General features: G+C 63.9%; 109 protein-coding genes and 2 pseudogenes (2 of these 111 only partly in view). 57 read left to right on the top strand and 54 right to left on the bottom strand.

Translation table 11 applies throughout. The features are described from left to right. The 6 genes from BMW49_RS06610 to BMW49_RS06585 all read left to right on the top strand — a co-directional run. A protein-coding gene (locus BMW49_RS06610; protein WP_069516540.1) for an L-lactate permease crosses the window boundary here: on the top strand, window positions 1-1,153 show its 3' portion. 548 nt of this gene lie to the left of the window's left edge; only the last 1,153 of its 1,701 coding nucleotides appear in the window; the start codon falls outside the window, past its left edge; the stop codon is at window positions 1,151-1,153. Between the two features lie 118 nt (window positions 1,154-1,271). Further along, on the top strand, window positions 1,272-1,439 hold the full coding sequence (locus tag BMW49_RS06605) for a rubredoxin (protein ID WP_069516539.1): 168 nt from the start codon (window positions 1,272-1,274) through the stop codon (window positions 1,437-1,439). A gap of 167 nt (window positions 1,440-1,606) precedes the next feature. Continuing rightward, entirely contained in the window at window positions 1,607-2,755 is a 1,149-nt protein-coding gene (locus tag BMW49_RS06600) for an NAD(P)/FAD-dependent oxidoreductase (protein WP_069516538.1), read from the top strand. Window positions 2,756-2,941: 186 nt separating this feature from the next. Beyond that, entirely contained in the window at window positions 2,942-3,214 is a 273-nt protein-coding gene (locus BMW49_RS06595; protein ID WP_069516537.1) for an HU family DNA-binding protein, read from the top strand. A gap of 127 nt (window positions 3,215-3,341) precedes the next feature. After that, window positions 3,342-3,734, top strand: a complete 393-nt coding sequence (locus tag BMW49_RS06590) for a helicase (protein WP_069516624.1) — start codon at window positions 3,342-3,344, stop codon at window positions 3,732-3,734. Window positions 3,735-3,801: 67 nt separating this feature from the next. Continuing rightward, entirely contained in the window at window positions 3,802-4,551 is a 750-nt protein-coding gene (locus tag BMW49_RS06585; RefSeq protein WP_069516536.1) for a hypothetical protein, read from the top strand. Here the strand turns inward: BMW49_RS06585 and BMW49_RS06580 are convergent. From BMW49_RS06580 to BMW49_RS06570, 3 genes are all read right to left on the bottom strand, one after another. Further along, window positions 4,548-5,951 carry an aminoacyl-tRNA deacylase and HDOD domain-containing protein gene (locus BMW49_RS06580; RefSeq protein WP_069516535.1) on the bottom strand — a complete coding sequence of 468 codons (1,404 nt, stop codon included), beginning with the start codon at window positions 5,949-5,951 and terminating at the stop codon, window positions 4,548-4,550. The two genes, BMW49_RS06585 and BMW49_RS06580, sit on opposite strands and share 4 nt — an antisense overlap. Window positions 5,952-6,053: 102 nt before the next feature. Then, entirely contained in the window at window positions 6,054-8,129 is a 2,076-nt protein-coding gene (gene recG, locus BMW49_RS06575; protein ID WP_069516534.1) for an ATP-dependent DNA helicase RecG, read from the bottom strand. A gap of 9 nt (window positions 8,130-8,138) precedes the next feature. After that, the gene (locus BMW49_RS06570; protein WP_069516533.1) at window positions 8,139-9,065 is read right to left on the bottom strand and encodes a hydrogen peroxide-inducible genes activator; all 927 of its coding nucleotides are present in this window, start codon (window positions 9,063-9,065) and stop codon (window positions 8,139-8,141) included. Between the two features lie 97 nt (window positions 9,066-9,162). Here BMW49_RS06570 and BMW49_RS06565 point away from each other — a divergent pair, with 97 nt between their 5' ends. After that, complete coding sequence (locus BMW49_RS06565) at window positions 9,163-10,023, top strand: NAD-dependent epimerase/dehydratase family protein (protein WP_069516532.1); 861 nt, start codon at window positions 9,163-9,165, stop codon at window positions 10,021-10,023. Here BMW49_RS06565 and BMW49_RS06560 read toward each other — a convergent pair. The 6 genes from BMW49_RS06560 to BMW49_RS06535 all read right to left on the bottom strand — a co-directional run bounded on the left by BMW49_RS06560 (window position 10,020) and on the right by BMW49_RS06535 (window position 15,312). Then, complete coding sequence (locus tag BMW49_RS06560; protein WP_069516531.1) at window positions 10,020-10,757, bottom strand: putative periplasmic lipoprotein; 738 nt, start codon at window positions 10,755-10,757, stop codon at window positions 10,020-10,022. The genes BMW49_RS06565 and BMW49_RS06560 overlap by 4 nt on opposite strands. A 31-nt stretch (window positions 10,758-10,788) precedes the next feature. Then, on the bottom strand, window positions 10,789-11,169 hold the full coding sequence (locus BMW49_RS06555) for a RidA family protein (RefSeq protein WP_069516530.1): 381 nt from the start codon (window positions 11,167-11,169) through the stop codon (window positions 10,789-10,791). Window positions 11,170-11,227: 58 nt separating this feature from the next. Beyond that, the gene (gene spoT / locus BMW49_RS06550; RefSeq protein WP_069516529.1) at window positions 11,228-13,336 is read right to left on the bottom strand and encodes a bifunctional GTP diphosphokinase/guanosine-3',5'-bis pyrophosphate 3'-pyrophosphohydrolase; all 2,109 of its coding nucleotides are present in this window, start codon (window positions 13,334-13,336) and stop codon (window positions 11,228-11,230) included. Window positions 13,337-13,396: 60 nt separating this feature from the next. Continuing rightward, a complete protein-coding gene (rpoZ, locus tag BMW49_RS06545) occupies window positions 13,397-13,660 on the bottom strand; it encodes a DNA-directed RNA polymerase subunit omega (RefSeq protein ID WP_003464606.1) in 264 nt (87 codons plus the stop codon). Between the two features lie 106 nt (window positions 13,661-13,766). After that, window positions 13,767-14,387, bottom strand: coding sequence for a guanylate kinase (gmk, locus tag BMW49_RS06540; protein WP_069516528.1), 621 nt, complete (start codon window positions 14,385-14,387; stop codon window positions 13,767-13,769). Between the two features lie 61 nt (window positions 14,388-14,448). Continuing rightward, a complete protein-coding gene (locus BMW49_RS06535; protein WP_069516527.1) occupies window positions 14,449-15,312 on the bottom strand; it encodes a YicC/YloC family endoribonuclease in 864 nt (287 codons plus the stop codon). Between the two features lie 165 nt (window positions 15,313-15,477). On the opposite strand from BMW49_RS06535, the gene rph reads away from it, so the two are divergent. Then, window positions 15,478-16,200, top strand: coding sequence for a ribonuclease PH (rph, locus tag BMW49_RS06530; RefSeq protein WP_069516526.1), 723 nt, complete (start codon window positions 15,478-15,480; stop codon window positions 16,198-16,200). Between the two features lie 27 nt (window positions 16,201-16,227). Then, window positions 16,228-16,599 (top strand): DUF4870 domain-containing protein, encoded by a 372-nt coding sequence (locus BMW49_RS06525; protein WP_069516525.1) that lies wholly within the window; start codon window positions 16,228-16,230, stop codon window positions 16,597-16,599. Between the two features lie 233 nt (window positions 16,600-16,832). Here the strand turns inward: BMW49_RS06525 and BMW49_RS06520 are convergent, their stop codons facing one another. Beyond that, window positions 16,833-17,612 (bottom strand): exodeoxyribonuclease III, encoded by a 780-nt coding sequence (locus BMW49_RS06520; protein ID WP_069516524.1) that lies wholly within the window; start codon window positions 17,610-17,612, stop codon window positions 16,833-16,835. A gap of 226 nt (window positions 17,613-17,838) precedes the next feature. Here BMW49_RS06520 and pyrE point away from each other — a divergent pair, with 226 nt between their 5' ends. Together pyrE and BMW49_RS06510 are read left to right on the top strand one after the other, a co-directional pair. Beyond that, entirely contained in the window at window positions 17,839-18,480 is a 642-nt protein-coding gene (pyrE, locus tag BMW49_RS06515) for an orotate phosphoribosyltransferase (protein WP_069516523.1), read from the top strand. 25 nt (window positions 18,481-18,505) lie between these two features. Next, complete coding sequence (locus BMW49_RS06510; protein WP_069516522.1) at window positions 18,506-19,093, top strand: DUF4124 domain-containing protein; 588 nt, start codon at window positions 18,506-18,508, stop codon at window positions 19,091-19,093. A gap of 51 nt (window positions 19,094-19,144) precedes the next feature. Here BMW49_RS06510 and argB read toward each other — a convergent pair whose 3' ends face one another. The 4 genes from argB to coaBC all read right to left on the bottom strand — a co-directional run bounded on the left by argB (window position 19,145) and on the right by coaBC (window position 24,404). Next, complete coding sequence (gene argB, locus BMW49_RS06505; RefSeq protein ID WP_069516521.1) at window positions 19,145-20,050, bottom strand: acetylglutamate kinase; 906 nt, start codon at window positions 20,048-20,050, stop codon at window positions 19,145-19,147. A gap of 27 nt (window positions 20,051-20,077) precedes the next feature. Further along, the gene (gene algC, locus BMW49_RS24965; RefSeq protein ID WP_208600960.1) at window positions 20,078-21,472 is read right to left on the bottom strand and encodes a phosphomannomutase/phosphoglucomutase; all 1,395 of its coding nucleotides are present in this window, start codon (window positions 21,470-21,472) and stop codon (window positions 20,078-20,080) included. Between the two features lie 1,229 nt (window positions 21,473-22,701). Beyond that, complete coding sequence (dut, locus tag BMW49_RS06495) at window positions 22,702-23,169, bottom strand: dUTP diphosphatase (protein ID WP_069516519.1); 468 nt, start codon at window positions 23,167-23,169, stop codon at window positions 22,702-22,704. A 2-nt stretch (window positions 23,170-23,171) separates the two neighbouring features. After that, window positions 23,172-24,404, bottom strand: a complete 1,233-nt coding sequence (gene coaBC / locus BMW49_RS06490) for a bifunctional phosphopantothenoylcysteine decarboxylase/phosphopantothenate--cysteine ligase CoaBC (protein WP_069516518.1) — start codon at window positions 24,402-24,404, stop codon at window positions 23,172-23,174. 318 nt (window positions 24,405-24,722) lie between these two features. Between coaBC and radC the strand changes: the two genes are divergently transcribed. Next, a complete protein-coding gene (radC, locus tag BMW49_RS06485) occupies window positions 24,723-25,397 on the top strand; it encodes a RadC family protein (RefSeq protein WP_069516517.1) in 675 nt (224 codons plus the stop codon). Between the two features lie 25 nt (window positions 25,398-25,422). Here the strand turns inward: radC and BMW49_RS06480 are convergent, their stop codons facing one another. Next, window positions 25,423-27,015 (bottom strand): ABC transporter substrate-binding protein, encoded by a 1,593-nt coding sequence (locus BMW49_RS06480; protein WP_069516516.1) that lies wholly within the window; start codon window positions 27,013-27,015, stop codon window positions 25,423-25,425. A 377-nt stretch (window positions 27,016-27,392) separates the two neighbouring features. On the opposite strand from BMW49_RS06480, the gene rpmB reads away from it, so the two are divergent. Then, window positions 27,393-27,629: a 50S ribosomal protein L28 gene (rpmB, locus tag BMW49_RS06475; RefSeq protein ID WP_069516515.1), complete on the top strand. Its 237-nt coding sequence runs from the start codon at window positions 27,393-27,395 to the stop codon at window positions 27,627-27,629. 10 nt (window positions 27,630-27,639) lie between these two features. Next, window positions 27,640-27,795, top strand: coding sequence for a 50S ribosomal protein L33 (rpmG, locus tag BMW49_RS06470; protein WP_003464575.1), 156 nt, complete (start codon window positions 27,640-27,642; stop codon window positions 27,793-27,795). Between the two features lie 121 nt (window positions 27,796-27,916). On the opposite strand, the gene BMW49_RS06465 is transcribed toward rpmG, so the two are convergent. Beyond that, window positions 27,917-28,282 (bottom strand): cupin domain-containing protein, encoded by a 366-nt coding sequence (locus BMW49_RS06465; RefSeq protein WP_069516514.1) that lies wholly within the window; start codon window positions 28,280-28,282, stop codon window positions 27,917-27,919. Between the two features lie 389 nt (window positions 28,283-28,671). On the opposite strand from BMW49_RS06465, the gene BMW49_RS06460 reads away from it, so the two are divergent. Both BMW49_RS06460 and BMW49_RS06455 read left to right on the top strand, forming a co-directional pair. Further along, complete coding sequence (locus BMW49_RS06460) at window positions 28,672-30,165, top strand: aldehyde dehydrogenase (RefSeq protein WP_069516513.1); 1,494 nt, start codon at window positions 28,672-28,674, stop codon at window positions 30,163-30,165. A gap of 226 nt (window positions 30,166-30,391) precedes the next feature. Next, window positions 30,392-31,534, top strand: a complete 1,143-nt coding sequence (locus tag BMW49_RS06455; RefSeq protein WP_069516512.1) for an MFS transporter — start codon at window positions 30,392-30,394, stop codon at window positions 31,532-31,534. Window positions 31,535-31,541: 7 nt separating this feature from the next. Here BMW49_RS06455 and BMW49_RS06450 read toward each other — a convergent pair whose 3' ends face one another. After that, window positions 31,542-32,969, bottom strand: a complete 1,428-nt coding sequence (locus BMW49_RS06450) for an aminotransferase-like domain-containing protein (protein WP_069516511.1) — start codon at window positions 32,967-32,969, stop codon at window positions 31,542-31,544. A gap of 172 nt (window positions 32,970-33,141) precedes the next feature. Here BMW49_RS06450 and BMW49_RS06445 point away from each other — a divergent pair, with 172 nt between their 5' ends. Next, window positions 33,142-33,369 carry a DUF1127 domain-containing protein gene (locus BMW49_RS06445; RefSeq protein WP_069516510.1) on the top strand — a complete coding sequence of 76 codons (228 nt, stop codon included), beginning with the start codon at window positions 33,142-33,144 and terminating at the stop codon, window positions 33,367-33,369. A 51-nt stretch (window positions 33,370-33,420) separates the two neighbouring features. Beyond that, window positions 33,421-34,059: a LysE family translocator gene (locus tag BMW49_RS06440; protein ID WP_069516509.1), complete on the top strand. Its 639-nt coding sequence runs from the start codon at window positions 33,421-33,423 to the stop codon at window positions 34,057-34,059. A gap of 106 nt (window positions 34,060-34,165) precedes the next feature. Here the strand turns inward: BMW49_RS06440 and BMW49_RS06435 are convergent, their stop codons facing one another. After that, window positions 34,166-35,467 (bottom strand): NAD(P)/FAD-dependent oxidoreductase, encoded by a 1,302-nt coding sequence (locus BMW49_RS06435; RefSeq protein WP_069516508.1) that lies wholly within the window; start codon window positions 35,465-35,467, stop codon window positions 34,166-34,168. A gap of 170 nt (window positions 35,468-35,637) precedes the next feature. Here BMW49_RS06435 and BMW49_RS06430 point away from each other — a divergent pair, with 170 nt between their 5' ends. Continuing rightward, the gene (locus BMW49_RS06430; RefSeq protein ID WP_069516507.1) at window positions 35,638-35,991 is read left to right on the top strand and encodes a YkgJ family cysteine cluster protein; all 354 of its coding nucleotides are present in this window, start codon (window positions 35,638-35,640) and stop codon (window positions 35,989-35,991) included. 98 nt (window positions 35,992-36,089) lie between these two features. On the opposite strand, the gene dadR is transcribed toward BMW49_RS06430, so the two are convergent. Then, window positions 36,090-36,578 (bottom strand): transcriptional regulator DadR, encoded by a 489-nt coding sequence (gene dadR / locus BMW49_RS06425; protein WP_069516506.1) that lies wholly within the window; start codon window positions 36,576-36,578, stop codon window positions 36,090-36,092. Window positions 36,579-36,734: 156 nt separating this feature from the next. On the opposite strand from dadR, the gene dadA reads away from it, so the two are divergent. The 7 genes from dadA to BMW49_RS25555 all read left to right on the top strand — a co-directional run bounded on the left by dadA (window position 36,735) and on the right by BMW49_RS25555 (window position 43,295). Further along, the gene (gene dadA, locus BMW49_RS06420; RefSeq protein ID WP_069516505.1) at window positions 36,735-38,033 is read left to right on the top strand and encodes a D-amino acid dehydrogenase; all 1,299 of its coding nucleotides are present in this window, start codon (window positions 36,735-36,737) and stop codon (window positions 38,031-38,033) included. A gap of 36 nt (window positions 38,034-38,069) precedes the next feature. Continuing rightward, window positions 38,070-38,420, top strand: coding sequence for a RidA family protein (locus BMW49_RS06415; protein ID WP_069516504.1), 351 nt, complete (start codon window positions 38,070-38,072; stop codon window positions 38,418-38,420). 297 nt (window positions 38,421-38,717) lie between these two features. Continuing rightward, entirely contained in the window at window positions 38,718-39,788 is a 1,071-nt protein-coding gene (gene alr, locus BMW49_RS06410; protein ID WP_069516503.1) for an alanine racemase, read from the top strand. Window positions 39,789-39,890: 102 nt separating this feature from the next. Continuing rightward, complete coding sequence (locus BMW49_RS06405) at window positions 39,891-40,439, top strand: cupin domain-containing protein (protein ID WP_069516502.1); 549 nt, start codon at window positions 39,891-39,893, stop codon at window positions 40,437-40,439. A gap of 180 nt (window positions 40,440-40,619) precedes the next feature. Beyond that, entirely contained in the window at window positions 40,620-41,042 is a 423-nt protein-coding gene (locus BMW49_RS06400) for a c-type cytochrome (RefSeq protein ID WP_069516501.1), read from the top strand. 110 nt (window positions 41,043-41,152) lie between these two features. Next, window positions 41,153-42,895 carry an acetyl-CoA hydrolase/transferase C-terminal domain-containing protein gene (locus BMW49_RS06395; protein ID WP_083251656.1) on the top strand — a complete coding sequence of 581 codons (1,743 nt, stop codon included), beginning with the start codon at window positions 41,153-41,155 and terminating at the stop codon, window positions 42,893-42,895. After that, window positions 42,840-43,295: a hypothetical protein gene (locus BMW49_RS25555; RefSeq protein ID WP_083251655.1), complete on the top strand. Its 456-nt coding sequence runs from the start codon at window positions 42,840-42,842 to the stop codon at window positions 43,293-43,295. The genes BMW49_RS06395 and BMW49_RS25555 overlap by 56 nt, the downstream gene beginning before the upstream one ends. On the opposite strand, the gene BMW49_RS06390 is transcribed toward BMW49_RS25555, so the two are convergent. Continuing rightward, complete coding sequence (locus tag BMW49_RS06390; protein WP_069516500.1) at window positions 43,279-43,851, bottom strand: xanthine phosphoribosyltransferase; 573 nt, start codon at window positions 43,849-43,851, stop codon at window positions 43,279-43,281. The genes BMW49_RS25555 and BMW49_RS06390 overlap by 17 nt on opposite strands. A gap of 85 nt (window positions 43,852-43,936) precedes the next feature. On the opposite strand from BMW49_RS06390, the gene BMW49_RS06385 reads away from it, so the two are divergent. Then, the gene (locus tag BMW49_RS06385) at window positions 43,937-44,263 is read left to right on the top strand and encodes a thioredoxin family protein (RefSeq protein WP_069516499.1); all 327 of its coding nucleotides are present in this window, start codon (window positions 43,937-43,939) and stop codon (window positions 44,261-44,263) included. A gap of 1 nt (window position 44,264) precedes the next feature. On the opposite strand, the gene BMW49_RS06380 is transcribed toward BMW49_RS06385, so the two are convergent. After that, window positions 44,265-44,741 carry a UPF0158 family protein gene (locus BMW49_RS06380; protein WP_069516498.1) on the bottom strand — a complete coding sequence of 159 codons (477 nt, stop codon included), beginning with the start codon at window positions 44,739-44,741 and terminating at the stop codon, window positions 44,265-44,267. Window positions 44,742-44,765: 24 nt separating this feature from the next. After that, a complete protein-coding gene (rep, locus tag BMW49_RS06375) occupies window positions 44,766-46,775 on the bottom strand; it encodes a DNA helicase Rep (RefSeq protein ID WP_069516497.1) in 2,010 nt (669 codons plus the stop codon). 255 nt (window positions 46,776-47,030) lie between these two features. Here rep and BMW49_RS06370 point away from each other — a divergent pair, with 255 nt between their 5' ends. Then, window positions 47,031-48,704, top strand: coding sequence for a putative bifunctional diguanylate cyclase/phosphodiesterase (locus BMW49_RS06370; protein ID WP_069516496.1), 1,674 nt, complete (start codon window positions 47,031-47,033; stop codon window positions 48,702-48,704). A gap of 2 nt (window positions 48,705-48,706) precedes the next feature. Here BMW49_RS06370 and BMW49_RS06365 read toward each other — a convergent pair whose 3' ends face one another. Beyond that, on the bottom strand, window positions 48,707-50,095 hold the full coding sequence (locus tag BMW49_RS06365) for a NorM family multidrug efflux MATE transporter (RefSeq protein ID WP_069516495.1): 1,389 nt from the start codon (window positions 50,093-50,095) through the stop codon (window positions 48,707-48,709). A gap of 141 nt (window positions 50,096-50,236) precedes the next feature. Here BMW49_RS06365 and BMW49_RS06360 point away from each other — a divergent pair, with 141 nt between their 5' ends. The 3 genes and pseudogenes from BMW49_RS06360 to BMW49_RS25545 all read left to right on the top strand — a co-directional run bounded on the left by BMW49_RS06360 (window position 50,237) and on the right by BMW49_RS25545 (window position 53,302). Then, window positions 50,237-51,160, top strand: coding sequence for a LysR substrate-binding domain-containing protein (locus BMW49_RS06360; RefSeq protein ID WP_069516494.1), 924 nt, complete (start codon window positions 50,237-50,239; stop codon window positions 51,158-51,160). Between the two features lie 165 nt (window positions 51,161-51,325). Further along, window positions 51,326-52,447: pseudogene (locus tag BMW49_RS25550) on the top strand (Cache 3/Cache 2 fusion domain-containing protein); the annotation flags it as partial. Continuing rightward, window positions 52,442-53,302, top strand: a complete 861-nt coding sequence (locus BMW49_RS25545; protein WP_371850851.1) for a methyl-accepting chemotaxis protein — start codon at window positions 52,442-52,444, stop codon at window positions 53,300-53,302. The pseudogene BMW49_RS25550 and the gene BMW49_RS25545, both read left to right, overlap by 6 nt. Before the next feature lie 5 nt (window positions 53,303-53,307). Here BMW49_RS25545 and BMW49_RS06350 read toward each other — a convergent pair whose 3' ends face one another. Next, a complete protein-coding gene (locus tag BMW49_RS06350; protein WP_069516492.1) occupies window positions 53,308-54,804 on the bottom strand; it encodes a YifB family Mg chelatase-like AAA ATPase in 1,497 nt (498 codons plus the stop codon). A 33-nt stretch (window positions 54,805-54,837) separates the two neighbouring features. Next, on the bottom strand, window positions 54,838-55,110 hold the full coding sequence (locus tag BMW49_RS06345; protein WP_069516491.1) for an accessory factor UbiK family protein: 273 nt from the start codon (window positions 55,108-55,110) through the stop codon (window positions 54,838-54,840). 407 nt (window positions 55,111-55,517) lie between these two features. Here BMW49_RS06345 and glnK point away from each other — a divergent pair, with 407 nt between their 5' ends. The 4 genes from glnK (at window position 55,518) to sutA (ending at window position 59,091) form a co-directional block, all read left to right on the top strand. Beyond that, window positions 55,518-55,856 (top strand): P-II family nitrogen regulator, encoded by a 339-nt coding sequence (gene glnK / locus BMW49_RS06340; protein ID WP_003096476.1) that lies wholly within the window; start codon window positions 55,518-55,520, stop codon window positions 55,854-55,856. A 36-nt stretch (window positions 55,857-55,892) separates the two neighbouring features. Further along, window positions 55,893-57,206, top strand: a complete 1,314-nt coding sequence (locus BMW49_RS06335; protein ID WP_069516490.1) for an ammonium transporter — start codon at window positions 55,893-55,895, stop codon at window positions 57,204-57,206. Window positions 57,207-57,284: 78 nt separating this feature from the next. Next, the gene (locus tag BMW49_RS06330) at window positions 57,285-58,535 is read left to right on the top strand and encodes an ammonium transporter (RefSeq protein ID WP_069516489.1); all 1,251 of its coding nucleotides are present in this window, start codon (window positions 57,285-57,287) and stop codon (window positions 58,533-58,535) included. A gap of 232 nt (window positions 58,536-58,767) precedes the next feature. Then, on the top strand, window positions 58,768-59,091 hold the full coding sequence (sutA, locus tag BMW49_RS06325; protein WP_069516488.1) for a transcriptional regulator SutA: 324 nt from the start codon (window positions 58,768-58,770) through the stop codon (window positions 59,089-59,091). Between the two features lie 69 nt (window positions 59,092-59,160). On the opposite strand, the gene BMW49_RS06320 is transcribed toward sutA, so the two are convergent. From BMW49_RS06320 to lptM, 6 genes are all read right to left on the bottom strand, one after another. Further along, window positions 59,161-59,856 carry an HAD family hydrolase gene (locus BMW49_RS06320; protein ID WP_069516487.1) on the bottom strand — a complete coding sequence of 232 codons (696 nt, stop codon included), beginning with the start codon at window positions 59,854-59,856 and terminating at the stop codon, window positions 59,161-59,163. Next, entirely contained in the window at window positions 59,853-60,755 is a 903-nt protein-coding gene (gene xerC / locus BMW49_RS06315) for a tyrosine recombinase XerC (RefSeq protein ID WP_069516486.1), read from the bottom strand. Before xerC ends, BMW49_RS06320 begins: the two co-directional genes overlap by 4 nt. A 63-nt stretch (window positions 60,756-60,818) precedes the next feature. Then, a complete protein-coding gene (locus BMW49_RS06310; protein WP_069516485.1) occupies window positions 60,819-61,517 on the bottom strand; it encodes a DUF484 family protein in 699 nt (232 codons plus the stop codon). Then, complete coding sequence (gene dapF, locus BMW49_RS06305) at window positions 61,514-62,344, bottom strand: diaminopimelate epimerase (RefSeq protein WP_069516484.1); 831 nt, start codon at window positions 62,342-62,344, stop codon at window positions 61,514-61,516. Before dapF ends, BMW49_RS06310 begins: the two co-directional genes overlap by 4 nt. Window positions 62,345-62,349: 5 nt before the next feature. Next, window positions 62,350-63,597 carry a diaminopimelate decarboxylase gene (lysA, locus tag BMW49_RS06300; protein WP_069516483.1) on the bottom strand — a complete coding sequence of 416 codons (1,248 nt, stop codon included), beginning with the start codon at window positions 63,595-63,597 and terminating at the stop codon, window positions 62,350-62,352. A gap of 16 nt (window positions 63,598-63,613) precedes the next feature. Then, window positions 63,614-63,739, bottom strand: a complete 126-nt coding sequence (lptM, locus tag BMW49_RS06295) for an LPS translocon maturation chaperone LptM (RefSeq protein WP_083251654.1) — start codon at window positions 63,737-63,739, stop codon at window positions 63,614-63,616. 245 nt (window positions 63,740-63,984) lie between these two features. On the opposite strand from lptM, the gene cyaY reads away from it, so the two are divergent. The 3 genes from cyaY (at window position 63,985) to rnk (ending at window position 65,027) form a co-directional block, all read left to right on the top strand. Further along, entirely contained in the window at window positions 63,985-64,317 is a 333-nt protein-coding gene (cyaY, locus tag BMW49_RS06290) for an iron donor protein CyaY (RefSeq protein WP_069516482.1), read from the top strand. Between the two features lie 19 nt (window positions 64,318-64,336). After that, a complete protein-coding gene (locus BMW49_RS06285) occupies window positions 64,337-64,501 on the top strand; it encodes a DUF1289 domain-containing protein (protein ID WP_069516623.1) in 165 nt (54 codons plus the stop codon). A gap of 118 nt (window positions 64,502-64,619) precedes the next feature. Next, on the top strand, window positions 64,620-65,027 hold the full coding sequence (gene rnk, locus BMW49_RS06280; RefSeq protein ID WP_069516481.1) for a nucleoside diphosphate kinase regulator: 408 nt from the start codon (window positions 64,620-64,622) through the stop codon (window positions 65,025-65,027). A gap of 52 nt (window positions 65,028-65,079) precedes the next feature. On the opposite strand, the gene BMW49_RS06275 is transcribed toward rnk, so the two are convergent. From BMW49_RS06275 to BMW49_RS06235, 9 genes are all read right to left on the bottom strand, one after another. Beyond that, window positions 65,080-66,771, bottom strand: coding sequence for an ABC transporter ATP-binding protein/permease (locus BMW49_RS06275; RefSeq protein ID WP_069516480.1), 1,692 nt, complete (start codon window positions 66,769-66,771; stop codon window positions 65,080-65,082). Beyond that, the gene (locus tag BMW49_RS06270) at window positions 66,768-69,554 is read right to left on the bottom strand and encodes a M16 family metallopeptidase (RefSeq protein WP_069516479.1); all 2,787 of its coding nucleotides are present in this window, start codon (window positions 69,552-69,554) and stop codon (window positions 66,768-66,770) included. The genes BMW49_RS06275 and BMW49_RS06270 overlap by 4 nt, the downstream gene beginning before the upstream one ends. Window positions 69,555-69,566: 12 nt before the next feature. Next, window positions 69,567-72,461, bottom strand: coding sequence for a TonB-dependent receptor (locus BMW49_RS06265; protein ID WP_083251653.1), 2,895 nt, complete (start codon window positions 72,459-72,461; stop codon window positions 69,567-69,569). Window positions 72,462-72,568: 107 nt separating this feature from the next. Beyond that, window positions 72,569-73,609, bottom strand: a complete 1,041-nt coding sequence (locus BMW49_RS06260) for a FecR family protein (protein ID WP_083251652.1) — start codon at window positions 73,607-73,609, stop codon at window positions 72,569-72,571. Further along, on the bottom strand, window positions 73,599-74,102 hold the full coding sequence (locus BMW49_RS06255) for a sigma-70 family RNA polymerase sigma factor (protein WP_083251660.1): 504 nt from the start codon (window positions 74,100-74,102) through the stop codon (window positions 73,599-73,601). Before BMW49_RS06255 ends, BMW49_RS06260 begins: the two co-directional genes overlap by 11 nt. Before the next feature lie 71 nt (window positions 74,103-74,173). Then, a complete protein-coding gene (locus BMW49_RS06250) occupies window positions 74,174-77,041 on the bottom strand; it encodes a class I adenylate cyclase (protein WP_069516478.1) in 2,868 nt (955 codons plus the stop codon). Between the two features lie 133 nt (window positions 77,042-77,174). Beyond that, window positions 77,175-77,420: a TIGR02647 family protein gene (locus BMW49_RS06245; RefSeq protein WP_069516477.1), complete on the bottom strand. Its 246-nt coding sequence runs from the start codon at window positions 77,418-77,420 to the stop codon at window positions 77,175-77,177. Between the two features lie 114 nt (window positions 77,421-77,534). Further along, entirely contained in the window at window positions 77,535-78,317 is a 783-nt protein-coding gene (locus BMW49_RS06240; protein WP_069516476.1) for a substrate-binding periplasmic protein, read from the bottom strand. Between the two features lie 9 nt (window positions 78,318-78,326). Next, on the bottom strand, window positions 78,327-78,602 hold the full coding sequence (locus BMW49_RS06235; protein WP_069516475.1) for a hypothetical protein: 276 nt from the start codon (window positions 78,600-78,602) through the stop codon (window positions 78,327-78,329). Between the two features lie 130 nt (window positions 78,603-78,732). Between BMW49_RS06235 and BMW49_RS06230 the strand changes: the two genes are divergently transcribed. Continuing rightward, window positions 78,733-79,395, top strand: a complete 663-nt coding sequence (locus tag BMW49_RS06230; protein WP_069516474.1) for a glutathione S-transferase family protein — start codon at window positions 78,733-78,735, stop codon at window positions 79,393-79,395. Here BMW49_RS06230 and BMW49_RS06225 read toward each other — a convergent pair. Beyond that, on the bottom strand, window positions 79,373-79,954 hold the full coding sequence (locus BMW49_RS06225) for a shikimate kinase (protein ID WP_069516473.1): 582 nt from the start codon (window positions 79,952-79,954) through the stop codon (window positions 79,373-79,375). The two genes, BMW49_RS06230 and BMW49_RS06225, sit on opposite strands and share 23 nt — an antisense overlap. A 1-nt stretch (window position 79,955) precedes the next feature. Next, on the bottom strand, window positions 79,956-81,350 hold the full coding sequence (argH, locus tag BMW49_RS06220) for an argininosuccinate lyase (RefSeq protein WP_069516472.1): 1,395 nt from the start codon (window positions 81,348-81,350) through the stop codon (window positions 79,956-79,958). A gap of 271 nt (window positions 81,351-81,621) precedes the next feature. On the opposite strand from argH, the gene BMW49_RS06215 reads away from it, so the two are divergent. From BMW49_RS06215 to BMW49_RS06185, 8 genes and pseudogenes are all read left to right on the top strand, one after another. Further along, window positions 81,622-82,704 carry a sensor histidine kinase gene (locus tag BMW49_RS06215; protein WP_069516619.1) on the top strand — a complete coding sequence of 361 codons (1,083 nt, stop codon included), beginning with the start codon at window positions 81,622-81,624 and terminating at the stop codon, window positions 82,702-82,704. Further along, on the top strand, window positions 82,701-83,447 hold the full coding sequence (locus tag BMW49_RS06210) for a LytR/AlgR family response regulator transcription factor (protein WP_069516471.1): 747 nt from the start codon (window positions 82,701-82,703) through the stop codon (window positions 83,445-83,447). The genes BMW49_RS06215 and BMW49_RS06210 overlap by 4 nt, the downstream gene beginning before the upstream one ends. Window positions 83,448-83,612: 165 nt before the next feature. Next, complete coding sequence (gene hemC / locus BMW49_RS06205; protein WP_069516470.1) at window positions 83,613-84,551, top strand: hydroxymethylbilane synthase; 939 nt, start codon at window positions 83,613-83,615, stop codon at window positions 84,549-84,551. Continuing rightward, window positions 84,548-85,303: pseudogene (locus BMW49_RS25070) on the top strand (uroporphyrinogen-III synthase); the annotation flags it as partial. The gene hemC and the pseudogene BMW49_RS25070, both read left to right, overlap by 4 nt. Before the next feature lie 33 nt (window positions 85,304-85,336). After that, the gene (locus BMW49_RS25065; RefSeq protein ID WP_371850850.1) at window positions 85,337-86,518 is read left to right on the top strand and encodes a uroporphyrinogen-III C-methyltransferase; all 1,182 of its coding nucleotides are present in this window, start codon (window positions 85,337-85,339) and stop codon (window positions 86,516-86,518) included. Beyond that, window positions 86,515-87,753, top strand: a complete 1,239-nt coding sequence (locus BMW49_RS06195) for a heme biosynthesis protein HemY (RefSeq protein WP_069516469.1) — start codon at window positions 86,515-86,517, stop codon at window positions 87,751-87,753. Before BMW49_RS25065 ends, BMW49_RS06195 begins: the two co-directional genes overlap by 4 nt. A gap of 37 nt (window positions 87,754-87,790) precedes the next feature. Next, entirely contained in the window at window positions 87,791-88,324 is a 534-nt protein-coding gene (locus tag BMW49_RS06190) for a DUF3833 domain-containing protein (protein WP_069516468.1), read from the top strand. Between the two features lie 189 nt (window positions 88,325-88,513). Next, complete coding sequence (locus BMW49_RS06185; RefSeq protein WP_069516467.1) at window positions 88,514-88,975, top strand: Rsd/AlgQ family anti-sigma factor; 462 nt, start codon at window positions 88,514-88,516, stop codon at window positions 88,973-88,975. A 7-nt stretch (window positions 88,976-88,982) separates the two neighbouring features. Here BMW49_RS06185 and BMW49_RS06180 read toward each other — a convergent pair whose 3' ends face one another. Then, a complete protein-coding gene (locus BMW49_RS06180) occupies window positions 88,983-89,618 on the bottom strand; it encodes an FKBP-type peptidyl-prolyl cis-trans isomerase (protein ID WP_069516466.1) in 636 nt (211 codons plus the stop codon). A gap of 122 nt (window positions 89,619-89,740) precedes the next feature. Here BMW49_RS06180 and BMW49_RS06175 point away from each other — a divergent pair, with 122 nt between their 5' ends. Then, complete coding sequence (locus BMW49_RS06175; RefSeq protein WP_069516465.1) at window positions 89,741-90,625, top strand: AlgP family protein; 885 nt, start codon at window positions 89,741-89,743, stop codon at window positions 90,623-90,625. On the opposite strand, the gene BMW49_RS06170 is transcribed toward BMW49_RS06175, so the two are convergent. Then, complete coding sequence (locus BMW49_RS06170; RefSeq protein ID WP_069516464.1) at window positions 90,618-91,082, bottom strand: TIGR02444 family protein; 465 nt, start codon at window positions 91,080-91,082, stop codon at window positions 90,618-90,620. The genes BMW49_RS06175 and BMW49_RS06170 overlap by 8 nt on opposite strands. 50 nt (window positions 91,083-91,132) lie before the next feature. Here BMW49_RS06170 and BMW49_RS06165 point away from each other — a divergent pair, with 50 nt between their 5' ends. The 3 genes from BMW49_RS06165 (at window position 91,133) to rhtB (ending at window position 94,357) form a co-directional block, all read left to right on the top strand. Then, window positions 91,133-93,043, top strand: coding sequence for an ATP-binding cassette domain-containing protein (locus BMW49_RS06165; RefSeq protein WP_069516463.1), 1,911 nt, complete (start codon window positions 91,133-91,135; stop codon window positions 93,041-93,043). Further along, complete coding sequence (locus BMW49_RS06160) at window positions 93,040-93,630, top strand: mechanosensitive ion channel family protein (RefSeq protein WP_371850849.1); 591 nt, start codon at window positions 93,040-93,042, stop codon at window positions 93,628-93,630. Before BMW49_RS06165 ends, BMW49_RS06160 begins: the two co-directional genes overlap by 4 nt. Before the next feature lie 94 nt (window positions 93,631-93,724). After that, window positions 93,725-94,357 carry a homoserine/homoserine lactone efflux protein gene (gene rhtB / locus BMW49_RS06155; protein ID WP_069516462.1) on the top strand — a complete coding sequence of 211 codons (633 nt, stop codon included), beginning with the start codon at window positions 93,725-93,727 and terminating at the stop codon, window positions 94,355-94,357. A gap of 6 nt (window positions 94,358-94,363) precedes the next feature. Here the strand turns inward: rhtB and BMW49_RS06150 are convergent, their stop codons facing one another. After that, window positions 94,364-95,137, bottom strand: a complete 774-nt coding sequence (locus tag BMW49_RS06150) for an SDR family NAD(P)-dependent oxidoreductase (RefSeq protein WP_069516461.1) — start codon at window positions 95,135-95,137, stop codon at window positions 94,364-94,366. A 400-nt stretch (window positions 95,138-95,537) separates the two neighbouring features. Here BMW49_RS06150 and BMW49_RS06145 point away from each other — a divergent pair, with 400 nt between their 5' ends. Both BMW49_RS06145 and BMW49_RS06140 read left to right on the top strand, forming a co-directional pair. After that, window positions 95,538-97,436: a cytochrome c/FTR1 family iron permease gene (locus BMW49_RS06145; RefSeq protein ID WP_069516460.1), complete on the top strand. Its 1,899-nt coding sequence runs from the start codon at window positions 95,538-95,540 to the stop codon at window positions 97,434-97,436. Window positions 97,437-97,496: 60 nt separating this feature from the next. Beyond that, complete coding sequence (locus BMW49_RS06140; RefSeq protein ID WP_069516459.1) at window positions 97,497-97,955, top strand: YaiI/YqxD family protein; 459 nt, start codon at window positions 97,497-97,499, stop codon at window positions 97,953-97,955. Window positions 97,956-97,959: 4 nt separating this feature from the next. Here BMW49_RS06140 and BMW49_RS06135 read toward each other — a convergent pair whose 3' ends face one another. The 3 genes from BMW49_RS06135 to BMW49_RS06125 all read right to left on the bottom strand — a co-directional run bounded on the left by BMW49_RS06135 (window position 97,960) and on the right by BMW49_RS06125 (window position 100,078). After that, complete coding sequence (locus tag BMW49_RS06135) at window positions 97,960-98,430, bottom strand: thioesterase family protein (RefSeq protein WP_069516458.1); 471 nt, start codon at window positions 98,428-98,430, stop codon at window positions 97,960-97,962. 239 nt (window positions 98,431-98,669) lie between these two features. Continuing rightward, window positions 98,670-99,329, bottom strand: a complete 660-nt coding sequence (elbB, locus tag BMW49_RS06130) for an isoprenoid biosynthesis glyoxalase ElbB (protein WP_069516457.1) — start codon at window positions 99,327-99,329, stop codon at window positions 98,670-98,672. 194 nt (window positions 99,330-99,523) lie between these two features. After that, the gene (locus BMW49_RS06125) at window positions 99,524-100,078 is read right to left on the bottom strand and encodes a DedA family protein (protein ID WP_069516456.1); all 555 of its coding nucleotides are present in this window, start codon (window positions 100,076-100,078) and stop codon (window positions 99,524-99,526) included. Window positions 100,079-100,284: 206 nt separating this feature from the next. Here BMW49_RS06125 and hemB point away from each other — a divergent pair, with 206 nt between their 5' ends. After that, window positions 100,285-101,295, top strand: a complete 1,011-nt coding sequence (gene hemB / locus BMW49_RS06120) for a porphobilinogen synthase (RefSeq protein ID WP_069516455.1) — start codon at window positions 100,285-100,287, stop codon at window positions 101,293-101,295. A gap of 18 nt (window positions 101,296-101,313) precedes the next feature. After that, a complete protein-coding gene (gene ppk1, locus BMW49_RS06115) occupies window positions 101,314-103,521 on the top strand; it encodes a polyphosphate kinase 1 (protein WP_069516454.1) in 2,208 nt (735 codons plus the stop codon). On the opposite strand, the gene ppx is transcribed toward ppk1, so the two are convergent. From ppx to BMW49_RS06085, 6 genes are all read right to left on the bottom strand, one after another. Continuing rightward, complete coding sequence (ppx, locus tag BMW49_RS06110) at window positions 103,508-105,004, bottom strand: exopolyphosphatase (RefSeq protein ID WP_069516453.1); 1,497 nt, start codon at window positions 105,002-105,004, stop codon at window positions 103,508-103,510. The two genes, ppk1 and ppx, sit on opposite strands and share 14 nt — an antisense overlap. A 109-nt stretch (window positions 105,005-105,113) precedes the next feature. After that, the gene (locus BMW49_RS06105) at window positions 105,114-105,644 is read right to left on the bottom strand and encodes an ureidoglycolate lyase (protein WP_069516452.1); all 531 of its coding nucleotides are present in this window, start codon (window positions 105,642-105,644) and stop codon (window positions 105,114-105,116) included. Continuing rightward, entirely contained in the window at window positions 105,641-106,372 is a 732-nt protein-coding gene (locus BMW49_RS06100; RefSeq protein WP_069516451.1) for an amino acid ABC transporter ATP-binding protein, read from the bottom strand. Before BMW49_RS06100 ends, BMW49_RS06105 begins: the two co-directional genes overlap by 4 nt. Continuing rightward, on the bottom strand, window positions 106,359-107,009 hold the full coding sequence (locus BMW49_RS06095; protein ID WP_170829031.1) for an amino acid ABC transporter permease: 651 nt from the start codon (window positions 107,007-107,009) through the stop codon (window positions 106,359-106,361). Before BMW49_RS06095 ends, BMW49_RS06100 begins: the two co-directional genes overlap by 14 nt. Next, window positions 107,006-107,671 (bottom strand): amino acid ABC transporter permease, encoded by a 666-nt coding sequence (locus BMW49_RS06090; protein ID WP_069516449.1) that lies wholly within the window; start codon window positions 107,669-107,671, stop codon window positions 107,006-107,008. Before BMW49_RS06090 ends, BMW49_RS06095 begins: the two co-directional genes overlap by 4 nt. Window positions 107,672-107,698: 27 nt before the next feature. Then, window positions 107,699-108,484 (bottom strand): transporter substrate-binding domain-containing protein, encoded by a 786-nt coding sequence (locus BMW49_RS06085; protein WP_069516448.1) that lies wholly within the window; start codon window positions 108,482-108,484, stop codon window positions 107,699-107,701. A 278-nt stretch (window positions 108,485-108,762) separates the two neighbouring features. Between BMW49_RS06085 and BMW49_RS06080 the strand changes: the two genes are divergently transcribed. Both BMW49_RS06080 and trxA read left to right on the top strand, forming a co-directional pair. Beyond that, the gene (locus BMW49_RS06080) at window positions 108,763-109,464 is read left to right on the top strand and encodes a FadR/GntR family transcriptional regulator (RefSeq protein ID WP_069516447.1); all 702 of its coding nucleotides are present in this window, start codon (window positions 108,763-108,765) and stop codon (window positions 109,462-109,464) included. Window positions 109,465-109,583: 119 nt separating this feature from the next. Next, window positions 109,584-109,878, top strand: the 5' portion of a protein-coding gene (gene trxA, locus BMW49_RS06075) for a thioredoxin TrxA (RefSeq protein ID WP_069516446.1). The gene runs 32 nt beyond the window's last position; the window shows 295 of its 327 coding nt (coding positions 1-295); it begins with the start codon at window positions 109,584-109,586; its stop codon lies beyond the right edge, outside the window.

Raw genomic sequence — 109,878 nt, 5'->3', positions numbered from 1 at the left:
CGCCGTGGGCAGCAATTGGGAGGTGCTGTTCCACCTGATCTACTCGCGCGTGGCGATTACCCACGGCCTGATCGGCATCTTTATGCCGCTGATCATGGTGATGATCATGACCCGCTTCTTCGGCAAGAATCAGTCGTGGAAGGAAGGCCTGGCCGTTGCGCCGTTCGCCATCTTCACTGCCATCTGCTTCTCGGTGCCGTACATGGCGGCCGGTGTGTTCCTCGGCCCTGAGTTCCCGTCGATTATCGGCGCGCTGGTGGGCCTGGCCATTGTGGTACCGGCCGCCAAGGCAGGCTTCCTGCTGCCCAAGGACACCTGGGATTTCGCCCCGGCTCATGAGTGGCCGTCCGATTGGATGGGCAAGATCGAGATGAAGATCGAGGAAGTGGCCGGCAAGACGCCAATCTCCGTACCAATGGCCTGGGCGCCGTATCTGCTGCTGGCGGTTTTCCTGGTGGCCTCGCGGGTATTCCCGCAGCTCAAGGCCGCGATGATGTCGCTGAGCTTCGGCTGGAAGGACATCCTCGGTGAAACCGGCGTCTCGGGCACCATCGAGCCGCTGTACCTGCCGGGCGGTATTCTCTGCATTGTCGTGCTGATCACTTTCTTTCTGCACCGCATGCGTATGCGTGAGTTGACCGCGGCGATCAGCGAGTCGAGCAAGACCCTGCTCGGTGCCGGTTTCGTGCTGATCTTCACCATCCCGATGGTGCGCATCCTGATCAACTCGGGGGTCAACGGTTCGGACCTGATGTCCATGCCGGTGGCCATGGCCCAACTGGTGGCTGATAGCGTGGGCGGTATCTACCCGTTCTTCGCGCCGGCTGTCGGGGCCCTGGGGGCCTTTATCGCCGGTTCCAACACCGTGTCTAACCTGATGCTCTCGCAGTTCCAGTTCAACGCTGCCGAGCTGCTCGGGGTTTCCGGCGCGATGATGGTGGCCGCGCAGTCGGTAGGTGCGGCAGCAGGCAACATGATCGCCATCCACAACGTGGTGGCGGCCTCGGCCACGGTGGGCCTGCTCGGTCGCGAAGGCATCACCCTGCGCAAAACCATGCTGCCGACTCTGTACTACCTCCTGGCGGCAGGCAGCCTGACCATGCTGGCGATGTACGGCATGGACATCAGCGACCCGCTGGTGGGCGCGTCCTGACACCAGGCGTCCCGCGCGGGCGAGGGCGCGCTGCACCGGACGGCGTGTCCGCTTGGCGGGCACGCCCAATTGCGGTAGCGTGCCCGCGCAACATCCGTGAGAGATGCCTGAGGTGGTTATGAAAAAGTGGCAATGTGTGGTCTGTGGGCTGATCTACGACGAGCGTGACGGCTGGCCGGACGACGGCATCGCCCCCGGTACTCGCTGGGAAGATGTACCGGCCGACTGGCTGTGCCCCGACTGCGGCGTCGGCAAGATGGATTTCGAGATGATCGAAATCGTCTGACCCATGCCCCACTGCATCCGCCCGGGTGCAGTGGGTTCCACGCGCGTCCCTGCGTGTGTCCCGTCTGCCCTGCGCGCAGCGGTTTGATCATTGCTTTATTATCAGCGCCTTTGTCGCGCGGCCTTCGCCGTGGCGGTCGTCTTGGCGTGGGTTAGGAGAACAGTCTGATGAGTGCACCGGTGGTGATCGTGGGAACGGGCCTGGCGGGCTATAACCTGGCGCGCGAGTTCCGCAAGCTCGACAGCGACACGCCGCTGCTGCTGATCAGTGCCGATGACGGGCGCTCCTATTCCAAACCGATGCTCTCCACCGGCTTCGCCAAGGGCAAGGATGCCGACAGCCTGAGCATGGCCGAGCCCGGCGCCATGGCCGAGCAACTGAATGCCGAAGTGCGCACCCACACGCGCATCACCGGCATCGACCCCGGCCACCGGCAGATCTGGATCGGCGAGGAGGCCCAGCCGTACCGCGATCTGGTGCTGGCCTGGGGCGCTGAAGTCATTCGTCCCCCTGTCGAGGGCGACGCCCAGGATGCGCTCTACCCGGTCAATGACCTGGAAGACTACGCACGCTTTCGCCAGGCCGCCGCGGGCAAGCAGCGCGTGCTGATCCTCGGCGTCGGCCTGATCGGCTGCGAGTACGCCAATGACCTGCTGCTGGGTGGTTATCAGGTCGAGCTGGTCGCCCCGTGCGAGCAGGTGATGCCGGCGCTCTTGCCACCTGCCGCAGCCGCGGCGGTGCAAGCGGGCCTCGAAGGGCTCGGCGCGCGTTTCCACCTCGGGCCGGTGCTGCTGCGCCTGGAGCGTGACGGTGACGGCTTGCAGGCGCATTTGTCCGATGGCCAGGTGATTGCCTGCGACCTGGTGCTCTCGGCCGTGGGCTTGCGTCCGCGTACCGACATGGCCGCAGCTGCCGGCTTGGCGGTGAACCGCGGGGTGGTGGTCGATCGCCTGCTGCGTACCAGCCACGCCAATATCCACGCCCTGGGTGACTGCGCCGAGGTCGATGGCCTCAACCTGCTCTACGTGATGCCGCTGATGGCCTGCGCGCGAGCCCTGGCGCAGACGTTGGCGGGCAACGCGACGACGGTCAGCTATGGCGCCATGCCGATCACCGTAAAGACCCCGGTCTGCCCGCTGGTGGTCTCGCCACCGCCCCAGGGCATGCAGGGCCAGTGGCATGTCGAAGGCGCTGCTGCGGACATCCGCGCGCGCTGTCTGGCCGCCGATGGCAGCCTGCTGGGCTATGCCCTGACCGGGGCCGCGGTGCAGGAAAAACTGGCCCTGAACAAGCTGCTGCCGGCGCTGCTGGCATAAACGTCAGGCGTTCTGTCGGATACGCCACAATCTTGCTGCGCTAAAGCAGGGGCACCTACTGGCGCCTCCCCCAATGGCGTGCCATTCTCCCTCAGTCTGCCGCAGCGCAGAGCTGTTGCGGCGCCTTGGGCGCTGTTCTGAAGAGCAGCACGGACACAACAACAAAAAACCGTCTAAGAGGCATTTATGCGTAAACCGGAACTCGCCGCCGCTATCGCCGAAAAGGCTGATCTGACCAAGGATCAAGCTAACCGCGTACTCAACGCCGTGCTGGAAGAAATCACCCATGCACTGAACCGCAAGGACAGTGTCACGTTGGTCGGTTTCGGCACCTTCCTGCAACGTCACCGGGGTGCACGCACCGGCAAAAACCCGCAAACCGGGGAACCGGTGAAGATCAAGGCCAGCAATACCGTCGCCTTCAAACCGGGCAAGTCCCTGAAGGACGCGGTTAACTGAGCCGCACGGCCCGGGGCTGCCAGGCCCCGGGTGCTTTACCGCAAGCGGCTCGTTCGTGACGCTTCAGTCACTGCAGCAAGTCGCTACAATGCCTCGCTTTCTCCTTTATCCCGCCGAGGCCGCGCGCATGAAATTTCGTTTTCTCCTGTGGATGCTGGGCCGCCTGATGGCCAAGGCCAGTCGGGACAACCCGGCATTCCAGAAACAGCTTGAGGGGCGCGACCTGGTGTTCCAGCTGCACACCCTCGATGGCCGTATTGCCCGGCACTTTATCGTCAAGGACCTGCGTATCAGCAGCCGTCGTGGCCTGGCCGACGAACCAGCGTTCGCTTTGGGCTTCAAGGACGCTGCCTACGGCTTTGCCACCCTGACCGCGAAGAACAAGCAGCTCGCATTCATGCAGGGCATTCAGAACAAGGACATCCAGATCCAGGGCAACCCGGCGTTGGTGCTGTGGTTCCAGGGCCTGACCAAGTACCTGAGCCCGAAGAAGAAACCGAGCCCGCAAAAAGCAGCCTGAGCCGCTGCGGGTTGCTGGGGCTGACTGCCAGCCCCTATGCTGGTGGCAGTCATAAGGAAGGCCTGTCATGCGTGCACTCTTGCTGCCTTTGTCCCTGTTATTCGTTGTCGAGCTGTCGCGCGCTGCGCCTGTAGCAGCGGATACTTTCGCCCCGGTGTTCGAGCTGGCGGGTATCAGCCTGCTCTGCGAACAGGCCGAACCACTGGTGGCGCGAGGCCTGACGGAGGCACAGCAACGGCCACTGGGGCAGGCATTCACTGCCGACGCGCTCTGTGCCGACCTGGCCAGGCAACTGAGCGGCGAGTTTTCAGCAACGGAGTTGCAGCAGGCTCGGCAGTTGCTGGACAGCGACCTGGCCCAGCGTTTCACGGCAGCCGAGCGGGCGGTGGGTGAGGGCGGCGGCGAAGCACTGGCGCAGTACCGCGCCCAGCTACTTGAGCAGGCACCGTTGCAGGCGCGCCTCGACCTGGTGCGGCGTCTGGATGCGGCGGCCCACACCACGGCGCTGGCCGCGCTATTGCGCTACGAGGTGGGCAAGACTCAGGCGCTGCTGGCACTCAAGGCGCGCGGCGAAAACCTCGATGAACAGGCGTTGAGCAAACAGACCGCCGAGCAGGCCAAGGTGCTGCGCCAGTCGAGTGCGACTGCGGTGGAGTCCTTCATGCTATTTGCCTACCGGCAGATGCCCAGCGCTGACCTGGCGGCCTATGCCGCGCTCTACGAGTCAGCCGTGGTGGCGCGCCTGCTGACGCGCAGCGCCGAGGTGCTGCCGAGCCTGTTCGCCGAGCGGCGACAGGCGATCCGGGCAGCTAATTAGCCGGGCTGAAACTGCGACGCCAGTTCACGCAATGCTGCCTCGGCGGTGAGTACCTTGCTCACGGCCTCGTCGGCTTTTTCGCGGGTCAAGGACAGGGCATCGAACAACGACTGGGGAATCTCGCGCTGCGGCCCTGCGCCAATACCCCGATTGCGCAACAGGCTGACTGCCAGGCACACCAGATTCGGGTAAACCGCCAGGTCGCCGCTATGGCGCGGGTCCTGTTGGAAGCGCAGGGCGCTGGCCAGCTCTTCGGGCATGTCCCAGTGGCGCATCAGCCAGGCGCCGATCTGCTCGCGGGTAATCCCCAGCAAGTGCTGCTCGACATAGCTGTGTGAGAGGTGCGGGTTGACCTCCAGATGCCGGCAGATCAGCGAGAAATGCGGCGGAAAGACATGCGCCAGCACCAGGTAGCCGAAGTTGTGCAGCAGGCCGGCCAGGTAGGTCAGCCCTGCTTCCGGACGCTGTGCCCGTGGAATCGCGCGGGTCAGACCCTCGATCACGGCGGCGGTGTAGATCGACTGCTGCCAGTAGGGCGTGGCCTGCTGGGGATTGTCGCGCGGCAGGCTGAGGGTCTTGCCCAGGGCCAGGCCGAGGGCCAGGTTGATCACCAGGTCGAAGCCCAGCACGCGGACGATGGCGTCCTCCACCGAGCGGATTCTGCCGGGCGCGGCGTAGAACGGCGAGGCGGCCCAACTGACTACCTGGGCGGCGAGGGCCGGGTCGGTCTCGACCACGCCGGTGATGTCGTCGACGGTGGCGTCCGGGTCGACGCGCAGTTTGATGATCTTCTGCGCAGTGGCCGGCAGCGGCGGAATTTCAATGGTTTCTTCCAGGCGCTGCTGGATCCGTCGGGCGGTGAACGCCTGGACCGCCTGGGTAATTTCGGCGCGGTCGTCACCGGGGCGGTCGAGGTTCAAACGGATGGCGCTTACTGGCTCACCGAAGCGCGCGGCACTGGCCTTGCTCAGCAGGTTTTTGAAGGCTTCGGTGCTCAGTTCGAGCAGCACGCCAGGCTGCCCGGATTCGACGAACAGGCTGGGCACCTGCAGCAGGCGCTCGTCGTACAGGCACGGCGAGCTGGTCAGCGGTGGCAGGCCCGGCAGAACACGCAACTGGTGCTTGCTGAGCATGCGCTCAAGGCGTTCCGGTTTGACGGCCGTCAACTGGCGCCCGGTCAGCTCGGCCAGGCGGTTGAGGTCGAGCAATTGGCTCTGCGGGAACAGTACCAGCAGGGCGCCGACCGCATCATCGACCAGCACGGCCTGCAGGCGCTGTGCGGCAGGCAGCTCTGCCGTCGCGCAACGCACCTGATAACCCAGGCCCAGTTTCTCAAGCAGTTGCAGGATCACCGCAGGCGGCTGCGGCGTGGCGTCGGGCGCAAGGGCTAGGTCGGTCATAACGGTGTCCAGCTGAAAGAAAGGCGGGTCGTAAGGGTTGCAACACCCCGGATAATACGTCTGCACTGGCCAGCAGTATAAACGCCCCTGGCCGGCTCGGCTTCAGACTTGGCCATATTGCTGACCATGTCGCAGCCAGCGGTCAAGCAATGGGCTGACGTGTTGCGGCCAGTCGGCCAGCAGCGTTTGTGCGGCGTCACGCACCGCCGGCAGCAGGTCGGCGTCACGCATCAGGTCGGCAACCTTGAATTGCAGCAGGCCGGTTTGCCGGGTGCCGAGCATTTCACCCGGGCCGCGCAGCTCCAGATCCTTTTCGGCGATCACGAAACCATCGCAGGTCTCACGCATGATACCCAGACGTTCACGGCCCAGTTGTGACAGCGGCGGGTGATAGAGCAGCACGCAATGGCTGGCGGCGCTGCCCCGGCCGACGCGGCCGCGCAACTGGTGCAGCTGCGCCAGGCCCAGGCGCTCGGGGTTTTCGATGATCATCAGGCTGGCATTCGGTACGTCGACGCCGACTTCGATCACCGTGGTGGCCACCAGCAGCTGCAACTGGCCCTGCTTGAAGCGGTCCATCACCGCGGCTTTTTCCGCCGGCTTCATGCGCCCGTGGATCAAGCCGACATGCAGCCCGCCGAGGGCCGCGACCAGGTCTTCGTAGGTGGTCTCGGCGGCCTGGCAGGTCAGCTCTTCGGATTCTTCGATCAGCGTACAGACCCAGTAGGCCTGGCGGCCTTCGTTGCACGCCGAGCGCACCCGTTCGACCACTTCCAGGCGGCGGCTGTCGGCGATCACCAGGGTGTTGACCGGGGTGCGCCCCGGCGGCAGCTCGTCGAGGATCGAGGTGTCGAGGTCGGCGTAGGCGCTCATGGCCAGGGTGCGCGGTATCGGTGTGGCGGTCATGATCAGCTGGTGCGGGCACATGCGCCCGCCCACACCTTTCTGGCGCAGGGCCAGGCGCTGCTGCACGCCGAAGCGGTGCTGCTCGTCGATGATCACCAGGGCCAGGCGCTTGAACGTCACTTCGTCCTGAAACAGCGCGTGGGTGCCGACCACCATGGGCACGCCGCTGGCGATCTGCTCCAGGGCGCTGGCGCGGGCCTTGCCCTTGAGCTTGCCGGCCAGCCAGGCGGTCTCCACGCCCAGCGGCTGCAACCAGCGGGTGAAGTTGAGGAAGTGCTGCTCGGCGAGAATTTCCGTCGGTGCCATCAGCGCCACCTGATAACCGGCCTCCAGCGCCTGCAATGCGGCGAAGGCGGCGACCACGGTCTTGCCGGCACCGACATCGCCCTGCACCAGGCGCAACATCGGTTCGTCCTGGCTGAGGTCGTAGGCAATCTCGGCGCCCACGCGACGTTGCGCGCCCGTGGGCTGAAAGCCCAGGCCGGCAATAAACTGCTCAGGTAAGCGCTTGGCCACGGGCAGCGCCGGCGCCTGCAAGGCGCGCACGCTCTCGCGCAGGCGCTGCAGCGAGAGCTGATGGGTGAGCAATTCCTCGAATGCCAGGCGGTGCTGCGCCCAGTGGCGGCCTTCGGCGAGTTCGTCCAGGTCGGCGTCCGGTGGTGGGCGGTGCAGGTAGCGCAGGGCCTGGTCCAGCGGGCTGAGGCCGTGCTCGCGGGCCAGCTCGGCCGGTAGCCAGTCTGGCAGGCTGTGCGGGCCGAGACGGGCCAGGGCTTGCTCGCTGAGGCTGCGCAGGCGCTGCTGGGTGAGGCCTTCGGTGGTCGGGTAGATCGGCGTGAGGGTCTGCTCCACGGCAATCGACTCGCTGCCCGACAGCGCACGGTACTCGGGGTGGTAAATCTCCAACCCGGAGGAGCCTGGGCGCACTTCGCCGTAGCAGCGCACCTGGGTGCCGCGCTTGAGGCCTTCCTTCTGCGCATTGCTGAAGTGGTAGAAGCGCAGGCTCAGGGTGCCGCTGCCATCCTGCAGGCGCACCAGCAGGCTGCGGCGTTTGCCCATGACCACATCGGCGCCGGCCACCGTGCCTTCGACCACCGCATCCTGGCCGGGGCGCAGTTCACCGATGGGCACAATGCGGGTGCGGTCCTGGTAGCGCAGCGGCAGGTGGAACAGCACATCCTGCAGGGTTTCCAGGCCCACCTTGGCGAGCTTCTCGGCCAGGGCGGCGCCCACGCCCTTGAGCGCGGTGACGGAAACCGTGGCCAGCTCACTCATCGGCGGGCCTTAGGCTTTGGCAGGATGCGGGCGGGCCACCGAGCACAGGCGGATCGAGTCGGCGAGGATCTCGATCGCCTTGGGCCGCGGAAAGCTGGCGCGCCAGGCAATCGCCACGGTGCGGAACGGCGCCGGTGGGCTCAGCGGGCGCACTTCGATCACGCCGGGGGCGTAGTGGTGGCTGTCGACTGCCGAGAAGGGCAGGATCGACACACCCAGGCCGGAGGCAACCATGTGGCGGATGGTCTCCAGCGAGCTGGATTCCACGGTGGTGTGTTTGGCGTGTTCTTCGCCGCCCTTGCGCAGGGTTGGGCAGGCTTCCAGCACCTGGTCACGGAAGCAGTGGCCTTCACCGAGCAGCAGCAGGCTCTTGTCGTTGAGCAGCTTGCTGTCGATGGTCTCCATCTTCGCCCAGGGGTGGCCGGCCGGCAGCAGCGCGTAGAACGGCTCATCGTAGAGCGGCAGGGTCAGCACGTCGGCTTCCTGGAACGGCAGGGCGATGATGATCGCGTCCAGCTCGCCGGTGCGCAGCTTGTCGCGCAGCACGTGGGTGAAATTTTCTTCGATATACAGTGGCATCTGCTCGGCCACCCGATGCAGCTGCGGGATCAGGTGCGGGAACAGGTAGGGGCCGACGGTGTAGATGGCACCAATCTTCAGCGGTGCGGCGAGCTGGTTTTTGCCAGCCTGGGCCAGTTCACGGATGCCCTGGGCCTGCTCGAGCACCTTCTGCGCCTGGGTGACGATGCCTTCGCCCACCGGCGTCAGGCGCACCGCGCTTTTGCTGCGCTCGAAGATCAGCACGCCCAGCTCGTCCTCGAGCTTCTTCACGCCCACCGACAGGGTTGGCTGGCTGACATGGCAGCGTTCGGCTGCGCGGCCGAAGTGTTGTTCCTGGGCGAGGGTGACGATGTAGCGCAGTTCGGTCAGGGTCATAGTGTTTATCCATTAAATTGCGACCAAGCATAGCCTTTGCAATGCAATCAACCAACCGGGCTAAACTGAGTTTCCTTGAGAATTGATGGAGTAGCGAATGGTTAATCCCGTGGTGGTGATTGCAGGCTGTGGTGATGTGGGTTCGCGCCTGGGCGTACGCCTGGCCGCCGAGGGCTGGACGGTGTATGGCTTGCGCCGTTCGGTGCAGGCATTACCGGCGGTTATTCAGCCGCTGCCAGCGGATTTGAATGATCCGGCATGCCCGGCGGCCTGGCCCCGCGGGACGGTGGATTACCTGGTCTACTGCGCTGCTGCCAGCCAGCACGATGAGGCCGGTTACCGTGCGGCCTATGTCGATGGCCTGCGCCATGTCCTCAGTTGGCTGGCCGAGCGCGGCCAGCAACCGCGCCGCGTGCTGTTCGTGTCGAGCAGCGGGGTCTATGGCCAGCAGGGGGGCGAGTGGGTCGATGAGCAATCGCCGGTCGAGGCGCAAAGCTTCTCGGCGGTGATCATGCGTGAGGCCGAGCAACTGGCGCTGCACAGCGGCCTACCAGCTAGCGTGGTGCGCTTGACCGGGTTGTACGGGCCGGGTCGGCAGTGGCTGCTCAATCAGGTGCGCCAGGGCTATCGAGTGGCCAGCGAGCCGCCGCTGTATGGCAATCGCATCCACGTCGATGACGCGGCGGGTCTGTTGGCCTATCTGCTGGCGGCCGACCAGCGCGGTGTTGCCATTGAGGATTGCTACCTGGGCGTGGACGATGCCCCAGCGCCGCTGCACGACGTGGTCGCCTGGCTGCGTGAACAGCTGGGCGTCAGTCACTGGAGCGATGAGGCCCAGGTCCGCCGTGCCGGCAGCAAGCGCTGCAGCAATGCCCGCGCTCGTGCCCTGGGCTGGACGCCGCAGTACCCGAGCTTTCGTGAAGGTTATGCGGCGATTCTTGCGCAGTTGCCTGGCTAGTCGCGCTGCAGGTGCCAGCGTAACTCGCCCTTGCGGTAGTCCGGGACTTCGTCAGGGCGCGCTGCGTTGTTGGCGTCGAACAGGCGTAGCTGATCCTGCTCGCGCTCGAATATCCATACCTGCCCTTGTTCGCCAAGCTGCAGCCAGATGCTGTCCTGCTCGCCGGTCATGGCCGCGCAGTCGCCGGCCAGGCACAGCGCATAACGCTCGGCGCCGGGCAGCCCTTCGAGCCGGCCATCGGGGTCGAAGCGCACCAGTCCGCCCTGGCCGAGGCCCTGCTCGATGCGCCAGGTTCCGCTCAGGTAGGCCTGGTACAGGCTGTGCTCGAAGCGGCTGCCGGTCGGCGCGCCGGGTGGCAGCTCCAGCGTCGAGCGGGCGAAGCGCTGGGCCGGCCAACTGGCACTGGGCGCCTGCACCAGGCTGTCCTGTTCGAGACTGAGTTGGTCCTGGTCATCGCTGGCGAAGATCACCCGCAACTGGCCGTCCGGCAAGGTGCGCAAACGCCCCTCAGCCACTTCGAGGCCGTTGCTCAGGCGCGCGCTGCCATTGGCCGGGTCGAGCTGCCATTCCAGGTTCGGCCCATAGGCCAGCAGGGCCTCGCGCAGCGGCGTACCCGCCATGGCGGCATCAATGGCGGCCTGGTTGATCCAGGCGCCGCTGGCGTCGCGCGGTGGCGGGGTGCTGCAGCCGGCCAGCAGGCCTGCGCAGCCCAGTATCAGTAACAGGTTACGCATGCGCGGTGTCCCTGGCCGGTGAGCCTGTCGGTTATTCCAGAACCAGAATGGCGTCCATTTCGACCTGGGCGCCCTTGGGCAGGGCGGCCACGCCGATGGCGGCGCGCGCCGGGTAGGGCTGCTGGAAGTAGCGGCCCATGACTTCGTTGACGGTGGCGAAGTGCGACAGGTCGGTGAGGAAGATGTTGAGCTTGACCACGTCCTTGAACGAACCGCCAGCGGCTTCCATCACTGCCTTGAGGTTCTCGAAGACCTGCACGGTCTGGGCCTCGAAGCCTTCGACCAGCTCCATGGTGGCCGGGTCCAGCGGAATCTGCCCGGACATATAGACGGTGTTGCCGGCCTTGATCGCCTGGGAGTAGGTGCCGATGGCGGCCGGTGCTTTGTCGCTGTTGATAACGCTCTTGCTCATGCTGGGCTCCTTGAGAGGGTTGCGAGAAGGTGGCAGGGCATGCCTGCCGGGAAAGGATTCAGGCCCGGGCGCGAGTGATGCGGATAACCCCGGAGAGGGCACGCAGCTTCTTGATCACGCGGGCCAGGTGGATGCGGTCATGCACGCTGACCACCAGTTGTACGATGCTGATGCGGCCGTCGCGCTCGTCCATGCTGATCTTCTCGATATTGCCGTCGGCGGCGTTGACGCTGCCGGCGAGCAGGGCGATCAGGCCGCGCTGGTGTTCCAGCTCGATGCGCAGTTCGACGTTGAATTCGCCGACCACATCCTTGGCCCAGGACAGCTGGATGCACTTCTCCGGATTGTGGCGGATTTCGCCGATATTCCGGCAGCTGTCCAGGTGCACCACCATGCCCTTGCCCGCCGACAGGTGGCCGACAATCGGGTCGCCTGGTATCGGCGTGCAGCATTTTGCGTAGCTGAGCACCAAACCTTCGGTACCGCGGATCGCCAGCGGTCCTTCGGCGTTCGGCAGGCTGTCGTTGCCCTCGCTGAGCAGGCGTCGCGCGACCACGTAGGCCATGCGGTTGCCCAGGCCAATGTCTTCGAGCAGGTCTTCGATCACCTCCAGGCGGTACTCGGCGAGCACGGCCTGGATACGCTCAGGTGACAGCTTGTCGATATGTGTCTCGAAGCCGGTGAGCACCTTGTTCAGCAGGCGCTCGCCGAGGCTGATCGACTCGGAGCGGCGCTGCAGCTTGAGGGCATGGCGGATGTGCGTGCGTGCCTTGCCGGTGACCACGAAATTCAGCCAGGCCGGGTTTGGCCGTGCGCCGGGGGCGCTGACGATTTCCACGGTCGAGCCGCTTTCCAGCGCTTGCGACAGCGGCGCCAGGCGGCGGTTGATGCGGCAGGCGATGCAGGTGTTGCCGACATCGGTGTGTACGGCATAGGCGAAGTCGACCGCCGTGGAGCCCTTGGGCAGCTCCATGATGCGGCCCTTGGGGGTGAACACGTAGACCTCGTCCGGGAACAGGTCGATCTTCACGCTCTCGATAAATTCCAGCGAGTTGCCGGCACGTTGCTGCATTTCCAGCACACCTTTGACCCACTGGCGTGCGCGTGCGTGGGTGCCTTTGGGCTGGTCTTCGTCGTTGGATTTGTACAGCCAGTGCGCGGCGATGCCATTGTTGGCCATCTCCTCCATCTCGCGGGTGCGAATCTGGATCTCGATGGGCACGCCGTGCATGCCGAACAGGGTGGTGTGCAGCGACTGGTAGCCGTTGGCCTTGGGGATCGCGATGTAATCCTTGAAGCGCCCCGGCAGCGGCTTGTACAGGTTGTGCACGGCGCCGAGCACGCGGTAGCAGGTGTCGACCTTGTCGACGATGATGCGAAACGCGTAGACGTCCATGATCTCGTTGAACGCCCGGCGCTTGCCGCGCATCTTCTGGTAGATGCCGTACAGGTGCTTTTCGCGCCCTAGCACTTCGCCTTCCAGGCCGTCGCGGGCCAGGCAGTGCACCAGGGATTCTTCGATCTTGTTGACCAGCTCCTTGCGGTTGCCACGCGCCCGGCGCACTGCGGCGCGGATGCGCTCGGCACGCATCGGGTGCATGGCCTTGAAGCCCAGGTCCTCGAACTCCACGCGCATGCTGTGCATGCCCAGACGGTTGGCGATGGGTGCGTAGATTTCCAGGGTTTCCTTGGCAATGCGCCGGCGCTTCTCGCCGGACAGCACTTCCAGGGTGCGCATGTTGTGCAGGCGGTCGGCCAGCTTGACCAGGATCACGCGAATGTCGCGGGCCATGGCCATGGCCATCTTCTGGAAGTTTTCGGCCTGGGCCTCGGCCTTGGTCTCGAAGTTCATCTGGGTCAGCTTGCTGACACCATCGACCAGCTCGGCCACGGACTCGCCAAACTGCGCATGCAGGGCTTCCTTGGCGATACCGGTGTCTTCGATCACGTCATGCAGCATGGCGGCCATCAGGCTCTGATGGTCCATGTGCATGTCAGCCAGAATGCACGCCACCGCAAGCGGGTGGGTGACGTAGGCTTCGCCGCTGCGACGGCGTTGGCCGTCGTGGGCTTGTTCGGCGTAGAAGTAAGCGCGGCGGACCAGGTTGACCTGGTCGCTGCCGAGGTAGCCGGAAAGTCGATCGGCGAGGGCGTCTATGCTCGGCATCGGGCTACCCCCTGCCGCGCTGGATGACCCTGCGCCTGACGACGTCGACCCGGCATAGGCTTACAGAGGCTCGTTAGCCTCTTCCTCGAATGCGGCAAACAGCGGTTCTTCTTCGACGATGTCGTCCTGAGCGATGACGTCATAGTCAACCAGGCCGGCAGCGATTTCGCGCAGGGCAACCACGGTCGGCTTGTCGTTTTCCCAGGCTACCTTCGGCTCTTTGCCGCCGGTGGCCAGTTGGCGCGAACGCTTGGTGGCGAGCATGACCAGCTCGAAGCGGTTATCGACGTTGTCCAGGCAATCTTCAACGGTAACGCGGGCCATGGTGTTCCTCGTAGCAAATGCGATATGAAGCTGGGCCCGGATGGGCGAGCGGACTGGATAGTCTAAAAAATCACCAGCATTAAGGGAAGCACTGTTTTCGCGCTGCTCAGGCCAACAGCTCGCCGAGCAGGCCGGCATGGCGCTGCTGTTGGGTGGCCTGCGCCAGTTGATTGGCCCGGAAGATCGCCTTCAGGTCGCTCAGGGCGTGGGCGAAGTCATCGTTGATCACCAAGTAGTCGTACTCGACATAGTGGCTCATTTCATTGACGGCCTCGCGCATGCGCCGCTCGATGATCTCGCTGCTGTCCTGGCCACGGTTGGTCAGGCGATGGCGCAGCGCTTCCTGGGTCGGCGGCAGGATGAAGATCGAACGCGCCTGGGGCATCAGCTTGCGCACCTGCTGCGCGCCCTGCCAGTCGATTTCCAGGATCAGGTCGAAGCCTTCGGCCAGGGTCTGCTCGACCCAGGTTTGCGAGGTGCCGTAGAGGTTGTCGAAGACCTGGGCATGTTCGAGAAATTCGTTGCGCTCGAGCATGGCGCCGAACTGTGCGTGGCTGACGAAGTGGTAATTGACTCCGTCGTTTTCGCCCGGGCGCATGGCGCGGGTGGTGTGCGAGACCGACACGCGAATGTTCGGCTCGCTGTCGATCAGCGCCTTGACCAGGCTGGTCTTGCCGGCGCCGGAGGGGGCGGAGACGATATAGAGAGTGCCGGTGGTGAGGCTCATGGAAGCATCCTGAAAATCGTGTGGGTAAAAGGCCGCCACGCGGCCATGGCGGGCGTGGCGCTTATTCGATGTTCTGCACCTGTTCGCGCATCTGCTCGATCAGCACCTTGAGATTGACTGCGGCCTGGGTGCTGCGGGTGTCGAATGCCTTGGAACCTAGGGTATTGGCCTCGCGGTTGAGCTCCTGCATCAGGAAGTCCAGGCGGCGCCCGGCGGCGCCTGGGCTGGCCAGCACCCGGCGCACTTCGCTGACGTGGGTGCTGAGGCGGTCCAGTTCTTCGGCGACATCACTTTTCTGCGCCAGCATCACCAGTTCCTGTTCGAGGCGCTGCGGGTCCAGCTCGACCTGCAGTTCGGCGCAACGGTCGCGGACTTTCTGGCGCTGGGCCTCAAGCATCTGCGGCACCAGCTCGCGCAGCGCGACGACCTGCTCGGTAATCGCATCCAGGCGCTCATTGAGCAGGCGGGCCAGCTCGGCACCTTCGCGGGCGCGGCCGCTCTTGAGCTCATTCAGCGCCTGGGTGAACAGCGCCAGGGCGCTCTGGTTCAGGGCTTGTGGGTCGGCGGCATCGGCCACCAATACGCCGGGCCAGCCGAGCACTTCCAGCGGGTTGAGTGCGGCGGGTTGCTTGATCAGGCCGGCAACCCGTTCGGCGGCTGCGACCAGCTGGGTGGCGCGCTCCAGGTCGACCTGCAGGGCTTTGCCGGTGTTGTCGTCGCTAAAGCGCAGGGTGCACTCGACCTTGCCGCGCGACAGGCCATTGCGCAGCGCTTCGCGCACCGCGCCTTCGAGGTCGCGGAAGGCTTCCGGCAGGCGCAGGTGGGGTTCCAGGTAGCGGTGATTGACCGAGCGCAGTTCCCAGCTCAGGGTGCCGTTGGCGCCGGCCTGTTCGGCACGGGCGAAGGCCGTCATGCTGTGGATCATCGGTAAACCTCTCGGGACATCGCGGCAGGCGTCGATGCTGCTGCCGTCCGGTGAAAAAGGGGGCGATTGTAGCGCAGTGCGTCGCCTGCCCCAATTGGTCATGTCGCCGCTGCGATGCGCGCCCTATAATGGCCGGCAGATTCTATTCAGAGCAGGTAATCCTTGATGAAACGTCCCAGTGGCCGCGCCGCCGATCAGTTGCGCCCGATCCGTATCACCCGCAACTACACCAAGCACGCCGAAGGCTCGGTGCTGGTGGAGTTTGGCGACACCAAGGTGATCTGCACGGTCAGCGTCGAATCCGGCGTGCCGCGTTTTCTCAAGGGTCAGGGGCAGGGCTGGCTGACCGCCGAATACGGCATGCTGCCGCGCGCCACCGGCGAGCGTAATCAGCGTGAGGCCAGTCGTGGCAAGCAGGGCGGGCGTACCCTGGAAATCCAGCGCCTGATCGGCCGCTCGCTGCGCGCTGCGCTGGACATGTCCAAACTGGGGGAAATCACCCTGTATGTCGACTGTGACGTGATCCAGGCTGATGGTGGCACCCGCACCGCGTCGATCACCGGCGCTATGGTGGCCCTGGTCGATGCGCTGAAAGCTGTGAAGAAGCGCGGCGGCCTCAAGGCCGGCGACCCGCTCAAGCAGATGATTGCCGCGGTGTCCGTGGGTATGTATCAGGGCGAGCCGGTGCTCGATCTGGACTACCTGGAAGATTCGGCAGCGGAAACCGACCTCAATGTGGTCATGACCAGCAGCGGTGGCTTTATCGAGGTGCAGGGCACCGCCGAGGGCGCGCCGTTCCAGCCGGCTGAGCTGAATGCGATGCTGGCCCTGGCACAGAAGGGCATGACCGAGTTGTTCGAACTGCAGCAGGCCGCGCTGCTCGACTGAAGTCCAACCGCCGCTGGAGTACTGAGCATGGAAGAGATCCCGCACATGTCCGAGCCTGTTCCGAGCCGCGAGGCGCGGCAGTGGGCGATGTTCTGCCACTTCGCTGCGTTTCTCGGCTTGATCTTCCCGTTTGGCAACCTGCTCGGGCCGCTGATCGTCTGGCAGGTGAAGAAGGATCTCGATCCCTTTGTTGATGCTCAGGGCAAGGAGGCGCTGAACTTCCAGATCAGCGTCGCCTTGGCGATGGTCCTGTGCTTCCTGCTGATGGTCGTGCTGATCGGCTTTCCGTTGCTGGCGCTGGTAGGAATCGCGGCGCTGATCCTCACGGTTATTGCCGGGATCAAGGCCAATGAAGGCCGCGCGTACCGCTATCCGTTCTGCTGGCGCCTGATCAAGTAATCGGCTGGCAAAGCGGGCAAAAAAAAACGCCGCGATACCCAATGGGTGTCGCGGCGTTTTTGTTTGGCGCAGTATGAGTGAACTGCTGAGCGCCCCGTAGAAGCGAATTTATTCGCGATTGTGCAGCGAACTTCGCGAATAAAGGCTTAGGCGTCTCTTCGCTCCTGCAAGCCACATCCAGCTGCTGCAATGCCTGTTGTCTACAGGCATTGCAGTAAGGCTACCGCCCTCGTTTACACGCTGAGAATCCAGTCGTAGTCGACCATCAGCGGGGCGTGCTGGGAGAAGCGCGGCTGGCGTGGCAGGCGCGCGGTGCGCACACTGCGGCGCATGCCGGGGGTCAGTAGCTGGTAGTCGAAGCGATAACCCAGGTTGAGCATTTCGGCCTGTTCGTTATCCGGCCACCAACTGAACTGATCGCCTTCACGGCTGACTTCGCGCAGGGCATCGACATAGCCCATGGTGTTGGTCACTTCATCCATCCAGGCGCGTTCGGGCGCAAGGAAGCCGGTGGACTGCTGGCAGTCGCGCCAGTTCTTCACGTCCAGCTTCTGATGCGCCACATAGAGCGAGCCGCAATAGATGTACTCACGGCGCTTGCGCCGCTGCTTGTCCAGGTAATGGGTGAAATCGTCCATGAACTTGAATTTCTGGTTCAAGCTCTCGTCCCCGCTCAGCCCGGATGGCAGCAGCAGGGTGGCGATACTCACTTTGTCGAAATCTGCCTGCAGGTAGCGCCCGTAGCGATCGGCCATTTCAAAGCCGAGGCCGCTGATTACCGCCTTGGGTTGCAACCGCGAGTAGAGTGCCACGCCACCTTGGCTGGGCACTTCTGCATCGCAGGCATAGAGGAAATAGCCATCCAGTTGGAAGGCTTGGTCGTCCAGTTCAAAGGCGGAGGCACGGGTGTCCTGCAGGCAGATGACGTCGGCATTCTGTGCTTGCAGCCAACTGAGCAAACCGCGCTCGACTGCAGCATGAATACCATTCACGTTCACACTGATGATCCGCATAAATGGCCCCCAAAAACACGTGCGTGTATGATACCCGAGCTCACGTCAATTTAGCTAAATTCCTGGGGTTTGATGACGTTTCGTCGCACTTGCGACGGTGCGCATGCGGGGTCGGCAGCGGATTTCAGGCGCCCAGTGCAGCCATTTTGCTCACTACCCAAGCCCTGCCCGCACGCGTTCCAGCGTCAGCGAACCCTGTCCTATCCGTGCCGTTCGGGGCTCTACCATGCAAGCGTACCAGCGCGATTTCATTCGTTTTGCCATTGAGCGTGGGGTGCTGCGCTTTGGTGAATACACCCTCAAGTCGGGGCGCACCAGCCCATACTTTTTCAATGCCGGGCTGTTTGCCAGCGGTCAGGCGTTGGCTCAACTGGGGCGCTTCTACGCCGCTGCGCTGGTCGATAGCGGGATCGCTTTCGATGTGCTGTTCGGCCCGGCCTACAAGGGTATTCCGCTGGCGGCGACCACGGCTGTGGCGCTGGCCGAGCATCATGACCACGACACACCCTGGTGCTTCAATCGCAAGGAAGCCAAAGACCATGGCGAAGGCGGCACCCTGGTGGGCGCGCCGCTGGCCGGCCGTGTGTTGATCGTTGATGACGTCATCACCGCCGGCACCGCGATCCGTGAAGTGATGCAGATCATTCAGGCGCAGGGCGCCCAGGCTGCCGGTGTACTGATCGCCCTCAACCGCCAGGAGCGCGGTCAGGGTGAGCTGTCGGCGATCCAGGAAGTTGAACGCGACTTCGCGATTCCTGTGGTGAGCATTGTTTCACTCGAGCAGGTACTGGAATATCTGGCAGACGATGCTGAACTCAAGCAGTATCTGCCGGCGGTACAAGCTTACCGTGCGGAATATGGAATCTAATCTTTCGGGTTAAAGGGTTGCCTTGATGCGCAGATCGGTACAGATCCGTGTTTGCTTGTTGCTCGGTCTGCTGCTGCCGTTGGCTGCGGGTGCTGCCGAGCTCTATCGCTACACCGATGCGCAAGGCATTACCGTGCTCAGTCGGCAGGGCGTCCCGCCTGAGTTCATCGGCAAAGGCTACGAAGTGCTCAACGATCAGGGGCGCGTGGTGCGGGTTGTTCCGCCGGCGCCTACGGCCGAGGAGATGAAGCGCCTGCTGGCCGAAAAGGCCCGCGCCAGTACCGATGCGCAGCTGCTGCGCCTGTACACCAGCCCTGATGATGTCGACCGTGCGCGTACGCGTAAATTGGCTGAGCTCGACGGCTTGATCAGCGTGGCGCGAGGTAACCTGCAGTCGGTGCGTATTCAGCAGGCCAACCTGCAGAGTCAGGCGGCGGACCATGAGCGGGCCGGGCGCGAAGTACCGGCTCACCTGTTGGCGCAGATCGATAACCAGAAGGCCGAGCAGCAAAGCTTGCAGGGCGAGATCAAACGCTATCAGGCCGCGCGTAAAGAAGCCGAGGCTGCTTTTATGGCGGATCGTGATCGCTTGGTGGAGTTATTGCAGCGCTGAGGGCGCGCAGGGCGTGACGAGCCGGCCCGAGTGGGCCGGCTCTCAGGCATTTTAGTGGCGCTTGCGGTTGCAGATCTGGGTGCCGACACCGCTGTCGGTGAAGATTTCCAGCAGCACGGCATTGGGCACCCGGCCATCGATGATGTGCGCGCTGGTCACGCCGCCTTGCACGGCTTCCAGGGCGCAACGAATCTTCGGCAGCATGCCGCCGTAGATGGTGCCGTCGGCGATCAGGCGATCAACCTGCTCGGTGTTCAGGCCGGTGAGTACCTGGCCCTGTTTGTCCATCAGGCCAGCGATATTGGTCAGCAGCATCAGCTTTTCGGCCTTCAGCGCCTCAGCGACCTTACCCGCCACCAGGTCGGCGTTGATGTTGTAGGACTCGCCATGCTCGCCCACGCCGATCGGCGCGATCACCGGAATGAAGTCGCCCTTGACCAGCATGTTCAGCAGGTCGGTATTGACCCCGATGACCTCGCCGACGTGGCCGATGTCGATGATCTCCGGCGTGGTCATTTCTGGCGTCTGCCGGGTGACCGTGAGCTTCTTCGCGCGGATCAGCTCGGCATCCTTACCGGTCAGGCCAATGGCACTGCCGCCGTGGCGGTTGATCAGGTTGACGATGTCCTTGTTGACCTGGCCGCCGAGAACCATTTCCACCACATCCATGGTCTGCGCATCAGTAACGCGCATGCCGTCGATGAAGTGGCTTTCGATACTCAGACGCTTGAGCAGGTCGCCGATCTGCGGTCCACCGCCGTGCACGACCACCGGGTTGATGCCGACCGCCTTCATCAGCACGATGTCGCGCGCGAAGTTGGTTTTCAGCTCGTCGCTTTCCATGGCGTTGCCGCCGTACTTGACCACCAGGGTCTTGCCGACAAAACGGCGGATGTACGGCAGCGCTTCGGAGAGGACTTTGGCGACGTTGCTGGCGGCGTCACGTTCGAGGGTCATGCGGGGCTCCATCGTTGAGTGGACCAATTAGAACGGCAGGGTCATGTCGGGTGCCGCGTTATACAGCTGCGCGCGGAAGACTTCCTTGATGCGCGACAGCTCTTCTTCGCTGTCGGCCTCGAAGCGCAGCACCAGCACCGGCGTGGTGTTGGAGGCGCGAACCAGGCCCCAGCCTTTCGGGTAATCGACGCGCACGCCGTCCAGGGTGGTCACATTGCCCTCGCCCCACTGGCCATCACGCTGCAGGCGTTCGATGATGCCGAACTTGTTCTGCTCGGTGACCTGGATGTTGATTTCCGGGGTAGAGATATCACTGGGGAAGGCGCTGAACACATGCTCGGCGTCGCGCTTGTCCTGGCTGAGAATTTCCAGCAGGCGGGCGGCGGCGTAGATGCCGTCGTCGAAGCCGAACCAGCGTTCCTTGAAGAAAATGTGGCCGCTCATCTCGCCTGCGAGCAGGGCGCCAGTTTCTTTCATCTTCTTCTTGATCAGCGAGTGACCGGTTTTCCACATGACCGGACGACCACCGTAGCCGCTGATCAGCGGGGTCAGGCGGCGGGTGCATTTGACGTCGAAGATGATGTCGGCGCCCGGATTGCGCGATACCACATCCTTGGCGAACAGCATCAGCAGGCGGTCGGGGTAGACCATGGTGCCGGCGTTGGTCACCACGCCAACGCGGTCGCCGTCGCCGTCGAAGGCCAGACCCAGGTCAGCTTTCTCTTCTTTGACCTTGGCGATCAGGTCGACCAGGTTTTCCGGCTTGCCCGGGTCCGGGTGGTGGTTGGGAAAGTTGCCGTCCACGTCGCAGAACAACGGGATCACGGTGCAACCCAGGGCTTCGATCAGTTGTGGAGCAATCACGCCAGCCGCACCGTTACCGCAGTCGACCACCACCTTGAGCGGTTTGGCCATGGCGATGTCGTCGCGGATCTGTTTGAAGTAGCGCGGCAGTACATCGATCTGCTCGACGCTGCCGACACCGCTGGCCAGGTCGTTGGTGTCGATGCGGGTCTTGAGTGCCTGGATCTGTTCGTTGGCCAGGGTGTCGCCAGCGATGACGATCTTGAAGCCGTTGTAGTCCGGCGGGTTGTGGCTGCCGGTCAGCATCACGGCAGATTTGCCGGTAAGAATATTGGCCGCGTAGTAGACCACCGGCGTCGGCACCATGCCGACGTCGCTGACCTGGCAGCCGCAATCGAGCAGGCCCTGGATCAGTTGTTGCACCAGCTCCGGACCGGAAAGACGGCCATCACGGCCCACGGCCACATTAGGTTCACCCTGAGCCAGGCTCTGCGAGCCGATGGCGCGGCCTACCCAGTAGGCGGTTTCGGGTGTCAGGCTGCTGCCAACCACGCCACGGATGTCATAGGCGCGGAAGATATCGGCGGGCAGGTTGGGTGGGGTAGTCGGCGTCGTCATGGTGTGGTCTGTCTCCAGTCCCAGGAGATCCTGGTCTTCGTCGAGGATGTCGATATCAAGAATATCGGTGTCTTGAAACAGCGGGTCGATCAGCTCCGCCGGTGTGCTCGCCACCTTGACGGTGGGGGCTGGGGTGTCGCTGTGCGGTGCTACAGGCTGCATGCGACGTGGCAGGCGCGCCAGGCTCTGGGCCAGTTCATCGAGCGCTGCCAGGCTCAAGCTGAAGGGTTTGACTGCCTTGCCGGCAGAGAGTTCTTTGAGCATTTGCCCCAGTTGCCGGGCATCGCCCGTCAGGCGGCGTTGCAGGCCGGCATGCACCAGGTAGAGGCCCAGTAGTGCGCCGGCCAGCGCCAGAAGCAGTGCCAGGCCGAGCAGCAGGGGTGAGAAAGCGGGTGCACTGAGTGCCGGGCCGGGGCTGAAGGTCAGGGTCCAGTTGGGGTTGCCGGTCGTGAACGGCTGCGCCTGGCCTGTGGCGGTACCGCGCTGGACGAGCACTTGAGCCGGCGAGCTGCCGAAGCGCTGGCTCAATTGCACCTGGCCGATATCGGCGGGCAATGGCGGCAGGCTGGTGAGCAGGCGCTCCAGGTCGACGGCCAGGAGCAGGGTGCCCTGCTGGGGTTGGTCGTCTGTTAACTGCAGAGGCGCTGCGCTGTATACCAGCCAGCGTTGGCCGATCTTGTAGGCTTCGACCGCCGCCGCCTGGCCGCTTTCGACGCGGCGCAGCATGTCCAGTGCGGCGAAGTTCATCGGCGCGCTGCGGCCCATGTCCTGCACCGCCTGGCCCCGTGCGTTGAGGTGGGCGTCGACCACGCCGTCCCAGTAACTCAGGTTGCGTTCCGCGGCGCGGATGCGCTCAGGGTCCTGGCTCTGCACCGCTTCGATGAGTTGCGGGTTGCGCCCGGCGGCGCGGGTGTCGGCCGCCAGGCGCTGCAGCGCTTGCTGCAGCGCCGCTGCCTGGCCGCCGCCCCAGGCCTGGACCAATTGTTGCTGTTGCTGATGCGCGCTGTTGATCAGGCCGAACCACAGCAGGCCGGCAGCCAGGGCGATACCTGCCAGGGCTGCGATCGCGCCAGGCAGCAGGCTGCGCCGCAGTTCGCCGCGGCCGGGTGCGGCTTTAGCTTTTTGCGGTAGCAACTGTTCGGCGGACTCGAGATCGGCATCCTTGGCGCTGCGCTTGAAGCGTTTCATCGAACGTCTCCTGGCCTATGATCCTGGGTGGTGTAGAGCGATCAGTGGGTTCCGGAGTGACCGAAGCCGCCGGCGCCGCGCTGGTTGTCGCTGGCGAGGTCGCTGAACGCCTCCACCAGCTCAAAGCGTGCCTGCACCACGGGTACCAGCACCAGTTGCGCCAGGCGCTCGCCGATGGCGATGGTGAAGGCACTCTGGCCGCGGTTCCAACAGGAGACCATCAGCTCACCCTGGTAATCGGAGTCGATCAGGCCGACCAGGTTGCCGAGCACGATGCCGTGTTTATGGCCCAGACCCGAACGCGGCAGGATCAGCGCCGCCAGGCCGGGATCGGCGATGTGGATCGACAGGCCGGTGGGGATCAGCACCGTCTGGCCCGGCTCGAGGGTCAGCGGTTGTTCGAGCATGGCACGCAGGTCCAGGCCGGCCGAGCCAGAGGTGGCGTAGTTCGGCAGGGGGAAATCGGTGCCCAGGCGTGGGTCGAGGATCTTGGCTTGTAAGGCGTGCATAGTCAGGCTCGGTCGTCGTGTGGGGTGCCAGTCGCTGCCAGGCGTTCAGCGATGAACGCTACCAGTTGGCGGGCAATCTGCCCTTTACTGGTCTGGGCGAAGCTGGTTTGTTGCAGTGTGCGGTCAATGATAGTGATGGCATTTTCTTCACTGTTGAAGCCAATGGTCGGGTTGGCGACGTCATTGGCCACGATCAGGTCGAGGTTCTTGTCCTTGAGTTTGCGCGAAGCGTACTCGAGCAAGTTTTCAGTTTCTGCAGCGAAGCCCACGCTGAATGGTCGATCACCGCGCCCGGCGAGTGTTGCGAGTATGTCCGGGTTGCGCACCATTTGTAGCAGCAGGCCATCGCCGCTGCTGGGGTCTTTCTTCAACTTGTGCTGGGCTACCACTTCTGGACGGTAGTCGGCGACTGCGGCGGCGGCGATCAGCAGATCGCATGGCATGGCGGCTTCGCAGGCGGCGAGCATGTCACGGGCGCTGATCACATTGATGCGGGTAACCCGGTCCGGGGTGGGCAGGTGCACCGGGCCGCTGATCAGGGTTACTTTGGCGCCGGCTTCGACCGCTGCTTCAGCCAGGGCGAAGCCCATCTTGCCGGAGCTGTGGTTGGTGATGTAGCGCACCGGGTCGATGTTTTCCTGGGTCGGTCCGGCAGTGATCAGTACGTGCCGGCCGGTCAGGGCCTGGTGCTCGAAGCAGTCGGCGGCAAGCTGGGCCAGGGTATCGGCTTCGAGCATGCGCCCGGGGCCGACATCGCCGCAGGCCTGGCTGCCGGCGGCCGGGCCGAACAGGCGCAGGCCGCGCTGGGCGAGGAGCTGGGCGTTGGCCTGGGTCGCCGGGTCACGCCACATCGCCTGGTTCATGGCGGGCGCGAGCGCGACGGGCGCATCGGTGGCCAGCACCAGGGTGGTCAGCAGGTCATCGGCCACGCCCTGGGCCAGGCGCGCCATCAGGTCGGCCGTGGCCGGGGCGATCAATACCAGGTCGGCCCAGCGCGCCAGTTCGATATGGCCCATGGCGGCTTCGGCAGCGGGATCGAGCAGGTCCAGGTGCACCGGATGACCGGACAACGCCTGCAAGGTGAGGGGGGTGATGAACTCGCGTCCGCCGTGGGTCATGACCACGCGCACTTCAGCGCCCTGGTCCTTGAGGCGGCGCACCAGTTCGGCGCTTTTGTAAGCGGCAATACCACCGCCGACGCCGAGGATGATGCGTTTCCGATACAGCCGCTGCATAGGCCTGCCTTAGTCTGGTTTGTCTGGCGTAGCCTGTCGCGGCGTGACAACGGTAGACAGCCCTGCGCCGCGAATTTAGCGGGCTCGCTGCAGTGCCTTGGGCCTGTAGCGTGGCGGCTGTCTCTGCATGTCCGCACCGGCGTGCGATGGCTGGTCAGAGGATCTTGGACGTTGCGCTGCGGCTATGACGCCTCCCCAGGCCGGTCGCCGCGCAAAAAGATGGGCTACGATAGCACAGCGGCCGCTGTGGAACAGTGGCCCGGCAGTAGCAGGGCGCCGCCCGATGCGACCTGGCTGCCCGCTCGACAAGGAGGTGTCATGAGCATTCGAGACTGGCCCGCGGCCGAGCGCCCGCGGGAAAAGCTGTTGGCCACAGGTGCGGCGGCATTGACCGATGCCGAGCTGCTGGCAATTTTTCTGCGTACTGGGGTGTCAGGGCAGAGCGCGGTTGATCTGGCGCGCCATCTGCTCGCCGACTTTGGCAGCCTGCGGGCCTTGTTGCAGGCTGATCAGGCCTCGTTTAGCCAGCGTCTGGGGCTTGGGCCGGCCAAGTTCGCCCAGCTACAGGCGGTGCTGGAAATGGCCCGTCGGCACCTGGCCGAGCAACTGCGCCGCGATTCGGCGCTGGAAAGCCCGCAGGCGGTGCGTGATTACCTCAAAGCCTTGTTGCGCCACGAGCAGCATGAGGTGTTCGGCTGTCTATTTCTGGATGCCAAACACCGGGTTTTGGGTTTCGAGGCGCTGTTTCACGGCAGTATCGACTCGGCCAGCGTCTACCCGCGGCAGGTGGTCAAGCGGGCTCTGGCGCACAACGCCGCCGCGCTGATACTGACCCATAACCACCCTTCCGGCGTGGCGCAACCGAGCCAGGCCGATCTGGTGCTGACTCAGCGCCTCAAGGATGCCCTGGCGCTGGTGGAGGTGCGCGTGCTCGATCACTTTATCGTTGGCGACGGTGAGCCGCTGTCGATGGCCGAGCACGGCTGGCTGTAGACGCGAATGAATTCGCGCCTACCGATTAGGGCGCCAGGCGGACGTTGGCGAAGTCCTGGCGGCCGAACGGGCTGACGGCATAGCCTTCTACCGTGTTGCGGGTCAGGGCGAAGGCGGTTGGGTGCGCCAGCGGCAGCCACAGAGCTTGCGCCTGGATGATCTGTTGAGCTTGTTGGTACAGCTCGCTGCGGTCTGCCTGGTTGCTGCGGGTTTTGCCATCGCTGATCAGCTTGTCCAGGGCCGGGTCGCAGTAGCGGGCGAAGTTCAGCCCGGACTCGAGTGAGGCGCAGGCGAATTGCGGGGTGAGGAAGTTGTCCGGGTCGCCGTTATCGCCGGCCCAGCCCATGAACAACAGGTCATGCTCGCCGGCCTTGGCGCGGCGGATCAGCTCGCCCCACTCGATCACGCGGATTTCGGCATCGATGCCCACTTTGCCCAGGTCAGCCTGCAAAAGCTGGGCGCCCAGGCTTGGGTTGGGGTTGAGCACGCTGCCGGTGGGGCGCGTCCAGATTGTGGTTTTGAAACCTTCGGCAAGGCCCGCTTCGGCCAGCAGGGTCCGGGCTTTCTGCGGGTCATAGGCATAGCCGGGCAGGTCTTTGGCGTAGCTCCAGGTGTTGGGCGGGAAGGGGCCGTTCGCAGCCTCGGCGCCATTCTCGAACACTGCCTTGAGGTAGCTGGCCTTGTCGAACGCCAGGTTGATTGCCTGGCGTACCTGCACCTTGTCCAGCGGTGGGTGCTGGGTATTGATGGCGACGAATGCCGTCATAAAGGCGTTGGTGTGCAGGCTCTTGAGCGCCGGGTCGCTGCTGATGGCTTGAACGTCCTGGGGCTTGGGCGACAAGGCGATCTGGCATTCGCCGCGGCGCAGCTTCTGCAAGCGCACATTGGCGTCGGGGGTGATGGCGTAGATCAGGCCGTCGATGGCCGGTTTGCCGGCGAAGTAATCGGGATGGGCGGCGTAGCGCACCACGGCATCCTTCTGAAAGCGTGTGAGCATGAACGGCCCGGTACCCACCGGCTCACTGTTGAGGCGCTGCGGCGTGCCGGCGGCCAGGAGCTGGTCGGCGTACTCGGCCGAATAGATGGAGGCGAAACCCATGCTCAGGGTGGCGAGGAAGGTCGCGTCGGGGCGGTTGAGGGTGATACTGACCTGCAGCGGTCCGCTGGCCTTGACCTCGCGAATCAGGCTGGGCCACTGCATCGACTGGGCGTGGGGGTAGCCGCTCTGGGCCACGGCGTGCCAGGGATGCTGGCTGTCGAGCATGCGCTGAAAGCTGAACAGCACATCGTCGGCATTCAAGGCGCGGCTGGGGGTGAAGGTTTTTGTCTGATGGAAGGCCACGTCGGGGCGTAGCTCGAATTGATACTGCAGGCCGTCGTCACTGACCGTCCAACTGCGGGCCAGGCTCGGCTGCAGGCTGGCGCTGGCGGCGTCGTAGTCGATCAAGCGGTTCATCAGCACGTCGGCCGACGCATTGGTGGTGGTCAGCGAGTTGTACTGCACCACATCGAACCCGTCGGGGCTGGCCTCGGTGCACACGCTCAGGGTCGCTGCCGATGCCAGCACGGGCAACATTAATAAAGGTGCGAGCAGCAGGGGGCGAATGGTGTGGTGCATGGTGAGCTCCTGGGCGAGTGGGCGTTTGCCGGCATACCTCTACCCTAGGGGCTGGTGCCGTTGCAGCGCAAGCTGCGGGCTGATGAGTCCGGCAGTGTGGCAAAAACCGCGACGAGCGGTCAGGTGGCAGGAGGTGCCCCGGGTGTGGGTGATGGCGCGGTAGATGGCCGCGCTCTGACAAGTACAAAAGTGCGGTTGGCCTTGTTGCACTGGGGGCTTTCTGGTATAAAGCAGCGCTCTTTTGTAGGGGCCCGGTTCTTGCGCTTTGATGTGCGGCTGGTAAGACCCTCGAGAAACGCGGCGCCAAGCGCCAATGACATTGAGTTTATGCGGCCAACCCATGCCGGGTTGGGCATGTGGTTTTAGAGGGCTGAGGCATGTCGAGAGTCTGTCAAGTTACCGGTAAGGGTCCGGTAACCGGGAATAACATTTCCCACGCAAACAACAAAACCCGTCGTCGTTTCCTGCCGAACCTGCAGCATCACCGCTTCTGGGTCGAGTCCGAGAAGCGCTTTGTTCGTCTGCGCGTCTCTGCCAAAGGCATGCGTTGCATCGACAAGCGTGGTATCGATGTCGTTCTGTCCGAGCTGCGTGCTCGCGGCGAAAAGGTTTAAGGAGCTAGTCATGCGCGAATTGATCCGTTTGGTGTCCAGCGCCGGTACCGGCCATTTCTACACCACCGACAAGAACAAACGCACCACCCCCGACAAGATCGAAATCAAGAAATTCGATCCGGTCGTACGCAAGCACGTGATGTACAAGGAAGCCAAGATCAAGTAATTGATCGACGCCTCTTCGAAAAAACCCACCTTCTGGTGGGTTTTTTTTCGCCTGAATTTCTAGCGGATGAAAAAAGCCCGCCGGGTAGGGCGGGCTAAAGGGTGACGCATGACGGGGCGGGTCAGTCGGCGGCTTGCTCGAAGATCACGTAGACCTTGCGGCAGGGTTCGAGGACTTCCCAGGTGCCGGTGAAACCGGCGGGGATTACGAAGCGATCACCGGCACGTACGGTTTTGGCATTGCCGTCCTGGTCACGCAGGACTGAGACGCCGTGCAGGATCTCGCAGTATTCGTGTTCGGTGTAATGGATCGTCCACTGGCCGATATCGCCTTCCCAGATGCCGACATTGAACTGGTTGCAGGGGCTGGCGTAGTGATTGCGCACACTTTGCGCCGGGTCGCCCTTGAGCACTTTTTCCGCTGCGGGGCGGTAGTGGTCCGGGGTGCTGCTGGCTGTGGCGAAATCGACGATCTGTTCGATGCTCATCGGGGGTCCTGTGGTGCGTCGGTGCGGGTGGTCGATGACGGCAGTCTATGTTTAATAAAACGAACAAGACAAGGGTGTTTGCCGCGGCTTTGTCAAAAATATTGAAAATATCCCGGCCCCTGGTTTAGTGTGGTCTCCACGATTAGGCCCGAGTTGGGCGAATGCGTGTTTTCCTTGGCGCTTTGTAACTGCCAGTGGAATGGGCCGATGACAGCTTTTAATCGCCCAAATGACGCGAACTGCCGCTAACGCCAAATATTAGCGCTGCACTTGTGAGTGCTTCGCTGGGTGTAGCAGCGTGTGCATTCGTCTGCTGCGTGCCTTGCAGAATTATTGACAGTGTCGGCGCGTGCCGTGCGGCACTAATCACCTGACAGAGGATGCCCGTAATGACCACCCTGACCCGTGCCGATTGGGAACAACGTGCCCAGCAGCTGAACATCGAAGGCCGTGCCTTTATCCATGGCGAGTACCGCCCCGCCGTTTCCGGGGCCACGTTCGAGTGCCTCAGCCCGGTTGACGGCCGCCTGCTGGCGACCGTTGCCAGCTGCGATCTGGCCGATGCCGAGGCGGCTGTGGCCGATGCCCGCGCTACCTTCGATTCGGGTGTCTGGTCGCGCCTGGCTCCGGTTGCGCGTAAAGCGATCATGCTGCGTTTCGCCGACCTGATCGAGCAGCATGGCGAGGAGCTGGCCCTACTGGAAACCCTGGACATGGGCAAGCCGATCAGCGACTCCTATGGTATCGACGTGTCGGGTTCGGCGCGGGCGATCCGCTGGAACGCCGAGGCCATCGACAAGATTTACGACGAAGTGGCCGCCACGGCCCATGATGAACTGGGGCTGGTCACGCGTGAGCCGGTCGGCGTGGTCGCTGCCATCGTGCCGTGGAATTTTCCGTTGATGATGGCCAGCTGGAAGCTTGGTCCGGCGCTGGCCACCGGTAACTCGGTGATCCTCAAGCCATCTGAAAAATCGCCGCTGACCGCCATCCGTATTGCCCAGTTGGCCATCGATGCCGGCATCCCCGCCGGGGTGCTGAACGTGCTGCCGGGCTATGGTCACACCGTGGGCAAGGCCCTGGCCCTGCATATGGATGTCGACACCCTGGTGTTTACCGGTTCGACCAAGATCGCCAAGCAGTTGATGATCTATGCCGGCGAGTCAAACATGAAGCGCGTGTGGCTGGAGGCCGGTGGCAAGAGCCCGAACATCGTCTTTGCCGACGCGCCGGACCTCAAGGCCGCTGCCGAAGCGGCGGCCGGTGCCATCGCCTTCAACCAGGGCGAGGTCTGCACCGCCGGTTCGCGTCTGCTGGTGGAGAACTCGATCAAAGCGCAGTTCGTGCCCCTGGTGGTCGAGGCGATCAAGACCTGGAAGCCGGGCAACCCGCTGGACCCGGCAACCAATGTTGGCGCGCTGGTCGATACCACACAGATGAACAACGTGCTGAGCTATATCCAGGCCGGCCACGATGATGGTGCCACGCTGGTGGCCGGTGGCAAGCGGGTGCTGGAGGAGACCGGTGGCACCTATGTCGAACCGACGATTTTCGACGGTGTAAACAACGCCATGCGCATCGCCAAAGAGGAAATCTTCGGCCCGGTGCTGTCGGTGATTGGCTTCGATAGCGCCGAGGAAGCCGTGGCGATTGCCAACGACACCATCTATGGCCTGGCGGCGGCGGTCTGGACCAGCAACCTGTCCAAGGCGCACCTGACCGCCAAGGCGCTGCGTGCCGGCAGTGTGTGGGTCAACCAGTACGACGGCGGCGACATGACTGCGCCCTTTGGTGGTTTCAAACAGTCGGGTAATGGCCGTGACAAATCGCTGCATGCATTCGACAAATACACCGAGCTGAAATCCACCTGGATCAAGCTGTAACCAAGTCGAGTGATGGGCGGGCATTTCATCGCCTAAAGGTCCGCCCCTAGGCGCCACACCTGCGGCCGGGTTTCCTTGGGAAATCCGGCCGTTTTGGTTTGATCGGCTCATAGTCGAGGTTAGACGCCTTGTAGGAGCGAATTTAGCGGCCGATGGCTACCTGATCGCGAATAAATTCGCTCCTACAGTATTTAAATCCACAGCCACGGCATAACGGAGTCTGGCGATGCGTTGGGGTACTTATTTCGCGGTCTGCGCTGCCGTCATCAGCATCGGTTTGGCCCTGGGCGTGACCATGCCGCTGGTGTCGTTGCGCCTGGAGGCGTGGGGCTATGGTTCCTTCGCCATCGGCGCGATGGCGGCCACGCCAGCCGTGGGCGTTTTGCTCGGCGCGTCGCTGGCCGGGCGGCTGGCCGGATACTTTGGCACCACCCGGTTGATGCAGATGTGCCTGCTGCTGGGCGCGGTCTCGGTAGCCCTGCTGGCGCTGGTGCAGAGTTACGCGGTGTGGGTGGCCTTGCGGTTGTTTATCGGGGTGGCGCTGACCGTGGTGTTTATCCTCGGTGAGAGCTGGATCAATCAGTTGGCGGTAGAGAAGTGGCGTGGTCGGCTGGTGGCGTTATATGGCACCGGCTATGCGCTCAGCCAACTGTGCGGGCCGTTGCTGCTCACCGCGCTGGGTACCCTGACCGATGCCGGCTTCTGGACCGGGGTGGGCCTGCTGATGGGCGGCTCGCTGCTGCTGATCGGCCGTACAGGGGCGCCGCAGGTGGATGGGCACAGCGCTTCCGGGCGCGGGCTGCTGCTGTTTTGCCGGACGCTGCCGGCGATCGCCTGGGCGGTGATGCTGTTTGCCGCATTCGAGGCGATGATGCTGACCCTGTTGCCGATCTACGGCCTGCGCCAGGGCTTCACTCAGGAGGTGGCGCTGTTCATGGTCAGCGTGGTGGTGGTTGGCGATGCGGCGCTGCAGTTGCCGATTGGCTTGCTGGCGGACCGGATTTCCCGGACCACGCTGTTTCGTGTGTGTGGGCTGGTGCTGCTGGTGTCCAGCCTGGCGATCCCGGCGACGCTGCATTCGCCGCTGATCTGGCCGGTGCTGGTGCTGTTCGGGGCCAGCGCGGGTGGTCTGTTCACCCTGTCGCTGATTCTGATTGGCGAACGCTACCGCGATGACCAACTGGTGCGCGCCAATGCCCACGTGGCGCAGCTGTGGGGCCTGGGTTGCCTGGTCGGGCCGCTGGCTACTGGTGCAGTCAGTCAGTGGGTCAGCGGCCATGCCCTGCCACTGCTGATGGCCTGCGGCGCGGCGGTGTTCGTCTGGCTGGTGATGCGTCACGGCGCGGTACCCGCCAGCGCCACGCCCTGAGACACGCTCAGCTTTTGTCGGCGTCGCTCAACTGCGCGGCGCACAGGCCGACCTGGCGCACCGCTGCTTCGATCTCTGCGCTGGGCTGGCTGGCGTAGTTCAAGCGCAGACAGTTACGGTACTTGCCGGCTGCGGAAAAGATACTGCCGGGGGCGATCTGGATGGCGTGGGCCTGTAGCTCGCGGTTCAGGCGCTGGCTGTCGAAGCCTGCCTCTAGCTCGAGCCACAGCATAAAGCTGCCCTGGGGCCGGCTGACCCGCGTACCGGCGGGGAAGTAGCGGCTCACCCAGTCGATCATCAGGTCGCGGCCGCGCTGGTACTGGGCACGCATGCGCCGCAGGTGGGGTTCGTAGTGGCCGGCTTCGAGGTATTCGGTGATCGCCAGCTGAGGCGCCTGGGCGGTGCTGCCGGTGCCCATGTACTTCATGTGCAGCACACGATCCAGGTAGCGCCCGGGGGCGATCCAGCCAATGCGCAGGCCGGGCGCCAGGGTTTTGGAGAACGAGCTGCACAGCAGCACCCGACCGTCTTCGTCATAGGACTTGATGGTGCGTGGCCGCGGGTAGCTGTAGGCCAGCTCGCCGTAGACGTCGTCTTCGATGATCGCCACGTCGTAGCGTTGCGCCAGAGCGAGCAGGGCGCGCTTGTTGGCCTCGGGCATGATGTAGCCCTGGGGGTTGTTGCAGGTCGGGGTCAGTTGGATGGCCTTGATCGGCCACTGTTCCAGGGCCAGCTCCAGGGCTTCCAGGCTGATGCCAGTGAGCGGGTCGGTGGGCAGCTCCAGGGCCTGCATGCCGAAGCCCTTGAGCGCCTGCATCACGCCGTGAAAGCTCGGCGAATCCACCGCGACTATATCGCCGGGCTGGCAGATGGCGCGGATCGCCGCCGACAGTGCCTCGTGGCAGCCGGTGGTGATGACGATGTCCTCGTAAGACAGGGCGCAGCCGGAGTCGAGCATCAGCCGGGCGATCTGCTCGCGCATGCCCTGGTGCCCGTAGATGCAGCCGTAGGTCAGGCTGCTGACATCCTGGCGGCGGCTGATGCGCGACAGTGAGCGCAGCAGCGGTTTGAGCGTCGGGCTGTCGATATCTGGCCGGCCCCGGCCAAGTTGTATCACCCCGGCACGGCTGGGCGGCAGGCTGATCAGCTCCAGCACCTGATCCCATTGCGAGACCTCCACCGGTCGCTGGGCCATGCGCGCCACCTGCGGCAATGCCGGCATCTGTCTGGCTGCAGGAACGAAATAGCCAGACTTGGGCCGGGGTGTGGCCAGGCCCTGATCCTCCAGGTGGCGGTAGGCCTGCTGCACGGTGCTCAGGCTGACGCCGTGTTCAGTGCTCAGGGCGCGTACCGAGGGCAGGCGATCTCCCGGTCGATAGAGGCCCTGCTCGATGCGCTCGCCAAGCAGTTCAGCAAGGTTCAGGTAGAGCGACATGGCGGTCTCTGTGTGAATAAGGGCCTAGGCGACCCATACAGTTGAAGGGAAAAACCAGCATTCAGTGTGATTGCCGAACGATCTGTATGGATTTAATAAGAGTTTTTTGAATCTGTCATGCTTTTTTCCAGCTTGTCATCATGAGTCTCACACCGCTCTCGGGAGAACCATGATGCACACCGTCGATGTTGTTCAGCCTACCCAGCCCTGCGCCGAGCCCCAGGGTGCACTACCGCCCTCGGGAATGGCCGGGGCCATTGCGCGCTGGCAGCAGGTGCACCAGCGTTTGCGTACCCGCCGCGCGCTGTTGCGTTTGAACGATGCGCAACTGGCGGATATCGGCCTGACCCGCGCCGAGGCCAATCGCGAGGCGCAGCGGCCGTTCTGGACGCTTTTATAGCGCACCTCGGAAGTCTGCCGACGTCCTAAGCCCGTGTTCATGGAGGAAATCATGGTTCCAGTAAATGATTGGCTGCTTTTTGCGGGCGCAGCACTGCTGATGGTCCTGACGCCGGGGCCGAACATGATTTACTTGATTTCTCGCTCTATCTGTCAGGGCCGCAGGGCGGGTGTGATATCGCTTTTCGGGGTTATGGCCGGCTTTCTTGTTCACATGTTCGCGGCAGCTGTGGGCATGACAGCGCTCTTCTTGGCGATTCCGTTGGCGTACGACGTTCTCAAGTGGGCAGGTGCGGTCTACCTGTTGTATCTCGCCTGGCAAGCCGTGAAGCCAGGTGCGCAGTCAGCATTTGAAGCCCGACAGCTTCCGGGGGATCGACCCTCCAGGTTGTTTCTGATGGGCTTTTTGACCAATGTGCTCAACCCCAAGATCGCGATTTTCTACCTTGCGATCTTTCCTCAGTTCGTATCGCCAGAGCACGGGTCGGTGTTGCTGCAAAGCATCCAGCTCGGGCTCACGCAGATCAGCGTAAGTTTTACGGTCAATTTGACCCTCGCATTGTCGGCGGGCGGCTTGGCTGCATGGTTTGTGCGCAACCCTCGCTGGTTGGCGGTGCAACGGTATTTCATGGGTTTTGTGCTCGCCGGGCTAGCCGTGCGTCTCGTCTCGGAGCAACGCAGGGCTGCTTAGCCACTCATTCTCCAGCGTGATGATCGCAAGCTGTCGCTACGTCAGAGCCTCTTTGCCGATGCCCGTTGATCCATGCGCAGCTCGGCCCGAGCTGCCTTAGGCGCTCTTATAGCGCCTCTTTAAACCGGTGCCAGAGCATGCCCAAGGCCAGCAGAGGCGAGCGCAGGTGTTTGCCGCCGGGGAAGGTCATATGCGGCACCTTGGCGAACAGGTCGAAGCCGCTGCTAGCCTGGCCCGCAATGGCTTCAGCGAGCAGCTTGCCGGCCAGGTGGGTGGCGTTCAGCCCATGGCCGGCGTAGGCCTGGGCGTAGAACAGGTTGGGATGCTCCTTGAGTCGGCCGATCTGGGGCAAGCGATTGGCGCCAATGCCGATCATCCCGCCCCACTGGAAGTCGATGCGGGTGCCCTCGAGTTGTGGGAATACTTCGAGCATCTTCGGGCGCATGTAACCGGCGATATCCGCCGGGTCGCGGCCCGAATAATGACAGGCGCCGCCGAACAGCAGGCGACGGTCGGCGGACAGGCGGTAGTAGTCGACCGTCACGCGCTGGTCGCAGAGCGCCATGTTCTGCGGGATCAGTGCACGCGCCTGGGCTTCATCGAGCGGTTCGGTGGCGATGATGTAGCTGCCTGCTGGCAGCACCTTGCCGCCGAGGCGCGGTTGTAGATCGCCCAGGTAGGCGTTGCAGCCGAGCACCAGATTATCGGCGCGCACCAGACCCTGGGCGGTGTGCACCTGGACCTGAGCGCCATAGTCGATACGCGTAACTGCGGAATCCTCGAACAGGCGTACACCCAGTGCCTGTGCGGCGGCGGCTTCGCCAAGGGCCAGGTTGAGCGGGTGCAGGTGGCCGGAGCCCATGTCGATCAGCCCGCCGACATAGCGGCTGGAGCCGACCACCTCGTGCATCTGCTCGGGTTGCAGCAGGCGCAGTTCATGGCGGTAGCCGAGGCTTTGCAGGTCCTGCACGTCTTCGGCGAAGCCCGCGAGGTCGCGGGGTTTGTTCGCCAGGTCGCAGTAGCCCCAGGTCAGGTCGCAATCAATGGCATAACGGGCCACGCGCTGGCGGACGATTTCCACGGCCTCCAGGCCCATGCGCTTGAGCTCGCGCACGCCCTCGTCGCCGATCAGCCCCTGGAACTGCTCCACGTCATGGCCGACGCCACGAATCAGCTGCCCGCCGTTGCGCCCGCTGGCGCCCCAGCCGATCTTGCGCGCCTCCAACAGCACCACCGACAGGCCTTTTTCGGCCAGCTCAATCGCTGTATTCAGGCCGGTGAAGCCGCCCCCGACAATGCACACGTCAGCGCGCACCTCCTCCGCCAGGCTAGGCAGCGTCAACTGCTGATTGAGGCTGGCGGCGTAATAGGAAGGAGCGTGCTGGGCGCGGCTAACACGGGCGTTCATGTGTGGAATCCTGAATGCGTGTGTAGAAAATTCAACGCAGCATAAGCGCGCAGTTCGTTTGTCGCCAAGGGGCGCGCGGAAAAAACCCGGTCACCGGCGATGCCGTGAAGGGCACACCTTGGGCATCGTCCGGTTTACCATTCGCACCTTATCTGTCTGGACCCACGCCCATGAGTTGCACCGATCGCCGGATCGACCACCTGCGCCTGCAGATTCCTGGCTTTGCCTGTGTGCCGGGCTGTCACGACTGCTGCGGGCCGGTCACCGCCTCGTCCGAGGAACTGGCGCGCCTGCCCGTGAAGAGCGAGGCCGAGCACGAGGCGGCGCTGGCCGAGTACAACTGCGTGCACCTGGGGCCGAATGGCTGCCAGGTGTATGACCAGCGGCCGTTGATCTGCCGGCTATTCGGCACTACGCCAAGGCTGCCTTGCCCACAGGGGCGTGGGCCGGAGCAGCCTATTGAGCCGGCGGTGGAGCAGCAGGTGCATCGCCTGATCGCCACGACGCGGCAGCGGCTTGTGTAGGGTGCGCTGTGCGCACCAGCTTTCGAGCCACTATTGCGTAGAGCCTTTACCGAAGCGGTGCGCACGGCGCACCCTACGAAACGTTCGCCGGCCCTGGCTCACTCCGGCACCGGCAGCGCCAGGCTTTCTTTCACTTCTTCCATGACGATATAGCTCTTCGACTCACGCACATGGGGCAGCTTGAGCAGGATGTCGCCGAGCAGCTTGCGGTAGCTGGCCATCTCGTTGATCCGCGCTTTCACCAGGTAGTCGAAGTCGCCGGACACCAGGTGGCATTCCAGCACATGGGGCAGCTTGAGCACGGCCCGGCGGAATTCCTCGAAGGTGTCGCCAGACTTGTAATCCAGGCTGATCTCGACGAACACCAGCAAGCTGGCCTTGAGCTGCTGCGGGTTGAGGCGGGCGTGGTAGCCCATGATGATGCCCTCGCGCTCCAGGCGGCGCACGCGCTCGGTGCAGGGGGTGGTCGACAGGCCAACCCGCTCGCCCAGCTCGGTAAAACTGATGCGGCCATCTTCCTGCAGGATACGCAGGATGTTGCGGTCGATCTTGTCCAGCTCACGTTTGCTCTGGTGCTGGGTACGCATAGGCGATGCCCCTCCGTGAAAAGCCTTTTTGCCGAGAATTCTCGCCAAATATAGCTATGCATATAGTGAAAAGCACTACGCGCGTCTTTTTATACTGCGCCTAACAATAGTCTTCGGCTAACAACCGCGGCGCTACGGCGCGGCGAGGAGCGCAACATGCGGGTTCTGGTGCTTGGAAGTGGTGTGATCGGTACGGCCAGCGCGTACTACCTGGCCCGTCAGGGCTTCGAGGTGGTGGTGGTCGACCGGCAGAACGGCCCGGCCCTGGAAACCAGCTTTGCCAACGCCGGCCAGGTGTCGCCTGGTTACGCTTCGCCCTGGGCGGCGCCCGGTGTGCCGTTGAAGGCCATCAAGTGGCTGCTGCAGAAGCACGCACCGCTGGCGATCAAGGCCACCGGCGACATCGACCAGTACCTGTGGATGGCGCAGATGCTGCGCAATTGCACCGCCAGCCGCTACGCGGTGAACAAGGAGCGCATGGTGCGCCTGTCCGAGTACAGCCGCGACTGCCTCGACGAGCTGCGTGCCGAAACCGGCATCAGCTATGAAGGTCGCCAACTCGGCACCACCCAGCTGTTCCGCACCCAGGCTCAGGTCGACGCTGCGGCCAAGGACACGGCGGTGCTGCAAGCGTCCGGTGTGCCCTTCGAGCTGCTCGACCGTGATGGTATTGCCCGCGTCGAACCGGCCCTGGCCGGGGTCAAGCACAAGCTGGCCGGTGCCCTGCGCCTGCCCAACGACCAGACCGGCGACTGCCAACTGTTCACCAGCAAGCTGGCGGAGATGGCCAAGGCGCTCGGCGTGGAATTCCGTTTTGGCCAGAACATTCAGCGCCTGGACGCCGTGGGCGACCGCATCAATGGCGTGTGGATCGACGGCAAGCTGGAAACCGCCGACCGCTACGTGCTCGCCCTCGGCAGCTACAGCCCGCAGTTGCTCAAGCCGTTGGGCATTCGTGCGCCGGTTTACCCGCTCAAGGGCTATTCGCTGACCGTGCCGATCGTCAACGCCGACATGGCGCCGACCTCGACCATCCTCGATGAGACCTACAAGGTCGCCATCACCCGTTTCGATGGGCGAATCCGCGTCGGCGGCATGGCCGAGATTGCCGGCTTCGACCTGTCGCTCAACCCGCGCCGCCGGGAAACCCTGGAAATGATCACCGCTGACCTCTACCCCGAAGGCGGTGATCTGCAGCAGGCCGAATTCTGGACCGGCTTGCGCCCGGCCACCCCGGACGGCACGCCAATTGTCGGTGCCACCGCGTATCGCAACCTGTTCCTCAACACCGGTCACGGCACCCTGGGCTGGACCATGGCCTGCGGCTCCGGTCGTCTGCTCGCCGACCTGCTGGGCGCCAAGCGCCCGCAGATCAGTGCCGAAGGCCTGGATATCTCGCGTTATGGCGCCCCGCGCGGCGTTCAGCAGCGTGCGCCACAGCCGGCGCGGACCTGATAGGCTGCGCGGCCCGATTTTTTCTGGAGAATCTGAATGTCGATCCAACGTCTGCATGTGGAAAAGCGCTACAGCGAAGTGGTGATCCACAACGATACCGTCTACCTCGCCGGCCAACTGGCCGACGATTACAGCGGCGACATTCGCCAGCAGACCCGCGAAACCCTGGCCAATATCGAGCGCATGCTGGCCGAGGCTGGCAGCGACAAGAGCAAGATTCTCTCCGTGACCATTTACCTCAAGGACATGGATGCGCATTACGCCGGCCTTAATGCCGAGTACGACGCCTGGGTCGCCGAGGGTGCTGCGCCGGCCCGCGCCTGTGTCGAGGCGAAGATGTACAAGCCCGAAGTGTTGGTGGAGATGATGGTGGTGGCGGCGCGCTAAGTGCCAGCAGGCTGTTGAAAACTACCTGCGTTGCCATCGCTGCGTTAAAAACAGGCCGGGACGCGGCGTCTCAAAATGCTCATTTACAACTCGTAAACTCGTGTGCGAGCCCAGTCCGTTTTTCGCCTGTTTTTGCGGGGCCGCCATCGGTATTGCGCTGGCTGCCTCGCCTACGTTTTCAACGACCTGCTAGGCCGCAGTATTTGTGTTGGCTTTTCGCCCGGCTGTCCCGCCGGGCTTTTTTTGACTGATGCCTGCGCGCATCCCGGTGCAGCGATAAGAGAGAAGTAACCTGTCATGCGTCCCGCCCGTGCCCTGATCGACCTCGACGCCCTGCGTCACAACTATCGCCTGGCCCGCGAGCTTAGCGGCGCTCGCGCCCTGGCCGTGGTCAAGGCCGATGCCTACGGGCATGGCGCCGTGCGCTGCGCCCAGGCCCTGGAGGCCGAGGCCGATGGCTTTGCCGTGGCCTGCATTGAAGAGGCACTGGTGCTGCGCGAAGCCGGGATTCGCGCGCCGATTCTGCTGCTCGAGGGTTTCTTCGAGGCCGACGAGCTGGCGCTGATCGAGCAGCATGAGCTGTGGTGCGTGGTCCATGCCCTGTGGCAGATCGAGGCCATCGAGCGTGCTCACTTGCACAAGCCCTTGCAGGTCTGGCTCAAGCTGGACTCGGGCATGCACCGTGTTGGTCTGCATCCCGCTGATTACCAGGCGGGCTACCAGCGCCTGCTGGTCAGCGGCAAGGTGAGCAAGATCGTGCTGATGAGCCACTTCGCCCGTGCCGATGAGCTGGACTGTGCGCGCAGCGAGGAGCAATTAGCCGTATTCGAACACGCGCGCCAAGGTTTGAGTGCCGAGGTCAGCCTGCGCAACTCGCCAGCCGTGCTCGGGTGGCCACAAGCGCCTAGCGATTGGGTACGCCCCGGCATCATGCTCTACGGTGCCACGCCCTTCGAGCAGGTGCAGGCTGAGGCCGCCCGTCTCAAACCGGTGATGACTTTGCAGTCGAAGATTATCAGCGTACGTGAGCTGCCGACCGGCGAACCGGTTGGCTACGGCGCGCGCTTTGTCAGTGAGCGGCCGACCCGTGTTGGTGTGGTCGCCATGGGTTATGCCGATGGCTACCCGCGCCATGCGCCGACTGGCACGCCGGTGATCGTCGACGGCCAGCGCACGCGTCTGATCGGTCGGGTGTCCATGGACATGCTTACGGTCGATCTCACCGATCTGCCGCAAGCCGGTCTGGGCAGCCAGGTGCAGCTCTGGGGTGAGCAGGTGCTGGCCAGTGAGGTGGCCGCCTGCGCCGAGACCATTCCCTATCAGCTGTTCTGCAACCTGCGACGTGTGTCGCTGGTTTACCGCGGATAAGGCGCAGCTGGGCAGTATTTACGATCAGTGTGTTGTAAATACTGAACGCTGTTGCCATGATACGGCCACTTTATCCGTATCTTCCCCAGGGGGACTCCAGCATTGGACGTCGGTGTTCGACTGCAATCCATTCGCAAACTCAAAGGCCTTTCCCAGCGTGAACTCGCCAAGCGGGCGGGCGTCACCAACAGCACTATTTCGATGATCGAGAAGAACAGCGTAAGCCCCTCGATCAGCTCGCTGAAAAAGGTTCTGGCCGGCATTCCCATGTCCCTGGTGGAATTCTTCTCCCTTGAGTTGGAGCAGGACAACCCGACCCAGGTGGTCTACAAAGCCAGCGAACTGATCGACATCTCCGATGGTGCCGTGACCATGAAGCTGGTCGGCAAGGCGCACCCCTCGCGGGCCATCGCCTTTCTCTCGGAAACCTATCCACCCGGTGCCGACACCGGTGACGAGATGCTCACCCACGAAGGCGAAGAGGCCGGCATGCTGGTCGACGGCAAGCTGGAACTGACCGTGGCCGGTGAGGTGTATGTGCTGGAGAGCGGCGACAGCTACTATTTTGAAAGTGCCAAGCCGCATCGTTTTCGCAATCCGTTCGATGTGCCGGCCAAGTTGATCAGTGCGACTACGCCTGCGAATTTCTGATGCGCAAACTCCAGGCTTCGGACAAGCCCTGCCCACAGAGCGGGGGCATGCCGAGCCGGTCGATCCTGCCAATCCCCCTGCGACAACAGGGTTGTTTCGGCCGGGGCGGCTTGCCGTTATACTGACGCCCGCTCGCGAAACCGTGGCCGCGGGCGTGACTAGCCACGAAGAGGGTGTACCGTGAATCTGATGAAGAAAATGCTGGCAGTACCAGCTGCCGTACTGGCCCTGTGGGCAGTGACTGCTCAGGCCACGACCGATGAAGCCATCGCCGAGCGCCTCAAGCCGGTCGGTGAAGTCTGTGTGATGGGTCAGGAATGCAAAGGCGTGGGCACCGTTGCGGCTTCCGCTGGCGGTGGCGCACGCACCCCTGATGACATCATTGCCAAGCACTGCGGCGCCTGCCATACCCCAGGCATCCTGGGTGCACCGAAAATTGGTGACACCGCCGCGTGGAAAGAGCGTGCAGACAGCCAGGGCGGCCTCGATGGCATCCTGGCCAAGGCCATCTCCGGCATCAATGCCATGCCGCCGAAGGGCACCTGTGCCGATTGCTCGGATGACGAGCTGCGCGCAGCCATCCAGAAAATGTCTGGCCTGTAAGCCGGCATCGCTGGAATAAAGCCGCCTTCGGGCGGCTTTTTCGTGGGTGCAGCAAAACCGCACTGAGCGCAGTCCAAGCTGTTCGACACTGGGTTTCAGGGAATACCGGCATGTCACAGGACTGCAGCAGCGAACAGGCCATCGATTTGCTCCTCGCGCGGATCGACGGCCCCATTCACCTGGGTCTGCCCCTGGGTCTGCCCCTGGGTCTGGGCAAACCCAATCACTGGGTCAATGCCCTGTATGCGCGGATGCGTCAGTTGCCGCAGCGCCAGCTGACCATTTACACCGCGCTCTGCCTGAGCCGGCCACTGTTGGGCGACGGCTTGCAAGCGCGTTTTCTCGAACCTTTTGTTGAGCGAGTCTTCGCCGATTACCCGGAGCTGGATTTCCTCGCCGATTTGCACGCTGACCGCCTGCCGGCCAACGTGCGGGTCGAGCAGTTCTTTCTGCAACCAGGTAGCCTGCTCGACTGCGCGCCGGCCCAGCAGGACTACATCAGCAGCAACTACAGTCACGCGGCCCGTGACCTCAATGCCAAGGGCCTGAATGTCATCGCGCAACTGGTGGCCGTGGATACCGAGCGGCCGCAGCACCTGAGCCTGAGCTGCAACCCGGATATCACCCTGGACCTGCTGCCGCTGCTCGACGCGCGCCGCGCCGCAGGTGAAGCGATCTTTACCATCGCCCAGGTGCATGAAGCGTTGCCCTATATGGCGGGCGATGCGGAGCTGCCGCGTGAACGCTTCGATGTGATGCTGCGCGAGCCTGACGGCAGCCGGCTGTTTTCCACACCGAATATGCCGGTCAACCTGCAGGACCACTGCATCGGCCTGCATGCCAGCACGCTGGTGCGCGACGGCGGTACCTTGCAGATTGGCATCGGCTCGATGGGCGATGCGCTGACCGCTGCTCTGCTGGCCCGAGACGCGGAAAATGCCGACTACCGTGCAACGTTGAAAACCCTGCGTGGCGGTGAAGAGAACGCCCCGCTGGATCGGCTCGGCGGCCTGGCGCCGTTCGAGCAGGGCCTCTACGGCTGCAGTGAGATGTTCGTCAACGGTCTGCTGGTGCTGGCCGATGCCGGCATTGTGCGGCGCGCGGTGTATCCAGAGGAACAGCTGCAAGCGTGGGCCAATGCCGGCGCGCTAGATGCCGAGGGACGTCCTCGCAGTGTTCAGGCGCTGCTCGATAGCGGCTGTGGCGAGAGCTTGCAGATCGAGATGCTGCAAGCCCTCGGCGTTGTGGATCAGCGCGTGCGCGTAGCGCCAGGGCAGGTGCAGTTGCCCGATGGTCAGTGGCTCGACGCGGACCTGCGCCGGGCGCAGACCCAGGCGGCGCTCGCGCCCTGGCTGACACCGGCCCCCGGCGCAGCGGTGCTGCATGGCGGCTTCTTTCTCGGCCCGCAATCGTTCTACGCGCGCTTGCGCGAGTTACCGGCTGCGCAGCGCGCGCGCTTTGCCATGACCGGGATTCGCTTTATCAACGAGCTGTATGGCCAGGAAGCACTCAAGCGTTTGCAGCGGCGTGATGCGCGCTTTATCAACACGGCCTTCACCATGACCTTGCTAGGGGCCGGGGTGGCTGACCAGTTGGAGGACGGTCGGGTGCTCAGCGGCGTGGGCGGGCAGTACAACTTCGTTGCCCAGGGCCATGCCCTGGACGATGCCCGCTCGATTCTGCTGCTGCGCAGTTGGCGGGCGAACAAGGGGCAAGTCAGCTCGAACATCGTTTGGGACTACGGACATGTGACCATTGCCCGGCATTTGCGCGATATCGTGGTCACCGAATACGGCATTGCCGACCTGCGCGGCCGATGCCCAGGTGATCGAAGCGTTATTGGCAATCAGTGATTCGCGCTTTCAGCCGCAGTTGATTGAGCAGGCCCGCCAGGCCGGCAAATTGCCTCGGGATTTTCGCCTGGCGCCGCGTTTTAGCGAGAATCTGCCGGCGCGCCTGGCGCAGGTGCAGCGCGACCATCCGCAGCGGTTTGCCGCCTTTCCCCTGGGCTGTGATTTCGATGAAACCGAACAGGCGCTGCTTGATGCCCTGGCCTGGCTCAAGGCCCATGCCCGGCCGCGCCAGGCGCTGAAATTGCTGCGTGCGCTGTGCCAGCCGGCCAGCACTACCGCCAGCGCGGCTCACCTGGCGCGCCTGGACCTGGCGGCTCCGCGCTGCTGGCGTACGCACCTGCAACGGCATCTGGTGCGCTCGGCCTTGCAGGCCAGTGGGCAGCTCAGTCGAGAAAGCTGACCTGGCCGCCACTCAGGGACTGGATGCGCGCCAGTGACTCGACGCGATAGCCTTGTTCGTCGAGTTCAGCGCGGCCGCGCTGGAAGGATTTCTCGATGACCACACCGATCCCGGCAATGCTCGCGCCGGCCTGGCCGATCAGGTCGATCAGCGCGCGGGCGGCGTGGCCGTTGGCGAGAAAATCGTCGATCAGCAGTACGTGATCCTGGGCGTTGAGGTGCTTGCTGGAGATCGCCAAGGTACTCTCGGTCTGCTTGGTGAACGAGAACACGGTGGAGGTGTAGAGGTCGTCCTTGAGCGTCAGCGACTGGTACTTGCGGGCAAAGATCACCGGCACGCCCAGCTCGAGGCCCGCCATTACCGCCGGGGCGATACCCGAGGCTTCGATGGTGACGATCTTGCTGATGCCCTGGCCGGCAAAGCGTTTAGCGAACTCATGACCGATCTGCTGCATCAGCAGCGGGTCGATCTGGTGATTGAGAAAGGCATCGACCTTCAGCACCTGATCGGACAGGACGACGCCGTCGCTCATGATCTTGCGTTTCAACAGCTCCACGATCCTGCACCCCTGGGGTTCGCTTGAAAGCAGTGGATTTTCCCTTAAATCGCGGCGCACGTGTAGCAAAACAACGGGAGGTTGCATGCCTGTCTCACCGGTAACAGCTGAACCAACCCGCGCCGAGGTCGATGCGTGGCCAGAGCCGACCCTGCTCGAATTCGGTGCGTCTTGGTGTGGCCATTGCCAAGCCGCGCAGGCGGCCATTGCCGAGGCGCTGATCAGCCAGCCGGGAGTGCGCCATATAAAGATTGAGGATGGCAAAGGCCGCCGCCTGGGACGCAGTTTCAAGGTGACCCTATGGCCGACCCTGGTATGTGTCCGTGGCGGCCGCGAGGTGGCACGGTTGGTGCGGCCGACTCAGGCCGCTGCGATCAGTGAAGCGCTGGCGCGGTTGCTGACAGCGGACTGAGTCAGGCGCCTTTGTGCAGGCGCCGCAAGATGTCCTTGGGTATGCCGCGGGTGTCGATTGTCGCCGCGTGACTGGCGGGCTCCAGCCCTAGCTCATCAAGCCAGGCGAGTGCATGGGTGTGCCGGTACTTGTCGGCGAAGGCCTGCCAGGCCTGGGCGGCAGCAGGGAACTGGGCCAGCTCGAAGTCGAACCGGCGCAAGGGCTTGCGCCCTTTGAGCGTCGCCGCGAGCAGGGGATGAGCGTGAGGGTCGTCGAGCGTCTGCAAAAATGCCGCGCGCATGGCCACCTGCTCGTCGGTATCCAAGGGTTCGATGGCGACAAAGCGCGCTGGATCGTTGTCCAGTTCGAGGCGTTGCTCACTGTCGCTGTCATCAGGCGACAGGCGGATGACCTGGCCGCTGTCGAGATCCAGGTAATGCTCCAGCCGCTGTTGGCCGTCGAGCGCAGCGATCACCGCAGGTAGGTCGAGCGTCAGCATGGTCGGTCCTCGTCTGCGTGCGTTTCAGCGCTTGAGCAGGGCGCGCATATTCGCCAGGGCGTCGTTACCACGGGCGGCTTTGACCTCCACCGGGGCGTCTTCCATACCTTCCCAGACCAGGTCTTCGGGCGGCAGTTCGTTGAGGAAGCGGCTCGGCGAGCAGTCGATGATTTCGCCGTATTGCTTGCGTTTGGCGGCGAAGGTCAGCGCCAGGTTGCGCTTGGCACGGGTGATGCCGACATAGGCCAGGCGCCGCTCCTCTTCGATGGTGTCAGCCTCGATGCTGGAGCGGTGCGGGAGGATTTCCTCCTCGAAACCGATGATATACACCGAGGGAAACTCCAGGCCTTTGGAGGCGTGCATGGTCATCATCTGCACGCCCTCGGCGCCGTCTTCCTCCTCCTGCTGGCGTTCAAGCATGTCGCGCAGCACCAGCTTGCCGATGGCGTCTTCGATGGTCATGTCGCCGTCTTCGTCGCGCTCCAGGGTGTTCTTCAGCGCGTCGACGAGGAACCACACATTGCCCATGCGCGCATCGGCGACCTTGTCGTTGGAGGCGTTCTGCCGTAGCCAGTTCTCGTAGTCAATGTCCATCACCATGCTGCGGATCGCGGCAATCGGGTCGTTCTGCGCACACTGCTGGCGCACGCCGTCCATCCAGCGTTTAAAGCGCGCCAGGCGCTCGGTGTAGCGGCTGTCGAGGTGTTCACCCAGGCCGATCTCATCGGTGGCGGCGTACATGCTGATCTTGCGCTCGGTGGCGTAGTTGCCGAGCTTTTCCAGGGTGGTCGAGCCGATCTCGCGGCGCGGCACATTGATCACCCGCAAAAAGGCATTGTCGTCGTCCGGGTTGACCAGCAGGCGGAAGTAACTCATCAGGTCCTTCACCTCCTGGCGGGCGAAGAAGCTGGTGCCGCCACTCAGGCGATAGGGAATCTGGTGGTGCTGCAGCTTCAGCTCCATCAGCTTGGCCTGGTAGTTGCCGCGGTAGAGGATCGCGTAATCGCTGTAAGGGCGCTCGGTGCGCAGGTGCTCGGTGAGGATTTCCAGGGCCACGCGCTCGCACTCGGCGTCTTCGTTGCGGGTGCGGATCACGCGGATCTCGTCGCCCACGCCCATCTCCGACCAGAGCTGCTTCTCGAATACGTGGGGGTTGTTGGCGATGAGGATGTTGGCGCATTTGAGGATGCGGCTGGTGGAGCGGTAGTTCTGCTCGAGCATCACCACCTTGAGTGAGGGGTAGTCCTCTTTGAGCAACATCAGGTTTTCCGGGCGCGCGCCGCGCCAGGCGTAGATCGACTGGTCATCGTCACCGACCACGGTGAACTGGTTGCGCATGCCCACCAGCAGTTTCACCAGCAGGTACTGGCTGGCGTTGGTGTCCTGGTATTCGTCGACCAGCAGGTAGCGGATGCGGTTCTGCCATTTTTCCAGGATGTCCGGATTGTCCTGAAACAGCTTCACCGGCATCAGGATCAGGTCGTCGAAGTCCACTGCGTTGTACGCTTTGAGCGTGCGCTGGTAGTGCAGGTAGACGATGGCGGCGGTCTGCTCCTTGGGGTTGCGCGCGCTGGCCAGGGCCTCGTCGGGCAGAATCAGGTCGTTTTTCCAGCTGCCGATGTAACCCTTGATCTCGTCCGCGCCGTCGTCGCCGGCGTACTCCTTCTGCATGATGTCACTGAGCAGCGCCTTGATATCGCCCTCGTCGAAGATCGAGAAACCCGGCTTGTAGCCCAGCGCTGCGTATTCCTTGCGGATGATGTTCATGCCCAGGTTGTGGAAGGTCGACACAGTGAGGCCGCGGGCCTCGGCGCCCTTGAGCAAGGTGCCGACGCGCTCCTTCATCTCCCGGGCGGCCTTGTTGGTAAAGGTCATCGCGACGATATGGCGCGCCTGGATGCCACAGTTCTTCACCAGATGAGCGATCTTGCGGGTGATTACGCTGGTCTTGCCGGAGCCGGCACCGGCGAGCACCAGGAGCGGGCCGCCGACATAGTTCACGGCTTCCTGTTGCCGGGGGTTCAGTCGGGACATGGGGTCGGTTCACCTGAAGAAGGGGGTCGGCATTTTAGCAGGCATGGCCGGCTGTGCCGCGACTCCCTGAAACTGTGCTGTAGAACACGTGCTGGCGCTAGGCCAGGCTTGGTTAATCTGGAGAATGCAGTAACCTGCTGCCGTTCGTCGGCTTTGCGGTCCGACCAGCACCACAGGGATGTGCAGTATTAGACGCCGTCTACGGCGCAGCAGGGTGGCATTGCTCATCCATTTCTTGTGGCTTGGGGAGGTTGTTTGTCCGCGCGTATCGAACCCTTGCAGTTGCTACTTCTGGCCGAAACACCGGTATGGCTGGCCGCGTTACGAGACTGTCTGGCCGGCATGGACAATGCCTTTGCGCTGATCACCGCGCCTTCCTGGGAGGCGGCCAGCGCCTTGTTCGACGAACACCACAGTGGTCTGCTGTTGACCACCGAGGCGCAGTGCCCGGCTGCAGGCGAATGCGCCCTGCCGGCCATCCTGTTGCTTGAGCACGCCCCCCAGGAGGAGCCTGCAGGTGTCTGCGATTGGCTGGTGCTCGACCAATTAACCCCCGAGGTGTTGCGTCGTTGCCTGCGCTACGCCCGCGAGCAGCGCAGCCTGCGCGGCAGTCTCACCCGCCTGGCCGAGCAGGATGCGCTCACCGGTATCGCCAACCGGCAAGGCTTTCAGGCTTTGCTGGCGGCCCGTCTGGCTCAGGACGCGGGGCGTGGGCTGGTTCTGGGGCATCTGGACCTGGACAACTTTCGCCACGCCAATGATGCCCTCGGCTACCAGGCCGGTGACCGCCTGATTCTGCAGGTGGTGGCGCGGCTGAAGGCGCTGTTGCAGCCTCATGAACAGATCGCCCGGCTGGGCAGCGACGAGTTTGCCCTGCTGCTGGATGTGCGGCGTAATCCGGCGCGTCTCGCCTTCCTCGCTGAGCGCATCACCGATGCCCTGAGTGAGCCCTACTGGGTCGATGGCGAAAGCCTGTTGCTGGGTTGCAGTCTGGGCCTGGCGCATGCCGGTGATCACCTGCAGGCTGACCCGCTGATGTGGCATGCACATATCGCCATGCAACAGGCCAAGACCCAGCAGGGTTGCACCTTCCATATCTATGATGAACGTCTCAACCGCGGCGCACGCAGCCAGGCTGATCTGGAGGGCGAGCTACGCCGGGCGCTACGTCGTGACGAGTTGGTGCTGCATTATCAGCCGCGCTTGTGCCTCAAGAGCGGGCAGATTCTTGGCCTGGAGGCGCTGGTGCGCTGGCAGCACCCACAGCGCGGGCTACTGGCGCCTAGCGAGTTCGTACCGCTGGCGGAGGAGAGCGGGCTGATCGTGCCGCTGGGCTATTGGGTCATGGCCCGTGCTCTGCGGGATATGCAGTGGCTGCGCGGGCGTGGCCTGGCGCCCTTGCACATGGCGGTCAACCTGTCGTTTCGTCAGTTTCAGGACAGCCAGTTGCTCTCGACCCTGAGTCGGCTGATTCGCGAGCGCGGCGTCGATGCGCGCTGGCTGGAGTTCGAGCTGACGGAAACCGCCGTGATGCGCCGCAGCGAACAGGTGCAGCAGACCATGGCGGCACTGGGGCAGTTGGGTGTGCGTTTTTCCCTGGACGATTTCGGCACGGGGTTCTCCTCGTTCGTGCACCTGCACAGCCTGCCCATTGCCTTGCTGAAGATCGACAAGAGCTTCGTCGGCGGCATGGATGAGCGGGAAGACAACCGCCAGTTGGTGCGCGCCATGATCAACCTGGCGCATAACCTCAATCTGCAGGTGGTGGCCGAGGGTGTGGAGAGCGCCAGCCAGTTGGCCCTGCTGCGCCAGTACGGTTGCGACCAGGTGCAGGGCTACCTGATCAGCCAGGCGCTGGCACTCAGCGAGCTGGCGCGCTTTTTGGTGTTCGGCGCGCGCCAGGCGCTGCTCAGCCCGCCGGGTGTGTGAAATCAGCCATGGACCGGTTGTAGGCGGCCTGTAGGCCGGGTACGCAGCAGTCGCGCGGTCTTGCCCTCAAATCCCAGGGTCAGGCCGATTGCGGCGCAGGCCAGGCCACCTGCCAGGCCCCACCAGACGCCTGCTGCACCCCAGCCAAAAGGGAATGCCAGGTACCAGGCCAGCGGTGCACCGATCAGCCAGTAGCAGGCGAGCCCCACCAGGAAGGTCGTGCGGGCATCCTTGAGACCGCGGATCGCCCCCATGGCGATGGTCTGAATGCCGTCGAATAGCTCGAACCAGGCAGCGATCGCCAGCAGGGCAACGGCCAGGGCCACGATCTCGGTATAAGCCGGGTCATCCGCATCGAGGAACAGCCCGACCACGGCCTGTGGCGCGAGCCAGAACAGGCAGGCAAAGGCGAACATGCAGGCTGCGCCGAGGCCGATGCCCAGGCGTCCGGCTTGACGCGCAGCCTGCAGGTCACCTGCGCCGAAGTGGCGGCCGATACGAAAGGTCACGGCGTAGGAAATGCCCACCGGCACCATAAAGGCGACATACACCGACATGATCGCGATCTGGTGCGCCGCCAGCGCGGTGCTGCCCAGCGCGCCCATGCACAGCGCGGCAAAGGCGAACAGGCCTGACTCCACTGCATAGGTGCCGCCAATCGCTAGGCCCAGGCGTAGTAACTCACGCAACACCTCGGCTTGTGGTCGCCAAAAGCCCTGGCCCAGTGGGTAGCTGGCATAGGCGCGGTGGTGTGTAACGTGCCAGGCCAATAAGGCCGCCATGACGTTGCTCACCACGGCCGTCACCAGGCCGATACCGGCCAAGCCCAACGTCGGCAAGCCGAGCCAGCCTTTGATCATGGCGTAGTTGAGAACGAAGTTGGCTGCGGCGCCACCGATGCTGATGGCCATCACAGGTCCTGGTCGGCCGATGGCACTGGTGAAGCCGCGCAGCGCCATAAAGATCAGGTAACCGGGCAAGGCGAACAGCAGGGTGCCGAGAAAAGTCATGGCATGCGCAACGCTGGCGGGCGTCTGCCCGGCCAGGCGCAGCAGCGGTTCGAGCTGCCAGAGCACGAGCATGGCCAGCAGTGCCAGGCCCATGCCCAGCCACAGGCCGTTTTGCGTCAGGCGCGTGACGCCATGGGTATCGCCTGCGCCATGGCGGATTGCGACCAGGCTGCCGACAGCCGCGATCACGCCCACACAACAGATCGAGACGAAGGCATAACTGGCCGCGCCCAAGCCGCCGCCAGCGAGTTCGGCCGGGCCCAGCAGGCCCATCATCAGGGTGTCGGTGAAGACCATCAGCACATGGGCCAGTTGAGCGGCAATGAGCGGCCCGGCCAGGCACACGATGGCGTTCAATTCCGTTTTTAGGGGTGATGGCATGATGAGTTTTGCTCAATAAATAGGCGGTCTTGAATAGCTCTGGATAACGACCATTGCTTCTATTTTGCTGAGCAAGCCCTAGGCGCACAAAAGGAAAAAAGCGATCCTAGGCATGACTAAAACTCATGTATTGGAAAGCCTGTGAATCGTCAGCTCCCTGCGCTTTACGCCTTGCGTGCCTTCGAGGCCGCCGCCCGGCACAGCTCGTTCACCCGTGCAGCAGACGAGTTGGCGATTACCCAGAGTGCGGTGAGCCGGCATGTGCGCACCCTGGCGGAGCACTTCTCCTGCCGCCTGTTCGAGCGACGTGGGCGCAATCTGGTGCTCACTGAACCCGCGCGGCTGTTGCTGCCAGGGCTGCGTGAGGGCTTCGATGCGCTGGAGCGGGCCTGCTCGACGCTGCGCAGCGATGACGCCACACTGCGCCTGAAAGCCCCCTCGACCCTGACCATGCGCTGGTTGCTGGCGCGCCTGTCGCGCTTTCGCCTACAGCCCGATGGCAGTGAGGTACAACTGACCAGTGCCTGGATGGACGTGGACACCGTGGACTTCCAGCACGAGCCCTTCGACTGCGCAGTGCTGCTCAGTGAAGGCGAGTTCCCTGAACACTGGGAAAGCTGCCTGCTGTTCGCCGAATGGCTGATACCCGTCTGCGCGCCCGAGGCGTTGGGGGCCACGCCTTGGACCCTGGAGACCTTGCAGGCGGCGCAACTGCTGCACCCTACACCGGACCGTCGCGATTGGCGGCGCTGGCTACAGGGCATGGGGTTGGCAGATCAGGTCTCACTCAAGGGTGGCCAGGTGTTCGATACCCTCGAGCTGGGTATGGTCGCGGCAGCGCGCGGCTATGGTGTCTCGATTGGTGATCTGTGGATGGTCGCCGAGGATGTGGCCCAAGGGCGCCTGGCTTTGCCTTGGGCGCAGGCAGTCAGCAGCGGTGCCAGCTACTATCTAGTGTGGCCGCGCGCCCGCCGTAACCAGGCCCGCTATCAGCGCTTGCGTGACTTTCTGCTAGCCGAGGTGGTGGCAACCGGTATGCCTGATGTGGCGCTACTTGGTGCATAAAGTGCGACAGATCTTGTGTATTTACGACGTATGATGGCCATTTGGCGCTTTTTGGTTGACGCACTAAATCGCTCAAGTATTCTCAGCGCCCGCCGTAGACCTGAGCAAGGTCAATCGTGACTTTTATAGCTGTGTATCCGCCACCTGGTGCCTCTGGAGAGACGCATGACATCGCCCCGTTCCCGCATTGCCTGGCAGTTGGCCAGTGCGCTGGCCGTCGTGCTGGTTCTCTTGATCAGTGCCAGCACGCTGTTCGCCCTGCGCTCGCTGAATAATGCGACCCTGACCACCCGTGAAGAGCACATGGGCAGCGAGGCGCGCCTGCTGGCGGATCAGCTCAGCACCTTTCATGGCAGCCTGAAGGAAAGTACCCAGCGCCTGGCGGGGCTGTTCGAGCGGCGCTTTCAGGGTGGCCTGCGGCTTGAGAATGCTGAGCGCGTCGCGGTCGGTAGCCTGCAGGCACCTACGCTGTATCTGGGTGGCAGCGCCCTGAACAACAACTTTGCCGAGGTCGACGAGTTTCGCCAATTGACCGCCGGTGTGGCCACGGTCTTCGTGCGCGACGGTGACGAATTCGTGCGCATCAGTACTTCGCTGACCAAGCCCGATGGCAGTCGCGCCATCGGCACGGCGCTTGACCACGCCCACCCGGCCTATGCGCGCCTGCTTGGTGGTGAAGGCTATGTGGGCCGCGCCTTGCTCTTCGAGCGTTTCTACATGACCCAATACACGCCGGTGCGCGATAGCGCCGGTCGGGTGTTTGCCGTGCTGTTCGTCGGTTTCGATTACACCGATGCGCAGCAGATGCAGTTCGACAATCTGGCCAAGTTTCGTATCGGCAAAACCGGTTCTCTGGCTCTGCTTAACGAGCAGCAGCAATGGCTGGTCGCTCCGGCAGGCGCCCGCCAGCCCGAGCAGGCTGTTGCGCAACTCGCCACTGTGCTGGGGACGCCTGGCAAGGGCGCGTTCTGGCAGGATGGCGAGGATGAGTTCTTCAGTGTGGCCATGCCGTTCGCTGGTGGCCCCTGGCAGGTGGTTGCGAGCATGCCGCGGGCCGAGATCCAGGCGGTAACCTGGAATGTCGGCAGCCAGTTGGCAGTCGGCAGTCTGGTAACCCTGCTGCTCGCTGTGGCCGCGGTTATCTGGCTGTTGCGGCGCAAGTTGCGCCCGCTCGATGATGTGGTGCGCCAGGCTCAGGCTCTGGGCGCCGGCGACCTTAGTGCGCGCCTGCAGATCACCAGTAACGATGAGATCGGTGAGCTGGCGCGCAACTTCAACCAGATGGGCGATGCCTTGTCGAGCATGGTCGCGCGTATCCGAGAGGCGGCCCATAACGTCAGCAGCCGTGCCCAGGCACTGTCCGGTTTGTCGCGCGGGGCTTTCGAGGGCATCGAGCAGCAGTCGGGCGAGATCACCAGCATGGCGGGCGCGGTCGAAGAGTTCAGTGCTACCTCGCTGGATATCGCCGATAACATGCGCAATACCCAACAGGTCGCCAGCGACAACGCCCAGCAGACGCGCATCGGCCGCGCCTCGATGGATGAGGCCTCGGCAGCGCTTGAGCAGATCGCCAGCTCGCTGAACACCACGGCCACGGTGATTGACACCCTGGGCCAGCGTTCTCAGGAAATCGGCGGCATTGTCAGCGTGATTACCTCGATTGCCGACCAGACCAATCTGCTAGCCCTCAACGCGGCTATCGAAGCGGCGCGGGCGGGTGAACAGGGCCGTGGCTTCGCTGTGGTCGCCGACGAGGTGCGTAACCTGGCCGGACGCACCCGCGAGGCGACCGATGAAATTTCCAGCATGATCGCCAGTATTCAGAGCGAAACCACCAGTGCCATCAACACCATGGAGCAGGGTCGCGGCTTGATGCAGGAAGGCTTGCAGCGCAATGCCAAAGTCGCCGATGCGCTGCGCCAGATCGCCGAGCAGAGCAATGCGGCCGGCGAGCAGTTCACCGCCATCACTACCGCCACCAGCGAGCAAAGCAGCACGGCGACCTCGTTGAGCAGCAACCTGCAGAGTATCTCGCTGGCCAACAACGAGCAGCGTCAGGTCATTGCCAACCTGGCGGAAACAGCGCGTGAGCTGGATGAGCTGGCGGATGCGCTGCGCCAGGAAGTCGGGCGCTTTCAGTAAACCACTCAGCCCTGCGGGTGACCGCGGTATTGCAGGGCTTCGGCCAGGTGGTTGCGGGCGATCAGCTCGGCCTCTTCAAGGTCAGCCAGGGTGCGCGCCACCTTGAGCACCCGGTGGGCCGCGCGCAGGGACAGGCCCAGGCGTTCGCAGGCACTCTCCAGCCAACTCTGGTCGTCAGCCTGCAGGGCACAGTGTTCGCGTAGCGCATTGAGGTCGAGAAAGGCATTGGCCACGCCCTGGCGTGCGTACTGCAGTGCCCGTGCCTGGGCTACCTGGGCGGCAGCTGTGGCGGTGTCGGCACCGCTTTGCGGCAGGGCGTGCAGCGTGGTGGTTTCCCTTGCCACCGTTACATGCAGGTCGATCCGGTCGAGCAGCGGGCCAGAGAGTTTGCCACGGTAGCGTTGGACCTGTTCCTGGGTGCAACGGCAACGGCCACTGGGGTCGCCGAGAAAGCCACAAGGGCAGGGATTCATGGCGGCTACCAGCTGGAAGCGGGCAGGAAAGCGCACCTTGTCGCGAGCCCGGGCGATCACGATATGGCCGCTTTCCAGCGGCTCGCGCAGAACTTCCAGAACCTTGCGGTCAAACTCCGGTAATTCGTCAAGAAACAGCACGCCGTGATGGGCCAGAGTAATCTCGCCAGGCTGTGGACGGCTGCCACCACCGACCAGGGCCGGTCCCGAGGCGCTATGGTGCGGATGACGAAAGGGTCGCTGTGGCCAATGCTCCAGGGGCGCGTGGCTCGCCACCGACTGAATCGCCGCGACCTCCAGCGCTTCCTGCTCGGCCAGCGGTGGCAGCAGGCCTGGTAGACGGCTGGCGAGCAGGGTCTTGCCGGTCCCGGGTGGGCCGCTGAACAATAAATTGTGCGATCCCGCTGCCGCGACCAGCAGGGCGCGTTTGGCCGCGAGCTGGCCCTGGACTTCGCTGAGGTCGGGGTAGGGCAGAGTGCGCCGCAACAGGCCCTGGGCGGCGAATGGCGCCAGCGGTGTATGGCCGCTGAAGTGCGCGGCGGCTTCCAGCAAGTGCTCAACCGCCAACACCTGCAGCCCCGAGGCCAAACTGGCTTCTTCGGCATTCGCCCTTGGCACCAGCAAGGTGCGTCCGGCTGCGCGTGCGGCCAGTGCGGCCGGCAGCACGCCCTGAACCGGGCGCACGGCCCCCGATAGGGCCAGCTCACCGAGGCATTCGACCTGTTCCAGTGCAGCGGCGGGTATCTGGCCGCTGGCGGCGAGGATGCCCAGGGCGATGGCCAAATCGAAGCGTCCGCCGTCCTTGGGCAGGTCGGCCGGCGCCAGGCTCAGGGTGATGCGTCGGGGCGGAAATTCAAAGTCGCAGTTGAGTATCGCACTGCGCACGCGGTCCTTGCTTTCCTTGACGGCGGTCTCGGGCAGGCCCACCAGTGCCAGTGAAGGCAGGCCGTTGGCCAGATGGGCTTCGACCGTCACGGCGGGGGCTTCTACACCCACCTGGGCGCGGCTGTGGACGAGGGCCAGGGACATCGATCACTCCTTTGATCGTGGCCCGCCGAGGTGTTACTCGGCGGGGTTGGGCGGTGTCACCACTGGGGTGGCTTCGAGCGCCGCGACTTTGGCTTCGAGGGCCTCGAGACGGGCACGGGTACGTGCCAGGACCACCATCTGACTGTCGAATTCTTCCCGGCTGACCAGGTCGAGTTTACTGAAGCCGCTCTGCAGCAAGGCCTTGAATTGAGCCTCGAATTCGGCGCGAGGCAGCGGCGACTCACCGTTGAACAAGCGCGAAGCGTGGTTGCTAAGGGCATCGAGCAGGGCTTTTGGCGGCAGCATAAGACAGTTCCAGAGGCAGACGACGGCAGTGTAGCACGGGCGTTGCAGCGCTTATGCCTGGGTGGGTAAGTCGTCAGTGCACGATTTTCGCGCGCCATGCTGTGCTTCGATGCACCGTAATTGTGCGCATCGTCGACGCCAGGTCCCCCTCTACACCAGTAATAGCCTCAAGAACGTGCGTTTGCGTGACATGGCAAGCTTTCTGCTTAGCCCCTTGTGACGCATGCACCGGGGCTGTAGCGGTGCATCAGGTGTAGCTCAGGTATGTGCTGCATCAGGAGCGGTTGGTGGGTGTTGGTGGGGCCAGGCTGGTCCGCTAACGCATTACAAAAGCCAGACACTGCGCTTAGACTTGGGCCGGGTTCGTAATTCCTGGGGCAAGTCCACCTTACACGGGAGAAAGTTTCATGAAGCTAGTCACTGCCATCATCAAGCCGTTCAAGCTGGACGACGTCCGTGAGTCACTGTCGGAAATCGGCGTGCAGGGCATTACCGTTACTGAAGTCAAAGGCTTCGGTCGCCAGAAAGGTCATACCGAGTTGTACCGCGGCGCTGAATACGTCGTCGACTTCCTGCCAAAGGTGAAGATCGACGTGGCCATCGCCGATGACCAACTCGACCGTGTCATCGAAGCAATCACCAAGGCTGCCAACACCGGCAAGATCGGTGACGGCAAGATTTTCGTCGTTAACCTGGAACAGGCGATCCGCATCCGTACCGGCGAAACCGATACCGACGCGATCTAAACCGCCTCCGAACCCCACGCCCCAGGAGTAACCCCCATGACTCTGCGAAAAATCGCAGGGCTAGGAGCCCTTTTGTCTCTCGTCCCTGGCATTGCCATGGCCGACGAGGCAGTTTTGAACGGTGGTGACACGGCCTGGATGCTGGTCGCGACCGTGCTGGTGTTGTTCATGACCATTCCAGGCTTGGCGCTGTTTTACGCCGGCATGGTGCGTTCCAAGAACGTCCTGTCAGTGCTGATGCAGTGTTTTGCCATCACCGGTCTGATCAGCGTGCTCTGGGTTCTTTATGGTTACAGCCTGGCCTTTGACACCACCGGCATGGAGCAGGGTGTGGTCAATTTCAATTCCTTCGTCGGCGGTTTTTCGAAAGCCTTCCTCAGCGGCCTGACGTTGGACAGCCTGGTGGCCGGGATTCCGGAAAGCGTGTTCATCACCTTCCAGATGACGTTCGCCATCATCACCCCCGCCCTGATCGTCGGCGCTTTCGCCGAACGCATGAAGTTCTCGGCCATGCTGGTCTTCATGACGGTCTGGTTCACCCTCGTCTACACCCCAATCGCCCACATGGTGTGGAGCGGTGACGGTGCGTTGATGTGGGATTGGGGCGTGCTCGACTTCGCGGGTGGCACTGTGGTGCACATCAATGCCGGTATCGCCGGTCTGGTGGCGTGCCTGGTGCTGGGCAAGCGCAAGGGCTTTCCAACCACGGCCATGCCGCCGCACAACCTCGGTTACACCCTGATTGGCGCCAGCATGCTCTGGGTCGGCTGGTTCGGCTTTAACGCCGGCTCGGCCCTGGCTGCCAACGGCAGCGCCGGCATGGCCATGCTGGTCACCCAGATCGCCACGGCCACTGCGGCGCTGAGCTGGATGTTTGCCGAGTGGATCACCCATCGTAAACCGAGCGTGCTGGGCATCGCTTCGGGTGCGGTCGCGGGTCTGGTGGCGATCACCCCGGCTTCCGGTACTGCGGGCCCCATGGGGGCGCTGGTGATCGGTCTGGCTTCGGGCGTGATCTGCTTCTTCTGCGCCACCAGCCTCAAACGCAAGCTGGGCTATGACGACTCCCTGGACGTCTTCGGCGTACACGCCGTGGGCGGCATTGTCGGTGCCATTCTCACCGGGGCCTTCGCGGCGCCGGCGCTGGGCGGTTTCGGCACGGTGGAGAACATCCCCGCGCAGGTGTGGATCCAGATCGAGGGCGTGGCATTCACGGTGGTCTACACCGCGGTGGTGACCTTCGTGATTCTGAAAGTGATTGATCTAGTAATGGGCCTGCGGGTCAGTGACGAAGAAGAGAACATCGGTCTCGACCTCGCGCTGCACAACGAGCGTGGCTACAACCTGTAAGCACACGGAGTGCGTCCGGCGCCAACCCGGACGCCTTAACCGAACAGCGCTATAAAGCGCGCCGGCAAGAGGTGAACCATGGATAACACAGCATTGACTGCACTGCAGTACGGTTTTGATACCTTCTACTTTCTGATTTGTGGCGCTTTGGTGATGTGGATGGCAGCGGGTTTTGCCATGCTCGAATCCGGCCTGGTGCGCGCCAAGAACACCACCGAGATCCTGACCAAGAACATCGCGCTGTATGCGGTGGCCAGCGTCATGTACCTGGTGATCGGCTACCACATCATGTACTCCAGCCCGGAAGGCGGCATTCTGCCGAGCCTGGGTTTCCTGATCGGTGATGAAAACAGCGTCGAGTCGGTGCTGGCCGGCGGTGACGATGCCCCCTACTACTCGGCTCGTTCGGACTTCTTCTTCCAGGTGGTGTTCGCCGCGACCTGTATGTCGATCGTCTCCGGTGCTGTCGCCGAGCGCATGAAACTGTGGGCCTTCCTGGCATTCGCCGTGGTCATGACCGGCTTCATCTACCCGGTTCAGGGCTTCTGGAAATGGGGTTCGGGCTTCCTCAACGAAGCTGGTTTCCTCGACTTCGCCGGTTCCGGCATCGTACACATGGCCGGTGCCTCCGCTGCTCTGGCGGGTGTACTGCTGCTTGGGGCTCGTAAGGGCAAGTACGGGGCTAACGGTCAGGTCAACGCCATCCCTGGCGCCAACCTGCCAATGGCTGCGCTGGGTACCTTCATCCTGTGGATGGGCTGGTTCGGCTTCAATGGTGGCTCGCAGCTGAAGATGAGCACCATCGAAGACGCCAATGCCGTGGCTCAGGTGTTCGTCAACACCAACATGGCGGCTGCCGGTGGTCTGATCGCCGCGCTGATCGTGGCGCGCATCCTGTTCGGCAAGGCTGACCTGACCATGGCCCTCAACGGTGCTCTGGCCGGCCTGGTGGCGATTACCGCAGAACCGCTGACCCCGAGCGCCCTGCAGGCGACCCTGATCGGTGGCGTAGGTGGCGTGCTGGTGGTGTTCTCCATCCTTGGCCTGGACAAGCTCAAGCTCGATGATCCGGTCGGTGCCATCTCGGTACACGGTGTAGTCGGTATCTGGGGCCTGCTGGCCGTCTGCCTGACCAATGCCGATGCCAGCCTGGGTGCCCAGCTGCTGGGTATTGCGTCGATCTTCGCCTGGGTCTTTGTGGCCAGCCTGATCGTCTGGTCGATCATCAAGGCGGTGATCGGTCTGCGTGTCAGCGAAGAGGAAGAATACGAAGGCGTCGACATCGCCGAGTGCGGTATGGAAGCCTATCCGGAGTTCACCAAGAACTGATTCTTCGGGCGGTACAACGAGGGCGCCGAAAGGCGCCCTTTGTTTTTTCTGGCAGCGCGCTAGAATGCGCGCCGTCGGGCACGATTTCAGGTCAGCGGTGCTTGCCCAGCCAGCGTTAGCAAACGCGGGCGACCTGACCGGGCATGGTCATTTGAATTTTTTCCGGTGGGGTGCGAAAGCGCACGCTACTGGGCTATAACTAACCTGCTTTTCGCAAGTCATGAGGTTGAACATGAGCGACGAAGAACTGGAACAAGACGAGCTGGACGGGGCTGAAGAGGACGGCGAGGAGCTGGCCGCAGCGGATGATGGTGAGGCCGCCGATGACGTGGACAGCGACAGTGATGTGGCTGTACCTGGCAAGAAGACCAAGGCCAAGGCGGTCGATATCGACGACCTGCCCAGTGTTGAGGCCAAGCAGAAGGAGCGCGATGCTCTGGCTCGCGCCATGGAAGAGTTTCTCTCCCGTGGCGGCAAAGTGCAGGAAGTCGAGCCGAATGTGGTAGCCGACCCACCCAAGAAGCCGGACAGCAAATACGGTAGCCGTCCTATCTGAAGGTGTCGTCGCTCTCGAAGAACCCGCCCATGTTGGCGGGTTTTTTGTGGTGGGTGCGCTCTTGGGGCGTCAGGCCCAGCGCTGCAGCAGCGCGGGAAGCTCGGCCAGGCTGCGTACCTCGGCGTCAGCCGGTTGGGGGCCGGCCCAGTCCAGGCCGCGTGGGTTGAACCAGATGGCGCGCAGGCCGGCGGCCTTGGCCCCGGCGATGTCATCATCGGGGTGATCACCGATGTGTACGGCATGCTCGGCGGCAATTCCGGCGCGGCTCAGGGCTTCGCGAAACGGTGCCGGGTCGGGTTTGCCGATGCCCAGCTCTTCGGCACAGAGGGCGAACTGGAAGTAGTCGGCCAGGCCAAGGCGGCGTACATCGGCGTTGCCGTTGGTGATCACCCCCAGGCGGTAGCGGCTGGCCAGGGTTTCCAGGGTCGGGTGCACATCGCTGAACAGCTGCACCTCATGGCGCGCTGCGAGAAACACCTGAAAACCGGCCTCGGCCAGGTGCACGGCGTCTTCATGGGCATAGCCGGCCTCTTCCAGGGCGTGGAACAGGATACGTCGGCGCAGCTCGCTCAGGCGATGTTTGAGCAGCGGCTCGGCCTCCAGCAGGCGCGCGCGGATACGCCAAAGATGTTCCACCGGTACTGGTCCCAGGCGACTGGCGTTGAGGCTCAGCCAGTCGCGCAGCACGGCCTCGGCACTGGTCATTACGGGGGCGACCTCCCACAGGGTGTCATCGAGGTCGAAGGTGATCAGCTGGACAGTCATGGCGTGTTGCCTTTGCGTTTGGCGCGCGGGTGGGCGCCGTCATACACCGTGGCCAGGTGCTGGAAATCCAGGTGGGTATAGACCTGGGTGGTGGCGATATCGGCGTGGCCGAGCAGCTCCTGCACGGCCCGCAGGTCTTGGGACGACTCCAGCATATGGCTGGCGAAGCTGTGGCGCAGCATGTGTGGGTGCAGGTGCTGGCCGAGCTCGCTGATGCCCGCCTGACGTACCCGCAGTTGCACGGCACGGGGGCCGATGCGGCGGCCCTGGCGGCTGATGAACAGCGCGCCATCGAGCGGGTTGGCCAGGGCGCGCAGCGGCAGCCAGGCGTCGAGGGCCTGGCGGGCCATGCGCCCGACCGGCAGTTCGCGGGTCTTGTTGCCCTTGCCGACGACCCGCACCAGGCCGCTGCCCAAGTCCAGGCCATCAAGGTTGAGGTTGACCAGCTCGGACAGGCGCAAGCCCGAGGAGTAGAACAGTTCGAGCATGGCGTGATCGCGGCGGGCGATAAAGTCGTCCTCCTGGGCGCCATCGAGCAGTTGCGCGGTGCGGTCGGCATCCAGGGTGCGCGGCAGGCGGCGTTCGCCCTTGGGCGGGGTCAGGCCGCTGGCCGGGTCGCACTGGCAATGACCTTCACGGATCAGGTAGCGGTAGAAGCCGCGCGTCGCCGAAAGCAGCCGGGCGAGGCTGCGGCTGGCCTGGCCTTCGAGGTTCAGGCGGGCCACCAGGCGGCGCAGTTGGGCGGGTTGCAGGTCGGCCCAATGGGCGATCTGCTCGCGTTCGCAGAGGGCCAGCAGGCGGTTCAAATCCTGCCGGTAGCCGCTGAGGGTATGTGGCGACAACTGGCGTTCGCTGCGCAGGTGCTCGAGGTAGGCGTCTAGAGCAGCTTCAAGGTTCACGCGGCAAGCTCCAAGAGGGGAGAGCAGTCATCAGCAGTCCGCGGCGCCGGACAGGCGCGTCGTTTAACGAACCGAACGCAGTGGCGTGGAGAAGCTGGGCAGAACACGGGCCAGCACTTCGGCGATATAGCCGAGAAACAGGGTGCCGATCGAGCTCTTGTAGTGCTGCGGGTCGGCGCTGCCGATTGCCAGGACGCCATGCAGGCCCTGGTGGCTGAGACCCACCACAGCGGCCGAGCCGACCTGGCTGCCATCCGCTTCGCCGAACAGAAACTTCAGTTCATGCTCGCGCAGCACGCCGCACAGGGTCTTACCGCCGGACAGCAGACCGCCAATGGCCTGATGCGCTTCGGCGCTGCTGACCGAACGGCCCACCGGCACGGGGGATTCGCTGAACAGGATCAGGCTGACGAATGGCACCTGGAACTCGCGGCGCAGGCTGTCTTCGACGCAACTGACGACTTCTTCCAGGGAGCCGGCATCGAGCAGGTCGAGGACCAGGCGGCGGGTCTTGTCGAACAGGCGGTCGTTGTCGCGGGCCACTTCCATCAGTTGCGCCATCCGGTGGCGCATGTCGATGTTGCGCTCGCGCAGCAGCTTGACCTGGCGTTCGACCAGCGACACGGTATCGCCACGCTGGTGCGGAATGCGCAGCTCGGGGATCAGCTCATCGTGGTCGATAAAGAACTCGGGGTGCAGGCGCAGGTAGGCGGCAACCGTTTCCGAGTCCAGTGGGGTCGGTGCTTGGGGCTTGTCGGTCATAGACGAACTTGTCCTTCGTACACGCGCATGGCAGGTCCGGTCATCATAACGGGGTGGCCGTGGCCTGCCCACTCGATGGTCAGTTTGCCGCCGGGCAGCTCCAGCTGCACCGGCGAGTCCATCCAGCCCTGGCTGATCGCCGCCACTGCGGCCGCGCAAGCGCCGGTGCCGCAGGCCTGGGTTTCCCCGGCGCCGCGTTCCCAGACGCGCAGCTTGGCGCGCTGGCGGTCGAGCACCTGGAGAAAGCCGACATTGACCCGCTGCGGGAAGCGCGGATGGTGTTCGAGTTGCGGCCCCAGGCTGTGCACTGGCGCGTCGTCGACGCTGGCGACACGCAGCACCGCATGGGGGTTGCCCATGGACACGGCGGCCAGTTCGACGCTCTGGCCGTCGACTTCAACCGCGTAGCTGAGCGCCTGCTGCTCGGCCTGGAAGGGGATATCTGCCGGCGTGAGGCGCGGCGGGCCCATGTTCACTGTGATCTGGCCATCGGCGCGGACATCCAGCTCGATGATGCCGCCCTTGGTTTCCACACGGATCTGCTTCTTCACCGTCAGGCGCTTGTCCAGCACGAAGCGGGCAAAGCAGCGCGCGCCGTTGCCGCACTGCTCGACCTCGGAGCCGTCGGCATTGAAGATGCGGTAACGGAAGTCCACGTCCGGGTTGCTCGGCGGCTCGACCAGCAGCAACTGATCGAAGCCCACGCCGGTGTGGCGGTCGCCCCACTGCTTGGCGTTCTTCGGCTGGATGTGCGCGTGCTGGCTGACCAGGTCGAGGACCATGAAGTCATTGCCCAGCCCGTGCATCTTGGTAAATCGCAATAACATCGGCACTACTCCGGCAGGCGGCTTTCGCCCGCAAAGAGTTCGGCCAGGGTTTCGCGGCGACGTACTTCGTAGGCCTGCTCGCCGTCGACCATTACTTCGGCGGCGCGGCCGCGGGTGTTGTAGTTCGAGCTCATGACGAAGCCGTAGGCACCGGCCGAGCGCACGGCCAGCAGATCGCCTTCGGCCAGGGCCAGGGTGCGGTCCTTGGCGAGGAAGTCACCGGTCTCGCAGATCGGCCCGACGATGTCGTACTGGCGCGGCGCGCTGTCGCGCGGCTGCACGGCCACCACCTCCATCCAGGCCTGGTACAGGGCCGGACGGATCAGGTCGTTCATCGCCGCATCGACGATGGCGAAATCCTTGTGCTCGGTGTGCTTGAGGTACTCGACCTGGGTCAGCAACACGCCCGCGTTGGCGACGATCGAACGGCCCGGCTCGAACACCAGGGTCAGGTCGCGCCCGGCGATTCGCTCACGCACGGCCGCAATGTAATCACCGGCCTGCGGCGGCTGCTCGTCACGGTACTGCACGCCGAGGCCGCCGCCGAGGTCCAGGTGCTTGATGCGGATGCCGTCACTGGCGAGCTGATCGATCAGCGCCAGCAGGCGGTCTAGGGCGTCGAGGAACGGCGGCAGCGTGGTCAGTTGCGAGCCGATATGGCAGTCGACACCGACGACCTGCAGGTTCGCCAGGGCAGCGGCGCGGGCGTACACGGCCGGTGCATCGGCAATGGCGATGCCGAACTTGTTCTCTTTCAGCCCCGTGGAAATGTACGGGTGGGTGCCCGCGTCGACATCCGGGTTGACCCGCAGCGAGATCGCCGCCGTCTTGCCCAGCTCGGCGGCAACGATTTGCAGGCGCTCCAGCTCGTCAGTGGACTCGACGTTGAAGCAGTGCACGCCCACTTCCAGGGCGCGGCGCATGTCTTCACGGCTCTTGCCGACGCCGGAGAAGACAATCTTGCCCGGCTCGCCACCGGCGGCCAGGACACGCTCAAGTTCGCCGCGCGAGACGATATCGAAACCGGCACCGAGGCGGGCGAGGACGTTGAGCACGCCGAGGTTGGAGTTGGCCTTGACTGCGAAGCAGACCAGGTGGGGCACGCCCTGCAGGGCGTCGGCGTAGGCGCGGTATTGCGCCTCGATGTGGGCACGCGAGTAGACGTAAGTGGGCGTGCCGAAGCGCTGGGCAATGGCGGACAAGGCCACGCCCTCCGCGAACAGCGAACCGTCGCGGTAGTCAAAAGCGTTCATGGAACCGTCCTTGTTGTTATTGGCTCTGCGCCGGCGCAGAAGGGGTTTCCTCGGGCAGGTACAGCGGGCCTTTCTGGCCGCAGCCGGCGAGCAGCGAGGTGGCGGCGATCAGCGCGATCAGGGCGGTGAGCAGCGGCTTCATGGTGAAGTCCTTCAATAAAGCGGGAATGGCTCGGAGTATACCGAGCCCCTGGCGCCTTGCCTATGCGCCAGGGTGCCCGCCGGGCGGGGCTTCGGCGGGTGGCGGGGTGCAGGCTGGCGGGGTTGTCGGCTACGCTGAGGGCGAGTTGCACCGGCAAAACTGCTATTTTGTTCGGCCTTGGCCGGGTGGCGCTGTTGCCGCCGGTCGGGACTTTCTGCTGCCGATTTCTTTCGAGGACACCTGCAATGAGTTTGACCGAAGCCCGCTTTCACGATCTGGTCGACGCCGTACAGCAAGCGGTCGAAGACATTTTCGATGACAGCGACCTGGACCTCGACCTGGAAAACTCCGCCGGGGTACTGACCGTGCGTTTCGAGAACGGCACCCAGCTGATCCTCAGCCGCCAGGAGCCGATCCGCCAGCTGTGGGTCGCCGCGCGCTCGGGCGGTTTCCACTTCGATTACGACGCCGCCAGTGACCGCTGGATCTGCGATAGCAGCGACGAGCAACTGGGCGAAATGCTGGTGCGCATCACCCGTGAGCAGGCCGGTGTCGAGCTTGAGTTCGAAGAGCTCTGAGCCTGGCGACGGCGCACCCATCGCCTCGCCCTGCCGCCGCCAGTGCTGCCTGGATGCCCAGGATGTGTGCCTGGGCTGCGGCCGCTCCCTGGCGCAGATCCTCGAATGGGGGCAGGCCACTGAGACACGGCGGCGCTTGATCTGCGCCGAGGCCGAGGCGCGTTTGCGTGATCGGCCGCGCTGATCGGCCAGTCTTGTTTATTCGGGTGGCTGTGTTACGGTCGGTCCTACGTGTTCAAAACCCCGCTGCCTGCAGCGGGGTTTTGTTTTTTGATGTCCGCACAAGGAGCGACGCACTCACCATGACCGACACCCCGACCATCACCATTACCCGTCTCGACCTGCAACGTCTGGAGCACCTGCTCGACAGCCTGGATGACTTCGGCCCCGGTGCCGAAGCCTTGCAGGCCGAACTGGACCGTGCCGACGTGGTTGGGCATGACGAGGTGCCCGCCGGTGTGGTGACCATGAATTCGCGCGTGCATTGCCGCGAGGAGAGCAGCGGCAAGGACTATCACCTGACCCTGGTCTACCCCCAGGATGCCGGCGGCGAAGGCACCGTGAGTATTCTCGCGCCGGTCGGCAGTGCCCTGCTGGGGCTGACCGTCGGTCAGCACATCGACTGGACCGGACCCAACGGCAAGGTGCTCAAACTCACCTTGCTGGCGGTCGAGTACCAGCCCGAAGCGGCGGGTGAATACGCCCGCTAAGGCGACCGACCTTGCCCGTAGTCGCCCGGTCCTGGGCGACTACGGAGGCTGTTCAAGCCGGTAGCAGCTCCAGCTTCACCGGCTTACAGGTCACTCCACACGTCTGCAGATCAATACTGCGCTCGAACAACCGCTGTACCGCAGGCTGGTGGCTGACGCCGATCAGCGTGCAATCGGGCAAGCGCTCGCGCAGACGCTCGAGTACCGCGCAAGCAGCCTGTTCATCGAGCTGGTTGGTGGCTTCGTCGAGGTACAGGGTATCCGGGCGATAGAGCAGGGCGCGGGCCAGGGCCAGGCGCTGTTGCTCGCCGCCGGAAAGCTCCCGGCCCCATTCGGCGTCGCGCTGCAGCGCCGTCGCCAGATGGCCGAGGCCAACATCCTTCAGTGCGCCAATCAGTTCGAGCGGGTCTGGAATCTGCGTCGCCGGGTAGGCGAGCAACTGGTCCAGGCGGCCGCTGGCCACGTAGGGTTTCTGGGGCAGTAACAGGTTGCGCCCGCCCGGTAGCTGCCAGGTACCGCGGTGATGCGGCCAGAGGCCCATCAGGGTACGCAGCAGCGTGGATTTACCCAGGCCGCTGTCGCCCGCCAGGCGCAGCCATTCGCCCGGACGGGCCTGCAGCGTCAGGCCACAGAGTAGCGGCTCACCATTGGGGCGCAGGACATCCAGCCCACAGGTGTTGAGCGCCTCGCCACGACCGAGTTCGATGGGCTCCAGCCGCTCCATGGCCTGCTGAAACTGACCCAGGCGCTGCACCGTGGCGCTCCACTCCATCAGGGTGCGGTAGGAGTAGATAAACCAGCTCAGCGATTCATGTACCGCGCCGAAGGCTGTGCGGATTTGCATCAACCCGCCCAGGGTGATGGTTTTGGCCAGGAACGCAGGCAACGCGATGAACACCGGCACGATATTGCTGACGCGGTCATAACCAACGGTGAATGTCCCAAGTTTCAGCTCCCGGCGCATCAGGCCGCGCCAGTTGTCGGCAATGGCGGCGAAGCGTAGCCCCAGGCTCTGCCGCTCGGCCTGTTCACCGCCGTACAGGGCGATCTGTTCGGCATGGTCGCGTTTGCGCAGCAGGTCGGCGCGAAAGGCTGCCTCGCTGCGCTGACGTTCGTAGTTGAGGCCGTGCAGCGGATGGCCCAGCCAGTGAGTGACCAGGGTGCCGATCAGGGTATAGATCAGCACGGCCCAGACCAGGTAACCGTCGAGGGTCAGGCTGTAGTCACCGAGGCTGAAGGTCTGGGTGCCGGAGAGTTGCCAGAGAACGCTGACGAAGGCACCGATCTGCAGCGTATTGATAAACAGCGACACCACCAGGCCGACAGTCTTGTCCGTCAGCAGGTGCGCGTCTTCGGCGATGCGCTGGTCCGGGTGATCCGGTTCGCTGCCGAGACCTAGCCGGTAATAGCGACGTTCACCCAGCCAGCGCTCGAGCAGGTGATCGTTGAGGTGCTGGCGCCAGCGCAGGATCAGCGCCTTGGTCAGCCAGTTCTTCGACACGATCACCAGGATCAGCGCACCGATGGCCAGTGAGTAAGTACCCATCAGATCGAGCAGGGCGCTGCCATTGAAGGTCGCCAGGGTGTCGTAGAAGGTCTTGCTCCAGGCGTTGATATAGACGTTGACCTGCACGATGCCGGCGCCCATGGCGAACACCGAAGCCAGCAGCAACCAGCCCGGCCAGCCGGCGCGGCTGGCCCAGAAGGGGCGGGCCAGGGCGAAGAACAGGCGCAGGGTTTTCATGACTCTGCGTCCTGTACCGGCAGCACTTGCAGGCGCACTTGATTGGCCTCGGGGAAAAGCTGGCGGGCCAGACGCTTGAGGGCCGCAGGCTCAAGCGCCGCGGGCAGCAGCTGCTGTTCGCTGAGGTAACGCGGGTCGTTCCAGACGCGCTCGCTGAGCATCAGACGATGCAGTTGAGTGTCGGGGTCTGCGCGGCGCCGCGCTTCCTGGCGCGTCAGCTCGCGGCGCATGGCAGCCACACGCGTGTCGTCGATGGCTTCGGGCAGGCTGGCCAGCGTCTGGCGGGCCAGTTGCCAGAGCTCATCGGCGCGCTGTGGATCACTGCTGAAGCGCAGCTCGCTGTCGATGCGCTGGTGCTCGGGGCTGAGCTCGCTGTCGAACTTCAGGCTGTAAATGCCGCCGGCTTCGCCGCGCAGGCGCTGCTTGAGCAACGCGTTGGCGATCTCGCGCAGGGCTGCCACCCGCGCGGCATCCGCCGGGGTCCACGGGTAAGGCTGGAAACTCCCCGCATAGAGGCTGGCGCGCGGCTCACGAGCGATGGCCAGAGTGGTCTGGCGTTGGCCCGGCTGGCGAGGGCTGGGCTTACTGGCCAGCGGCTCGCCCCGTGGAATACCGGCCAGGTAACGGCTGACCAGCGTTTGCAGCTCGGCCGCCGGCAGGTCGGCCATCAGGTAGTAGGTCACTGGCGCGGCGGCTTGGCGGCGCCATTCGGCTTCCAGCACCTGCCGGCTGAGCCGGTCGATTGCCTGGGTGGTCGGCTCTTGCCAGTCATTCTGGCCCTGTTTGAGCTCACGCCAGGTGGCGTCTTGCGTGCTGCGCACGTGATCGCGTTGGCGCAGCACGCGCTCACGCAGGTCATCCAGGCTCTCGCGATAGGCGGTGTCGTCCAGGTGGCTACGGACTTGCTGCGCCTGGTAGAGCGCCAGCAGGCTGGCCAGCTGTGCGGGCTCGGCGTTGCCCTGGGCTTCCAAGCGCTGCGGGCCTTGGGTAAAGGACAGTTGCACAGCTTCGCGCTGTTTCCAGGCGCTGAACTGCTCGGCACTCCAGCCCAGGGGCGGCATCTGCAGGGCTAGCTGGTTGGCGATCTGCGCGCGCCAGGCTGGCGCGCCCTGGTGCATAAAGCCGGCACCGGAATCGACGCGCAGCTGTGCTTTGCCGTCGGCCCCTTGTGCGCGCAGCCATACCAGGCGGTCACCATTGCTCAACTGCCAGTGTTCGACGTTTTCAGCGGCAAAGCGGCGACGCGTATCGATACGACCAACCGCTACGCTGCTGTGCAGCGTAGGGATAACCACTGCCACCGGGGCGGTTGGCGCCTGCGGTGCGGCGAGTTGGCTGGCTGTCCAGTCACGGGCCTGCTGCTCGACCCTGTCGGCGTCAGGCAGGGTCAGCGGCGTACCGCCTGGCGCGCTGAGTTGCAGCACCCGATCCGGGCTGGCGAGCCAACTGTTTATGCGCTGGTGCAGCTCGCGGCTGCTGATGCTGTCAAGGTTGACGAGGGTGTTGCGCGCGATGGCTTCTGGGTCCTGCAGTATCCGTTCGCCCAGGGTGGCGTCATTGAGTTGCCGCACCCAAGCGTCGAAATCCCGGGTCACCGGCTTCGTCAGCATGCGCTCGGCGATCTGCCGCACCTCATCCTTTACCGCGTGCACATCAGCGTCGTATGAGGCGTGCTGGCGCACCCGCTCAAGCTCGCGCAGTACGCTCTGCAAGGCCTGCTCATGTCGCTGACCTTTGACGCTGGCAGCCACTGCCAGTACGCCGGTGCGCCGGCCGATCTGAGTCTTGACCGCGGTCAGGCTGGCCACGCCTTCATCCAGCGGTTGGCGGCGCAGTTGCCGTGACAGCAGGCTGAGCGCCAGGCGATCAAGCAAGCGCTCACGCCCGCCGGCCTGGGTTTGCTCACGAATGTCCAACTGACGGAAGCGAAACAGCAGGGCGACCTGGTTGCTGCCGCTCTGGCTGTCCTGCACACGGAAGACTTTCAACTGGTCATCCAATGGCAATTCCAGGTGCTCGCGCGATGGGCGTTCGCCACGCGCGGGCGCGCCGAAGTGCTGCTCGATCTGTTGGATCATCTGCTGCGGATCGAAGTCGCCGACGATGTTCAGCACCATATTGTTCGGCAGGTACCAGCGCTGCTGGAACGCGTGCAGCGCCGCCAGCTTGGCCTGCTCGATGGCCTGGCGATTGCCGATGGTGCGGTGTGCCGGGTAACGCGAACCGGTGCGCTGGGCGGCGGCGCGTTTGGCGTTCATGCGCTGTGCCACGCCGAGGCCGCCGCGCCACTCTTCGATCACGATGGGCCGCTCGCGCTGCAGGTCGGCTGTGCTGTAGTCGCCCGCGAAGGCCATCGTCGACAGCGCTTGCAGGGCCAACGCAGTGCTCGCTGTGCCATCGGGCGGGCTGAGCAGGTACTGGGTGCGTTCGTAGTTGGTGACCGCATTGAAGTGGCGGCCCTGTAGCCAGCCGGCTTTCTGCAGACGCTGGCGTACGTCGAGCGCATCGCCGCCGTGGCTGTAGAAGGTCAGGTGCTCAAGCATATGAGCGATGCCGACTTGGTCATCGGCTTCGTCCACCGAGCCGGCGTGCACTGTCAGGCGTATATCCAGGCGGCCTTTTTGCGCATCGATAGGGATCAGGTTGTAGCGCAGGCCGTTGGGCAGCTCGCCACGGCTGACGATGGGGTGCCAGGGCAGTGGTGTATCGCCGGCGGGCAGGTGGCTACAGGCACCAAGCAGCAACGCTGCCAGTGCCGCGAAAAGGATTTTCACGGAGTACATGGCGCGCGCCTTTTAGAATTGGTAGCCGACTTCGAGCCAGTATTGGCGGCCGGTTTCGTAGCTGATTACACCGGCGGTGTTACTGACGATATTGTTGACTTTGTCGGTGACGTTGGTGACATCTACTGCCACGTAAGTCGACTGTGAACCGCCCAGCGGCAATGTCCACTTGACCCGGGTGTCCCAGGTTGGTGCCGCACTTACTTCGCCAACTTCATAGTTTTCGTAAGTGCCGCCATTGATCGTGATGTTTTCAGGGGTAGCCCGGAATATCTGTTCATAAGCACCCCGATAACGCAGGAAGTTTGTCCACGTCAGGTTCAGCGCCGGGATGCTGGTGACCGTATTCAGGCGGGCTGTCCAGGGGCGGTTGAAGTTGTCCGCAGGCAATTCGCTGTAAGGAATCAGCCGGCCATCAAAGTAAACATCTTCGTCAGCCAGGCGGTCTTCGTTGAGCAGGTCATCGTAATTGCTCTGTGGACTTTGCGTACGGTTCCAGTCCAGGCCGAGCATAAAGCTTGTCATGGTGCCTGCGAACTTGAGGTTTTCGAGCGGGGTGACGGTCAGGGTTACGGTCTCGCTGCGGCTTTGCCCTGCGTTGGTGTAGGTGTAGTAGTTGTCGATGGCGTCGACGCCATTACCTTGCTCCAGTCCCAAGTAATTGGCGCGGCTGCGTACAACCTGATCCTTGCCGTCGCGGTGCACATATTTGAGCTCAAATTGCAGGCTGACCAGCCGCTGTGAGAAGCCCACCATCCATTCGTCATCGTAGGGGATGTCGAGCTGGCGGAAGCTGTTCTCGTCTACACCAAAGTTGGTCCATGGACCAAAGTCGCGAATGGTATCGGTGCTTGAGTTGAGACGCGTGGCGCGCCAGCGCAATGACTCGCGCCCGTCCGCGAGGCGGTATTTGAACAGGTTGCGGCCGTAGTAGCGGTTGAGGCCTGCGGTGAGCACGCTGGTCTCGTCACCGAAGAAGTCGTAGCTGGCGGCAAAGCGTGGGGCGATGGTCTTTTTGTCCATGTAGTCATCGGCATCAAAACGCACGCCGGGGCGCAGCTTCAGGTTGCCGATCTGGATGTCATCCTGCAGGTAAAGCGCATAGTCGATTTGCTCAGCCTCGACCTTGCCAGCGCGCACGCTATTCAATAAGCCGAAGTACTGGCGTTCAGGGGTACCAATAGCATCCACACTGATCGAGCAGTAATCACTGTCCAGTTGTCCGCTGGCGGTCACGCAAGTGCTGCTGCCAGTGGCATTACTGCGGCGCAGAACCGACGCGCTAAGGGTGTCTTCTGATACCTCATAAGAGGCTTTTTGTCGGCGTACTTCCATGCCAAAGGACAGCGTATGAGCCGAGCCTGCCAGGTCGAAAGGAATCGCCTGGATATCCAGGTTGTATTCAAGCCCGCTCTGCTCTTGTTCGATATCGCCCATGCCCCCCTCTATGCTGGTGGAGCCGGCGTACAGCACACCGTCACGGTATGGGTTGCCCCAGTTCTTTTCTTGCGACCAGCGCCATTGTTTGAACGTACTGCTATCGGCATCCCGCGAGCTTTGCACCATCTTGTAGGCAAACTGCTGGGTATAAGTGAGCGTGTCGCCGGTCCAGATTGTCTTGAGGGCAGCGGTTTGCCCGCCCTGGTCAATGCGAAAGCCCGAGTCTCGCTGATTGCTCTTGAAATAAGTGTTCTCGGCGGGGGCGTCGACCAGGGTCAGGATCATGTCCAGGCGATCGCTGGGCGTCCAGAACGCTTTGACCATCTTGTTTTCGATAAGGCGTTCTTGGTTGTGCTTGGTCTTGTCGCCGGCACTTTCAAAGCCGCCATCGTACGAATACAGCGGAATTTCCGAGGTCTTGCGCACGAAGTTGCCGATCAGTCCGAAGTTATCGGTCAGGTGGCCTTCAAGGACGACGCGGGTAGACAGTTTTTCAAACTCCGGTTGGTTGGAGTAGGTACTCGATTTGGCGAATTCCTCGTCGCTCATTTGGTCATTGTTGATGTGGTAACGGGTCCAGTCAGACTTGGTCATCTGCGCAGAAACCTTGCCATGAAACTCTTTGGTCGGCCGGCGTGTGATGGCATCGATAACTCCACCATTAAACCGTCCATATTTGGCCGAGACGTTGGAGTCATAGACCCTGACCTCCTCCAGCAGGTCAGCGTCCAAGGCGATACCAAATGCATTGCTGGGCAGTAGGTATTGCCCATTGACGTCGCTGCGTGACCCCGAACTGGCCCCCGGATCAAGGTCGTTGTTGATGCTGATGCCATCCACCATAAAGTTGTTCTGGTAGAACTTGGCACCGTTGATGCTGATGTCGGCCGGGTTGATCTCGCCGGGGGTATTGGAGCTTTGCTGGGTGGTGTCGAAGCGCACGCTGGGGTGCATTTTCAGCATGGTGGTGAGGTCGCCGTTGCCGCCGGCGAAGTTCTCGATGGCGCGCCTATTGATCACGGCCTCGCCCTGAAAGTTGTGATCGGCCTTGCCCAGCACCACGATGTCCGGTGTCTGCAATGCCGCAGGATCCTGGGCGCGGTAGTCCGGGTCGACTTCCAGGGTCAGGCTATTGGCTGTATTGACGCGCCAGCGCAGGCCGCTGCCGCTGAGCAGACGTTGCAAGGCTTCTTGGGTGGACCATTCGCCGCTGATGCCAGGTGAATTGCGCTCGCCGACGAGGCCACTGTCGACGCTGACCTGCAGGCCGGCTTGCTGGGCGAACTCCAGCAGTGCGCCTGCCAGCGGCTGGGCGGGCACCTCGAAGGCCTGGCGTTGGGTCAGCTGCTCTTGCAGGGCGTCGGCCTGTGCGGGCAAGTGCTGGGTAAGCAGCAAGGCCGCGAGGCTGGCTTTGCTCAGCCAGGGGTAACGCTTGAGCAGGGTCGCGGTCGGTGCAGTGGTGGCCATGTATAAGTCTCCCCGGGTGATGCAAGGTCGGTGGCGTTCTTTGCGAACGCCTCTCACTTGCGTCGCAGCCAAGAGACGTTTGGCGCGGGAGTTTTTTCAGGCTTTGGCTATTTATTTTTTCCAGGGGCGCTTTGAATCACCAGCAGCCAGGGGCTGTAGGCCTCGATGCGGCCGCCTTGAGGGGTGATCAAGGCTTCTAGTGCGGCTTCTGGGCGGGTGAGGTCGAAGACTCCGGTCACGCGCCGCTGACCCAGTGCCTGATCGTGCAGAACGACCAGGCCTGGTAGCTGTTTGGCCACTTGTTCGAGGACCTGGACCAGGGGCTGGTTGTCTGCGACCAGCAGGCCCTTGCGCCAGGCGGCCATGGTGCCGGGCGCCTGATGGCTGAGCTGTGCCTTGCCCAGGTGGTGGTCCAGTTCCAGGCGATCACCCGCGCCGAGCGCTGCCTTGGACTGCCGGGTATCGGTCTGCGAATCGTCTACCTGCACGCTGCCATGCTCGACGGCCACGCTCGAACGCTCGTCGCCGTGGTCCACGGTGAAGGCGGTGCCGGTGACCGTGATGGTGGTCGTGCCCGCCTCCACCTGAAACGGGCGAGCCGTATCGCGGCTGACCTGGAAGTACACGCGGCCGCGGAGCAGGGTGACCTGGCGCTGTGTCTTGTCGAGATGGACCTTGATCGCGCTGCCACCGTCGAGCGTGAGCTGGCTGCCGTCATTCAGGCTGAGGGTGCGACGCTCGCCCTTTGGGCTGTAATAGTCGGCCTGCCAGGTTGGCCACTGCAGCAGAACGACAAGCAGGCAGGCGGCCATGGCGGCGGCCCCGCCCAGCAGGCGCTTGCGCCGCCGGGTGGGTCGGCTGCGTGGCGGCAATGATGGCTGCACAGTGGGTATCGGCTGGCGAGGCGAGGGGGTCAGGGCGCCGCTCAGTTGCCAGACCCGCTGGGCGCGCTGCCAGGCACGCGCGTGCGCCGGGTGGGCGCTGTGCCAGGTGCTGAAAGCGGCTTGCAAGGCGGTGTCATCCGGTTGCGCATGGAGGCGCAGGTGCCAGTCCAGCGCGGCTTGCCAGGCTGGGTCATTGGCCAGGTCTGGCGCAGAGGCAGGCGCTGCGGGCGCGGACGGATTGATGGATGGCGGTTCAATCTTCATGGTCACCCAGGCGCTCTGCGCAGTGGGTCATGGCATCACGTACCAGGCTATGAACCAGGCCAACCGAAACCCCTAGATGCTGGGCGATCTGTTGCAGCGTGTAGTCGCCAAAACGGTGCATTTCAAAGGCTATGCGCGTGCGTTCTGGCAGCTCCAGCAGGGCGTTGGCGATCATCTGCAGGGCGTCCTCATCACAGACCTGCGCCTCAGGTGACGGGGTGGAGGCCAGCAGCTCGCCGAGCCGGCTGGCGCCTTCAGGCTCGCGCTGCTCGGTGGACAGGCGGCGACTTGCGTCCAGCGCCAGGTTACGCACGATGCGGTAGAGGTAACCGAGCGGGTTGCGCAGGTTGGGGCCGGTGCGCTCGTCGGCAAAGCGCAGCCAGGCGTCCTGAACCACGTCCTCGGCCTGGGCGCGACCACCCGCAATCGAGCGGGCATAGTCGATCAGCGCGCGGCGGTGGCTGAGATAGAGTTCCAGTTTGGGGTCATTCACGGCGGGCACGGCTGCGAAAGGCAAAGTGCCGGCATTATATGCAATCAATAATCGATATCAATTGTATTCGTTCAGGCGTGCTGCAGTGCCTGGTTCAGGGCGTCTTCCAGGCGTGCCTTGTAACGCAGCGAAACCAGGGTCTGTCCAGCAGCGCTGTCGAGCAGCGCCGAGAGGTCGAGGTCGGTGATGTAGCAGGGGTAGCGCTCGCCGCCAGCGCGCTGGGCGAGGATGTGCTGAGCCACGGCGGCGTAGAGGTCACCGGCGTATTCCAGCTCGGAAAACTCACGGTGGTTGCAGTACAGGGTCACGTGCACGCGCTTGCCGTCGGCGGGCTCCAGAATGGCTTGCACATCGAAGAACGGGTGGCTCACCGCGGCGCTCGGCGCTGGGCGGCGCTCCAGGCGCTGGGGGCGGGCCGGGGCATCCGGCAGAATTTGGTAGTAGAGCACTTCCGGCGGTGCGGCAGGCAGGGCGCCATCCAGCGGTAGCAGTGCATTGCGGCGGTACAGCAGCGATTGCAGGAAGCGCTGCAGCGGCGTCAGCAGGCTTTGTTCGTCGCGGAATGGCACGCGCTGACGCCACAGCGCATTGTGTTCGTCGAGCACACTCAACTCGGCCTCGTCCGTGCTTTCGTAGCAGCGATAGAACACCTGGATGCAGTTTGCCCGGCCGAGCGGCAGGATCAGCCCCAGCTCGTCTCCGGCCAGCACATGGCGGTCCAGGTGCAGCGCGCTGTAGTCGCTGCGCTCACGACCAAGGTGGTCGAGCAGGGCGTTGCGGTCGTGCAGCGGCGTGTGACGCACCTGGCCGGGGCGCCATTCAAGGACGTGGTAATGCTGCTTGATCTGCAGCAGGTAACGGTTGGGTGCGCCATCGGCGAAGGCGGCGAGGGTGTCGCGAAACAGCTCCTCGACCCGTTCGGCAATCTGCGTGGCGCGGTTACGGCAGAAGCAGCGCACCCGCAGGTTGGGCACGGGGCCTTCGGCCGGCAGGCTGTTGAGCAGGTCGCGCAGGCAGTCGAGCAGGGCGTGGGGGCCGTCATAGCGGCTGGTCAGCAGCTCATTCCAGCTATTGAGCGTGACCTGGTCGAGGGTCAGCACCAGGTTCTCGCGCACCCCTGAGTAACCGAGGGCGTCGGTGCGTTCGGTGGTCATGTGCACGTTCATCTGGCTGTGCTGGGGCAGTGGGTCGATACCGACGTTGACCAGCACGAGGACTTCCCGCGGGCTGCTGGCTTGCAGCAGGTCCACCTCGGCAACCGGTGCCAGGGGCAGTGGCACAGCGTGCTGCAGGCTGGTCAGCAGGTTCGACAGCTCGAATTCGCTGAGGTCGCTGGCGCCGGGGTGCAGCGATAGCCGTGTACTGTTGTCGATCACGCCATTGCGGTGGCACCAGGCGAGCAGCTCAATGAGCTCGCGGGCGCGCTTGAGCGGGGCAAAATCCGGCCACTCCTGGGCTCCCAGGCTGCCGGTATAGAGGGCCCACTGGGTTTCCTGCGGGGCTTCGGGGCTGGGGCTGTGCACCAGGGTCAGGGTGTCTTCGGCGAGGTCCGGGGCGATGCCCGGGTTGATGAATTCGATCTTGCCGGCCTTGCGCTCGAAGGCGGCGTACAGGCGCCGGCCGAGGACCCCGAGGTCGCGGCTGTTGAGCGAACTGGCGGCCTGCTCGGTGCGGGCGAACGCCGATAAAAAACGGTAGCTGTAGGTGAGCTCGTTGACCAGTGCGCGCCGCTCGGTACTGACCTGGCGCACCTTCCACTGGCTGCGGCTGTCGAGCATTGCCAGGTGGCGCGGTGACCAGTCCCAGTCGCGGGTCAGGCGTTCGAGCAGCAGGCGTTGCCAGCTCTTTGCACGGCCGCGGGGCGGACGGCTGAGTTTCTTGTCGATCTTCAGGTACAGGCAGCGGCGGATCAGTTCGAGACGCTCGTGTTCGCCCCGTGCGCTGAGGTATTCCTCCAGGCGGCGGTAGACGACGATATAGGGGTCGAGCTCGTCGAGGTCCAGCTGGTTGGCGAACACGGCCTGTTTGAAGCGCAGTGACAGGCATTCGACCTTCGGGTGTTCGCTGGCATAAACCTCGGTCAGCAGCAGTTTGAGCACTGACTTGTAGGGCGACTCGATGCCCTTGTACAGCTGCCACATGCCTGCACCGATGAACTCCCCAGGCGGTATGCGCGCCAGGTGGCCCAGATCGAGGACCTCGTCAGCGCGGATAAAGCGCTTGTTCAGCAAGGTGGTGATATAGGCCTGGTAGCGCGGCTCCTCGTAGACCGGTACCAGCCACCACAGTGGGGTGCGCCCGGCCAGCCAGATGGCGGTGCGGTAGAACTCATCGAGCAGCAGGTAGTGCTGGGTGGTGCCGCAGTCGTCGGAGGTGAGCAGGGCTTCGCGGTCGCCGACGGTAAAGCGTGCCGGGTCGATCAGAAAGAAGTGCGCTTCGGCGCCCAGGGTCGCGGCCCAGATTTCGAGCTGATCACATTTACGCCGCAGTTCAGCCAGCGCCTCGCCCGTCAGGTTGGGCGCGTGGCACACCCACACGTCCATGTCGCTCTGCTCGGCTTGCGCCACGGTGCCCAGGCTGCCCATCAGAAACAGCCCGTGGATGCCGGTGAGGTTGGCACTCAGGGCATTGCCCCGACGCGGCTTGTAGGCAAAGGAGCGGGTCAGGCGCTGAGCTTCGGCCAGTTCATCGTCGTCTGGCTCATAGCCGCTGACGCCAGCCGGTGTGGCGCCCGAAACATAGCCCGGCAGCAAAGGATGGTTGACATGAAACAGCAGGGGCAACAGGCGCAGTACCAACTGCTGGCGCGTCGACAAGGCTTCGCTGGCGCGTTGCAGGCGGCCCTTGTTGACCGCGAGAAAACGCGCACGCAGCTGAGCCAGGACCTTGCGGTCGATACCCTCATCAATGTCCGGGCGGATTTCCTGGGTACGGCTCATGCGTCGGCTCTGGGGCGGGTGGAACGAGATGCCGCCTAGACTATCAGCCGTCTGTGCTGTGGTGCAGTGCGGTATTCGGGGTCGCCCGACCGCCGGGCGCGCTGCGGGCTCGGCGGTCAGGTATGCGGGTCGCTCAGGCGGCTTGCGGGAGTTTGAGAATGGTCAGTACACCCTGGGCGTGGGCGGCAGCTTCCAGCCCGAGGCTGGTCAGGTAACCGCCATCGGGCTGGCTGATCAGGCCCTTGTCGTGCAGGCGCTGGGCGGCGGCGATCGCGGCCGCAGTGGCGGTGTGATGGACTTTCAGGCCCTCCTGGGTATTGCTCAGGTTGAACAGCGAGAGAAATTCCAGTTCGGCAATCAGTTCAGAGGTAAAGGCCATAACGACTCCGGCATGTTGTTGGAGGTATGCCGTGGCAGGGCCGCGGCGGGCAGCGCTACAGGCGATTTCTGGCAGGCCTGCGCGCGTGCTCAGAGCAGTGTAGTCAAGCCCTGCTCAATCTGCTGGCGATGAAGGGTGTTGCCAGTCAAGCAGGATCTGCTGGTAGCGCCCATTGTGATGCAACTGCTGCATGCCACGATCGAAACGCTCCAGTACCTCGGCGGCCAAGGGGTGGCGGCGGGATACGCTGAGGTACAACTGGGGACGGTGGAGCACGGCAACCGGGGCGAACTGCCCCGCCAGCTCCGGGTGCTCGACGAACAATGCCTGTGCGGTCCCGCGGTAGGCAGCGGTGAAGTCGACGCGTTGGCGCTGCAGCATAAGAAAGCCGTTGAGGTCGCGGCGTACGGGGATGCGTTCGACGCCTGTGTGCTGATCGAGGATTGGCCCGTATTCGTAGCCCAGGGTGACAGCCACGCGTTTACCATCGAGGCGGCTGAAGTCAGTGATGGCGTCGGCCTGGTCCTGGCGTGCCCAGAGCAGAATGTCATCGCTGAACAGCGGTTGCTGCGGCAGTTGGTAGTCGGTGCGGATGCGTGCATTCGGCGAGGTATTGAAGCAGGCCACCAGCTCCCCGCTGCGGGCCATTTCCATACAGCGTGCGTAAGGGTAAGGCAGCAGTTCGACCGATTGGCCGGTGGCGGCGAAGGCGGCACGCAGGATATCCACCGACATACCTTGCACGCGGCCTTCGCGGTACGCGGTGTAGGGGTACCAGTCATCTTCGGCGCCGATGCGGATGACCTCGGCCAAGGCTGGCGCGACCAGACCTGGCAATAGCAGGAGCAGCCACAGGCGCAGTTGCAGGAAACGGCGCAGTGGCCGCTCTGGCGCCATGCGCGTGGCTCAGGCGTCGCCAGGCAATGCAGGCAGGGCGCGCAAGCCCTGTTCGTAGCGAGCCAGATCGAACGCGCGGTCTTCGCGCAGCATGACGTCGATCTCGTCGGCCAGCACCAGAGCCATCAGTTCAAGAATCTCTTCGCGCGCATAGCCGACCAGGCTCAGCTTGTTCAGGACCGCCTGGACAAAGGCCGGTTCACCGGCTTCGAGCTGATTTTCGATGGCCTGGGTCAGGGTGTCTTCGGCGAAGGCTTCGTCGTCGCGTTCATCGTGCGCAGTCATGGCGGCTCCAGAGGCTAAAGGTGCAGTGTGCCAGTGCTTCGTCGGTATCGCCATTCACTGTGCTGATGGCGCTGGGCGTGTGCAGGTGCGTGGCGTTATAAGTCGGGTAGACAGAATAGGAGCGTCAGCAGTGTTGAAACTTCACGGTTTTGCCGTCAGCAACTACTTCAATATGGTCCAGCTTGCGTTGCTGGAGAAGGGCTTGCCGTTCGAGATTGTCCACGTGCACGGTAGCCAGAGCGAAGCGTTTCTGAGCATTAGCCCGCGGGGCAAGGTGCCGGTGCTGGAGACGCCCGACGGGTTTATCAGCGAGACCAGCGTGATTCTCGATTATCTGGAGACATGCGGCGGCACGCCGCTGCTGCCGACTGAACCCTTTGCCTGCGCGCAGGTGCGCAGCCTGGCGCGGGAGATTGAGCTGTACATCGAACTGCCGGCGCGCCTTGGATACCCACAGGCATTCTTTGGCGCAACGGTTGCGGATGCGCTGCTGGCCAAGTGCAAGGCCGAGCTGTTGGCAGGGGTTGCCACGCTCAAGCGTCACGGGCGCTTCAGCCCTTATGTGGCGGGTGAGGCGCTCAGCGTGGCAGATCTGTATTTCCTCTACAGCCTGGACCTGGCCTGTGTCGTGGCGCACAAGCTGTTCGGCCTCGACCTCCTGGCCGACTTTCCGGCGGCGCGGGCGCTGCTTGAGCGACTCAACCAGAACCCGCACGTACAGCGCATTGCCGAGCAGAAAGTGGCCGAGATGCCGGCCTTTCTCGCGTTCGTCAAGGCTCAGGCGCGCGGCTGAGCACCGCGCGCTGTGCCTGCAGGCTGCTGAGAAAGCGTTCGACAGCCTGGCGCGACGTCAGCCGCAGGTACGGTTGCTGTGGCGATGAGTTGAGCATTTCCTCGCCGTAGCGCTGGCGGTAAACCGCGTGGCGTTGCCAGGTCCAGACCAGGATGGATTGCCTGGGGTTGAGCTTGAGCAGGTTGCCCCAGCGCTCGCGGTTGCCGTTCCACAGCTCTTCGTTGTTGACCAGACGCCGCAGCGTTCGCCACAGCACCTGGCGCATCACCACGGCTTTGGGCAGGTCCAGCCAGATCACCATGTCCGAGCGTTCCAGCACATGGGGGCGCACGGCGGAATAACTCCCCTCCACGACCCAGTCGTCGCCGCGCAATGCGTCGCTTACGGCCTGCTTGAACTGCTCCTTGGGCAGCGGCTGCCAGTTGGGCTGGTGATACAGCGCATCCAGCTCAATATGGCGATAGCCCAGGTGTTGCGCCAAGCGCCGCGCCAGAGTGGTCTTGCCCGAGCCGGAGCAACCGACCACCGAAATACGCCGTCCTGGCGTATGGGCGGGCATATTAGCGTGCCGCGAGCAGCTCGCGACCCCTAACCACCGCGGCGCGTACCTGATTCGGCGCCGTACCGCCGATATGGTCGCGGGCATTGACCGAACCTTCCAGGGTCAGTACAGCGAAGACGTCCTGCTCGATCTGCTCGCTGAACTGGCGCAGCTCTTCCAGGCTCATCTCGGCCAGGTCCTTGCCACTGTCGACGCCGTATTTCACGGCGTGGCCGACGATCTCGTGGCAGTCGCGGAACGGCAGGCCACGGCGCACCAGGTAGTCGGCCAGGTCGGTGGCGGTGGAGAAGCCGCGCAGCGCCGCTTCACGCATGATCGCGTGCTTGGGCTTGATCGCCGGAATCATGTCGGCGAAGGCGCGCAGCGAGTCGCGCAGGGTATCGGCGGCGTCGAACAGCGGCTCCTTGTCTTCCTGGTTGTCCTTGTTGTAGGCCAGCGGCTGGCCTTTCATCAGGGTCAGCAGGCCCATCAGCGCGCCGAATACGCGGCCGGTCTTGCCACGCACCAGCTCGGGCACGTCCGGGTTCTTCTTCTGCGGCATGATCGAGGAGCCGGTGCAGAAGCGATCCGGCAGGTCGATAAACTGGAACTGCGCGCTGGTCCATAGCACCAGCTCTTCGGAGAAGCGCGACAGGTGCATCATGGCAATCGAGGCGGCGGCGCAGAATTCGATGGCGAAGTCGCGATCCGACACGCCGTCCAGGGAGTTGCCGCCCACGGCGTCGAAGCCGAGCAGCTCAGCGGTGATTTCACGCTGGATCGGGTAGGTGGTGCCGGCCAGCGCGGCGCTACCCAGGGGCATGCGGTTGGTGCGCTTGCGGCAATCGACCAGGCGTTCGTAGTCGCGGCTGAGCATCTCGAACCAGGCCAGCAGGTGGTGACCGAAGGTCACCGGTTGGGCGGTCTGCAGGTGGGTGAAGCCGGGCATGATGGTCTCGGCTTCACGCTCGGCCTGCTCCAGCAGGCCCTGCTGCAGGCGAGTGATCTCGGCGAGGATCAGATCGATCTCGTCACGCAGCCACAGGCGGATATCGGTGGCCACCTGGTCGTTGCGCGAACGGCCGGTGTGCAGCTTTTTACCGGTGACGCCGATGCGGTCGGTCAGGCGCGCTTCGATGTTCATGTGCACGTCTTCCAGGTCGACGCGCCAGTCGAACTGGCCGGCTTCGATCTCGCCCTGGATGGTCTGCAGGCCGTCGATGATGCTGTCGCGCTCGGCATCGGTCAGTACGCCGACCTTGGCCAGCATGGTGGCGTGGGCGATGGAGCCCATGATGTCGTGGCGGTACAGGCGCTTGTCGAATTCCACCGAGGCGGTGAAGCGTGCGACGAAGGCATCGACTGGCTCGCTGAAGCGGCCGCCCCAGGACTGGTTGGTTTTTTCTGTGCTCATGGGTCTCGCTCCGCTGGTGCGCAGGTACAGGCGAGCCGCGGGGCCCGCACGACGAAAATCAGGGGGCGGATGATAACAGGCCCGGCCTTACCTTCGCCGCAGTCACGCACATGACATGTATCGCCTGTGTCTGCGGCGCCGCCAACAGATCCTGGGTGCAGTGTCGGGCCGGTCACAAATCAGGCGCTTGGTCTGCCATTTTCACAGGAATATGGCCTGTGGCCTGCGCTGTCACTTGCCGGCCAGGCGGGGCGCGCGGAAACTGTTCAGCATGCGAATCCCCCTGCGTTCTCGACCCCCGGCTGCGGCCCCACAGGACGATTTTTTCGTCCCCGAGCTGTGTGAGCCCGAAGCCCTGCTCGGCACCGTGCTGATGGCCGAACTGCTGGTGCTGGTGCTGGTGCTGGCACAACCGATGCTGCCGGGCTTCGATTGGGTACGCCTGGCCCTGACTTCATTGTTCGTGCAGTGGATCGTGTTGCTCTCGGCGGGCGTGTTGTGTCGCCTGCGCCCGTTCCTGGCGCGGATGCAGGCCGCCTGGGCGGGGATACTCTGCGCGCTGATCGTGCTGCTGCTGACCCTGGGCTGCACCGCCGTTGCTGACATATACGAGTTGGGTGGGCCGCTGCCGCGTGCCGGCGAGGTCAACCTTTACCTGCGCCATGCGCTGATCAGCCTGATCATGTCGGCGCTGCTCTTGCGCTACTTCTACCTGCAGAGTCAGTGGCGCCGCCAGGAGCAGGCCGAACTGCGTGCCCGTATCGAGTCGCTGCAGGCGCGCATCCGGCCGCACTTCTTGTTCAACAGCCTCAACAGCATCGCCAGCCTGGTGGTCATCGATCCCTACAAGGCAGAGCAGGCGGTGCTCGACCTCTCCGACCTGTTTCGCGCCAGCCTGGCCAAGCCCGGCAGCCTGGTGCCCTGGCACGAGGAAGTGGAGCTGGCGCAACGATATCTGTCGATAGAGCACTATCGGCTTGGCGAGCGACTACAGTTGCAATGGGATATCCAGGGTGTGCCCGAGGATCTGCCCATTCCCCAGCTGACGCTGCAGCCGTTGCTGGAAAATGCCTTGATCTATGGCATCCAGCCGCGTATCGAGGGTGGGCTGGTACGAATAGAAGCGAACTACAGCGCGGGGGTGTTCACCTTGACCGTCAGTAATCCCTTCAGTGAGGCCGTTACAGCGACGCCCTCGCGTGGAACCCATCAGGCGCTCAATAACATCGATGCACGACTTACGGCACTTTTTGGGCCTGCTGCCAGTCTCAGCGTGGAGCGCCGTGATGGCCGCCACTACACTTGTCTACGCTATCCTTGTGCGAGACTCACGCAGGAAGCCAGCGCATTATGAATGTCCTGATCGTCGATGATGAACCCCTAGCCCGCGAACGCCTCAGTCGTATGGTTGGCGAGCTTGAGGGGTACCGTGTTCTAGAACCCGCCGCCAGCAATGGCGAAGAAGCGCTGTCTTTGATCGACAGCCTGAAGCCCGATGTGGTGCTGCTCGATATCCGCATGCCCGGCCTGGATGGCCTGCAAGTGGCCGCCAAACTGTGCGAGCACGATGCCCCGCCGGCCGTGATCTTTTGTACGGCCCACGATGAGTTTGCCCTGGAGGCGTTCAAGGTCAGTGCCGTGGGTTATCTGGTCAAGCCGGTACGCGCCGAGCATCTCGGTGAAGCCCTGAAAAAAGCCGAACGTCCCAATCGTGTCCAGCTCGCTGCGTTAACTCGCCCTGCCGTCAGCAATGGCGCCGGGCCGCGCAGCCATATCAGTGCGCGTACGCGCAAGGGTATCGAGTTGATTCCCCTTGATCAGGTGATCTACTTCATTGCCGATCACAAGTACGTGACCTTGCGTCATGACGGCGGCGAAGTGCTGCTCGATGAACCGCTCAAGGCGTTGGAAGACGAATTCGGCGAGCGCTTCGTGCGCATCCATCGCAACGCCCTGGTGACTCGCGAGCGCATCGAGCGGTTGCAACGTACCCCGCTGGGGCACTTTCAGCTCTACCTCAAAGGCATGGAGGGCGAAGCGTTGATCGTCAGCCGCCGCCACGTTGCTGGTGTGCGCAAGCTGATGCATAACCTGTAGGGGTCGGTAAGCTGCAAGCCTGAAGCGTCAAGCCGCAAGTAAAGGCAAAAGCTTGCCGGCATCAAGTCGCCGCTCACATTCAAATAGCTGCAGCGTGCAGGGGGCGGCCACCCGCCTTGCAGCTTCTTGCTATCATCCCCGGCAGTTCGTCTTCTGGAATTGCTCATGCTCCGCGAAATTCGCATCGCCACCCGTAAAAGCGCTCTGGCTCTCTGGCAGGCCGAGCACGTCAAGGCCCGCCTGGAACAGGCCCACCCGGGCCTGGTCGTTACCCTGGTGCCGATGGTCAGCCGCGGCGACAAGCTGCTCGACGCGCCACTGGCGAAGATCGGTGGCAAGGGCTTGTTCGTCAAAGAGTTGGAAACCGCGCTGCTGGAGCAGCAGGCCGACATCGCCGTACATTCGATGAAAGATGTACCGATGGACTTCCCCGAAGGCCTGGGGCTGTATTGCATCTGCGAGCGTGAAGATGCGCGCGATGCCTTCGTTTCCAATACCTATGCCAGCCTGGAAGCGCTGCCAGCCGGCAGTGTGGTCGGCACCTCCAGCCTGCGCCGGCAGGCGCAACTGTTGGCGCGGCGCCCCGACCTGACCATCCATTTCCTGCGTGGCAACGTCAATACGCGCCTGGCCAAGCTCGATGCCGGCGAGTACGACGCCATCATTCTCGCTGCCGCCGGATTGATTCGCCTGGGCTTCGAAGAACGTATCCGCGCCTCGATCAGTGTCGAAGACAGCCTGCCGGCCGGCGGCCAGGGCGCGGTGGGGATCGAATGCCGCACCGATGATGCCGAGATTCACGCCTTGCTCACACCCCTGCATCACCGTGAAACGGCGCTGCGGGTGAGCGCCGAGCGGGCCTTGAACAAGCACCTCAATGGTGGTTGCCAGGTGCCTATCGCCTGTTACGCGATCCTCGAAGGCGAGCAGCTGTGGCTACGCGGCCTGGTCGGCCAGCCCGACGGCAGCCTGCTGCTGCAGGCCGAACAGCGCGGCGCCGCGGCCGACGCCGAGCAGCTCGGCGTTGAGGTCGCCGAGGCGCTATTGGCCCAGGGTGCAGCGGCAATCCTCAAGGCGGTGTATGGCGAGGCAGGCCACGCGTGAGCGGCTGGCGCCTGCTGCTGACCCGCCCGGCGGAGGAATGTGCGGCGTTGGCCGCGCAGTTAGCCGAGCAGGGGGTAGCGTCCAGCAGTTTGCCATTGCTGAGTATTGAGCCTTTGCCGGATACCGCGTCGCAGCTGGCCTGTCTGCAGGACTTGGCGCGTTACAGTGCGGTGATCGTGGTCAGCAAGCCTGCGGCGCGCCTGGCGCTGCAGCGCATCGAGCAACATGCCGTGCCGGTGCCGCCCGCGTTGCCCTGGTTCAGTGTCGGTGCGGCGACGGCCGAGATTCTCCAGGGCCACGGCCTGACGGTGCACTATCCGGCCAGCGGCGATGACAGCGAAGCCCTGCTGGCGCTACCTGAGCTGCAGCAGGCACTGACCCAGGCGCCCTCGCCGCGGGTGCTGATTCTGCGCGGCGAGAGTGGTCGCGAGTTGCTGGCCGAGCGTCTGGGCGCCATGGGTGTGCAGGTCGACTACCTGGCGTTGTACCGACGCAGCTGCCCCACGTACCCTGCTGCAACCCTGGCGCAGTGCATCCAGGCGGAACGCCTGAATGGCCTGGTGGTCAGCAGTGGGCAGGGTTTTACCCATTTGCATGACCTGGCAGGCGACGCCTGGGATCAGCTGCGGCGTCTGCCGCTGTTTGTGCCCAGTTCGAGGGTGGCCGAAATGGCCCGCGCCGCAGGTGCCGAAACTGTTGTGGATTGTCGAGGCGCCAGCGCCTCGGCCTTGCTGGCGGCGTTGCAGGCGCAACCTGCCCCGATCACTGACGCAAAGGATGGACACGTGAGCGAAACCACTGCCAAGCCGGCGGCGCATGACTTGCCGCCGCAACCCGATAGCCTGACCGAGCCTCCTGTGGCCAAACCGGTCAGCCCACCGCCCAGTGACAAGACGCCGCGGGGTAATGGCCTGGCGTTGTTCGCCCTGTTGATTGCCGCTGCCGGTCTCGCCGCTGGTACCTGGGGCGCCTGGCAGGTGCGTGCGCTGAGTGCCCAGAGCGCCGAGCAAGTGGCCCAGATCGAGGCAAGCCAAAGCGATAGCCAAGCGCTCGGCCAGCAGCTGAGGCGTCTTGACGAGCGCCTGGCGCAGTTGCCCAGCGCTGCAGAGCTCGATACGCGGCAACGCCTGCTTGCGCAACTGCAGGGTGATCAGCAGTTGCTCAACCAGCGTCTGGAAACCGTCCTGGGAGCCAGTCGGCAGGACTGGCGCCTGGCCGAGGCCGAGCATTTGCTGCGCCTGGCCAGCCTACGCTTGTCGGCCCTGCAGGACGTCAACAGCGCTGAGGCGCTGGTCAATGCTGCCGACCAGATTCTCCGGGAGCAGGATGACCCGGCGGCCTTTGCTGCACGTGAGCAGGTAGCACGGGCCATGGAAGCCTTGCGTACCACCGTCGACCCCGACCGTACCGGCCTGTTTCTGCAGCTCGGTGCCCTGCGCGAGCAGGTCGCCGACCTCAATGCGCTGACCCCGACCCTCGCCGGTGAAGGCGGCGTGCTCGAAGAGCTGGCTGCTCAGGATACCTCCGGCAGCTGGTGGTCCAACGCCTTGCAGCGCCTGTCGCAGTACATCCGTATCGAAGTGGGCAATGACGAGGTCATTCGCCCCGTGCTGGCTGGGCAGAACCTGACGCAGGTGCGTCTGGCCCTGGGTTTGGCTCTGGAGCAGGCCCAGTGGGGCGCGCTGCACGGCGAGAGCGGGGTCTATCGGCAGGCTCTGCAGCAGGCCAAGGATATTCTCGCCACCAGTTTCGACCAGCAGAACCCCGCAAGTCGGGCATTGCTGGCGCGTCTGAGTGCGCTCGAAAGCCAGCCAATCGAGGTGCAAGTACCCGATCTGGCGCCCGCCCTAGGCGCTGTGCAGGCCTATATCGAACAGAAGCACAGCATGCGCGAAACCGCGCAAGACGCGGTCGAGGCTCCTGCTCAGGCTCCCGATGAGGCGAGCGCGGAGGACGCCCGGCCATGAAGCGCTTCTACTGGATCATCGGCCTGCTGCTGGTCTGTGCCGGCCTGGCTCTGCTTGCCCAGGCGATTGCGGCTCACCCAGGCTACGTGTTGTTTGCCTACCCAGGGTTCCGTTACGAGTCCGGTCTGTGGGTGTTTCTCGCCTTGCTGGTGGTGCTGGGCCTGGTGCTCTATCTGCTGCGCCTGCTGCTGGGCCTGACCATCACCAGCGGTGGTCTGGTCAACCCCTGGTCACGTTTGCATCGGCGCCGGCGCGTACGCCAGGCGTCCCGTGAGGGTGTCATCGAACTGGCCGAAGGGCGCTGGTCCCGCGCGCAGCGGCATCTGGAGCGCGCCGCTGAAGATGATCCACAGCCGCTGATGCACTACCTGGGCGCTGCCCGTGCGGCCAATCACCAGGGGCTATACAGTGAGCGCGACACCCTGTTGGAGAAGGCCCTGACGTCTCAGCCCAAGGCCGAACTGGGTATTGCCCTGACCCATGCCGAGTTGCAACAGAGCAGCGGGCAACTGCTGGAAGCTGCGCAGACGCTGGAAGCCATGCGCTCCCGTCATCCGCACCATCACCTGGTGTTGCAGCGGTTGCAGCAGCTGTATGTGGACACTGGCGCCTGGTCGGCGTTGCTGGCCTTGATGCCTGATCTGCGCAAGGAAAAGATCCTCGACGCAGACGCCTTGGCTGTCCTCGAGCGGCGGGCCTGGCTGGGCTACCTGGCGACCCTCGCCCCGGCGCCGGATGAGGCGCCCGAAGCTGCACTGCTGGCCGCCTGGCAGCGCCTTTCCAACAGCCTGCGGCACGACCCGGAACTGCTGGTCGTATACATTGAGCGCTTGCGTGAAGCGGGTGCCGAGGTTCAGGCCGAAGAAGTGCTGCAGCAAGCGCTCAAGCGCCACTATGACCCGCATCTGGTGCGTCTCTACGGTCTGTTGCATGGGCGCGACCCGGCCAAGCAGCTGCAGCTGGCCGAGGGCTGGCTCAAGGACCATGGCGATGACCCAGCGTTGCGCCTGACCCTCGGCCGGCTGTGCCTGCACAACCAGCTATGGGGCAAGGCCCGTGAGTATCTGGAGACCAGCCTGCTGCTTGCGCGTGACCCCGAGACCTGTGCCGAGTTGGCGCGTTTGCTGGCACACCTGGGCGATGTCGAGCAGAGCAATCAGCTGTTCCAGGAGGGCCTGGCCTTGCTTGATCGGCGTCTGGCCGGATCCGTAGGCGTACCTGCCCGTCTGGGCTGAGTATCAAGAGGTTAACCCCGCGATACAGGAGCTGTGTATGCGTTACCTGACGATCTTCTGTCTGGCCTTATGGCTGGTTGGCTGCAGCAGCCCGCAGGTGCGCGACTACGCTGCCGAGCAGCCGCGCCTGGAGTTGTCCGACTATTTCAACGGCGAGCTGGAAGCCTGGGGTATGTTCCAGAACCGCTCCGGTGAGGTCGTCAAACGCTTTCATGTGGCCATGACCGGCACCTGGGAGGGCGATACCGGCGTGCTGGACGAACGCTTCACCTACAGCGATGGCACCACCGAGCGCCGCGTATGGACACTGCGGCGTCAGGCGGACGGCAGCTGGCGCGGCACGGCGGGTGACGTAGTCGGCGAAGCCGTCGGTGAGGTGGCCGGCAATGCCCTGAACTGGCGCTACACCCTGCGCTTGCCGGTCGACGGCCGCACCTACGAGGTTCAGTTCGACGACTGGATGTACCTGATGGATGGGCGTGTCATGCTTAACCGCGCGCGCATGTCGAAGTGGGGGTTCTACCTGGGCGAGGTCACCCTGAGTTTCTCCAAACCGCTGGCATTGGATTAAACACCTGTATTAACTTTATCCCGGAGGTGCCTTGATGGTGCCGTCGGTGGGGCATAATCTGGCCTCGCTCTTATCGTCGTAAAGCCGACGTTATGGGCAAAATCTTCAACACCAGTGAACCGATTGACAAAAAATCGTCTCGGATCGGACGGATAAAACGGCAACGCCGATAAGGGAAGTGAGGTCATCATGCTCGAGAGCTGCAAGAACGCCCAGGAACGCTGGGGAGGGGTGAACCTGCTGATCGATCGCTGGTTGCAGGAGCGTCGTGAAGTGGTCGCCGCCTATGCTGCCGCGTCCGCAGCCACGCCCGGTGAGCATACCGAGGTGCTGCGCAGCTTCTGCGAAGTCCTTCTGGATTACGTCTCGGCGGGGCATTTCGAGGTGTACGAGCAACTCACCAGCGAAGCCAAGGCCTTTGGTGATACGCGCGGTCTGGACCTGGCTCAGCGTCTCTACCCGCGCATCGAGGCCACCACCGAATCCGCCCTGGCCTTCAATGACCGTTGCGATGCCGGAGCCGACTGCGCCGCCTTGCTCGATGAACTCAAACACCTGGGTCAGCTGTTGCGCGAGCGTTTCGAGCTTGAAGACTGCCTGATCGAAGTGCTGCATAACGCCCATCAGGAGCAGGCTACCGCCACTTCCTGAGGTATCGTCAATCGCGGGTGTCGAGCAACTCCAGCTCGAACACCAGCGGGGCGTAGGGCGCAATCAGATCGCCAGCGCCTTCTGCGCCATAGGCTTGTGCCGAGGGAATCACCAGTTGCCAGCGCGAGCCCACCGGCATCTGCTGCATTGCGCTGCGCCAACCCGCAATCACACTTTCCAGGCGAAACCACAAGGGTTCCTGGCTCTCATCGAACAGGCTGCCATCGGCTAGCCAACCGCGGTAGCGCACTTGCACACGGCTGTCGGGGCCGGGCCGGGTGCCCTTGCCGCGCTGCAGCTCGCGGACCAGTACACCATCGTCCAGTTTGCGTGTCCCTGGCCGGGCTTGTTCCTCAGCCAGAAAGCGCTGCTCATTCTGTTGCGCCTGGTCGCTGCGGTTGCTTAGCTGCGCTTCATGGGCGGCAAGCAGGGCTTCAATGCGCGCTTCGTCGAGCCTTAGCGGCTCGCCGCGGTAGGCCTGGGCCAGGCCATCCAGCAAGGCTTGCAGTTGCAGGTCCGGCACCTCGCGCTGCAGGCGTTCGCCCAGCCGCGCGCCTAGGCTATAGGCCAGATCCTGTGCGTCGTCGGCGGCGTGAGCCAGGCTTGCCAGCAGGCTCGTCAACAGTAACAGGGCGCGCAACATGGGGCGGCTTCCTCTGGTTTCGATACAGCCGAGTATGCCAGGCCAGACCAGTTTTTACGGCGCTGGCAGGTGATCAAACGCAGGGATAGTATGGCGACACCCCAACTCGCCTGGAGTCCACTATGTCGACCAGCAAGCGTACCTCGAAAAAAACCGTCAACACCCCTTTGCACCTGCTGCAGCAGTTGTCCGGTAGCCTGCTCGAGCACCTCGAGCAAGCCTGCGGCGAAGCCCAGGCCGATGCCGAGAAACTGCTCTCCAAGCTGGAGAAGCAACGCGGCAGCGCCCAGGAAAAACTGCACAAGGCCCGTGAAAAACTGCAAGCCGCTGCGGCTGCCGGCAAAGCCAAGGCACAGGTGAAAGCCAGAGGTGCTGCCGAAGAGCTCGAAGAGCTGCTCGACGTGCTCAAGGCGCGCCAGAGCCAGACGCGCACCTACATCGTCGAGCTCAAGCGTGATGCTCAGCTCAGCCTCAAGTTGGCCCAAGGGATCGACAAGGTGCGCGATGCCGCAAGCAAGGCCCTGGCCGAGCGTGACAAGCCGGCCGCCGAGGCCAAACCCGCGCGCAAGGCTGTGGCCAAACCCGCTGCCAAGGCATCCACTGCCAAGCCCGCTGCCACCCCGACAACGTCTGCCGCTGCAGTGCCTGCCGCTGCCAAGCCCCGTGCACGTCGTACGGTTGCAGCCAAGCCTGCAGCTGCCAAAGCACCAGCAGCCAAGGCAGCAGCCAAGCCGGCCGCATCCAAACCCGCCACAGCTAAAACCGTTGCCGCGAAGCCAGCCACTGCTAAGCCCGTTGCAGCAAAGCCGAGCGCATCCAAACCGACAGCAGCTAAGCCCACTGCAGCTAAGCCGGCCACACCTAAGCCGGCCGCGTCCAAGCCCGCTGCGGCTAAGCCGAGCGCGCCCAAGGCGACCCCTGCCAAACCGCGCAAGCCGGCCGTTGCCAAGGCCGTTACGCCTGAAGCACCGGTGGCAACGCCCACTGACGCGCCCGTTGTCAGCTAATAGCGGCTGTTTGCAGAACGCTCAGCGCCTGCTGATCGTCTGCCGTTAGATCATCCGGCGCCAGGGCCTGAATCCAGGCGCCGGATGAGCCTTCCAGTTCATCGCTCCAGCCTTGGCTGCAGGCGGCCAGACGCTGCAGCTGCAGGCGCTCGGCATCCAGCTCGAGACGTTTGACCGCCTCGCGCAGCACGCCCAACTCGGTATCCTGCAGAGCGCCCATCTTCCAGCGTTGACGCAGCGCGCGCAGCGGCCCGACCACTTCCTTTTGCCAGCCATGCGCGCAGTCGCGCAGTTGCGCCACCCGTGCCGGCGTGCAGGCCAGGTTGCGCTGCTGCAGCCAGGCCGCGCACAACAGCAGGCAGACATCGGCACCGCGGCTCTGCAGGTGCAGGCACGCGGCTTCGACGCCGGGGCGTTGGTACAGGTTTTCGGCGAAGGGCCACAGATCAGGCTGCATGGTGCTTTCCGCGATTGCGGCGGGCGACTCTGGTAGACTCCGCCGCCATTATGATTCGACTCCAGAACCTCACTTTACAGCGTGGTCCGCAACGTCTGCTAGAAGCGGCCGAGCTGACCCTGCACGCCGGCCATAAAGCCGGTCTGATCGGCGCCAACGGCGCCGGCAAATCCAGCCTGTTCGCGCTGCTGCGCCATGAACTGACGCCGGACGCGGGCGACTGCCTGCTGCCGGCCGACTGGCGCATCGCGCACATGCGCCAGGAGATCGACGACCTGGAGCGCTTGGCGGTCGAGTATGTACTCGACGGCGATCACCTGCTGCGTCAGGTCCAGCGTGACCTGGCAGCCGCCGAAGCCGCCCAGGACGGCGCAGCCATTGCCCGCCTGCACACCGAGCTGGACAGCGCCGATGGCTACACCGCCGATGCGCGGGCGCGCCGTCTGCTCGCCGGGCTGGGCTTCGAGCATGGGCAGATGGACCGTCGCGTCGGTGATTTTTCCGGCGGCTGGCGCATGCGCCTGAACCTGGCCCAGGCGCTGATGTGCCCCTCGGACCTGTTGCTGCTCGATGAGCCGACCAACCACCTCGATCTCGACGCCATCCTCTGGCTGGAAGGCTGGCTGAAAAGCTACCCCGGCACCTTGCTGCTGATCTCCCACGACCGCGATTTTCTCGACAGCGTGGTCGATCATGTGGCGCACCTCGACCAGCAGAAACTGACCCTGTACCGCGGCGGTTACTCGGCGTTCGAACGCACCCGTGCCGAGCGCCTGGCGCAACAGCAGCAGGCCTACGAGAAGCAGCAGGCGCAGCGCGCGCACATGGAAAAATACATCGCCCGCTTCAAGGCGCAGGCGACCAAGGCACGCCAGGCGCAGAGCCGGATCAAGGCGTTGGAGCGCATGGAGGAGCTGACCGCCGCCCATGTCGACTCTCCGTTCGACTTCAGTTTCCGCGAGGCCGACAAGCTCTCCAGCCCGTTGCTCGACCTGGACGAGGCGCGCCTGGGCTATGGCGACAAGGTGGTGCTCGAACAGGTCAAGCTCAACCTCACGCCGGGCGCACGCCTGGGCCTGCTCGGGCCAAACGGCGCGGGCAAGTCGACCCTGATCAAGAACCTCGCCGCCGAGTTGGTGCCGCTGAGTGGGCACCTGCGCCGCGGCGAGAACCTGGTGGTCGGTTATTTCGCCCAGCATCAGCTCGACGCGCTGGATGACAAGGCCAGTCCGCTGCTGCATTTCCAGCGCCTGGCGCCGACTGAGCGCGAGCAGACCCTGCGCGACTTCCTTGGCGGCTTCGACTTCCGCGGCCCGCGCTGTGACGAGCCGGTGCTGAACTTCTCCGGCGGCGAGAAAGCCCGTCTGGCCCTGGCGCTAATTGCCTGGGGCAAGCCCAACCTGCTGCTGCTCGACGAACCGACCAACCACCTGGACCTGGAAATGCGCCTGGCCCTGACCATGGCCCTGCAGGAGTTCAGCGGCGCGGTGGTGGTGGTTTCCCACGACCGTCACCTGCTCAAGAGCACCACCGACGAGTTTCTTCTGGTCGCCGATGGCCGGGTGCAGCCATTCGATGGCGACCTCGATGACTACGCCCGCTGGCTGATCGACTACCGCGCCCGCCAGGCGCCGGTCAGCAGCAGTGACGCCAGCGTCGACAAGACCGACAAACGTGCCCAGCGCCAGGCGGCTGCGGCGCTGCGTCAGCAGCTTGCGCCGCACAAGCGCGAGGTCGACAAGCTGGAGAAGGAACTGGGCCAGGTGCAGGAGAAACTGGCGCAGGTGGAAACCCGTCTGGGTGACGCCGGGCTCTACGAGGCACCGCGCAAGGAAGAACTGCGCGTGGCGTTGGCTGAACAGGCGCAGTTGAAGAGCCGCGAAGCCGATCTTGAAGAGCGCTGGCTGGAGGCGCTGGAAACCCTGGAGGGGTTGCAGCGCGCATTGGAGGAGGCGACATGAACCTGGACATGATCAACTGGCAATGGATCAGCCTGTGGAGCGAGCCGTTGCTGCGCACCGGCCAGGTCATCCTGATCCTGCTTGCCGCCTGGCTGGTGCAGCGCCTGCTCACCCGTGGCATCAGCAGCCTGGGCGCGCGCTACCCGCAACTGCCGCCGGAGTTGATGATCCCGCTGCGTGGCGCGGTGCGTTGGCTGATCATGGGCAGTGCCTTCATGTTGGTGCTCGAGCGCCTGGGCGTTTCCGCGCAGGTGCTGTGGACCGCCCTGACTGGTTTCATCGCGGTAGCGGCGGTGGCCTTCTTCGCCATCTGGAGCGTGCTGTCGAACCTGTTCTGCGCGCTGCTGATCTTCACCCTCAACCCGTTTCGCATCGGTGAGTGCGTCGAGGTGCTGGAGACTGCCGACAAGCCTGGCGTGCGTGGCCGGGTGCTGGCGATCAACCTGTTCTATACCACGCTGGAAGACCTTACCGGCGACGCGCCGGGGACCTGGGTGCAGATCCCCAACAGCCTGTTCTTCCAGAAAGCCGTGCGTCGTTGGCGCAATGGCGAACTGCCGACTGCACGTCCTCGCATCGAGGGCTGAGCCCGGCTTGCGCCGAAACGCCAACAGCCCCTAAGCTCGCCATTACGGTCGTCGGCCCTCCGTGTCGGCGCGTATCAAGACCTTGAGGTGTACGGTGGCGCTCGAAACCTGGCTCGCATTCCTGGTGGCCTGTTGGATCATCAGCCTGTCCCCTGGCGCGGGGGCCATTGCCTCGATGTCCGCCGGGCTGCAGTACGGTTTCTGGCGCGGCTACTGGAATGCCCTGGGGCTGCAGCTGGGCCTGGCGCTGCAGATCGTCATCGTCGCCGCAGGCGTCGGGGCGATTCTGGCGGCCTCCGAGTTGGCATTTACCCTGATCAAGTGGTTCGGCGTGCTCTACCTGCTGTACCTGGGTTATCGCCAATGGCGGGCGCTGCCCAGTGATATGCAGGCGCCTGCCGAGCAACGCCCGATTGGTCGGCCGCTGACCCTGGTGCTGCGTGGGTTTCTGGTCAACTTCAGCAACCCCAAGGCCATCGTCTTTATGCTCGCGGTGCTGCCGCAGTTCATCGACCCACAGGCACCGCTGCTGGCGCAATACCTGGTGATTGGCGTGACCATGATCGTGGTCGACCTGATCGTCATGGCGGGCTACACCGGCCTCGCCGCGCGAGTCCTGCGTGCACTGCGTACACCGGGTCAGCAGCGCTTGATGAACCGCACCTTCGGTGTGCTGTTTATGGCCGCTGCCGGGCTGTTGGCGACGGTGCGCCGGGCTGCCGCCTAACCGGTATTACCAGGGGATGGCGCTGCCATCCCAGGCCCAGAACGTACCGCTTTGCTCCGGCCCGTGCTGCTCGACCAGCGCGAGCAGCTGCGTGGCGGCAAACTCGGTGGTAAACAGCTTTTCGGCCGGCACGTTGGCCTGGAAGGGTTTGGACAGCTCGGTGTCGGTGGTGCCGGGGTGCAGGGAAAGCACGCAGCTGTTCGGGTTCAGCCGGCGCAGTTCGATGCTCGCGGTGTGCAGCAACTGGTTAAGTGCGGCCTTGCTGGCGCGGTAGCTGTACCAGCCACCCAGGCGATTGTCGGCAATCGAACCGACCCGTGCCGATAGCGCCGCTACGCGGCAGGGGTGACGGCCGCGCAGCAGCGGCAGCAAATGCTTGAGCAGCAGAATGGGGGCGAAGGCGTTGGCCTGGAAGGTCGCCTGCAAGCCAGCCAGGTCAAGTTGCGCCAACCCCTTTTCTGCTTTGGCCGCGCCGCCTTGCAGCACGCCGGTGGTACACAGCAGTAGATGCAGACGCGGAGTCAGGGCGCGCACCTCGGCGGCCAAGCCGGCGAGTGCGACTTCGTCGCTGGCGTCGACATCCAGGCAGCGCAAGCGCTCACCCTGCTGTGCCTGCAGTTGCGCAAGCTCGACAGACTGCGACGCCTGGCGCGCCACCGCCCAGACACGGCCGACTTCGGGGCGCGCCAGCAGTTGCCGGGTCATGGCCAGGCCGATCCCGCGGCTGGCGCCGCAGACCAGCACCTGCGCCGGTTCATCCAGGTGTTGCCATAAGGTCATGGGGTTTCTCCTAGGGTCTGTTGCCGTTTCGTTCGCGGCCGCGCCGGAGCCAGTTTTAGCGCGAGGCAAGGCATGAGATGCGAAGTTTAGTGGTCTAAATGAGCCATCGAGAAACGCAGCATCGCGCTAAAACGGGCCCGGCCCTACGGGTTGCGCGCAAAATCTCGCCATGCGTTGTTGGAGGACTTGGCAAGGGAACACCATTCCCTGCGTCCTCCGCCTGCGGAACGCCGCCCGGCCTGGCGAGATTTTTCGCGGCAACGCGGCTTGCGACGAAACGGCAACAGACCCTAGCGGCTGCGGCATCGTGCCGCGCGCAGACGTCGATCAATGGTTGAGGAAAATAGGTAGCAGGGTAACAATTCAATGCCACCCATTCGTATTTGGGATCGACTCCTATATGAACCCCGTATTGCGTTTTTTCAGCTGGCTGATGCTGCCCGTACTGGCTTTGTGCAGCCTGGCTGTTCTGGCCGACCCTGTTGAGGGCGCCACCCAGGCCCTGCATCTGCTCGGCTATCTGGGCGCCGACTACCCGGCCGCCGTAGCCGAAGGCCGCATCATTGATGATGGCGAGTACCGCGAACAACTCGAATTTCTCACTGTACTGCAAGGACTGATCGTTGCGCTGCCGGCGCGTGATCAGCAGCCGGCGCTGCAACAGGACGCCATAACGCTGCGCCAAGCGGTGGAGCAACGTGCCGACGGCGCCGCCGTGGCGGCCCAGGCCCGGCAGTTGGCCACGCACCTGGCGCAAGCCTATGGCGTCAGCCAAACCCCGACCCTCACCCCGGACCCTGCGCGGGGCGCGCCGCTATTCGCCCAGCATTGCAGTATTTGCCATGGCACCACAGGTGCCGGTGACGGGCCGGCGGGCATTGGCCTGGAGCCGCCACCGGCCAACCTGCGCGACGTAGCACGGCTGGACCGGCTGAGCCTCTACGACCTCTACAGCACCATCGGCCTGGGCATCGACGGCACCGACATGGCGGCCTTCGCCGACCAGCTCGATGAGCGTCAGCGCTGGGACCTGGCCAGCTATATCGCCGGTTTCACCGCCGACACCAGCGCCCAAGGTGCTGCACTGCCTCTGGTGGTCCTGGCCGGGCGCACGCCGCAGGAGATGGCCGTGGAGCAGGGCGAGGCCGCTGCCGCGCTGTTACGCGCCCAGCGCGCTCAGCCCCCGGTGCCGCAGCGTGGGCCTGCGCAGTTGATCGAATACACCCGTGCGACCCTGGAGCAGAGCCTGGCCGCCTACCGCGCCGGTGATCACGAACAGGCCTATGACCTGTCCGTGGGCGCTTACCTGGAGGGCTTCGAGCTGGTCGAAAGCGCCCTGGACAACCTCGATGCGACCCAGCGCAAGACCACCGAGCGGGCACTGATGGCTTATCGACAAGCGTTGCAGGATGGCTTGTCGGTGCCCCAGGCAGCGCAGCGTCTGGAGCAGGCCAAGATCGAGCTGGCGACCTCGGCGGCGTTGCTCGACAGCGATGGCCTGTCGGCGTCATTGAGCTTTGTGTCCAGCCTGTTGATTCTGCTGCGCGAGGGCCTGGAGGCGATTCTGGTGCTGGCGGCGATCCTCGCCTTCCTGCGCAACACCGGTCAGCAGCAGGCTGTGCGCAGCGTGCATGTCGGCTGGAGCCTGGCGCTGCTGGCGGGCGTTGGCACCTGGGCGTTGGCGGCCTACCTGATCGATGTCAGCGGTGCCCAGCGCGAGCTGCTCGAAGGCATTACCGCGCTGTTCGCCAGCGTCATGGTGCTTTGGCTCGGCGTGTGGATGCACGACCGTCGCCATGCGGCGGCCTGGCAGGATTACATCAAGAGCAGCCTGGTCGGTGGCGGTGGCCGGTTCGGCTTTGCCCTGCTGGCGTTCTTCTCGGTCTACCGTGAGCTGTTCGAGGTCATTCTGTTCTATGAAACCCTTTGGCTGCAGGCCGGTCCTCAGGGCCACAGCATGGTGCTGGCAGGTGCGGCGACAGCGCTGGTGCTGTTGCTCGGCCTGGCCTGGGTGATCCTGCGTGGCTCGCGCAAGCTGCCGCTGGCGACCTTCTTTGGCATCAACGCCGTGTTGCTCTGCGTGCTCTCGGTAGTCTTCGCCGGGCACGGTGTGGCGGCCCTGCAGGAAGCCGGGGTGCTGGGCACGCGGCCAGTGGCGTTCTTCGAGTTCGACTGGCTGGGGATTCACGACGATGCCTACAGCCTCTCGGCGCAGGCCACGGCCCTGGCGGCCATTGCGCTGCTGTATGGGCGTAGCTGGCTGGGCGAGCGGCGCCGCCTGGCCCGGGCCGACGCCTAAGCACGGGGCGCGTCGGCATGGCTTATCATGCCGGCTTTGCCTCCCATAACGGTGAATAGCGTGCGCGTCTGGATTGATGCCGACGCCTGCCCGCGCCCCGCGCGTGATCAGGTGGTCAAGTTCGCCCTCAAGCGGGGCTTCGAGGTGGTGCTGGTGGCCGGGCAGGCGGTGGCGCGGCCGGCCTTTACCTGTGTGCGCCTGATCGTCGTGCCCAGCGGGCCGGATGCCGCCGATGATTACCTGGTCGCACATGCAGTGCGCGGTGAGCTGGTGATCTGCAGCGATGTGCCCTTGGCCGATCGCTTGGTCAAGCAGGGCGTTGCTGTGCTCGACCCGCGTGGGCGCGAGTTCGACGAGCGCAACATGGGCGAGCGCCTGGCGGTGCGCAACCTGTTCACCGAGCTGCGCGAGCAGGGTCAGGCGGGCGGTGGACAGGCGCCCTATGGCGAGAAGGACCGCCAGGCGTTCGCCAATGCCCTGGACCGTATTCTGACTCGGCTGAGCCGCGCCGCCGGCTAGTGGCTCAACCGCACAGGTAGGTGCCGGTGCCCACTGCGACCAGGGTGCCGTCGTCACTGTGCAGCTCGCTGCGTACCACTGCGACCTTGTTACCGGAGCGCAGCAGCACGGCGTTTGCGGTAAAGCGCTGGCCGCGACCGGGGCGCAGGTAATCCACCCGCAGGTCGATGGTGCCGAGTTTCGACAGGCGCGCCATGCGTTCGGCCGGGCTCAGGTGCTGGTGGCGCTCGAAAGCGCCGATCAGCGCCATGGCGCCGCCGGCCACGTCCAGCAATGATGAAATCACCCCGCCATGCAAGATGCCGTGGACGAAGTTACCGATCAGCGCATCCTGCATCGGCAGGCTCATCAGTACGCGCTGTTCGGACAGCGTGTCGATCTGAATGCCCAGCAGACGATTGAAGGGAATGCGCTCGAAGAAGGCCTGCACGGCCTCCACGAGTTCAGGGGTGAGTTCAAAGGGGCGTTGAGTCATGGCAGCGTCCTGGCGGGTCTGCCTGCACGCTGCCGCAGTGCGCCAGGGATTGCCAGAGGCGCGGCCGGAGTGCCGCGCGCATTGGCGCAAATGGCTCCTAGGGTCGCGGCAACAATCATTTGTAGGAGCGAAGGGGGCGCCTAGCCTTTATTCGCGATAAATCGTTAAGTCGCTGCAGGCGTCGCGGCTAAAGCGCAACGCCGCCCGGAAGCTACCGATATTTGATGCATGACGTGATCTTAGACATGAGCCAGCTCCAGCACCCGGTCGACCAGCTTGTAGATGCCCGAGGCAGCTTCACTGATCGACTGCGCGACCATGTAGGCCGGCGTGGTGACCAGCTTGTGACGGCTGTCCTCGACGATGTCGTGCACATCGCACTCTTGATGCTCGGCACCCATGGCGGTCAGGGTGGCCGCGGTGTCGGCGTCGTTGCCGATGGTGCACAGCACACCCTGGCCGAAGAAGCGCGCCGCCAGGGCCGGGCTGATGCACATCAAACCGACCGGCTTGCTGGCCTGGACGAAACCCTGCACCGCGCTCAGCACATCGGCCTGGACCTGGCAATTGGCGCCGCTGGTGGCGAAGTCGGAGAGGTTCTTGGCCACGCCAAAACCGCCGGGCATGATCAGCGCATCGAAGTCCTTGGCGTGCAGTTCGCGTACATCGCGAACCTGGCCGCGGGCGATACGTGCGGATTCCACCAGCACATTGCGCGTGCCGTCCTGCTCATCGCCGCTGTAATGATCGACCACATGCAATTGCGCGATGTCGGGGGCAAAGCACTGCACCTCGGCACCACGCTGGTCCAGGCGCAGCAAGGTGATCACGCTTTCGTGGATCTCGGCGCCATCGTAGACACCGCAGCCGGACAGAATCACTGCCACTTTCTTTTTCATTGCGTACTCCTTGATCGGGCTTGGCCGGTTGCCTGAAGGATCAGGTGCTCCCGGGCCGGGGTATCGGGTGGGGTGGCGGGCGTTTGCTGCTGATCACCTTCATTCGACTAGGTGTGCGGGCAATTGTTGCAACGCGGCTTGCGACGAAACGGCAACAGACCCTCGGCAGCATAAACCAGGCTGTAAGGCGTTGCTCAGTCCTGGCTACGGCGCATGCGGCGGTACAACCAGAGGCTGACGCCCAGCAACACCAGGGCGCCCAGCAGAAGTAACTGAGCATCGCGCATATCGCCGAGCAGCGCCTCAAGCGCCGCGCCGATATGGTAGGCGGCCAGGCCTAGCGCCGCGGCCCACAGGCCCGCGCCGATGGCGGTGAGAACCAGGTAGCGGCCCCAGGGGTAGCCGGTCAGGCCAAGGGCAACCGGCATCACGGTGCGCAAGCCGTAGATGAAACGAAAGCACAGCACCCACAAGTCTGGGTGGCGCCGCACCAGGGGCAGGGTCTTGTCGGCCAGGGCTTGCCAGCGCGGTCGGCGGGCGAGGATACGGCGGCCATGGCGGCGCCCGAGGAAGTACCAGAACTGATCGCTGGCATAGGTGCCAAGAAAGGCCAGGATCATCACCGGCTCGATTTCCAGATAGCCACGCAGTGCCAGGTAGGCGGCCAGCACCAGCGACATTTCACCTTCCAGAAAGGCGCCGAGAAACACGGCGGGGTAACCGAAGTGCTGTAGAAAAGCTTCGAGCATGGGGGGGGGCGACCCAGTGGATTAGCGCGCAAGGGTACTCCGTTGCCCGCGTGCGGAAAACTCTGTCTCGTCGGCCCTGATGTGGGTTTAGGGTGACCTTAGGCTGCGGCCCACCGTCGCACGAATGGGCGGGTCGTCATCATTTGGTCATAATGTTCGCCTATACCTGTCACACTCGCCCGCGATTGCGGGCTCTGGAGTCTGCCGTGAGCATTACCCCCGCCAATCGCCTGTTCCCCGCTACCCGCCTGCGTCGCAACCGCCGCGACGATTTCTCTCGGCGCCTGGTACGCGAGAACCGCTTGAGCGTCGACGACCTGATCCTGCCGGTATTCGTGCTCGACGGCGACAACCGCCGCGAAACGATTGCCTCGATGCCGGGCGTCGAGCGCCTGTCCATCGATCTGCTGCTCAAGGAAGCCGAACACTGGGTCGCTCTGGGTATTCCGGCGCTGGCGCTGTTCCCGGTGACGCCGCTTGAGAAGAAATCCCTCGATGGTGCCGAAGCCTGGAACCCGGATGGCATCGCCCAGCGCGCAATTCGTGCGCTGCGCGCCAAGTTCCCCGAGCTTGGGGTGATCAGCGATGTGGCCCTGGACCCCTTCACCACCCATGGCCAGGACGGCATTCTCGATGAGTCCGGCTACGTGCAGAACGACATTACCGTCGATGCCCTGGTCAAGCAGGCGCTGTCCCATGCCGACGCTGGCGCCCAGGTGGTCGCGCCTTCGGACATGATGGACGGGCGCATCCAGGCGATCCGCGAGGCGCTGGAGCTGGCCGATCACACCAATGTGCGGATCATGGCCTACTCGGCCAAGTACGCCAGCGCCTACTACGGCCCGTTCCGCGATGCGGTGGGCTCGGCGGCCAACCTGGGTAAGGGCAACAAGCTCGGCTACCAGATGGACCCGGCCAACGGCAACGAGGCCCTGCACGAAGTGGCCGCCGATTTGGCCGAAGGCGCCGACATGGTCATGGTCAAGCCCGGCATGCCTTATCTGGACATCCTCTGGCGGGTAAAGGACGCCTACAAGGTGCCGACTTTCGTTTATCAGGTGAGCGGCGAGTACGCCATGCACATGGCCGCGATCCAGAACGGCTGGCTCAGCGAGGCGGTCATCCTCGAATCGCTGACCGCCTTCAAACGTGGCGGGGCCGATGGCATCCTTACCTACTTCGCCGTTCGCGCGGCAGAACTGTTACAGCAGGGGTAGAACCCCGCAGGACGAGCAATGAATACCGAAGGACTCAGCAGTAACGAGATGCAGGAAGTCGACACCCAGAGCGAGGTCGACATCCCAGTCGAGGTACCGGTCATCACCGAAGCAGTGGCGGCCACACCGGCGCCGCCACAAGTGGTGCCCAGCCTGGATGACAGCAGCCTGTACATCCATCGCGAGCTGTCGCAGCTGCAGTTCAATATCCGCGTGCTGGAGCAGGCGCTGGATGAGTCCTATCCATTGCTCGAACGCCTGAAGTTCCTGCTGATCTTCTCCAGCAACCTCGACGAGTTCTTCGAGATTCGCGTGGCAGGGCTGAAGAAGCAGATCAACTTTGCTCGTGAACAGGCCGGGGCCGATGGCCTGCAACCGCATCAGGCGCTGGCGCGAATCAGCGAGCTGGTGCACGAGCAGGTCAATCGTCAGTACGCGATTCTCAACGACGTGCTGTTCCCGGCCCTGGCCAAGCACAATGTCAATTTCATCCGTCGACGGTTCTGGACGGCCAAGCACAAGGCTTGGGTACGCCGCTATTTCCGCGACGAGATCGCGCCGATCATCACCCCGATTGGCCTCGACCCGACGCACCCGTTCCCGCTGCTGGTAAACAAGAGCCTGAACTTTATCGTCGAGCTGGAAGGCATTGACGCCTTCGGCCGCGACTCCGGTCTGGCGATCATCCCGGCGCCACGCCTGTTGCCGCGCATTATCAAGGTGCCAGAAGACGTCGGTGGCCCTGGCGACAACTTCGTGTTCCTGTCGTCGATGATCCACGCCCACGCCGATGACCTGTTCCAGGGCATGAAGGTCAAGGGCTGCTACCAGTTCCGCCTCACTCGTAACGCCGACCTGTCGGTGGACACCGAGGACGTTGAAGACCTGGCCCGCGCCCTGCGCGGCGAGCTGTTCAGCCGGCGCTATGGCGATGCAGTGCGTCTGGAGGTGGTCGACTCCTGCCCGGCGCCCCTGACCAATTACCTGCTCAAGCAGTTCGGCCTGGCCGAAAGCGAGCTGTACAAGGTCAATGGCCCGGTTAACCTGACCCGCCTGTTCAGCATCACCGGGCTGGAAAGCCACCCGGAGTTGCAGTACACGCCGTTTACCCCGGTTATCCCCAAGCTGCTGCAGAACAGCGAGAACATCTTCAGCGTGATCAGCAAGCAGGACATTCTGCTGCTGCATCCCTTTGAGTCCTTCACCCCGGTGGTCGACTTGCTGCGCCAGGCGGCCAAAGACCCCCATGTACTGGCGATCAAACAGACGCTATACCGCTCCGGGGCCAACTCGGAGATCGTCGATGCGCTGGTGGAAGCGGCACGAAACGGCAAGGAAGTCACCGCGGTGATCGAGCTGCGCGCGCGCTTCGACGAAGAGTCCAACCTGGCTTTGGCCAGCCGCCTGCAGCAGGCCGGTGCGGTGGTGATCTACGGCGTGGTTGGCTTCAAGACCCACGCCAAGATGATGCTCATCCTGCGCCGCGAGAGTGGCGACATCGTGCGTTACGCGCACCTGGGCACGGGCAACTACCACGCTGGCAACGCGCGGCTGTACACCGACTACAGCCTGCTCACTGCCGACGTGGCCCTGGGCGAAGACGTGTCGAAGATGTTCAGCCAGCTGATCGGCATGGGTAAAACGCTGCGCATGAAGAAACTGCTGCACGCGCCCTTCACCCTGAAAAAGACCCTGCTCGACATGATCGCCCGCGAGACCGCCTTGGCGGCCGAGGGCAAGCCGGCGCACATCATCGCCAAGTTCAACTCGCTGACCGATCCGAAGATCATCCGCGCGCTGTACAAGGCCAGCCAGACTGGCGTGAAGATCGACCTGGTGGTGCGTGGCATGTGTTGTCTGCGCCCAGGCATCGCCGGGGTTTCGCACAATATTCAGGTGCGCTCGATCATCGGTCGCTTCCTGGAGCACACGCGGGTGTTCTACTTCCTCAATGCCGGGGAAGAGAAAATCTACCTGTCCAGCGCCGACTGGATGGAACGCAACCTCGACAAGCGCGTGGAGACCTGTTTCCCGGTCGAGGGCAAGAAGTTGATTTTGCGCGTGAAGAAGGAGCTGGAGGCCTACCTGACCGACAACACCCACGCCTGGGTGCTGCAGGCCGACGGCCGTTATCTGCGTCTGCAGCCGACCGGCAACCAGAACCCGCGCAGTGCGCAGGCCGGGTTGCTGGACAAACTCACCGTGCCGCTGGTCAGCGCACGCTGAGTTCGATGTCGACTCGCTTGAGCCATTCGGCTTCCTGACGGAAGTCCGCTTCGGTCAGCGGGTTGGCGGCCAGCCAGCCATCCGGAAAGCTGATCGCCAGCCCCTGCTCGCTGGCGTGCAGCTGCACCTGGGGCATTTCCTGGGTGCCACGGATGTGGTGGAACAGGATGGCGAAACGCAGCAGCACGCACAGACGGATCAGCTTGATCGCCTCGCTGCCGAACTCGGCCAGTTTGTCCTTGGGAATATTGCGTCGGTGGCCGCGTACCAGCAGGGCGAGCATCTGCTGGTCCTGACGGGAGAAGCCGGCCAGGTCGGAGTGCTCGATCAGGTAGGCACCGTGCTTGTGGTACTGGTAGTGGGCAATGTCCAGGCCCACCTCATGCACCTTGGCGGCCCAACTGAGCAGTTCGCGGTGCCAGTCATCGTTCAGCCCCCAGTCCGTGGCGACCTTGTCCAGCGCCGAGAGCGCCTTGCTCTCGACCCGTGCGGCCTGCTCCAGGTCGACGTGGTAGCGCTCCATAAACGACGACAGGGTGCGCTCGCGCACGTCTTCATGCTGATGGCGGCCGAGCAGGTCGTAGAGCACGCCTTCACGCAGCGCGCCTTCTGAATGGGTCATGCGCTGCAGCTCGCAGGCATCGAAAATCGCCTCGAGAATCGCCAGGCCTGCGGGGAAGATACTGCGACGGTCGGGCTTGATGCCGTCGAGGTCGAGCTTGTCGACCTCGCCCAGCTTGAGAATCTTGCGCTTGAGCCAGGCCAGCCCTTCGGCATTCACCTCGCCGTTGCCTAGCCCCGCCCCCTGAATCGCCAGGCCGATGGCCTTGATGGTGCCGGAGGCGCCCACCACATCCTGCCAACCGAGGCGGCGCAGGGCGTGCTCAATGCCCATGATCTCCAAGCGCGCGGCCGTGTAAGCCTGGGCGTAACGGGCCTGGGTGATCTTGCCGTCGCGGAAGTAGCGCTGGGTGTAGCTGACGCAGCCCATCTGCAGGCTTTCTCGCAGCAGGGGCTCGAAGCGTTGGCCAATGATGAACTCGGTACTGCCGCCACCGATGTCGGTGACCAGGCGTTTGCCGGGCGTATCAGCGATGCTGTGCGAGACACCGAGGTAGATCAGGCGGGCTTCTTCGCGGCCGGAAATCACTTCCACCGGATGGCCTAGCAGGGCTTCGGCGCGCACGATAAATTCGGCGCGGTTGCGCGCTTCGCGCAGGGCGTTGGTGCCGACGATGCGCACGGCGCCCTCGGGCAGGCTGCTGGTCAGCTGGGCAAAGCGGCGCAGGCAATCGAGGCCGCGCTGCATGGCCTCTTCGCTGAGCATACGGGCTTCGTCGATACCGGCGGCCAGCTGCACCTTGTCTCCCAGCCGTTCGAGAATGCGAATCTCGGCATGGTCGGCCTTGGCCAGGACCATGTGGAAGCTGTTGGAGCCCAGGTCGATAGCGGCGATCAGGGGGAAAGATTGGGTGTGCGGCATGGTTTGACGTCTCAGAGCAGAACCCCGACATCGTGCCACGATAGCCTCTCAGCGCCAACGCAAACCGCCGTTGTCATATTCAGGCATGCCCTGCGCCGCGGCGTCCGGCTCAGTCCGGTAGGATAATTTGTCGCACTACGCGTGGCTGCAGCAGGGCTTGCTCATCACAGTTATTGCCTGCACCGCCGCGGTCGACGACAGCGAAGCGTCCGGGTCGCTGAAGGCTGAGCAGCGGGTGATGCCAGGTGCCGGGGGCGTAGTTGACGCCTTGGTCCGGGCGGCTGATGAAGGCGCGTATCGCCTGTTCATCCAGCTCGCCGGGTGGGGCCACGACTATCAGCATGCTGGCGCCGTCCACCGGGTAGAACGCCTGGCTGCCGAGCGGGTGGCGTTCGAGCATGCTGATGTTGATCGGCGCGTGCCAGGCCTGGCCGTCGAACAGGTTGAACAGCACCCGCGGCGCTTCACCGCTGGCGCAGACGCGCGCCAGGTCGTGGTAACGCGTGGTGGTTCCCGCGTTGATCGGAAAGTGCTGCGCATTCGCTGTTTCAAGCACGTCGCCAAAAGGCGCGAAGGCCTCGGCCGTCAGGGCTTCGACGATCAGCGGCAGGGCAGGGAGAGTGGCTGCAGCTGAGTTCACAGGTTCACCGAGCCAATAAAGTTGCGCAGCTCGTCAGTGCGTGGTTCGGCGAACAGCACTTTGGGGTCGCCTACTTCGTGGACCTTACCCTGGTGCATGAATACCAGCTTGTCGCCGACTTCACGGGCAAAGCGCATCTCGTGGGTGACCATGATCAGGGTCATGCCTTCGCTGGCCAATTGCTTGACCACCGCCAGTACCTCGTTGACCAGTTCGGGATCGAGCGCTGAGGTGATTTCATCGCACAGCAAGACCTTGGGCGACATGGCCAGGGCGCGGGCGATGGCCACGCGCTGCTGCTGGCCGCCGGAGAGGCGCTCGGGGTAGGCGTCGAACTTCTCGCTCAGGCCCACGCGTTCAAGCATCTGCCGGGCGATTTTCTCGGCCTCGCTGCGCGAGGTCTTCTTCACCACCTGGGGCGCCAGCATGACGTTCTCGCCCACGGTCAGGTGCGGGAACAGGTTGAATTGCTGGAACACCATGCCGACCTTCTGGCGCAGGCTGCGCAAGTCGGCGCGGGAGGCATCGAGGTACTCGCCGTCGACTTCGATGACGCCGTCGTTGATCGACTCCAGGCCATTGAGCGTGCGCAGCAGGGTGCTCTTGCCCGAGCCGCTGCGGCCAATGATGGCGACTACTTCGCCTTCTTCGACCTTGAGGTCGATACCCTTGAGTACATGGTTGTCGCCGTAGTACTTGTGCAGGGCGGTGACGTTAAGCAGTGACATTCAGCCTCCTTTCCAGGCGGTGTGCAGCGAACGAGAGCGGGTAGCAGAGCAGGAAATAGCCGAGGGCGACGAAGCCATAGACCATAAAGGGTTCGAAGGTGGCATTGGCCAGCATGCCGCCGGTCTTGGTCAGTTCGGTAAAGCCGATAATCGAGGTTACGGCCGTGCCTTTGACCACCTGCACCGAGAAGCCCACCGTGGGTGCCACGGCGATGCGCATGGCCTGGGGCAGGACCACATGGCGCAGCACCTCCAGCCGGCTCAGTGCCAGGCTTTCGGCCGCCTCCCATTGGCCGCGGGTGATTGATTCGACGCAGCCGCGCCAGATCTCGGCGAGAAAGGCACTGGTAAACAGGGTCAGGGCGATGGCCGCCGCCAGCCAGGGCGAGACATCAACGCCGAGCAGGGCGACGCCGAAAAACACCATAAACAGTTGCATCAGCAGCGGCGTGCCCTGGAACAACTCGATGTAGCAGCGCGCGAGAATGCGCGGCGCCGCCAGTGGGGCAATGCGTGCCAATAACACCAGCAGCCCGGCGATGCCGCCACAGATAAAGGCCACCAGCGACAGCAACAGGGTCCACTGCAAGCCGACCAGCAGGTTGCGCAGGATGTCCCAGAGGGTGAATTCCATCAGCGGGCTCCCTGGATAAAGCGGCGACCGAACCAGGCCAGCAACTGGCGAATCAGGATCGCCATGGCCAGGTAGATGAGGGTGGTCACCAGGTAGGTTTCAAAGGCGCGGAAGTTGCGCGACTGAATGAAGTTGGCGGCAAACGACAGCTCTTCGGTGGAGATCTGCGAACACACCGCCGAGCCGAGCATGACGATGATTATCTGGCTCGACAGCGCCGGCCAGACCTTGGCCAGGGCCGGGCGCAGGACCACGTAGCGGAACGTCTCGACCCGGCTCATGGCCAGCGCCGCGGCCGCTTCCAATTGGCCATGGGGGATGGCCTGGATGCCGGCGCGGATGATTTCCGTGGAGTAGGCGCCCAGGTTGATCACCATGGCCAGGACCGCGGCCTCCCACTCCGTCAGCCGCACGCCCAGGGCGGGCAGACCGAAAAAAATAAAGAACAGCTGGACGATGAACGGCGTGTTGCGGATCAGCTCCACATAGACCCCGAACAGGGTGTTGAACGGTTTGATCCGCCAGGCGCGCAGCACGGCACCGATTATCCCCAGGCCAACGCCGAGCAGGGTGCCTACGGCGGTCAGGGCGAGGGTGAAGCCGGCGCCCTGCAGCAGCAGGTCAACATTCTGCAGAACCGGGATGAAGTCGAACTGATACGCCATCGTGACGCGCCTCCTGGCGGTGCGGGATTACAGGTCAGCCGGCAGCGGTTGCTTCAGCCACTTCTCACTGACCGCGTTGAGGCTGCCGTCAGCTTTACCGGCGGCGATGATGGCATTGACCTTATCCAGCAGGGCGGTTTCGTTCTTGTTCACACCGACATACACCGGCGAGTCCTTGAGCTTGAGCTTCATCACCGGCACGCGCTTGGGGTTGCGCTCGGCGATGGCCACCATGACCACGTTGCCGCTGGCGATCAGGTCAACCTGGTTGGACAGGTAGGCGGCGATGGTCGAGTTGTTGTCCTCGAAGCGCTTGAGGGTGGCGCCTTTGGGGGCGACCTTGCTCAGCTCGATATCCTCGATGGAGCCACGGGTGACGCTGATGGTCTTGCCATCCAGGTCATCCAGGCTGGTGATCGCGGCATCATCCGGGCCGAACACGCCCAGGTAGAAGGGGGCGTAGGCGGCGGAGAAGTCGATCACCGCTTCACGCTCGGGGTTTTTGCCCAGGCTGGAAATCACCAGGTCGACCTTGCCGGTGGTGAGGAACGGGATGCGGTTGGTGCTGTTTACCGGGGTCAGCTCGAGTTTCACTGCCAGCTTGTCGGCCAGCAGTTGCGCGGCATCGATATCCAGCCCACGGGGCTTCATGTCCGGGCCGACCGAGCCGAACGGCGGGAAATCCTGGGGCACGGCGACTTTGAGTACGCCGCGTTCAGTAATGTCGGCAAGGCCGTCGGCAAATGCCGGGCTGACACCGATGGCGAGGCTGGCAAACAGGGCGGTCAACAGGCGGCGCGGGGTGAGGGTCATGGCAAGCTCCTGAGCAAAAGATGCGGAATGCGTTGTTCGGGATACTGCATCTGCCATGCCAGAGTCTCGTATTTACTGGCGTTGATCGGTGTCTGCGAGTAATTACAAGGTCTTACTGGTCTGAACAGTTGGCGAACTTGACTAGATGGTCAGGCTGATCTGTGCGCTTTGTTGGTGCGGTGGCGTGCGGGCCTGTTCCGCCAGGGTGCAGCGCTTGCCTGGAGGGTCATTCAGGCCTTACAAAGGAGCTCCTTACGGACTGACTGGCCTGAACAGTGATGCATGACACTCCCTCCCGTGCGGTACCCGAATATGCCGTCCAGGCGATTCGTCAGCTGATAGACACGGCAGGCTATCGGCCCGGCGATGCCTTGCCTTCGCAGCGGGATCTGGCCGAACAGTTGGGCGTCAGCCGCGCGTCGCTGCGCGAAGCGCTGTCTACGCTGAGTGCCTTGGGGCGGGTCAGCGTGCAGCCGGGCAAGGGGGTATTCGTGCGCGAGCCGCCGGCACCCACGAACGGCGCATTCGCCTGGCCCTTCGCTGCCCAGGTCAGTGCGGCCGATACCTTTCAATTGCGTTTCGCTCTGGAAGGCTTTGCCTGCGGCCTGGCTGCGGCGACCCTGACCGCCGAAGACCTGGACGCGCTGCAGGACAATGTCGAGCAGATGCGCCAGGAACTGCGCGCCGCCGACTTCGAGCGCGCCTCGCAACTGGATTTCGATTTTCATCGGCGCATTCTCCAGGCCAGCGGCAACCAGGCGATGAGCGGCATCGTCACCTCCAGTGCGGCGATTTTCCTGGAGAGCCAGAAGCTGCCCTTCATTCGCCCGGAGCGGGCAATGGAAACCTGGCAGGAGCACCGCAAGATCCTCGCGGCCCTCGGGCGGCATGCCGCGGGACCGGCGCAGAAGGCCATGCAGCAGCATATTCGCGCGGCAGCCTTGCGGACCGGCATCGCCTTTGTCACGCTGGGCAGCTGAGGCGCTGGTGGGCGTGACTATCGTCTGATAGTTAAGCTCAATCGACACCGCCTTCCTGTGACAGAAAAGCCGAGCTATGATGTCGGTCACTTTTTGCTTGCGAACCTGCGGAGACTTCCATGAGTGAATTCATCACCAACGTCAGCGATGCCAGCTTCGACCAGGATGTCATCCAGGCCGACGGCCCGGTTCTGGTCGACTATTGGGCTGAGTGGTGCGGCCCGTGCAAGATGATTGCACCGGTGCTCGACGAGATTGCCCAGACCTACCAAGGCAAGTTGAAAGTCTGCAAACTGAATATCGATGAAAACCAGGACACCCCGCCGAAGTACGGCGTGCGCGGTATCCCGACCCTGATGCTGTTCAAGAACGGCAATGTCGAGGCCACCAAGGTCGGTGCGCTGTCCAAGTCGC

This window comes from Pseudomonas cuatrocienegasensis, assembly GCF_900110925.1.
GTDB classification, from domain to species: domain Bacteria; phylum Pseudomonadota; class Gammaproteobacteria; order Pseudomonadales; family Pseudomonadaceae; genus Aquipseudomonas; species Aquipseudomonas cuatrocienegasensis.
Note: the sequence above shows the minus strand (reverse complement) of the source record. Positions and strands in the feature narration are given on the sequence as shown.

What these genes read in the sequence shown, in the direction of transcription:
- BMW49_RS06465 (WP_069516514.1), bottom strand. Translation starts at nt 28,282, where the DNA reads ATGAGCATCGAACAGATCGTCGATTTCGCCACAGCCAGCAGCACCCCG.
- BMW49_RS06100 (WP_069516451.1), bottom strand. Translation starts at nt 106,372, where the DNA reads ATGTCACTGCTTAACGTCACCGCCCTGCACAAGTACTACGGCGACAAC.
- BMW49_RS06605 (WP_069516539.1), top strand. Translation starts at nt 1,272, where the DNA reads ATGAAAAAGTGGCAATGTGTGGTCTGTGGGCTGATCTACGACGAGCGT.
- BMW49_RS06080 (WP_069516447.1), top strand. Translation starts at nt 108,763, where the DNA reads ATGCATGACACTCCCTCCCGTGCGGTACCCGAATATGCCGTCCAGGCG.
- lptM (WP_083251654.1), bottom strand. Translation starts at nt 63,739, where the DNA reads ATGAAGCCGCTGCTCACCGCCCTGATCGCGCTGATCGCCGCCACCTCG.
- cyaY (WP_069516482.1), top strand. Translation starts at nt 63,985, where the DNA reads ATGAGTTTGACCGAAGCCCGCTTTCACGATCTGGTCGACGCCGTACAG.
- rpmB (WP_069516515.1), top strand. Translation starts at nt 27,393, where the DNA reads ATGTCGAGAGTCTGTCAAGTTACCGGTAAGGGTCCGGTAACCGGGAAT.
- rep (WP_069516497.1), bottom strand. Translation starts at nt 46,775, where the DNA reads ATGTCCCGACTGAACCCCCGGCAACAGGAAGCCGTGAACTATGTCGGC.
- BMW49_RS06510 (WP_069516522.1), top strand. Translation starts at nt 18,506, where the DNA reads ATGCGCAGATCGGTACAGATCCGTGTTTGCTTGTTGCTCGGTCTGCTG.
- BMW49_RS06235 (WP_069516475.1), bottom strand. Translation starts at nt 78,602, where the DNA reads ATGACTGCGCACGATGAACGCGACGACGAAGCCTTCGCCGAAGACACC.
- BMW49_RS06195 (WP_069516469.1), top strand. Translation starts at nt 86,515, where the DNA reads ATGAAGCGCTTCTACTGGATCATCGGCCTGCTGCTGGTCTGTGCCGGC.
- lysA (WP_069516483.1), bottom strand. Translation starts at nt 63,597, where the DNA reads ATGAACGCTTTTGACTACCGCGACGGTTCGCTGTTCGCGGAGGGCGTG.
- BMW49_RS06590 (WP_069516624.1), top strand. Translation starts at nt 3,342, where the DNA reads ATGAAATTTCGTTTTCTCCTGTGGATGCTGGGCCGCCTGATGGCCAAG.
- ppk1 (WP_069516454.1), top strand. Translation starts at nt 101,314, where the DNA reads ATGAATACCGAAGGACTCAGCAGTAACGAGATGCAGGAAGTCGACACC.
- BMW49_RS06210 (WP_069516471.1), top strand. Translation starts at nt 82,701, where the DNA reads ATGAATGTCCTGATCGTCGATGATGAACCCCTAGCCCGCGAACGCCTC.
- BMW49_RS06480 (WP_069516516.1), bottom strand. Translation starts at nt 27,015, where the DNA reads ATGCACCACACCATTCGCCCCCTGCTGCTCGCACCTTTATTAATGTTG.
- BMW49_RS06145 (WP_069516460.1), top strand. Translation starts at nt 95,538, where the DNA reads ATGAACCCCGTATTGCGTTTTTTCAGCTGGCTGATGCTGCCCGTACTG.
- hemC (WP_069516470.1), top strand. Translation starts at nt 83,613, where the DNA reads ATGCTCCGCGAAATTCGCATCGCCACCCGTAAAAGCGCTCTGGCTCTC.
- BMW49_RS06560 (WP_069516531.1), bottom strand. Translation starts at nt 10,757, where the DNA reads ATGCGTAACCTGTTACTGATACTGGGCTGCGCAGGCCTGCTGGCCGGC.
- coaBC (WP_069516518.1), bottom strand. Translation starts at nt 24,404, where the DNA reads ATGCAGCGGCTGTATCGGAAACGCATCATCCTCGGCGTCGGCGGTGGT.
- gmk (WP_069516528.1), bottom strand. Translation starts at nt 14,387, where the DNA reads ATGAGCCTCACCACCGGCACTCTCTATATCGTCTCCGCCCCCTCCGGC.
- BMW49_RS06585 (WP_069516536.1), top strand. Translation starts at nt 3,802, where the DNA reads ATGCGTGCACTCTTGCTGCCTTTGTCCCTGTTATTCGTTGTCGAGCTG.
- BMW49_RS06160 (WP_371850849.1), top strand. Translation starts at nt 93,040, where the DNA reads ATGAACCTGGACATGATCAACTGGCAATGGATCAGCCTGTGGAGCGAG.
- BMW49_RS06450 (WP_069516511.1), bottom strand. Translation starts at nt 32,969, where the DNA reads ATGTCGCTCTACCTGAACCTTGCTGAACTGCTTGGCGAGCGCATCGAG.
- argB (WP_069516521.1), bottom strand. Translation starts at nt 20,050, where the DNA reads ATGACCCTCGAACGTGACGCCGCCAGCAACGTCGCCAAAGTCCTCTCC.
- BMW49_RS06180 (WP_069516466.1), bottom strand. Translation starts at nt 89,618, where the DNA reads ATGTTGCGCGCCCTGTTACTGTTGACGAGCCTGCTGGCAAGCCTGGCT.
- BMW49_RS06440 (WP_069516509.1), top strand. Translation starts at nt 33,421, where the DNA reads ATGGTTCCAGTAAATGATTGGCTGCTTTTTGCGGGCGCAGCACTGCTG.
- BMW49_RS06310 (WP_069516485.1), bottom strand. Translation starts at nt 61,517, where the DNA reads ATGACCGACAAGCCCCAAGCACCGACCCCACTGGACTCGGAAACGGTT.
- BMW49_RS06385 (WP_069516499.1), top strand. Translation starts at nt 43,937, where the DNA reads ATGCCTGTCTCACCGGTAACAGCTGAACCAACCCGCGCCGAGGTCGAT.
- BMW49_RS06380 (WP_069516498.1), bottom strand. Translation starts at nt 44,741, where the DNA reads ATGCTGACGCTCGACCTACCTGCGGTGATCGCTGCGCTCGACGGCCAA.
- BMW49_RS06365 (WP_069516495.1), bottom strand. Translation starts at nt 50,095, where the DNA reads ATGCCATCACCCCTAAAAACGGAATTGAACGCCATCGTGTGCCTGGCC.
- BMW49_RS06345 (WP_069516491.1), bottom strand. Translation starts at nt 55,110, where the DNA reads ATGCTGCCGCCAAAAGCCCTGCTCGATGCCCTTAGCAACCACGCTTCG.
- dadA (WP_069516505.1), top strand. Translation starts at nt 36,735, where the DNA reads ATGCGGGTTCTGGTGCTTGGAAGTGGTGTGATCGGTACGGCCAGCGCG.
- rnk (WP_069516481.1), top strand. Translation starts at nt 64,620, where the DNA reads ATGACCGACACCCCGACCATCACCATTACCCGTCTCGACCTGCAACGT.
- BMW49_RS06455 (WP_069516512.1), top strand. Translation starts at nt 30,392, where the DNA reads ATGCGTTGGGGTACTTATTTCGCGGTCTGCGCTGCCGTCATCAGCATC.
- rpoZ (WP_003464606.1), bottom strand. Translation starts at nt 13,660, where the DNA reads ATGGCCCGCGTTACCGTTGAAGATTGCCTGGACAACGTCGATAACCGC.
- argH (WP_069516472.1), bottom strand. Translation starts at nt 81,350, where the DNA reads ATGAGCACAGAAAAAACCAACCAGTCCTGGGGCGGCCGCTTCAGCGAG.
- glnK (WP_003096476.1), top strand. Translation starts at nt 55,518, where the DNA reads ATGAAGCTAGTCACTGCCATCATCAAGCCGTTCAAGCTGGACGACGTC.
- BMW49_RS06445 (WP_069516510.1), top strand. Translation starts at nt 33,142, where the DNA reads ATGCACACCGTCGATGTTGTTCAGCCTACCCAGCCCTGCGCCGAGCCC.
- BMW49_RS06580 (WP_069516535.1), bottom strand. Translation starts at nt 5,951, where the DNA reads ATGACCGACCTAGCCCTTGCGCCCGACGCCACGCCGCAGCCGCCTGCG.
- dapF (WP_069516484.1), bottom strand. Translation starts at nt 62,344, where the DNA reads ATGTTATTGCGATTTACCAAGATGCACGGGCTGGGCAATGACTTCATG.
- BMW49_RS06090 (WP_069516449.1), bottom strand. Translation starts at nt 107,671, where the DNA reads ATGGCGTATCAGTTCGACTTCATCCCGGTTCTGCAGAATGTTGACCTG.
- BMW49_RS06125 (WP_069516456.1), bottom strand. Translation starts at nt 100,078, where the DNA reads ATGCTCGAAGCTTTTCTACAGCACTTCGGTTACCCCGCCGTGTTTCTC.
- BMW49_RS06320 (WP_069516487.1), bottom strand. Translation starts at nt 59,856, where the DNA reads ATGACTGTCCAGCTGATCACCTTCGACCTCGATGACACCCTGTGGGAG.
- BMW49_RS06565 (WP_069516532.1), top strand. Translation starts at nt 9,163, where the DNA reads ATGGTTAATCCCGTGGTGGTGATTGCAGGCTGTGGTGATGTGGGTTCG.
- rpmG (WP_003464575.1), top strand. Translation starts at nt 27,640, where the DNA reads ATGCGCGAATTGATCCGTTTGGTGTCCAGCGCCGGTACCGGCCATTTC.
- BMW49_RS06245 (WP_069516477.1), bottom strand. Translation starts at nt 77,420, where the DNA reads ATGGCCTTTACCTCTGAACTGATTGCCGAACTGGAATTTCTCTCGCTG.
- BMW49_RS06225 (WP_069516473.1), bottom strand. Translation starts at nt 79,954, where the DNA reads ATGCCCGCCCATACGCCAGGACGGCGTATTTCGGTGGTCGGTTGCTCC.
- BMW49_RS06330 (WP_069516489.1), top strand. Translation starts at nt 57,285, where the DNA reads ATGGATAACACAGCATTGACTGCACTGCAGTACGGTTTTGATACCTTC.
- BMW49_RS06185 (WP_069516467.1), top strand. Translation starts at nt 88,514, where the DNA reads ATGCTCGAGAGCTGCAAGAACGCCCAGGAACGCTGGGGAGGGGTGAAC.
- BMW49_RS06335 (WP_069516490.1), top strand. Translation starts at nt 55,893, where the DNA reads ATGACTCTGCGAAAAATCGCAGGGCTAGGAGCCCTTTTGTCTCTCGTC.
- radC (WP_069516517.1), top strand. Translation starts at nt 24,723, where the DNA reads ATGAGCATTCGAGACTGGCCCGCGGCCGAGCGCCCGCGGGAAAAGCTG.
- rph (WP_069516526.1), top strand. Translation starts at nt 15,478, where the DNA reads ATGAAACGTCCCAGTGGCCGCGCCGCCGATCAGTTGCGCCCGATCCGT.
- BMW49_RS06240 (WP_069516476.1), bottom strand. Translation starts at nt 78,317, where the DNA reads ATGGCGCCAGAGCGGCCACTGCGCCGTTTCCTGCAACTGCGCCTGTGG.
- BMW49_RS06175 (WP_069516465.1), top strand. Translation starts at nt 89,741, where the DNA reads ATGTCGACCAGCAAGCGTACCTCGAAAAAAACCGTCAACACCCCTTTG.
- BMW49_RS06525 (WP_069516525.1), top strand. Translation starts at nt 16,228, where the DNA reads ATGGAAGAGATCCCGCACATGTCCGAGCCTGTTCCGAGCCGCGAGGCG.
- BMW49_RS06570 (WP_069516533.1), bottom strand. Translation starts at nt 9,065, where the DNA reads ATGACCCTGACCGAACTGCGCTACATCGTCACCCTCGCCCAGGAACAA.
- BMW49_RS06600 (WP_069516538.1), top strand. Translation starts at nt 1,607, where the DNA reads ATGAGTGCACCGGTGGTGATCGTGGGAACGGGCCTGGCGGGCTATAAC.
- BMW49_RS06415 (WP_069516504.1), top strand. Translation starts at nt 38,070, where the DNA reads ATGTCGATCCAACGTCTGCATGTGGAAAAGCGCTACAGCGAAGTGGTG.
- BMW49_RS06135 (WP_069516458.1), bottom strand. Translation starts at nt 98,430, where the DNA reads ATGACTCAACGCCCCTTTGAACTCACCCCTGAACTCGTGGAGGCCGTG.
- BMW49_RS06520 (WP_069516524.1), bottom strand. Translation starts at nt 17,612, where the DNA reads ATGCGGATCATCAGTGTGAACGTGAATGGTATTCATGCTGCAGTCGAG.
- BMW49_RS06555 (WP_069516530.1), bottom strand. Translation starts at nt 11,169, where the DNA reads ATGAGCAAGAGCGTTATCAACAGCGACAAAGCACCGGCCGCCATCGGC.
- BMW49_RS06170 (WP_069516464.1), bottom strand. Translation starts at nt 91,082, where the DNA reads ATGCAGCCTGATCTGTGGCCCTTCGCCGAAAACCTGTACCAACGCCCC.
- BMW49_RS06435 (WP_069516508.1), bottom strand. Translation starts at nt 35,467, where the DNA reads ATGAACGCCCGTGTTAGCCGCGCCCAGCACGCTCCTTCCTATTACGCC.
- spoT (WP_069516529.1), bottom strand. Translation starts at nt 13,336, where the DNA reads ATGCCGAGCATAGACGCCCTCGCCGATCGACTTTCCGGCTACCTCGGC.
- dut (WP_069516519.1), bottom strand. Translation starts at nt 23,169, where the DNA reads ATGCACGCCTTACAAGCCAAGATCCTCGACCCACGCCTGGGCACCGAT.
- ppx (WP_069516453.1), bottom strand. Translation starts at nt 105,004, where the DNA reads ATGCCGCACACCCAATCTTTCCCCCTGATCGCCGCTATCGACCTGGGC.
- BMW49_RS06395 (WP_083251656.1), top strand. Translation starts at nt 41,153, where the DNA reads ATGTCACAGGACTGCAGCAGCGAACAGGCCATCGATTTGCTCCTCGCG.
- BMW49_RS06270 (WP_069516479.1), bottom strand. Translation starts at nt 69,554, where the DNA reads ATGTACTCCGTGAAAATCCTTTTCGCGGCACTGGCAGCGTTGCTGCTT.
- BMW49_RS06460 (WP_069516513.1), top strand. Translation starts at nt 28,672, where the DNA reads ATGACCACCCTGACCCGTGCCGATTGGGAACAACGTGCCCAGCAGCTG.
- recG (WP_069516534.1), bottom strand. Translation starts at nt 8,129, where the DNA reads ATGAGTGAGCTGGCCACGGTTTCCGTCACCGCGCTCAAGGGCGTGGGC.
- BMW49_RS06260 (WP_083251652.1), bottom strand. Translation starts at nt 73,609, where the DNA reads ATGAAGATTGAACCGCCATCCATCAATCCGTCCGCGCCCGCAGCGCCT.
- BMW49_RS06165 (WP_069516463.1), top strand. Translation starts at nt 91,133, where the DNA reads ATGATTCGACTCCAGAACCTCACTTTACAGCGTGGTCCGCAACGTCTG.
- BMW49_RS06190 (WP_069516468.1), top strand. Translation starts at nt 87,791, where the DNA reads ATGCGTTACCTGACGATCTTCTGTCTGGCCTTATGGCTGGTTGGCTGC.
- BMW49_RS06250 (WP_069516478.1), bottom strand. Translation starts at nt 77,041, where the DNA reads ATGAGCCGTACCCAGGAAATCCGCCCGGACATTGATGAGGGTATCGAC.
- BMW49_RS06150 (WP_069516461.1), bottom strand. Translation starts at nt 95,137, where the DNA reads ATGACCTTATGGCAACACCTGGATGAACCGGCGCAGGTGCTGGTCTGC.
- elbB (WP_069516457.1), bottom strand. Translation starts at nt 99,329, where the DNA reads ATGAAAAAGAAAGTGGCAGTGATTCTGTCCGGCTGCGGTGTCTACGAT.
- BMW49_RS06535 (WP_069516527.1), bottom strand. Translation starts at nt 15,312, where the DNA reads ATGATCCACAGCATGACGGCCTTCGCCCGTGCCGAACAGGCCGGCGCC.
- BMW49_RS06275 (WP_069516480.1), bottom strand. Translation starts at nt 66,771, where the DNA reads ATGAAAACCCTGCGCCTGTTCTTCGCCCTGGCCCGCCCCTTCTGGGCC.
- sutA (WP_069516488.1), top strand. Translation starts at nt 58,768, where the DNA reads ATGAGCGACGAAGAACTGGAACAAGACGAGCTGGACGGGGCTGAAGAG.
- BMW49_RS06085 (WP_069516448.1), bottom strand. Translation starts at nt 108,484, where the DNA reads ATGACCCTCACCCCGCGCCGCCTGTTGACCGCCCTGTTTGCCAGCCTC.
- algC (WP_208600960.1), bottom strand. Translation starts at nt 21,472, where the DNA reads ATGACGACGCCGACTACCCCACCCAACCTGCCCGCCGATATCTTCCGC.
- BMW49_RS06265 (WP_083251653.1), bottom strand. Translation starts at nt 72,461, where the DNA reads ATGGCCACCACTGCACCGACCGCGACCCTGCTCAAGCGTTACCCCTGG.
- BMW49_RS06430 (WP_069516507.1), top strand. Translation starts at nt 35,638, where the DNA reads ATGAGTTGCACCGATCGCCGGATCGACCACCTGCGCCTGCAGATTCCT.
- pyrE (WP_069516523.1), top strand. Translation starts at nt 17,839, where the DNA reads ATGCAAGCGTACCAGCGCGATTTCATTCGTTTTGCCATTGAGCGTGGG.
- alr (WP_069516503.1), top strand. Translation starts at nt 38,718, where the DNA reads ATGCGTCCCGCCCGTGCCCTGATCGACCTCGACGCCCTGCGTCACAAC.
- BMW49_RS06215 (WP_069516619.1), top strand. Translation starts at nt 81,622, where the DNA reads ATGCGAATCCCCCTGCGTTCTCGACCCCCGGCTGCGGCCCCACAGGAC.
- BMW49_RS06595 (WP_069516537.1), top strand. Translation starts at nt 2,942, where the DNA reads ATGCGTAAACCGGAACTCGCCGCCGCTATCGCCGAAAAGGCTGATCTG.
- BMW49_RS25545 (WP_371850851.1), top strand. Translation starts at nt 52,442, where the DNA reads ATGGGCGATGCCTTGTCGAGCATGGTCGCGCGTATCCGAGAGGCGGCC.
- BMW49_RS06350 (WP_069516492.1), bottom strand. Translation starts at nt 54,804, where the DNA reads ATGTCCCTGGCCCTCGTCCACAGCCGCGCCCAGGTGGGTGTAGAAGCC.
- dadR (WP_069516506.1), bottom strand. Translation starts at nt 36,578, where the DNA reads ATGCGTACCCAGCACCAGAGCAAACGTGAGCTGGACAAGATCGACCGC.